The organism is Spirosoma harenae (assembly GCF_054776975.1).
In genome coordinates this window covers 1-95,905 of record NZ_BAAHBD010000001.1, presented here as the reverse complement: position 1 = coordinate 95,905, position 95,905 = coordinate 1, and the positions used below count along the sequence as shown (strand labels likewise).

78 protein-coding genes and 1 pseudogene are annotated in these 95,905 nt (G+C 46.8%); 51 read left to right on the top strand and 28 right to left on the bottom strand.

What is annotated here, in order from left to right; translation table 11 throughout:
* Positions 1-74: 74 nt before the first annotated feature.
* Positions 75-344, bottom strand: a complete 270-nt coding sequence (locus ACYVE4_RS00395) for a hypothetical protein (protein ID WP_460994789.1) — start codon at positions 342-344, stop codon at positions 75-77.
* 626 nt (positions 345-970) lie between these two features.
* On the opposite strand from ACYVE4_RS00395, the gene ACYVE4_RS00390 reads away from it, so the two are divergent.
* The 3 genes from ACYVE4_RS00390 (at position 971) to ACYVE4_RS00380 (ending at position 2,539) form a co-directional block, all read left to right on the top strand.
* On the top strand, positions 971-1,393 hold the full coding sequence (locus ACYVE4_RS00390; protein ID WP_460994788.1) for a hypothetical protein: 423 nt from the start codon (positions 971-973) through the stop codon (positions 1,391-1,393).
* A gap of 69 nt (positions 1,394-1,462) precedes the next feature.
* Entirely contained in the window at positions 1,463-1,966 is a 504-nt protein-coding gene (locus ACYVE4_RS00385; protein ID WP_460994787.1) for a response regulator, read from the top strand.
* 141 nt (positions 1,967-2,107) lie between these two features.
* Positions 2,108-2,539 (top strand): response regulator, encoded by a 432-nt coding sequence (locus ACYVE4_RS00380; protein ID WP_460994786.1) that lies wholly within the window; start codon positions 2,108-2,110, stop codon positions 2,537-2,539.
* Between the two features lie 244 nt (positions 2,540-2,783).
* Here the strand turns inward: ACYVE4_RS00380 and ACYVE4_RS00375 are convergent, their stop codons facing one another.
* Positions 2,784-4,247, bottom strand: coding sequence for a M48 family metalloprotease (locus tag ACYVE4_RS00375; protein ID WP_460994785.1), 1,464 nt, complete (start codon positions 4,245-4,247; stop codon positions 2,784-2,786).
* Between the two features lie 258 nt (positions 4,248-4,505).
* A complete protein-coding gene (locus ACYVE4_RS00370; RefSeq protein WP_460994784.1) occupies positions 4,506-4,673 on the bottom strand; it encodes a lmo0937 family membrane protein in 168 nt (55 codons plus the stop codon).
* A gap of 263 nt (positions 4,674-4,936) precedes the next feature.
* Here ACYVE4_RS00370 and ACYVE4_RS00365 point away from each other — a divergent pair, with 263 nt between their 5' ends.
* Positions 4,937-5,239 carry a hypothetical protein gene (locus tag ACYVE4_RS00365; protein WP_460994783.1) on the top strand — a complete coding sequence of 101 codons (303 nt, stop codon included), beginning with the start codon at positions 4,937-4,939 and terminating at the stop codon, positions 5,237-5,239.
* Positions 5,240-5,499: 260 nt separating this feature from the next.
* On the opposite strand, the gene ACYVE4_RS00360 is transcribed toward ACYVE4_RS00365, so the two are convergent.
* From ACYVE4_RS00360 to ACYVE4_RS00340, 5 genes are all read right to left on the bottom strand, one after another.
* Complete coding sequence (locus tag ACYVE4_RS00360) at positions 5,500-5,976, bottom strand: hypothetical protein (RefSeq protein WP_460994782.1); 477 nt, start codon at positions 5,974-5,976, stop codon at positions 5,500-5,502.
* Between the two features lie 171 nt (positions 5,977-6,147).
* A complete protein-coding gene (locus ACYVE4_RS00355) occupies positions 6,148-6,468 on the bottom strand; it encodes a hypothetical protein (RefSeq protein WP_460994781.1) in 321 nt (106 codons plus the stop codon).
* Between the two features lie 503 nt (positions 6,469-6,971).
* Complete coding sequence (locus tag ACYVE4_RS00350) at positions 6,972-7,292, bottom strand: hypothetical protein (RefSeq protein ID WP_460994780.1); 321 nt, start codon at positions 7,290-7,292, stop codon at positions 6,972-6,974.
* A gap of 31 nt (positions 7,293-7,323) precedes the next feature.
* On the bottom strand, positions 7,324-7,686 hold the full coding sequence (locus ACYVE4_RS00345; protein WP_460994779.1) for a LytTR family transcriptional regulator DNA-binding domain-containing protein: 363 nt from the start codon (positions 7,684-7,686) through the stop codon (positions 7,324-7,326).
* Positions 7,687-7,931: 245 nt separating this feature from the next.
* Positions 7,932-8,366 carry a hypothetical protein gene (locus tag ACYVE4_RS00340; RefSeq protein WP_460994778.1) on the bottom strand — a complete coding sequence of 145 codons (435 nt, stop codon included), beginning with the start codon at positions 8,364-8,366 and terminating at the stop codon, positions 7,932-7,934.
* Positions 8,367-8,982: 616 nt separating this feature from the next.
* Here ACYVE4_RS00340 and ACYVE4_RS00335 point away from each other — a divergent pair.
* The 14 genes from ACYVE4_RS00335 (at position 8,983) to ACYVE4_RS00270 (ending at position 21,125) form a co-directional block, all read left to right on the top strand.
* Complete coding sequence (locus ACYVE4_RS00335) at positions 8,983-9,468, top strand: response regulator (RefSeq protein WP_460994777.1); 486 nt, start codon at positions 8,983-8,985, stop codon at positions 9,466-9,468.
* Between the two features lie 328 nt (positions 9,469-9,796).
* A complete protein-coding gene (locus ACYVE4_RS00330) occupies positions 9,797-10,456 on the top strand; it encodes a DUF6766 family protein (RefSeq protein WP_460994776.1) in 660 nt (219 codons plus the stop codon).
* Between the two features lie 14 nt (positions 10,457-10,470).
* On the top strand, positions 10,471-11,199 hold the full coding sequence (locus tag ACYVE4_RS00325) for a hypothetical protein (protein ID WP_460994775.1): 729 nt from the start codon (positions 10,471-10,473) through the stop codon (positions 11,197-11,199).
* Between the two features lie 150 nt (positions 11,200-11,349).
* Positions 11,350-13,620, top strand: a complete 2,271-nt coding sequence (locus ACYVE4_RS00320; protein WP_460994774.1) for a hypothetical protein — start codon at positions 11,350-11,352, stop codon at positions 13,618-13,620.
* A gap of 36 nt (positions 13,621-13,656) precedes the next feature.
* On the top strand, positions 13,657-14,412 hold the full coding sequence (locus ACYVE4_RS00315) for an SDR family oxidoreductase (protein WP_460994773.1): 756 nt from the start codon (positions 13,657-13,659) through the stop codon (positions 14,410-14,412).
* A 93-nt stretch (positions 14,413-14,505) separates the two neighbouring features.
* Entirely contained in the window at positions 14,506-15,024 is a 519-nt protein-coding gene (locus tag ACYVE4_RS00310; RefSeq protein ID WP_460994772.1) for a DUF2231 domain-containing protein, read from the top strand.
* A 145-nt stretch (positions 15,025-15,169) separates the two neighbouring features.
* Positions 15,170-15,523, top strand: a complete 354-nt coding sequence (locus tag ACYVE4_RS00305; RefSeq protein ID WP_460994771.1) for a hypothetical protein — start codon at positions 15,170-15,172, stop codon at positions 15,521-15,523.
* Positions 15,524-15,559: 36 nt separating this feature from the next.
* Positions 15,560-16,714: a zinc-dependent alcohol dehydrogenase gene (locus tag ACYVE4_RS00300; RefSeq protein ID WP_460994770.1), complete on the top strand. Its 1,155-nt coding sequence runs from the start codon at positions 15,560-15,562 to the stop codon at positions 16,712-16,714.
* 11 nt (positions 16,715-16,725) lie between these two features.
* On the top strand, positions 16,726-17,232 hold the full coding sequence (locus ACYVE4_RS00295; RefSeq protein ID WP_460994769.1) for a hypothetical protein: 507 nt from the start codon (positions 16,726-16,728) through the stop codon (positions 17,230-17,232).
* A 38-nt stretch (positions 17,233-17,270) separates the two neighbouring features.
* The gene (locus ACYVE4_RS00290) at positions 17,271-17,540 is read left to right on the top strand and encodes a hypothetical protein (RefSeq protein ID WP_460994768.1); all 270 of its coding nucleotides are present in this window, start codon (positions 17,271-17,273) and stop codon (positions 17,538-17,540) included.
* A gap of 349 nt (positions 17,541-17,889) precedes the next feature.
* A complete protein-coding gene (locus ACYVE4_RS00285; RefSeq protein WP_460994767.1) occupies positions 17,890-19,206 on the top strand; it encodes a sensor histidine kinase in 1,317 nt (438 codons plus the stop codon).
* 367 nt (positions 19,207-19,573) lie between these two features.
* On the top strand, positions 19,574-20,050 hold the full coding sequence (locus ACYVE4_RS00280) for a response regulator (RefSeq protein ID WP_460994766.1): 477 nt from the start codon (positions 19,574-19,576) through the stop codon (positions 20,048-20,050).
* 96 nt (positions 20,051-20,146) lie between these two features.
* Entirely contained in the window at positions 20,147-20,626 is a 480-nt protein-coding gene (locus tag ACYVE4_RS00275; protein ID WP_460994765.1) for a response regulator, read from the top strand.
* Positions 20,627-20,645: 19 nt separating this feature from the next.
* Positions 20,646-21,125 carry a hypothetical protein gene (locus ACYVE4_RS00270; protein ID WP_460994764.1) on the top strand — a complete coding sequence of 160 codons (480 nt, stop codon included), beginning with the start codon at positions 20,646-20,648 and terminating at the stop codon, positions 21,123-21,125.
* Between the two features lie 37 nt (positions 21,126-21,162).
* Here the strand turns inward: ACYVE4_RS00270 and ACYVE4_RS00265 are convergent, their stop codons facing one another.
* Positions 21,163-23,010 carry a sensor histidine kinase gene (locus ACYVE4_RS00265; RefSeq protein WP_460994791.1) on the bottom strand — a complete coding sequence of 616 codons (1,848 nt, stop codon included), beginning with the start codon at positions 23,008-23,010 and terminating at the stop codon, positions 21,163-21,165.
* Between the two features lie 15 nt (positions 23,011-23,025).
* The gene (locus ACYVE4_RS00260) at positions 23,026-25,674 is read right to left on the bottom strand and encodes a CheR family methyltransferase (RefSeq protein ID WP_460994763.1); all 2,649 of its coding nucleotides are present in this window, start codon (positions 25,672-25,674) and stop codon (positions 23,026-23,028) included.
* 89 nt (positions 25,675-25,763) lie between these two features.
* Here ACYVE4_RS00260 and ACYVE4_RS00255 point away from each other — a divergent pair, with 89 nt between their 5' ends.
* Both ACYVE4_RS00255 and ACYVE4_RS00250 read left to right on the top strand, forming a co-directional pair.
* Complete coding sequence (locus ACYVE4_RS00255; protein WP_460994762.1) at positions 25,764-26,786, top strand: chemotaxis protein CheB; 1,023 nt, start codon at positions 25,764-25,766, stop codon at positions 26,784-26,786.
* Positions 26,787-26,833: 47 nt separating this feature from the next.
* On the top strand, positions 26,834-29,266 hold the full coding sequence (locus ACYVE4_RS00250; protein ID WP_460994761.1) for a PAS domain-containing hybrid sensor histidine kinase/response regulator: 2,433 nt from the start codon (positions 26,834-26,836) through the stop codon (positions 29,264-29,266).
* A gap of 1 nt (position 29,267) precedes the next feature.
* On the opposite strand, the gene ACYVE4_RS00245 is transcribed toward ACYVE4_RS00250, so the two are convergent.
* Positions 29,268-29,747 carry a hypothetical protein gene (locus ACYVE4_RS00245; RefSeq protein WP_460994760.1) on the bottom strand — a complete coding sequence of 160 codons (480 nt, stop codon included), beginning with the start codon at positions 29,745-29,747 and terminating at the stop codon, positions 29,268-29,270.
* 456 nt (positions 29,748-30,203) lie between these two features.
* Between ACYVE4_RS00245 and ACYVE4_RS00240 the strand changes: the two genes are divergently transcribed.
* The 4 genes from ACYVE4_RS00240 to ACYVE4_RS00225 all read left to right on the top strand — a co-directional run bounded on the left by ACYVE4_RS00240 (position 30,204) and on the right by ACYVE4_RS00225 (position 35,487).
* Positions 30,204-30,536 (top strand): hypothetical protein, encoded by a 333-nt coding sequence (locus ACYVE4_RS00240; protein ID WP_460994759.1) that lies wholly within the window; start codon positions 30,204-30,206, stop codon positions 30,534-30,536.
* 92 nt (positions 30,537-30,628) lie between these two features.
* Positions 30,629-31,234 carry a cysteine hydrolase family protein gene (locus ACYVE4_RS00235; RefSeq protein WP_460994758.1) on the top strand — a complete coding sequence of 202 codons (606 nt, stop codon included), beginning with the start codon at positions 30,629-30,631 and terminating at the stop codon, positions 31,232-31,234.
* Between the two features lie 211 nt (positions 31,235-31,445).
* Entirely contained in the window at positions 31,446-33,167 is a 1,722-nt protein-coding gene (locus tag ACYVE4_RS00230) for an alpha-amylase family glycosyl hydrolase (protein ID WP_460994757.1), read from the top strand.
* A gap of 100 nt (positions 33,168-33,267) precedes the next feature.
* Positions 33,268-35,487, top strand: coding sequence for a bifunctional alpha,alpha-trehalose-phosphate synthase (UDP-forming)/trehalose-phosphatase (locus ACYVE4_RS00225; protein ID WP_460994756.1), 2,220 nt, complete (start codon positions 33,268-33,270; stop codon positions 35,485-35,487).
* A gap of 9 nt (positions 35,488-35,496) precedes the next feature.
* On the opposite strand, the gene ACYVE4_RS00220 is transcribed toward ACYVE4_RS00225, so the two are convergent.
* Positions 35,497-35,706: a hypothetical protein gene (locus ACYVE4_RS00220; RefSeq protein WP_460994755.1), complete on the bottom strand. Its 210-nt coding sequence runs from the start codon at positions 35,704-35,706 to the stop codon at positions 35,497-35,499.
* Positions 35,707-35,989: 283 nt separating this feature from the next.
* Between ACYVE4_RS00220 and ACYVE4_RS00215 the strand changes: the two genes are divergently transcribed.
* The 11 genes from ACYVE4_RS00215 (at position 35,990) to ACYVE4_RS00165 (ending at position 51,562) form a co-directional block, all read left to right on the top strand.
* Positions 35,990-36,667 carry a response regulator transcription factor gene (locus ACYVE4_RS00215; RefSeq protein ID WP_460994754.1) on the top strand — a complete coding sequence of 226 codons (678 nt, stop codon included), beginning with the start codon at positions 35,990-35,992 and terminating at the stop codon, positions 36,665-36,667.
* A gap of 21 nt (positions 36,668-36,688) precedes the next feature.
* Positions 36,689-38,053 (top strand): sensor histidine kinase, encoded by a 1,365-nt coding sequence (locus ACYVE4_RS00210; protein WP_460994753.1) that lies wholly within the window; start codon positions 36,689-36,691, stop codon positions 38,051-38,053.
* Positions 38,054-38,901: 848 nt separating this feature from the next.
* Complete coding sequence (locus ACYVE4_RS00205; protein WP_460994752.1) at positions 38,902-39,819, top strand: hypothetical protein; 918 nt, start codon at positions 38,902-38,904, stop codon at positions 39,817-39,819.
* Positions 39,820-39,847: 28 nt separating this feature from the next.
* Positions 39,848-40,066 (top strand): copper chaperone, encoded by a 219-nt coding sequence (locus ACYVE4_RS00200; protein WP_460994751.1) that lies wholly within the window; start codon positions 39,848-39,850, stop codon positions 40,064-40,066.
* Positions 40,067-40,090: 24 nt separating this feature from the next.
* On the top strand, positions 40,091-40,492 hold the full coding sequence (locus tag ACYVE4_RS00195) for a hypothetical protein (RefSeq protein WP_460994750.1): 402 nt from the start codon (positions 40,091-40,093) through the stop codon (positions 40,490-40,492).
* A 232-nt stretch (positions 40,493-40,724) separates the two neighbouring features.
* On the top strand, positions 40,725-42,440 hold the full coding sequence (locus ACYVE4_RS00190; RefSeq protein WP_460994749.1) for a tetratricopeptide repeat protein: 1,716 nt from the start codon (positions 40,725-40,727) through the stop codon (positions 42,438-42,440).
* A 226-nt stretch (positions 42,441-42,666) separates the two neighbouring features.
* Complete coding sequence (locus ACYVE4_RS00185; RefSeq protein WP_460994748.1) at positions 42,667-43,800, top strand: efflux RND transporter periplasmic adaptor subunit; 1,134 nt, start codon at positions 42,667-42,669, stop codon at positions 43,798-43,800.
* 53 nt (positions 43,801-43,853) lie between these two features.
* Positions 43,854-47,084 carry an efflux RND transporter permease subunit gene (locus ACYVE4_RS00180; RefSeq protein WP_460994747.1) on the top strand — a complete coding sequence of 1,077 codons (3,231 nt, stop codon included), beginning with the start codon at positions 43,854-43,856 and terminating at the stop codon, positions 47,082-47,084.
* Positions 47,062-48,576, top strand: a complete 1,515-nt coding sequence (locus tag ACYVE4_RS00175; RefSeq protein WP_460994746.1) for a TolC family protein — start codon at positions 47,062-47,064, stop codon at positions 48,574-48,576. Before ACYVE4_RS00180 ends, ACYVE4_RS00175 begins: the two co-directional genes overlap by 23 nt.
* A 611-nt stretch (positions 48,577-49,187) precedes the next feature.
* A complete protein-coding gene (locus ACYVE4_RS00170) occupies positions 49,188-50,918 on the top strand; it encodes a GMC family oxidoreductase (RefSeq protein ID WP_460994745.1) in 1,731 nt (576 codons plus the stop codon).
* Complete coding sequence (locus ACYVE4_RS00165; RefSeq protein ID WP_460994744.1) at positions 50,915-51,562, top strand: gluconate 2-dehydrogenase subunit 3 family protein; 648 nt, start codon at positions 50,915-50,917, stop codon at positions 51,560-51,562. Before ACYVE4_RS00170 ends, ACYVE4_RS00165 begins: the two co-directional genes overlap by 4 nt.
* 128 nt (positions 51,563-51,690) lie before the next feature.
* On the opposite strand, the gene ACYVE4_RS00160 is transcribed toward ACYVE4_RS00165, so the two are convergent.
* The 3 genes from ACYVE4_RS00160 to ACYVE4_RS00150 all read right to left on the bottom strand — a co-directional run bounded on the left by ACYVE4_RS00160 (position 51,691) and on the right by ACYVE4_RS00150 (position 53,148).
* Positions 51,691-52,152, bottom strand: coding sequence for a hypothetical protein (locus ACYVE4_RS00160; RefSeq protein ID WP_460994743.1), 462 nt, complete (start codon positions 52,150-52,152; stop codon positions 51,691-51,693).
* A 16-nt stretch (positions 52,153-52,168) separates the two neighbouring features.
* Entirely contained in the window at positions 52,169-52,378 is a 210-nt protein-coding gene (locus ACYVE4_RS00155) for a hypothetical protein (RefSeq protein WP_460994742.1), read from the bottom strand.
* 143 nt (positions 52,379-52,521) lie between these two features.
* The gene (locus ACYVE4_RS00150; RefSeq protein WP_460994741.1) at positions 52,522-53,148 is read right to left on the bottom strand and encodes an RNA polymerase sigma factor; all 627 of its coding nucleotides are present in this window, start codon (positions 53,146-53,148) and stop codon (positions 52,522-52,524) included.
* A 277-nt stretch (positions 53,149-53,425) separates the two neighbouring features.
* Here ACYVE4_RS00150 and ACYVE4_RS00145 point away from each other — a divergent pair, with 277 nt between their 5' ends.
* The 5 genes and pseudogenes from ACYVE4_RS00145 to ACYVE4_RS00125 all read left to right on the top strand — a co-directional run bounded on the left by ACYVE4_RS00145 (position 53,426) and on the right by ACYVE4_RS00125 (position 62,216).
* Positions 53,426-54,541, top strand: a complete 1,116-nt coding sequence (locus ACYVE4_RS00145) for a FecR family protein (RefSeq protein WP_460994740.1) — start codon at positions 53,426-53,428, stop codon at positions 54,539-54,541.
* Between the two features lie 223 nt (positions 54,542-54,764).
* Positions 54,765-58,193, top strand: a complete 3,429-nt coding sequence (locus ACYVE4_RS00140) for a TonB-dependent receptor (RefSeq protein ID WP_460994739.1) — start codon at positions 54,765-54,767, stop codon at positions 58,191-58,193.
* A 20-nt stretch (positions 58,194-58,213) separates the two neighbouring features.
* Positions 58,214-58,924 (top strand): annotated as a pseudogene (locus tag ACYVE4_RS00135) (RagB/SusD family nutrient uptake outer membrane protein); the annotation flags it as partial.
* A gap of 108 nt (positions 58,925-59,032) precedes the next feature.
* Complete coding sequence (locus ACYVE4_RS00130; protein WP_460994790.1) at positions 59,033-59,944, top strand: RagB/SusD family nutrient uptake outer membrane protein; 912 nt, start codon at positions 59,033-59,035, stop codon at positions 59,942-59,944.
* A 310-nt stretch (positions 59,945-60,254) separates the two neighbouring features.
* Positions 60,255-62,216 carry a GDSL-type esterase/lipase family protein gene (locus ACYVE4_RS00125; RefSeq protein ID WP_460994738.1) on the top strand — a complete coding sequence of 654 codons (1,962 nt, stop codon included), beginning with the start codon at positions 60,255-60,257 and terminating at the stop codon, positions 62,214-62,216.
* A 66-nt stretch (positions 62,217-62,282) separates the two neighbouring features.
* On the opposite strand, the gene ACYVE4_RS00120 is transcribed toward ACYVE4_RS00125, so the two are convergent.
* Complete coding sequence (locus ACYVE4_RS00120; protein WP_460994737.1) at positions 62,283-63,458, bottom strand: T9SS type A sorting domain-containing protein; 1,176 nt, start codon at positions 63,456-63,458, stop codon at positions 62,283-62,285.
* Positions 63,459-63,841: 383 nt separating this feature from the next.
* Between ACYVE4_RS00120 and ACYVE4_RS00115 the strand changes: the two genes are divergently transcribed.
* From ACYVE4_RS00115 to ACYVE4_RS00105, 3 genes are read left to right on the top strand one after another with little or no spacing between them, the layout of a single operon-like run.
* On the top strand, positions 63,842-64,981 hold the full coding sequence (locus ACYVE4_RS00115) for an FIST signal transduction protein (RefSeq protein ID WP_460994736.1): 1,140 nt from the start codon (positions 63,842-63,844) through the stop codon (positions 64,979-64,981).
* Positions 64,982-64,984: 3 nt separating this feature from the next.
* Positions 64,985-66,514 carry an ATP-binding protein gene (locus ACYVE4_RS00110; protein ID WP_460994735.1) on the top strand — a complete coding sequence of 510 codons (1,530 nt, stop codon included), beginning with the start codon at positions 64,985-64,987 and terminating at the stop codon, positions 66,512-66,514.
* A 38-nt stretch (positions 66,515-66,552) separates the two neighbouring features.
* A complete protein-coding gene (locus tag ACYVE4_RS00105) occupies positions 66,553-66,930 on the top strand; it encodes an Hpt domain-containing protein (protein ID WP_460994734.1) in 378 nt (125 codons plus the stop codon).
* A 94-nt stretch (positions 66,931-67,024) separates the two neighbouring features.
* Here the strand turns inward: ACYVE4_RS00105 and ACYVE4_RS00100 are convergent, their stop codons facing one another.
* On the bottom strand, positions 67,025-68,614 hold the full coding sequence (locus tag ACYVE4_RS00100; RefSeq protein ID WP_460994733.1) for a right-handed parallel beta-helix repeat-containing protein: 1,590 nt from the start codon (positions 68,612-68,614) through the stop codon (positions 67,025-67,027).
* A gap of 331 nt (positions 68,615-68,945) precedes the next feature.
* Between ACYVE4_RS00100 and ACYVE4_RS00095 the strand changes: the two genes are divergently transcribed.
* The 5 genes from ACYVE4_RS00095 to ACYVE4_RS00075 all read left to right on the top strand — a co-directional run bounded on the left by ACYVE4_RS00095 (position 68,946) and on the right by ACYVE4_RS00075 (position 75,567).
* The gene (locus ACYVE4_RS00095; RefSeq protein ID WP_460994732.1) at positions 68,946-70,406 is read left to right on the top strand and encodes an O-antigen ligase family protein; all 1,461 of its coding nucleotides are present in this window, start codon (positions 68,946-68,948) and stop codon (positions 70,404-70,406) included.
* Positions 70,381-71,124 carry a TolC family protein gene (locus ACYVE4_RS00090; RefSeq protein WP_460994731.1) on the top strand — a complete coding sequence of 248 codons (744 nt, stop codon included), beginning with the start codon at positions 70,381-70,383 and terminating at the stop codon, positions 71,122-71,124. Before ACYVE4_RS00095 ends, ACYVE4_RS00090 begins: the two co-directional genes overlap by 26 nt.
* Positions 71,124-73,157 (top strand): GumC family protein, encoded by a 2,034-nt coding sequence (locus ACYVE4_RS00085; protein WP_460994730.1) that lies wholly within the window; start codon positions 71,124-71,126, stop codon positions 73,155-73,157. The genes ACYVE4_RS00090 and ACYVE4_RS00085 overlap by 1 nt, the downstream gene beginning before the upstream one ends.
* 8 nt (positions 73,158-73,165) lie before the next feature.
* On the top strand, positions 73,166-74,362 hold the full coding sequence (locus tag ACYVE4_RS00080; RefSeq protein WP_460994729.1) for a glycosyltransferase: 1,197 nt from the start codon (positions 73,166-73,168) through the stop codon (positions 74,360-74,362).
* A gap of 62 nt (positions 74,363-74,424) precedes the next feature.
* Positions 74,425-75,567, top strand: a complete 1,143-nt coding sequence (locus ACYVE4_RS00075) for an acyltransferase family protein (RefSeq protein ID WP_460994728.1) — start codon at positions 74,425-74,427, stop codon at positions 75,565-75,567.
* Between the two features lie 330 nt (positions 75,568-75,897).
* On the opposite strand, the gene map is transcribed toward ACYVE4_RS00075, so the two are convergent.
* Together map and ACYVE4_RS00065 are read right to left on the bottom strand one after the other, a co-directional pair.
* Positions 75,898-76,659 (bottom strand): type I methionyl aminopeptidase, encoded by a 762-nt coding sequence (map, locus tag ACYVE4_RS00070; RefSeq protein WP_460994727.1) that lies wholly within the window; start codon positions 76,657-76,659, stop codon positions 75,898-75,900.
* A gap of 63 nt (positions 76,660-76,722) precedes the next feature.
* Positions 76,723-78,066, bottom strand: a complete 1,344-nt coding sequence (locus ACYVE4_RS00065) for a lipopolysaccharide biosynthesis protein (protein ID WP_460994726.1) — start codon at positions 78,064-78,066, stop codon at positions 76,723-76,725.
* A gap of 269 nt (positions 78,067-78,335) precedes the next feature.
* Here ACYVE4_RS00065 and ACYVE4_RS00060 point away from each other — a divergent pair, with 269 nt between their 5' ends.
* The gene (locus ACYVE4_RS00060) at positions 78,336-79,511 is read left to right on the top strand and encodes a glycosyltransferase family 2 protein (protein ID WP_460994725.1); all 1,176 of its coding nucleotides are present in this window, start codon (positions 78,336-78,338) and stop codon (positions 79,509-79,511) included.
* A gap of 158 nt (positions 79,512-79,669) precedes the next feature.
* Here ACYVE4_RS00060 and ACYVE4_RS00055 read toward each other — a convergent pair whose 3' ends face one another.
* From ACYVE4_RS00055 to ACYVE4_RS00015, 9 genes are all read right to left on the bottom strand, one after another.
* Entirely contained in the window at positions 79,670-80,863 is a 1,194-nt protein-coding gene (locus ACYVE4_RS00055; RefSeq protein WP_460994724.1) for a glycosyltransferase family 2 protein, read from the bottom strand.
* 10 nt (positions 80,864-80,873) lie between these two features.
* The gene (locus ACYVE4_RS00050; RefSeq protein ID WP_460994723.1) at positions 80,874-81,827 is read right to left on the bottom strand and encodes a glycosyltransferase family 2 protein; all 954 of its coding nucleotides are present in this window, start codon (positions 81,825-81,827) and stop codon (positions 80,874-80,876) included.
* A complete protein-coding gene (locus tag ACYVE4_RS00045) occupies positions 81,806-82,984 on the bottom strand; it encodes a sugar transferase (protein ID WP_460994722.1) in 1,179 nt (392 codons plus the stop codon). The genes ACYVE4_RS00050 and ACYVE4_RS00045 overlap by 22 nt, the downstream gene beginning before the upstream one ends.
* Before the next feature lie 36 nt (positions 82,985-83,020).
* On the bottom strand, positions 83,021-83,416 hold the full coding sequence (locus ACYVE4_RS00040; protein ID WP_460994721.1) for a response regulator: 396 nt from the start codon (positions 83,414-83,416) through the stop codon (positions 83,021-83,023).
* A 236-nt stretch (positions 83,417-83,652) separates the two neighbouring features.
* Positions 83,653-84,771, bottom strand: coding sequence for a sensor histidine kinase (locus tag ACYVE4_RS00035; RefSeq protein WP_460994720.1), 1,119 nt, complete (start codon positions 84,769-84,771; stop codon positions 83,653-83,655).
* Positions 84,772-84,813: 42 nt separating this feature from the next.
* A complete protein-coding gene (locus ACYVE4_RS00030; protein ID WP_460994719.1) occupies positions 84,814-85,641 on the bottom strand; it encodes a CheR family methyltransferase in 828 nt (275 codons plus the stop codon).
* Between the two features lie 3 nt (positions 85,642-85,644).
* Positions 85,645-89,055, bottom strand: coding sequence for a response regulator (locus ACYVE4_RS00025; protein WP_460994718.1), 3,411 nt, complete (start codon positions 89,053-89,055; stop codon positions 85,645-85,647).
* Between the two features lie 340 nt (positions 89,056-89,395).
* A complete protein-coding gene (locus ACYVE4_RS00020) occupies positions 89,396-90,598 on the bottom strand; it encodes an alpha/beta fold hydrolase (RefSeq protein WP_460994717.1) in 1,203 nt (400 codons plus the stop codon).
* A gap of 53 nt (positions 90,599-90,651) precedes the next feature.
* Positions 90,652-90,906 (bottom strand): hypothetical protein, encoded by a 255-nt coding sequence (locus ACYVE4_RS00015; RefSeq protein WP_460994716.1) that lies wholly within the window; start codon positions 90,904-90,906, stop codon positions 90,652-90,654.
* Positions 90,907-91,104: 198 nt separating this feature from the next.
* On the opposite strand from ACYVE4_RS00015, the gene ACYVE4_RS00010 reads away from it, so the two are divergent.
* Together ACYVE4_RS00010 and ACYVE4_RS00005 are read left to right on the top strand one after the other, a co-directional pair.
* Positions 91,105-94,530 carry an ATP-binding response regulator gene (locus ACYVE4_RS00010; protein WP_460994715.1) on the top strand — a complete coding sequence of 1,142 codons (3,426 nt, stop codon included), beginning with the start codon at positions 91,105-91,107 and terminating at the stop codon, positions 94,528-94,530.
* Positions 94,531-94,709: 179 nt separating this feature from the next.
* Positions 94,710-95,591 (top strand): sugar phosphate isomerase/epimerase family protein, encoded by an 882-nt coding sequence (locus ACYVE4_RS00005; RefSeq protein WP_460994714.1) that lies wholly within the window; start codon positions 94,710-94,712, stop codon positions 95,589-95,591.
* Positions 95,592-95,905: the final 314 nt, after the last annotated feature.

The window sequence follows — 95,905 nt, the reverse complement described above, 5'->3', positions numbered from 1 at the left end:
TTGAGAGTCGGTCAGTTTTGAGAACTGTTTGGTCATGGCTTTGCATTTTGGTCGATACAAAGTTGGCACGACTCTCAACCTTTCTCAATTCCCCAACACACTCTTAAGAGTTGTTGCCAGTCTGCCATTAAGTTATTGATGGCTGGTATGCAGGCGTTCCCATCGAAGGCATCTATCGGCAGGTTGATAGGCTTCCCATTATCTAGGAATTTTGCTTGGATAAGCTGGTCGCCCTGCTGAACAATATAATTTAAGACGTCAAAGCCTGTTTCTAACTCTACATTAAACAGGGAGAACAGACGGATATCACCTTGACGATTCATCACCGTAATCTTAAACATCATGAGTCCCCATAGCTCTAATTAATCCCTGTTGAAGAATAAATATATCTAACTTCTATTGAGAACGATTTTCTAAAAGTAGCTAAATAAAGTGATATAAGGGGTTGGTGTGTTTATCTATGGATGTGTGATTGCCATGAATGCCCTACCCGTTCAACATATAATGTTCTCATTATTGTCTACAGCCTATCTAGCTCCCGTTTTTTTTCAACATCCTTGATTTTCAAGGCATACCAATGCAAATCTCTTAGCCGTTCGGCCTCAAAGACTGTTTAGCAAAGCGTACTTTTCAAATGTGTGTATTGCTCAAGCCGTTGACCTCTGCCTTCCTGAACATGGATTGTGTTCACGCTTTGGAACCTAAAGTACGAAACGACATTAGGAGGGTTTATCAGACTATTTTCTGGCTATAGAAGTTGGCTAACACCGACGATAAAATCCACGCCCGCAGCTAATGCATTAAACCCCGGATGCATAATACAATCTATATCAATGATACCCGGTCGTTTTTTCCTGAGAATGTAGCCAGGTATCAATTGTAAGGGACTGTAACCAGTAGCCCTTATCAACTTGTACGACTTAATCTATACCTATGTGCGGTGTGAACTTGCCGTACAGTATCTCATTGAATGAACAAAACCGAGCATAATGCTAATCATCAGCCACCTAACTATCACCTAGAATTGCCCGCGCAATTCACTAGTTGGAATGGTTTTTATGATGAGTTGATCCGGTTGGATCGTATTCAGCCCGCAAATCCTATTGTACACATCAAACTCTTTAGGGCAGCTGATAGTATTAAAGAGGGCGATAGTATCTCTATCAACTTAACGTTTGAGCGCCAGCATATCGAGCGGATGTGTCTGGAAGAGTTTCGTCAACAGCGAGCCATGCAGGCCCGCTACATGTTGACCAGTCATCAGCTGGAGCACCTGATTGGAATCGTCAGCAACCAGGCGTCTCATTTAATGGATTGGGATTTGCTGGTCAAACTCAAAGAACTCTTGGTGTATCAGCAGCAACAGGAAAAACACCAGTCTTCATTCATATAGAACCCAGACAGCGGGGAATCTGTGGAACTTAACTGGAGAATTTGACTATATTTGTTAAACAAAGTCACCATGCCCTCTCTTCCATTACCTAGTGACCCTAGATTTCCGATACTGCTGGTCGAAGATGATCTGGCCACTATTGATGTGCTCCAACGCGCGGCTACTATATGCTTTCCAGAAGCAGATATTATCGCTATCACCACATTCGAAGAAGCGGTTGTTTATCTCTACAATTTGGAGGGGAAAGGACCTCGATTGATCCTACTGGATGTTTTCTTACCGGGTCAACGTACGGGCTTAGATTTTCTGCAACTGCTCAAAGCTCATCCGTTGGGGAAACTGCTCCCTGCTATCGTGCTGTCGAAAAGTGAAAACCTCAAGCACGTCAGAGAAGCCTATCGATTGGGGGCTGCTTCTTATTTTACAAAGCCGTTTTCGTTTCAGGGCTGGAAGCGACTGTTGTCGGATCTTCGCTTGTTTTGGTGTGAAACCGCGACGCTACCACAAACGTATTTCGAGAAACAGCAGGATATTTTTTCATCATCACCGTCTAACCCTGTCGGGAGGGGCTAATTTTTATATAAATTATCGAACGCAATACCGTTAGTAGCTCGGCAATGAGTAAGATGACTATACCAGTTACTTTCTCGATTCAGCTAGAGTCTGAACCTAACTCCCAGCAACCCCGTTAAAGGGTGTCTATGTCAATTCAATATGCCTCAATCCCATTCATTTTGTGTTATCGTGGTTGATGATGATGAGGATGATCGCTTCATGATTGATCAGGCCTTCCGCCAGTATAGCCCCGAGTGCCAGATTCAGTTGTTGGACAATGGGGCTGATCTGGTGAACAGCTTAGCTGGCTGGAGCAGCTTACCCAGCTTAATTCTGCTGGATTTAAATATGCCCCAAATGAACGGGTTCGAAACGCTGGTTTCTATCCGTCAGGAGTGCAGCAGTCAGCAATTACCTGTCGTAATTTTAACGACTTCATCCGAAGTTCAGGATCAGCAGCAAGCTTATGGCTTAAAGGCCAACGATTTTATCACCAAACCGGCCACGTTGAGTGGCTACCAAGAGATTGTTCTACGGCTGCGGCAAGATTGGCTGGTTGGCCGCTGTCAACCGCTAGCCTGTTTGTGTTAATCCATGAGGGATTTATTGGGTTGAACCTGTCGCTATCTGAGCTAGACAGGTTTTTATTTGACTATTTTTCCCAACTGACTAGTTGTCAACAATAGTTTGCCAATCTCAAAAAAACTCCCTCTGAGACGAAAAAAAGATTATGGATCGAATTGTAGGATCGAGCGATTCAGGCATAGTACGTTAGAGCAATGCTCAAACAGAATGTTTGGAAAATCGTAAACCACATAGTCTTAAAAGGAACTGTCTAGCGACTAATCAGCTTGATCAGTGTACCTTTTGTCACGCGATCATCAGCTTTAACTCCATTCAATATACCAACCTCTTCTACCCGGTTAGCTGGCATTCCCAACCCAGTTATTACCTCTCGAAACGAACCGTCGCGGGGGGCTGATTTTAAGACCACTCGTTCTGGTTTGCGATTGAGTTTATCAGGGTCGGTCAGCGAGCGGAAATTTTCGGCTACCTGCTTAAAAGTGCCAAAACTAGCCTTAAAATCAGTCGCGGCCGACAAGCCATGCAGCGCATAAATGGCATTGTTATACTGAATCAGCCAGGTACCAATCTGGAGAGCCGTTTTTGGGTCCTGCGGCTGACCCTGCTGCGGTTGTTGCTGCGAAATAAGTACGTAGGCCGGATTACCATTGATTGTCGCTTTACTGCTCTCCAATACATTCAAACTCAATTCTTTTACCAATTGCTGGGCCGCTTCGTCGAGTGAGTTTCCTTTCGCCAGCATCAATATCATCGCGGATTTACCGTCTTTAGCGGCCATTTGAAACTGGCTGGGTGAATTTTGAGACTGCCAGCCACTTGGTACGGGAAATTGAAACCGTAGTTCAGGATGATAGAAATAGCTGTTTTCCACGAAACCCTGCTTCGGATCTTCTCCATACAATATACCGTCGATCAGGCGTAGATACTGATCGCGATTTACCTGGTAAGAAGCGGGAGACTTAGTTTGGTAGTCTTTGGCCAGTTCATGTACGCGCGTGAAGCGATTCCCCGGATCAGGATGAGTCGACATAAACTGAGGTATGGCCTGTCCTGATTTGTCGGAAATGCGTTTAAGTGTTCCGAAGAAATCAGCCATCTGGCGGGCATCGTAGCCAATCTTACTGGAGTATTCTACACCGAGTTTATCGGATTCAGATTCGTGATCGCGACTATATTTAAGCGATAAAAGACCCAGACCCTGCTGGAGCGCTTCGATATTCTGACCGACAACCTGAGGAGCCAACACTGCCCCGCCAATGAGCGCGAGTGTGCTGAGCAACTGGCTTTTCTGCGAGCGGGCCGCATGCTTGGCCGTGATATGGCCGATTTCGTGGCCCAGTACACCCGCAAATTCTGCCTCATTGTTAAAATGCGCCAAAATGCCACGCGTGAAATAAACGTAGCCTCCTGGTACAGCAAAGGCATTCACAATGGGCGAATCAACAATGTAGAACTGATAGGGAAGATCGGGCCGATGCGACACGCTGGCCATTGCTTTTCCTTTTTCGTTCATAAATGCCTGAAGCTTTTTATCTTCATATAAGCCCATCGTAGCAATTACCGAAGGGTGTGACTCTTTGCCGATGGCAATTTCCTGCTCAGTCGACATCAGGCTAATTTCGCGCTTACCAGTAACCGGATTACGGGCGCAGCCCCAAATAAAGAGTAGAGATGTGGCAGCCAAAAAAAGTCTGCCGTAAACTAGTGTATACATGGTAGGAGAGGTAAAAAGTAAAAGCGCCGTTACCGGTAAGATACCCTAAGTTGATTCTGGTAACTTCCAGCAGATGGGTTAATGGCGCACTAGTCGTTTACCGTAATTTTGATATTGGTAGAACCTACGAATTGAATCCAATAGTCAAATCCCGGAGCAGGGATTACAGATGACTGTACCAAATCGAAACCTCCAAAAGAGCCAATCAGGCTGTAGTCTAGTGTGATTGGCTCTTTGATAGGTTAATTATTCTGTCGTTTAGACGCTTCTTCCTTGTATCAATCGCAAAATGATCGCGATCACCGCGATGACCAACAGAATATGAATGAGGCTACTGCCCGCAATACCTGCTCCTAAAACACCTAAGAAGCCGAGTAACCAAATAATAATCAGTACCACAGCGATGGTATACAACAAATTACCCATGAGTGAAATGTTAGTTAGTGAATACTGTCAATAACTCGCAATCACAGAGAATTGTTAAACAATTTAGTCATGAGTATTTTCCCTCAATCGAACCGGGTGACTGAAATCAACGAATGTTCTTAGGCAATGTGACAAACAAAAAGCCGTAAACAGTAGATATTCGGCACGAACTACCCAAAACAAATCACCTGGCTAAGTCGTTAGATGATCAGTTTAATTAACGCAGTGGGGGATAGTCTCCCATCCCATCAAACATAAACGCTATGAAAACGAACCTACTTTTATTGATTGCCCTTTGCGCAACATTAACCACCAGCACAGTAGCTCAGGATGGCCCGGCGGCTACACGGGCGGCTCGCAAAGAAAAAACCCGGGCAGATGTCAAACGCGTGGGTGATAAAGTCGAAACGGGTGTTGCCGATGGAGCGCACGCGGTGGGCACAGCTGGGAGAGCCACCGGCAAAGCAGTAGCCACTGGAGCGAAAGCCACGGGTCGGGCCGTTACCAAAGCGACCAAAGCCACGGGACGGGCCGTTAGTAAAACAACGAAAAAAGTAACTGACTAGGTGGTTGCTAATGTACACAGGATAGAAGAGATCGCTTAACCAAGCGATCTCTTTTTTGCTTTAATAGGAACAGTCGATTAGCTAAACATAGCTATTCTGTAAAAGTAGATGAACTGTACAATCAGCTGCTTTTAGGTCAGTTCGTAAAAAAATGGCAATCGCATTAGGCAGTTAAATAAGGCTGGACGCTGAATCTGAAATGACTGAAATCTATTGATTATCAGTCCAATAGTGATCGGTCTATCGTGCAAACGCGGTCATTAACTTATATAGAGAGATTTTCGAACGGAAGGCAGAAAAAGAAAACTCAGGATGATCAAGCTTATCAATGCATCAAGCATCTGATAAAGAGTACGAAAGCCAACCAGGGCGATTAGCATCATGGTCCATAGAAATAATAGCGCGGCCAAACCCACCGTCGCAACCCATACCCAGGGATAGCCGCTATCACCAATGAATGACTCAGCTAGCGACCACTTCATACGTGTTAGCATTGCGTAAGCAAGAAAAATGGGTGTCAACCCAAAGAAGACAAAAAGGAAGAAGCCAGGCAGAAAAAAATCGTGGATCAACCAGGCAAACACATCCGGCGAAATAGCCAGCCAGTGACCCGAGCGGTCTGTCATCAGCTGCCACCCCCCCTGCATCCCACCGATAGAAAGAATGCCTAAGCAAATAAGTAAACCGTAAAATGATACCGATCGCGTCTGATTTGTTGACGCGTGTGCACTACTCATAACTGGCAATGTCTGGTTAGATAGTGACGACCTGAGTTCAATGCAATCATAAAGCAATGGAAGGTATACATTCAAATCAAATGATTGACAAAAAACGCAGTCAATTAACTGCGTTTTTTAAGCAATTATACTCTATATAACAACTCCTCAATAAAAAATGAGCTAATTTACTTAATCTACGCCAGCCGCCTTTTTGGTCTTATGTTTGGCTACAGCTTTGAGTTCTTTCGCTTCACTTTTCATTTCCTTCTTATGGGCGTGTTCCATTTTTCGATCCGCTTTCGCCTTGCGTGTGCTGGGGTCCGATACGCCTGCAATTTCCAGGCCTTTGCCCGTAGCTGCGTTCGATCGTAACTCATTGGCCTTGGCGGCTTTCTTTTCGGCTTTCTGCTCTTTTTTCTCCGCCTTGGCTTCCTGAGTGGCTTGTGCGTAAGTGGTTTGGGCAGCGGTCAGCATAGCGATGACGGAGGCTGCTAAGATGATCTTTTTCATAACACATGTCTAGTTTAGTGAATTAAAATACTTACTGATTGGTACACGTAAATATACTTAACATGTTGAATTGTGTTTTTGTTTTCAGGTTTGACTTAAAAGGAGCCTTCTTTTTTGGATACCCAAATAAAAATCAGTCGTGTTCTAAAGGTCTCCGATATCGGTCGCTAAGGATGTGCGGGCCGTTGCCTCCGAGCTCAGGGCAAACGGGCTTTCATCGGGAACAATACCGAATTAATTACTATGCAACCAGAACGGCGTGTTGAGTTTGGTGGCTGTATAAAGCCAACCTCGGTTTGGTAGCACCATTGTCGCTGTGTTTGAGCCATATTAGATAAAAACGTCATGCAAAAAAATAAGCCAAAAAGCGTAGAGGTAATGGGCGTAGTCGAATCAGGAAAAAGGTTGGTGCTGAAAAGGACTTCAGCACCAACGGATCGTGAATGGTGAGTGTAATTATTCTTAAATAGATCAGTAGGGCGACCAGGTAACCAACTGCCCGACTAGCGCCATGTTATTGGCCGTTTGATTGGCCGTGTCGGTTTTGTAAACCAGCCCGGCAATGGTGTAGTAGCCCCAACTTTCGTAGATCCGGGTAACCGGTAATCAGGTGACCGAACAGACTTTAGTTTGACCTGGATGAACCGAAAAGCCAGGTAGCAATAGGCAATAATGACCACTGATTCCAGGACAAGTGCTAAAGGCTGGCGTTCATAGTGACCTAGTTGCATCGCTTGATACCAGTCAATCAGCACCCAGCAATAACTAACAAAGCCAAGTAGACCGGCCAGCATGATACTCATTGTTAACAGGGATTGTCTCATGATCCAATCGGTTTAGAGCTCGAGGCTATGATTAGTGTAAGTGAATTTGATAATGCCTTAATTTCAGCAAAACAGGGTCAATGCGTCGGCGGGATACCTTCACAATTTGTTTATTGGGCAGACTAACCTCCAGCGTCTTTGCATTGAAATAATCCAAGGCTTGGACAAAACAGGGGTTAATCAAATCGGACTTATGAACCCGTACAAAGTCAGGTAACAACTCTTCGAACCACTTCAGACTTTTAGCTACCAGCATGGGCTTATTGGGCGCCTGTAGGTGTAGCCAGGTATAATTGCCAAACCCTTGTAAACGAATAATTCTATTCAGCAGAATTGGTCTTTCGTAACCGGGTATTTTAATAGACACGTCGATTGGATTGGCAATAGGAGCCATACTAGAACAAGTAGAAATAACGGATTAATAGAATGTACAGACACTTACTCCAACAGATCGAATCTGCGGATACAGGGTGAAGTACGCTGGGAAACTCAGGCTCAACCGGTCGACTCGATACGCCAACCCGAAGCAAATGCTCGTTAAAGCGCAGCCCTACGAAACCATTTAGCTAATCGGGAAGTACGAGTACTCAAGTGGTTATCCAGAGTAGAACAGTAAATCAGAAAAGAGGAAGGAACGACTCAGAGCCGCCAGATGTCATGTAATACTTGCAAACGCCTGCGTTTAAGGCATTTATAGGTATAAAAGGGCAGTGGAGCCAAAACCAGAGCTAACAATCCGGCAGCCGGCAAGGCAAGCGGAGTTTTAGGTAATGCAATTGGTGGAGCGACGGCCTGGATTTTCCGGTAATCAACTACGGCTGGTTTGGGTGATTGAAGGGAGGTAGAGAGAACATACGTATCATAGACATCACCAAAAGTATCTCCAGTTTCCCCCAGGTCAATTTCCAGGGCGGCACAGGTATAAAAAATGGCTACGATAAGTGCGGTGAATTGAATCATTACCTGACGAATCGAGCCTGTTGACATTGCTACTGAGTTAAGCCAGGAACGCAAAAAAGCAAGGCTGTTCTGGGTAGTATGCATAGGAGCGCACAAGAGGGCAGAATGAAACATAGACCAGGCGTAAATTAAATTGACAGCAGATATTCGTTCAGTCATGAATTGGGAAGTATACTTAGATGAAGTATTTTCTACAACACAGCTACATCAACACAATTTCATGACTAACAAAACAATTACGTTTGAGTAAACTAAAGGACCATCAATTGGGGAGGCTGGCTAGATGGTCACTCTAGTGACAAAAGGTTTGCCAATATTTTATTTCAGATACTTCTTTAGGTGAGTTTTGCCTCTAAATACGATCATCAAAGGCCTATAGACCCATTTTCAAATGTTATTACATCAATGTATCCTGGAAAATAACATAATGACATACTAATTCTAGAAGACTAGTATATTTTTCCTGATGTAGAATATATTCTACAGGCTTGGGGAGATGACTATTCAGTGGACATAATTAATGAATTTTTAATGAGTCCAAATTAACCACCAAGGCTATACGTTATATAATCTATGGTGCATCCTCGTACGGTCCGTGTGCTTTTCCGTTATGCTGAAGGAAGCCACTGAGAATAGTTACCGTGTCTACAAAGTGTGTTTCTATCCTTCGTCCGCTTAATCAATATTACTTAGAGCGAGTTAATAGAGTACACTAACTTCCCTAACAGTAATGAAAAGCACCTACAAAGGCACAAACGCTAATTTTAAAAGCGCTAAAATACTTGTCGTTGACGATAATGACGATCAATGGGCCATCATGCAAGGAGCCATGCGGCAGTTCCTTAGTGAGGTAATGGTCCAGCGAGTTGCTACAATCAACCAGGCGATGACCTTACTCGAGGAGTGGTATGGGCAGGAGTGGGAAGTTCCCAAACTGATTTTGCTGGACCTTTATTTACCCCGAAGTGCTGATGGCTTTCAGTTGCTTAAGCAAATTAAAGCTATGCCTAAACAGTACAGTCGAATTCCGATTGTGATGCTTACCTCCTCTGACGTGAGTGACGATATCGAGGAGGCCTATCAGTTCGGTATCTCCGCTTATATGATTAAACCTACCGAGTTCGCTGATTGGGAGACGTTGTTCCAGCAGTTACGCGCCTACTGGTGGGAGACCGTCACGCTGCCCCCGGTCCAGTATGATTTTTATATGCGCTAATTGAAAGCCCCGTCTTTTTGTACCCAACAAGGCCCTTGTATTACCATATTGTTGGAAAGCCACTTCGTCCGTTATGACCCAATTTTTGTAGTAGGTATAAGCTATTTGCCACTACAATGGTCAATGAAATTATACATTCAGCCTAATGGTAGCCTAATACTTGGTAGTTGAGCATACAGTCTGCTGAATTGCCAATTCGCCAAGCCTTGCGTCGCTGAACCAAACGGACCGTTTGCCAGCAACTGCCCGATAGCCTAAACAAACTTCTGATAGATGGGTTACAGCTAGTCAACAAAACCAGTCAAGTGATAAGCACACTCGTTGATTCATGAAGAAGTTTCTGCGTGAGAATGGTCTTTCACTCACACTCACTAGCATCACATTAATAACCTTAGGCGGCCAGATTATTGTAGGCTGGCACGAGTTCAACAACGAACTAAGTGATTACGGGCAACCCGCTATTTCATTAGGATCTTATTTAACCAGCGGACATTGTATAGAAGCCGTTTTTGAAAACTGGGAAAGTGAGTTTTTACAAATGGGCCTGTATGTACTGCTGACCGTTTCGCTCTACCAGAAAGGGTCGTCTGAATCCAAAAGCCTTTCGGAAACCGAGCCCGTAGACCGAATTCCTAACCCCAAACGCAAAGGGGCTCCCTGGCCAGTCAGGCGGGGTGGTTTGGTGCTGAAACTTTATCAGAATTCACTCAGTATCGCGTATTTTCTGCTGTTCTTGCTTTCGTTTCTGTTACACGCCATTGGTGGAATGAAAGAATACAACACCGAACAAATCCTGAAAGGAAAGAGCGAACAACTGTCGCTGGGTGAGTTTATGGCGACCAGCGACTTCTGGTTTCAGTCGCTGCAAAACTGGCAAAGCGAGTTTCTGTCCGTACTCTCGATTGTGGTTTTAACGATCTTCTTACGACAGAAAGGGTCGCCGGAATCCAAACCAGTCGATGCCCCTAACAACGAAACCGGCGAGTAAGCTATCTAAAAGTCATGATGCGTTTTTCCTTTCCAAAAATGCTGTCGCTTGGGTGCCTGCTAGGCATGGGACTAAGTAGCTACGCCCAACAAACCATCTTCAACGTTCCCGATTCGGATGTTACGCCGAAAGGAAAACCACTCGCTCAGCAGCAGGTCGATCTTAGCCAGGAAGAAATCCGATCAATGACCACCTTTGATTACGGGCTGGGTCGTAACTGGGAAGTCGGGCTAAACCTGTACAATGTGGATTACCTGCCCGATCAGCATACCTGGCAACGCAACGATACGACCCTGCAGATGCCCTATGCACCTTTGTTGCTGATCAATGCGCAGAAAACGGTTGAACTGACGGATCAACTACACCTGGGAATTGGTGGTCAAACGGGACTAAATTTATTCCCAACGGAACATAGTTCATGGGTAGGCTGGGGGTATTTGAATCTGGGCGGAAGCTTTGCTGATGACCATTACCAAACCGTGGTAGGAGCGTATGCTGGAAACGCGCCGTATCTGGGAGCCGGATCAACGATCGGTTTCCATATGGGTGTTGATGCGGGTATCTGGTATGAACACCTACATCTACTAGGCGACTGGGCTACCGGAACGCACGAATATGGGCAGTTGGTGCTGGGTTTGGAAGTGTATCTGCAAAAGCATCTTCCGTTGGCCGTTGGTTGGCGTCGTTCAAATCAGGATGGTAGCCAGGGGCTGGTTGTGCAACTGACTTACACGCCGAAGTAATTTCTCGAAAAAGGGGATTTTCTGTTTTGAATGCCCTAATGCAGAAGCCAAAAATAAGCAGACCGTTATCTTATTTTTTCACGCGCCCATTCGACGACTCAAGCTATCGTTGGTTAAGAATTGACTTAATCTACCATCACCTGAATCAAAATGGCAACCGTCGAAAAACCTATTTATTGGCAACCGTTCATCAAAGCAGGACAAACGTCGCAGTGGGTTAGTGGTCTGAAAGAGCATTTGAAGCAAGCCAGCCATGTCCACGACGTTTCCTGGCAATTGGATCGGGGGAAGCTACAAACCTGTCTGACACCCAATTCATTCTGGATTGTTTACACATTTGCTACCGGTGGAAAGCTGGCCATACGTACCTGTTTCGATCCGCAAACCGTTCACGGTGTTACCCTTCACAAGCAAACCGACACCTCGGCGGAATACCAGATCAATGGATCGCTGGGACGTTTTCGGGTTACCATAGAACGGTGTGCGGATGAACGGATGGGGTTTCGGTATACGACATTTCTTAAACCGCAGCAGGATTTTACCATACAGGCGTTTCCCCGCGATGTGTACGTACTCGATGAGCAGGGCGATCCGACAAACACCGAGGGGATGCTCTACGTAACCCAGAGCGGTCCTACGGCTGGATTAGCTTACTGGTCGGTTACTAAACCGATTGAAGGAACGATCCTGTATTTTCAGAATCTGACGGCCCTGAACGCGTACTGCGAGATGACGCACACCGACCCATCGGGAAGCGTAACGGCTCAGTGGCCCGAGATTGGGTTTTCGCTACCGTCCGCTGAACAGCCGCTGAAAGCCCGCAAAGAAATTACGCTGTCGGATGCCTTTCTGTATGTCCGCGAAACCATACCCGAATCGGAATTTGAAGCCGCCGACGTTTTTCTGGAGGCAATGGCTTCCATTTATAAGCAGTTGCCCAAGCCAGATACCATTTATTATGACTGGCCCAAAGCCGCGAAACGTACGATAAAAGCCTTAGTTGAATCGCCCGACTGTGGCCGGCGAATCAAGAATAATTTCTATGTCAACGCTTACGTTAGCGCTACGCAAAAACCCCCCGAAAGCATGGTGCAACTGGCCATTCTGGTGCCCTTGTGGGAATATCAGCAATGGGTAGGTCAGGAGATTCCGTTAGTGGCTCAATTGCACAAAAATCTCTCGACTTTTTACGACGAGAACAGGTCGACACTCATGCGTTGGCTTCCGGGCGAACCCTTTGGCAAAGAGGAAACGAGCGAAGAAGAAGATCCTGCCAAAATTGACTCCTGGTATCTGCTGCATACGTTGATGAATTTGTGCCGGTTGGCCGAAATTGGCGATACAGAAGCTAAAGAGCTGCTGTTTCGCTCACTGGAGTTTGTGATTACGGCTGCTCATCAATTCGGATACAATTGGCCAGTCTTTTACGATAGCCGAAATCTGGAAATCATTAAAGCCGAGACCAGTGAAGGGCGGGGAGGAGAGATCGATGTAGCGGGTTTGTATACGCACGTTATGCTTCAGGCCTATGAGCTGAGTCGAGATCCTCGCTATCTGGAAGAAGCGCAACTATCGGCTGAACGGCTTCGGGGGAAAGGCTTTGACTTGCTTTATCAGTCCAATATCACCCTAATGAGTGCCTTGACCCTGGCGAAACTTTGGAAGGTTACGGGCAACCGCCTGTATTTCGATATGAGTCGGCTCAGCATTGCCAATATCATTGCCCGGATGTGGGTCTGGGAGTGCACATTCGGATTTGGGAAAGAGCGCAGCACTTTTATGGGGGTTGCTCCGCTTCGGGATGCTCCTTATCTGGCGGCTTATGAAGAAGCCGAAATTATGGCGACCATGCTCAACTACCTGAAAGAGGTAAGTCTCGATGTGCCGGAGCCGGTTCGGGTATTTTTTTCGGAATTTACCAAGTATTTACTCCATCGGGGCCGGTATTATTTCCCGTCCGAAATGTCAGCCGACATGCTAAGTCAGGAACCCCGCGAAGGTCGGAGCATCCCCGATTTACCCATTCCGGTAGAAGATATATCGACAGGCTGGAAACAGGTCGGTACGGTTGGCCAGGAGGTGTACGGAGGAGCACTGGCTTACATTCTGGCTACATATTCGTATAAACGATTTAACGATGTTCCCGTCATTATCTACTGCGAATATCCTGTTTATCAGGCTGAATATCAGCTTCTAGACGAACAACGTGGCTACGCTGTTCTGCGGTTGAGCGGCACGGCTGATTATACCTGCCGCGTGCGGTTAATAACGGCGGGTCGGCAGTTGCCAGATGTGCTGCTTATGGATGAAGACGATCCAACCCGAAAGCCGTTCGAACCTACGGAACAAACGAACCAATATCAGGAGTATCAGGTCAAAGGCTCCCTTCGGCTACGAGTCGAATGGTCGAAAAAAGAGTAAGTAAATCATCTATAAATCAACTAATCAATCAACGTTATGGAACAGCCAAACCCACACACCGCTGTTGAATCACTGACGGATAAGCGAATTCTGATTACCGGGGGCACTACGGGCATTGGTCGGGCTATTGCCATTCTTCTGGGTTCCTACGGGGCCAGGATTTTCACGTTCGGACGGCATCAGGAACAGTTGGATGACGTACTCGCAGCCGTTCGGGAAACGGGTAGCCAGGCCGAAGGGATAGTAGCCGATAGCGCCAAAGCCGACGATATTCAGCGCGTTTTTCAGCAAGTCGACCAAACGCTGGGTGGATTGGATATTCTAATCAATTGTGCTGCACTCGCTGCGGATTCAATCGATAAGATGGCGGATTCAGATTGGCGTTACGTCATCGAAACTAACTTGATGGGCTATCTGGCAGCCACAAAAGAAGCGCTGAATCGAATGAAACCGCAGCAAAGAGGACATATTGTACTGGTAGGTTCGATGAGTGCCGATGTGCGGGAGGAAGGTAGTTCGGTCTACGTAGCCACGAAGTCGGCGATTCAGGGATTTGCCGAAAGTTTACGGAAAGAAGTAAATAAAGAAGGCATCAAAGTGAGTCTGGTCGAACCGGGGGCTGTGGGGTCGGATATGCAGGAAACAACGACGGACGAAGAACGCGAGCGTCAGCAGAAAGGCGATATGCTGCGGGCGGAAGACATTGCCGTTTGTGTGCATTATATTCTGACGCAGCCCCAGCGATGCGATGTTGTTTCGGTACAAATACGTCCGCATTTGCAGCTTATTTAAATGCCGATCCTGGCTATCATCCCTTTTCCTAACTATCCCGGAGCCCTTCTAACCCTGAAATCCGCTCATCCGTTAACTCATAAAACGAAAGGCATGGAAAGTAAAGTAAAACTGGCGGGTCATCCGGCCCACCCAATTCTGATTGTATTTCCGCTGGGGCTGTTGGCTACCTCAGTCATTTTCGATGGGATATACCTACTGAACAGCAACGAAGATATGGTTCTGGTATCGTATTGGATGATAACGGCTGGTATTCTAGGGGGAGCGGTAGCCGCGGTTCCTGGCTGGGTCGACTGGTTCGCTATTCCGGCCTATACGCGCGCCAAACGAATTGGGCTTATCCATGGTCTGGGCAATGTGCTGGTCTTACTACTGTTTGCTGTAAGTTGGCTTTCACGCAATGAACAGCCTGACTATCAACCACCGATACTAGCGATGATCTGTTCAGGCCTGGCCTTTTTGCTGGCAGGTCTGACTGGCTGGCTGGGCGGTGAACTGGTTGATCGGCTGGGCGTGGGTGTTGACGATGATGTAAACCTGAATGCCCCCAGTTCCCTCTCCGGTCGACCAGCTGCCGGGCCTGCCATTAGCAACAGGCCGCATCAGGCATAAACGGTAGAGGCTACGAGCGTTTTCCCTTGCGGCCTAGCTTTGAAAGAAGGACCATTTCCTTATTCTATCAATGATTTTCAGTCAGTACGAGCTAACCAATGTTAGGTTAGCATACGTCATAGTACCTATACTCAATTGCTCAACGATGAAAAAATCCATAAGTATCCTTAGCGTGCTTTTGCTGGCAGCACCCGTCAGCCTCTGGGCTCAATCGGGCGGAGCGGCAAAAGGGCAAGCAGCCGCTTCGCCAGTGAATGCGGCTCCAAAAGCTAACTCTAGCCAACTGGAAGGAAAGGGCGTTCCTTACCCGAAAAACAAGACGGCCAAACGTCCGGTATCCAACAAACCGGTGCCCCCTTCATCGGTTGGTACTGAGCCAGATCCAGCCGCCAGAGCCGAAGGGAAAATTTCCCAAGGGGCACATGGTGTCCAGCGCGATCAGCGAGCCGACTTCAAGGCCACTAAAAAACCTGGTAGTCAATCAAAGGGCAAGCAATAATCTGGAAATCTAACTCACGCTAGACACGTACTCTCTATGTTAGCTATGAATTACCGAGGCCCCCGGCGGGTCCGCATCGATTCGAAACCTTATCCCGAAATCAAACATCCCGAGGACGCCATTGTGCGGGTAACGCGTTCCTGCATTTGTGGATCGGATTTGCACTTATACAACGGCAACGTGCCCGATACGCGTGTCGGCTCAACCTTCGGCCATGAGTTTATCGGCGTGGTAGAAGAGATTGGACCCGACGTTCAGAAAATAAAAGTGGGGGATGCCGTACTGGTTCCGTTCAACATCGCTTGTGGTAAATGTTCGTTCTGTCAGCAGGGTTTGTATGGCAATTGCCACGAATCCAATCCGCAGGCCACGGCTGTAGGCGGTATCTTCGGGTACTCTCATACGGCGGGCGGCTTCGACGGGGGTCAGGCTGAATACGTGCGGGTACCGTATGCGAATATCGGTCCTACCGTTATTCCGCCAGGGATGGATCATGATGATGCCGTCCTGCTCACCGACGTAGTACCAACCGGTTATCAGGCCGCCGAAATGGCTGGCATTCAGCCCGGCGATACAGTTGTAGTATTTGGGGCTGGTCCTGTAGGGATTATGGCTGCGCGCTGTTCCTGGTTGTTTGGAGCCGGTCGGGTTATTGTGATCGATCAGCTCGATTACCGGCTGGAGTTCGTCAAAAATTATGCGCCCTGCGAAGCCTACAATTTTAAAGAAATGGACGACCCGGTCTTATTTATCAAGAAAATGACCGACTGGATGGGGGCTGATGTCTGTATCGATGCCGTAGGGGCAGAAGCCGCCGGTAGCGCTTTACAAACCATTACCGGACGTAAATTATTGATTCAGGCAGGCTCGGCGACAGCTCTTCACTGGGCTATCAATTCCGTCAAAAAAGGCGGCATTGTTTCAATTGTGGGTGTATACGGGCCAACGGATAACCTGGTCCCCATTGGCAACGTCGTGAACAAAGGCATTACGATTCGAGCCAACCAGGCTTCGGTAAAACGATTGCTGCCCCGACTCATTGAGCACGTTCAGAACGGTGTACTGAACCCTAAAGCCCTGATCACGCACCGGGTACCGCTGGAAGAGATCGCTGACGCGTATAACATCTTCGCCAACAAGCTCGACAACTGTATTAAACCCGTTCTTATTCCGCCCTCGGCCCGAAGCTAAACAGACCTATTATGGAAACGAAAGAAACGTTAGCAAAAAACTATTCGCATATTCTGGGCTGGGGGATCGACGCTGATCCGAAAAACGATCCAACGTATCCTATAAAGGATCGGACTGATGCCGAGCAGAAAGGCTATACCTGGGATCGGCCAATCCAGCAGCCCATTGATGTTGAGGTGCTTCACTCCAACGAACGACCCAATGTAAGTGCGGTTTTCGGCACATCTTCACCACCATCTGGACTTAGTGGGCAAATTCGTCGGTTTGCCTTTCGATTCAGCGAATCGGAATACGGTCACTGGTTGCCGTTGTTACTGGCTGATCGCGTCAATATGGTGGAGGGGCTTATCGATGACTTTAAGCAGGGTCGCATTCCGAACATTTTTGCAGAAAAGGGCATGAAAGCGGAGTGGAAATACAACCGAAAAGGCTTAATCCAGCAAGCCGTTATCGGAGCCGTTGTGGCCACTGTCGTCTTCAAGCTCTTATCCGGAAAGAAACGTCCACAGGACGATTAGACAATATTAATTCAATACTCAATTTAATCAGTTCATTTATGGCAACGTTAGAAAACATCAATCCCGAACACAAAGAAGGCCCTGTCGCCAAAGCCATTGAAAAACAGACCGCTAAACTGCCATCCGATATATTTTTATGGGCAGCTCTCGCTTCAATGGGTGTTTCCGCTTATCTGCAAGCCACCAGCGACCGCCGAGTTAGCTTGTTTGTCGGCCAGTGGGCGGCTCCCTTCCTGTTGCTTGGCATATACAATAAGCTGGTCAAATTGGAAGGCAGCGATTCGACCGAATCGAATAAAGGCAAGTAATAGCCTGCCAGCGTTACAAAACTAAGTTCCATCAAAACCCTCGATCATCGAAAACGGATTGGGGGTTTTGTATATACACTGATTTTTCAATCGCAGGATTTGATACTGGCTACCGATGCCTGTACTTTGAATGAAGTCGTTCTACGGGCTTAGCCATTCGGCAAACGGAGCGCGGAATCAACAGCATTCAGATTTCACAGGCCGCTCCTGTTAATATCGTAAACGGCTTGACAGCTAAAGTATCTGGCTTTTATCGAGATAGAGCCGGTTTTTTTATCAGATAGAATTAATTCTCAATCAATCTCGGTCGGAAGCATGTTTAGTTACTATACGTGTATATCCTTGCTCTATGGCTAGTCGCTCAAAAGATCATCCGCAGGCAATCGACGAATTGGTTGCTTATTTATTTAACCGGCGCGAAACATTATTGAACAATTGGCGAGCCGCTTGCTCATCAGATCCGGCTCTGAAGAAAATTTCGGTTCTCAGTCGGGAAGAATTTAATAACCTGATGCCTATTATTCTGGATGCTCTTGAGCAGCGATTGCTAGGGAAATTACCAGATGTCAATCCGCTTATAGCGGCCCAGTCGCATGGCTTACAGCGTTGGCAGAAATCGCTCGAGTTACCAGCTTTGGCGAAAGAATATAATCACTTATCGGTGGTTTTATTCGATGAGTTGAGCCTGTTTCGTCAGCTATTTCCCAAGGTAGAGCCCGATGTGATTCTACAGGCGCAGAAACAAATTCTGGTGCTGATGAATGAAACCGTTATTGGCAGTATCACCAAACATGACGAGCTACAACGCCTGGAAGCGGCTAACCGGGCCGTTCGACTGGAGCAGGCCTTACAGAAAATGGAAGACCTTTCCCGTGAGCGTGGGGACGTATTACGCAAATCGTCTCACGATCTGCGCAGTGGTCTGGGCATCAGTATTGGAGCCGCTTACTTATTGCAGACGGAGGATTTAAGCCCCGAAGAACGGCAGCAGTACGCCGAGATGCTGAATCGGAACCTAACGAATCTTGAATCGTTGCTGACGGGGTTAATGGATTTAGCCCGTTTGGAAGCCGGTCAGGAACCGCTCAAAATTGAAGACGTAGATGTTGCTCAATTGCTTACGGATTTAGTTGCCAGTATTCAGCCAACGGCAGTTGAACGGAACTTTATTCTACGAGCGGATGGGATCCCTTCTTTAATCGTCAAAACAGACCGGATCAAGCTGTATCGGATTGCTCAGAATTTACTGGTAAACGCCTTAAAATACACTCCCTCAAGTGCCAGCCGTCCGGGTATGATCTCAGTATCCTGGTCGACGGAAAATAATCATCGATGGGGATTCAGTGTTCAGGATTCTGGCCCTGGCTTACCGGCGGGTCTGCTTGAGTTGTTTCATAAACAGCTTAAGCCCGTGGTGGAAGGCGTTAGTGTTCTGTCGCCCGATGAGAGTCAGCCTGTTGCTCCCATACCCAATCTGGATCATCAGATACCAGCCAATCTATTGCCGGAACAGACGTCGGCTTCCGGCCATAAAACCAACCATAATAAAGGGGAGGGGGTAGGTTTACAGATTGTAAAACGGCTTTGTGAAGTACTGGGAGCCAGTATGGAGGTCGAGAGTATTGCCGGTAGAGGAAGCCTGTTTCGTATCCGCATGCCGATTTAACCTAGGGGGCAGGAATGGCAAAGTGTGCTACACCCGTATCATTACTGATTAATGGTGTAGTTTCTAAAATCGGCCAATCTCCAGGGATAATGCCGGATCGGGAACTCCTGATTCTCTGCCATCAATCAGCAATTGTACCTTGATGCCATACGAACGATGCCGCTAACATACACGTATTCGATTAAACTCTGTAATTTGAAATTTTATTGCTTATCTCATTGATAGTCAGATGGATAAAAGAAAAGGCGCTGTTTTGCTTTATAGGGCGGACCATAGCCTAACTAACTCGTTTAATGTCCCACTATTTTAGGATAATTTCTGTATTTTATTGTCTTCATAAGATTATTGTATTTAATTAATAGAAGTCATGAAGGCAATGTCTTTGCGCATAGTGATTGTGGATGATAATGACGACTATCGTCAACTTATTCGATGGGCGTTAAGCAATGGCTTAAAGGAGATAGCCATAGAGGAGATGACCACGGGGCCGCAATTGATTGACTGGCTGGCTCAATACCGAAACCAATTGGCTAGGCCGCCAATGGCAGATGACTACCTGGTAACCATCATTCTGCTTGATTTGCATATGCCCGAATTAAGTGGACTGGACACGCTTAAGTTACTGGGCAATATGCGTGATTTACCTTACATGCCAGTTATTATGCTGACCAATTCAACCAATGAACCGCTCAAACAGCTAGCGTATGAGCAAGGAATTCATTTATACATGGTTAAACCAACGGGAGAAAGGGGATTTTATCGCATAGTCGAGGCCGTTAAACTTTGCTACCGCGATACGCTTCGTATCCGGGAACAACAGGAACTGGCTTCTGCGCTATTTTAAACAGGCCGTTTCGTCGTTTTTACTAAAACGATCTGACGACAAACAATCGATTTGATTTTTAGTTGATTATTTGGGTACCCATAAACGCCTTTTTTGATGAATGATCAGCTAGTGTCGGCCACAACCAATATTAATTTTAAGAACGCTAAAGCGTTGGTGATTGAGGACTGTGAGGATCACTGGAGTTTCATTAAACGAGCAATGGAACGAGTTTTGCCTGAGATCGCACTGGAGCGAGCAGCCACATTGAGTGAAGCGTTAACTGTGTTGAAAGGGTGGGCTAACGAGGAATGGGAAATTCCTAAAATAATTTTACAGGATCTGTATTTGCCAACGCGCCAGGACGGGTTGCAGCTTTTACAGCAGATTAAAGCGCTAGGACTGCAATACAGTCGTATTCCTATTGTCGTGCTGAGTTCCTCTTTTGATCAGGACGACATTGGTCAGGCATATCAATATGGAGCTTCTTCTTATCTAGTTAAACCAACGATCTTTTCCGACTGGTTAACGCACGTTCAGGAACTGCGTGCCTACTGGTGGGAAACGGTAACCTTACCGCCTTTGTATTTCGCGTGACAATTGATTTCGAAAGGCTATGAATTTTTTATTGTCACTGTATACAAAGGATAATTGCTATCGAAATTTTACAATTCAGGGCGTTTCGCTGGAGACGGGACTGGACTTCGTCAATACAATTGTCAACCAGGGCGATCAACTAAAAGCGGTTCGATGTTTAGACCAAAATAGTTATATAGAGTTGCCTGCACATGTTTTTGATGGCGAATCGTTCACCCAATCACTATCAGCACTTCAACAGGAGTGGGAGCAACTCCTGACCCAACCTAGGGCCATGTCGGGGCCAGCAAAAACAGCTTTGGGCGATTGGCCGATGCGAGTGGATCAGACCAAGCAAATGCAAATTGCTCATTTGCAGGAATGCCACTGGCAGATTCAAATGCTTGCTGAACGGGCTGAACTTCGATTGAGAGAAGGAAAATACAAAACGAACTTATTACGGCATTATGAGCGATTGCTCCACCATTTTAGTGGATCATTGGCCAAAGTAGTTGCCTAGTATACGTTGATTTTACCCCCAACTAAGTGTAAATCCATCAATCCTTATACGAACGCTGAAACGTCAGCTTGAACTGCGTTCCTGAAGCTGGCTGACTATTAATTTCCATTTTACAATCGAGCAACTCGCATAACTGCCTAACAATCAGTAGCCCAATTCCTTCTCCAGATGCTGAACTGGCTTTTTCGGGTAAACCTGGCCCCGTATCTGAAATAGTTAATTGCCAATGGTCGTCATCAGGGGTACTATGCCAGGCAATTGTTACGCCCCCGGTTTGGGTATAGTTTATGGCATTGAGCAGAATGTTCTGAGCAATTCGACGAATTTTGACAGCATCACCTTCAACAAGTAGCGTAGCTTCCCCTTCGTTGCGTAACCATAAACCACGCTTATCGGCTAGTGGGCGAACACTTTCGATCATCCCATTGAGCAGTTCAGCGGCATCGAACGAGGTAATGTGACGTTCCTCCTGACCAGCCTCCAAGCGGGCAATATCCAATAGTTCGGTTAGTAATTTTGTGGCCTGCTGCAGGTTGCGCTGAAGCATCGATAGCATTTGAGCGCGTTCTTCCTCGGTGCCAGCGATACCCATCAGGCTAGCGGCTCCCTGAATAATTCCGAAACTTCCACGTAAATCATGAGACGTACTCCGCAAGAACTCGCCCCGGTCATGAAGCTGCTGACGAAGTCGGGCAACCGTCTGAAGCGTTTCGCCTGATTTTTCCAATTCATCGAGCAACTGTTCCTGCTGTTGTTCGGCCTGTTTTAGAGGGGTTATATTCTGGCCAGTCAGCACAACACCATGGTCGAATTTGGTGAGCGAAATTAGCAGCCACTGGTCAGTGGCTGCACTATGTCGTTCTTCCGTAAACGGCTTGCTCGTTTCCAGAACGTGTTGAATACGTTCGATGGTTTGTTCGTGCCAAAGGCTGCTGGCAAACTCAGACGCTAATTCGCCAATCAGTTGCTGAACAGGTAGTTTCGTGATCCGGCTAAGTTCACTGTTCGCAGCGACTACGCGAAAATCGACAATTGTCTGATCGTCGTTATGAATAGGTTTCAGAAAACCGATAGCTGCTGGTGAACTGTTCAGAACAGCCTGTAGGTTTTGCGCCGATTGTTGCAAAGCGAGTTCAGTTTGCTGCAGATCCGTGATATCGCGGGCAATCGCCAGTACACTCTCAATCGTGCCATCCAGCCCAGGCTCTGGTACCATACGCGAGTACAACTGAATCAGACCGGTAGAGGTAGGCAACTGATGATAGTGTTCCTGTGGCTGGCCTGTGTCGAATACTTGCTGCAATTTGACCATATACGGGTCAGCCACATCGCTGGGAAAACCGATCTCGACTTTAGTTTTGTCGAGTAGATTGTCAAGGCGTTGCCCGGCTTTACTGACAAAGGCTGTGTTGGCAAATAAAAGCCGTAGGTTTTTATCCCAGCGGGTAATGATATCCGGTGTGTTTTCGACCAACGTACTTAGCTGCTGAGTTCGCTGAACCAAATCTTCCGTTCGTTCCTGCACACGGTGCTCCAGTTCCCGATTCAGTTCGTGTTGCAGATGCACATCCGCCGATGAGCCAATGTAGCCACTGAATGTACCATCTGTAGCGAATATAGGTTGGGCGTTCTCCAGCATCCAGCGGTATTCGCCGTCACGCCGATGCAGCCGATATTCTGTACTGAATGGCTGTCGGGCCTTGACATGTCGATTGTAAACTACCTGATAAACGGCCTGGTCATCGGGATACAGGCTCTCGATCCACCCATGCTCAGTAACATCGTTCATGCTGCGACCTGTATAGTCGAGCCATACTTTATTTAAAAACGTGACTTTCCCTTCTGCATCAGTGACCCAGATCAGCGTTGGCGCATTGTCGGCAATTTGATGGAACCAGGCTTAGCGTTCGGCTAGCAGTTGCTGCGATCGCCGTCGTTCGGTTATGTCTTCAATAGCCAGGAGAATAGAATCCTGCTGACGAATAACACGCCGAGCATTGAGCGATAATCGTTTCTGACCCACTTCTGGTGATTCGTACGTCAATTCGTAGCCCTGAAACTGCGCTCCCGATGTGACAATATCAGTGAGCATCAACCGTAATTCAGGAATGTCCCACTGACGATCTCCTAATTCATAAATCAGTCGCCGATCTGTAGTGCCTTCCGTAAGCTGAAAGAGTCGATAAAAAGCAGGATTGGTACTTTTTACGCGTAGTTCGGTATCCAGCACCAGCGTGGCCTCGCGGATCGTTCGGAAAATATCCTCCGAGAATTGGTAAGCCTCCGACAATTGATCATTACGTACTTGCAGTTCCTGATTGATCGTCAGCAGCTCTTCGTTCGTCGATTCGATTTCTTCCTTGCTGGTTTCCTGCTCTTCGTTGATGCTCTGTAGCTCTTCGTTACTGCTGATGATTTCCTCGTTGGCCGACTGTAATTCGTCGTTACTGGCTTCCTGTTCCTCAATAATCGAGCGCATATCCTCCCGTAAGTTGGCCAGTTCCGATTCCAGTTCCTTAATTCGTTTATTACGGGCACTGGTCGATTCAGTGATGGGTGCTACGGGAGGGTCAACTTCTTCGAACACAATAAGATACAGCCGCTCTTCAGTAGCTGTATCGAGCGGAATAGCTTCGATAGATGCATAATGCGTTTTCGTACGAATCTTAAATTCTAAGCCAGTCTTTCGAACGGATTCGCCGGATTTTTGGGCTTTATGAATCGCATTTCGAAGTTCGAAGACCAGGGCAGGTCGAGCCATTTTGATCAGATTCAGGCTGGCTTTTCCGGGAGCCGGTTCAAGAAATAAACCCGTTGATCCCCGAAACTGAAGGATTTCCATGTCCTGACTGACGACCACACTGGCGGGTACGTATTGAGTCAGTAGCAGATTATCGACCAGCTTATCCAGGTCCGACCCCGAAACAGGCCCTGTTGGGGAATTACGTATACCAATTTCGCCACCAATCGGGCTCAGGGTTTTCGGGATGCTGACAGGTCGATTTGTATTACCGTCTGCATCGAACTGACGAGGTGCCAGGGTAAATGTAGCCCGGCTATCAATATCGTTTCGACGCGCAAACACCTTGTAGTTTTTTTCCAGTTGCGAAAACATCTGAGCCGATGTACCGACTGTTTCCGATTTACCCAGCAATAAATACCCATTGGGATTTAAGGCGTAATGGAACGTAACGATGGCTTTGCGCTGGAGCGTTATATCGAGATAGATCAACAGGTTTCGACAACTAATCATGTCGAGCCGCGAAAATGGCGGATCTTTCAGCAGGTTATGCGGAGCAAATACACACAAGTCCCGCACCGATTTATTGACCCGGTAATGATCATCTACCTTGGTGAAAAAGCGTTGCAATCGCCGGGGCGACACGTCCATCACTTCCCCGCGTGTATAACTGCCGAGTCGTGCTTTGGCCACCGCCGATTCGCTCAGATCCGTTGCAAACAGTTGTATGGTTCGGGTCAAGGATCGTTCGCTCAGTACTTCCAGAAGCAACATGGCAATGGAATAGGCTTCCTGACCTGTCGAGCAGGCAGGTACCCAAATCCGAATCGGCTCAGACGGGGCTTTATCGCGAACCAGGTGCGGCAACAACACTTTCTGGAGATAGTCCATCGTGTCGGCATCCCGAAAAAAGGTCGTTACGTTGATCAGCAGATCATCGTAGAGCAACATGGCTTCATCGGGATGCTGACGTAAATATTCTGCGTAAGCCCGGAGCGAATCCAGTTTATAGAGCAGCGTTCGGCGGATAATCCGTCGGCGAATGGTTGTTACTTTGTAATGGCTGAAATCGACTCCAGTGGCCCGGCGCAGTAGTTGAATAATACTCCGCAAATCTTCCTTTGACGCGGCAGAAGGCTCATCCGTAAAGGTATCCAGATTCTCGATTTCCTGCGATTCCGTTAGGGTAGTTTGCTGAAACAAGTCCGTCTGAACGCTCAATCGTTCCAGTTCCTTCGCAATATCGGCGGGGGGCAATACCCGATCGACAACGCCTTCCATGATAGCCGACCTGGGCATGCTCTGAAACTGAGCTGTTTCATCCTGCGCATACGTAATACCTCCTGCGGCTTTAATCGCCCGTAATCCCAGCGTTCCATCGGAAGCCGTTCCTGATAATAGTACAGCAATTGATCCTTCTCGCTGTCGCTCGGCCAGCGAGAGGAAAAACTGGTCGATGGGCATGTAAATAGCGGACTTGGATTCGCGGGGCTGCAGGAGAAGACGCCCATCCATCACTTCCAGATTGCGATTGTTCGGAATGACGTAGAGATGATCGGCTTCTACCCGCATCATGTGCTCAGCCTCCAGAACTTTCATTTCAGTGGATCGGCTTAGCACATCCGTTAATCGACTTTCTGTTTCAGGGGCGAGATGCTGAATATACACATAGGCTAAGCCCGTAGTTGGTGATAGGTTTTCCAGCAGTTCTATGATGGCTTCCTGACCACCGGCAGAGGCCCCGATCGCAACAATTGGAACATTATGTACGGGGTCAGGTTGGGCAGGAGTAGACATCTTTTTGGCCATGCGCTGTTGGGCTGATAAACTAACCAAGCTACGGTTAGTTTACTTACTGAATTCGATAAACGTTTATAAAGGTAAACCTTCCCTCTAATATGGCAAAGCGAGATATTGTTGTTATCGGTGCATCGGCAGGTGGAGTCTATGCACTGAAAGAGTTGGTATCTGCTTTACCGGCTGACTTTTCGGCGTCACTATTCGTGGTCATGCATGTATCGCCCCATTCCCCTAGTTATTTACCCGACATTCTGACTATGTCGGGTAAATTGCCAGCATCTCACCCCAGGGATGGCGAACTGATTCAGCCCGGACACATTTATGTCGCTCCCCCCGATCATCACCTGCTGGTAGAATATGACCAGATTATTGTCAAGAATGGCCCCAAAGAAAATCGATTTCGTCCATCCATCGACGCGCTGTTCCGCTCAGCCGCTTATACGTTTGGCCCGCGCGTTATTGGTATTGTGCTGACGGGTATGCTCGACGATGGCACGTCGGGTATGTGGTCTATTAAGCGGCTCGGCGGAACCTGTATTATCCAAAAGCCGGAGGATGCCATGTTTCCCAGTATGCCGGATAGCGTGCTGAACTATGTGGAGGTGGATTATAGCCTGCCTGTTGCCGACATGGTCCCTTTGCTGAGTCGATTAACCAGCGAAACGGTTGTGGGCAAACCCGAACTTTTACCAGATGAAGACAAGCGGATGGAAACCGAAATCAATATTGCCGCTCAGGACGATGCCTTCGAGATGGGGATTCTGGAGATGGGCGAGTTGACGCCCCTGACCTGTCCGGAGTGTAATGGCGCCTTAATTAGCATTAAAGAGGGTAAATTAATCCGTTATCGTTGTCATACCGGCCATGCGTTCACGGCCAGTTCGCTGCTTGCCGAAACCACCAAAGAAGTGGAAGACGCCTTTTGGAGGGCTGTTCGGAGTCTGGAGGAAACAGTCATTCTACTGGAAACATCGGCAAAGCATTTTGCTGAAGGCGGTAATCAGATAGCCGCTGATCAGTTCTATGATAAGGCGCAGGCTGTCCGTAGAAAAGCGCGCAAGACCCGGGAGTTTGCTATGAAGCAGGAAAAGATTAGTGAGGATTCGGTTCGGGCGTCATAGAGGTCAACACGCCAACTGATGGTTTATGATTTTGTTATGGGCTCATTATGGATACCGACAAGCGGGACGCTAACACGCCAACAGACAGCTCTGGTGAGGTAGACTACGGCACACTACTCAAATCCTTGTTGGATAGTACAACGGCGATGATTCAGGTGTTTACCGCTGTTCGGAATCAACAAGGGCAAATTATTGACTTTGTCTGGGTCTTAAACAACCGCACGGCCGAAGAAATCTACGGAGACGTAATTGGAAAGAGTTTATTGAGTCTCAATCCCGGTGTGATTAAAGAAGGCATTTTCGAAACGTTCATACAAGTAGTAGAAACCGGTGTCCAGAATCAGTCGGAACGACATTATGTGCATGAACAATTCAATGGCTGGTTTCATCAATCGACCGTAAAGTTGAATGATGGCGTGGCTACAACGACCATCGATATTACCGAACGAAAACAGGCCGAACAGGAAATACGTCGGCTAAAAGATGAAGCCACCAAAAACGTAGCGGATAAATATTATTCGCTTTTTAACTCCATCGACCAGGGCTTTCACATTAGTGAGCTACTCTATAATCAAGCTGGGCAAGTCGTCGACTGGCGTTTTTTGAAAGTCAACCCCATATTCGAACACCTGACAGGTCTGAAAAATGCATCGGGTCAATTGGGCAGTGTAATGGCCCCAAATACGGAGCATTACTGGCTGGAAAAGTACGAACAGGTCGTACAAACCGGTGAACCGCTGCGTTTTGAGAACTACAATGCATTTACCGGGCGCTGGTACACGGTCTTTGTTTCCCGCCTGGGGCAGGCGAGTAACCATCAATTTGCCGTCGTCTTCGACGACATCACGAACCGAAAACAGTATGAACAACAACAAGCCTATTTATTAGCCCTCAGTGATGCCCTCCGCTCCATAGCCGACCCTGTGGTAGTTGAAGAAACTGTCACCCGGATGGCCATGACTTATTTTGAGATCGATCGGTGCTATTACTGCACGATCGAAGGCGATAAATTCACCATCAAGCGGGATGCGTTACGGGGTGATTTGACATCGGTTGCCGGGATGTATCCTATTAGCAGTTTTCCCTTATTAAAAAAGGTGGTAGATGAGGGGCAACCATTTGTGGTACACGATGTTGGGACTACGTCGATTCTGGACGAAGACCTGAAGGCTTTATGTTTTCAATTGCAGGTAATTTCCTTTTTGAATGTGCCCGTCATCAAAAACGGAAAGCCAGTTGGGGTTTTGTGCCTGGTGAAATCCATACCTCGTAACTGGCTGGAGATTGATATTCAACTGGCCACCGAAACGGCTGAGCGTACCTGGTCGGCTGTCGAACGCGCCAATGCCGAAGAAGCCCTTAAACAAGCCGACCAGCGCAAGGATGAATTTCTGGCTATGCTCGGGCACGAATTACGTAATCCGCTGGGCACACTATCGAACACGTTGCTACTTCTCGGACTCACCAGGGGGACGGATGAAAATTTTTCCGTTGAGGAAGCGCTCTACCAGATGAATCGCGAAGTGAAGCATCTAAATCGTATTGTCGACGATTTACTGGATGTGAGTCGTATCAGCAAGGGAAAAATGAAGCTTCATCGTGAGTCAATTGAGTTGGTTGCAATTGTGCGACAGACTGTTCAGGCGGCTTCCTCTCTTTACAAAGCCAATCATCGAAGGCTAGCTGTTTCGTTACCATCCAAACCGCTCTATCTGGAAGCCGATGAGACCCGCATTGCTCAGATTCTGATGAATCTGCTCTCCAATAGCCTTAAGTATACGCATGAAGGGGGGCAGGTTTGGGTGAACCTGGAGCAACAGAACGAGGAAGCTATTCTGAGTGTATACGATAACGGTATCGGCATTGCGGAGTCGGACCTGCGGGCCATTTTCGACGTGTTTGTACAAGGTCAGACAACCATAGACCGCCCCCAGGGTGGACTGGGTTTAGGGCTCACAATGGTCAAATACCTGGTAGAAGGCTATGGTGGACAAATTCAGGCATTTAGTCGTGGTCTTAATCAAGGCAGCGAGTTTGTCATTCATTTGCCATTACTTATTAAACCAGTCAAGCCACAACAGCCCGTTAAACTAACGGGAAGGAGCAAACCGAAAAAAGGGCAAGTGCTGGTCGTAGATGACAATAAGGACTTAGCCGATATGACGGCCAAATTGGTTTCCCTGCAAGGTTACCAGGGTTACGCACGCTATTCGGGGCAAGATGCACTTGTAGCCGCTGAAGAACTGCACCCCGACGTAATGCTGCTGGATTTAGGTATGCCTTATCTGGATGGTTACCAGGTCTGTCAGCAAATTCGTCAGCAGCCCTGGGGGCAACGTATAGTCATCATTGCCCTCACGGGGTATGACCAACCGACCAACCGACGGCAAGCTCAAACGATTGGATTTAACGGGTTTCTGCTAAAACCGCTGGATTTACAGGCGCTAATTGATTTGCTGGATAAGGTTATTCAGCAATAGGCTACTTACGGGAACTTGTTTCTAAACGATCCAGTAAACCACTGTACTGATCCATAATGCCCTGATAATGATTTAGTAAATTAACTTTTCTGGGTCCTTCGCTTAATACATGCTGAGCTCTTTCCTGTAATTCCTGCGTTTTTCGTAAAGTCCGACGGATCGACCCGATTCGATCCTGTTGGAGCTTATGGAATTGCTCGCTGATTGCACTTCTGGACCAATGGCTGCCCACTGTTGGAGCTAACAGCTCTTCCCACTGCTGTCGGAGTGACTCAATCGGATTAGAAAAAGTGGTTTCTTCCAGACAGTCCAATGGCAGAGGGAAACGCCCTTTCTTATCGATCAGGGTAACGCTAACGACTGAATCCCCACCTTGAACAATTCTACGTAGAAAGGTATAGGTTGCCTCCAAATCGTCATGTCGTAGGCAGAAGTGGCGCCACTGTACCTGATTGGAAATGGTTATAATCTGAAACGTCATAACCGATTGATCTTAAGTTAGCTAATAAACCTGGTTTGGAGGCTAGCAAGCGCTCTCCTCATCCTATCGTTTTTGAAGAAACCTTCTGGAGAGGATTGTGTAACTTTTTTGTTCAAAATATGAGGCAATGGTCAAGGTTGTTCCGTTCCTCACATGTGAATTGTATTCTGCCAAACAGGCATCAATGACCCTCTATCCTGGTTAAAACTTCCGGGCATTAAGAGTTAAGTCCTTGCTTATTTCACTTGATGAAGTGAAATAACATAATTGCCCTTCAGGCAGCACATAGTCAGACATGTTGAGGAAACGGCCCATTGGTATTGATACGACATTGGATTTGTACGTGTTTCTCTGTCTTCTCTGTCAACAAAAACAAACGAATAACGAAAGGCGTTATGATGCCAGTGCGGGCAACGCACTAGGAACAAGTCTCACTTACTACCAGACAACAACGTTATGAAAACGAAAATGCTTTTATCGATTGCGCTTTGCGTAACCTTAACAACCAGCGCATGGGCGCAAGATGACCAGGCTGTCAAGACAGCTCGAAAAGAAAAAACCAGAGAAGACGTTAAGCGCGTCGGGGATAAAGTTGAAACGGGTGTTGCCGATGGAGCGCACGCGGTGGGTACAGCAGGCAGAGCTACCGGAAAAGCGGTTGGCAAAGCTGGAAAAGCGACAGGAAAAGCTGTGGCCAACGGTGCGAAAGCCACCGGCCGCACCGTTACGAAAGCGACTAAAGCCACGGGTCGGGCCATCAGTGGCGAAGCGAAAAAAATAGATAACTAGTGTATTTATTGCCGTTAGGCAACAGGGTGGAGCGATAGGCTTATAAAGCTATCGCTCTTTTTTTTCCACTCAAGTGCGACGCACCAATTACTATGAATCAGACAAATAACGATTTGCACGGAAATGCACCGGACACCTGTCCAATTGCCCTGCTGATCATCGATATGATTAATGACCTGGAGTTTCCGGAGGGCGATCGTATACTAGAAGAAGCAACCTCAATTGCCGAAAAAATTGCCCACTTAAAACAACAGGCTAAACGATTGTCTATACCAGTCATTTACGTCAACGATAATTTTGGCCGTTGGCGATCAGATCTCAGCGACGTGGTTGAGCATTGTCTGAACGATGGGGTACGCGGTCAGCGGTTAGCCGAGTTATTATTACCGGAAGCGGATGATTACTTTGTGCTAAAGCCTAAGCATTCTGCTTTTTATGCCACTACGTTATCCACCTTACTAGATTATTTACAGGTGAAACGGTTGATTCTAACGGGTATTAGCGCCGACGCCTGCATCTTATTTTCAGCAATTGACGCTTATATGCGTGATCTGAGTGTTTTAGTTCCGGCCGACTGTGTAGCCTCACCATCAAAGGAACATACCCAAAGCGCGCTGGCGTACATGAAACGGTTGCTGAAAGCTGATACCACATCAAGCGTGCAAATGAATCTGGATGACCTGGTTCGCGACGAATAAACTATCTCTAAACTCGTCCGGGAAATCCCCTGTTGGTATTCGTTTCCTACAGATAGTACAGTATAAAGCGGAGAAATTGATACTAACCTGAAGTCCCCAAAACCGTAGTTAGTCTATTCCGGTCGTCAGCATTCTAATGACTTTCTAAGTTTTATTTAAGCACATTCTAAGCGAATGGGACGTAGTTTGGTTGATATCATTCTGTCTGAATATGATAAGTCAACCAGTTACAGATACACGAAAACTCGGCGTTACGTTTACGGCCGATCAGCAAGCGAACGTAATGGTGTGGGTTCCGCAAGCAAAAGAAGTTGCTCTTTCGGTGAATGATCATTCCTTATTTCTGCCTCTCACAAAAGACAATAGTGGCTACTGGCAGCTTACCACCGGTCAGTTGAAGCCCGGCGATACGTATACATTCATACTGGATAAGGAAAAAGAATGGACTGATCCGACGTCACTGCTGCAACCTCAGGGTGTGTATGGCCCATCGCAGGCTTTTGATTTAACCCATTTCTATTGGGAAGATACCTGTTGGGTAAATCCGCCTATCGACGAATATATTGTGTATGAAATTGATATTCAAGCGTTTACGGCAGAGGGTACTCTCAATGCAATTATTCACAAACTGAGCCATATTCGCAAACTGGGCGTCAATGCCATTCTGATTCGACCTGTTACCGATTTCCCTGACGCCCACGATCGCCAACAGGAGGCCGCTTTTTTGTTTGCCGTACAGGCGTCTTACGGTGGCCCTGGCCAGTTGCAGCAGTTGGTCAATGCCTGCCATTTCGAAGGCATGGCTGTTATACTGGATTTATCGTACAAACAAAGCGATCGCTTCGGTCAGGCGATCAATCCATCGGGTGACTATTTGGCTCGAAAACAGCCAATCCCTACGTCGAAAACGGGCTTTAGTTCTGAGACTTCCCGAGCCGCTTATCAGCACTATCTGGTTGCAAATGCCCTGATGTGGTTTCGTGATTTTCACATCGATGCGCTGCGTCTGGACAATATCTATTCATTAGCTGATCCTGACCAACTGCTCCTCGACATTCGGAAGCATACCAATGCCTTGACGGCACAAACGGGCCGTCAGCATTATCTGCTTGTCGAGCAGGATTTGACCCTTATTTCAGATCGGGTAAAAAAAGCGAATCATACACGTACTGACGGTAACTCGCATTACATGGATTTTAATCAGAATCGATACAATACGAAGCTGTACCGAAAAGATTGTTTATGCGACAGTACATTCTCGGATATTCTTCAGGAATTGTTTGATCGAGAGGCCGATATCGTTTCCGATAAAGCCTTTTTAACAGTTCTGCAAACGTACCATCAGGCTGATGAACAGAGCGATCAACGGATCGACAGTGAGTTTATAAAACTGATAGCAGGGTCTATAATGGTCAGTCCTTGTATTCCTACGCTGTTTATGGGCGAAGAATGGGGCGTTACGAATCCGTTTCGACAACTGGTTCCTATAGAATCCGTTTCGGTAGAAACGAACTATGCATCGTTACTTGTCGATACGGATAGTCAGCCGGGTGAGTTTCTGTTGTGGGAATTGCTGGACGAGCTTCCGAATCAAACGTTATATAGCTATTATCAGTCGCTTACAGAGTTACGTCGTCATCAGCCAGCGCTCTATCATCTGAGTCCGAATCAGGCACAGGTTATTTCCCAAAACGGAGATTCTACGATACTCCTGCATCGGTCGTATAAGACGAATGAAGTGTTGTGCCTGATGAATTTCTCGGCCGAAAAACAGCGCGTTACTTTACCGTCGTTCGGTAAAAACTGGGAGAAGCTACTGGACTCGGCCGACCCGATCTGGGGTGGGCCAGGTTCGTCGCCGGAGACATTGCCAGATGCGGGGGCGTTTAGCCTACACCCACAATCCATTGTCGTTTATAAAGCCAGTACGTAATCGGGCTTCTAAGGAGTTTCTAAGATTTGCTTAAGCCGCTTCTAAGTCCAGAAAGCTACTTTGCCGGAGTACACTGAGCGTTCAGAAACGCGCACACTTCATGCAAACGTTTAAATCTTCTTTCAAGCGATTACTGATTGTTTCCTACCGTTTACCATTCTCGATCCAGCAAACCGATGAAGGTACTGAACTGCGACAGAATTCAGGGGGTCTGGTTTCGGCGGTTTTATCGATGGCGGAGCAGATGGGTCAGAAACCCGGTCATCTGGCGACTAAAATTCACTGGGTAGGGCATGGCGATACGTCGCTGCAACAGGCCGATCCGGAAATGCTTGAAAATGATACGTTTGTGGCTCATCCAGTTTTTATTGACGATGAGGTCCACACGGGTTTCTACTACGGATTTAGCAATGACTTACTTTGGCCTTTGTTTCATTATTTCCCCTCGTATGCGTCCTTTCGGGAAACTGATTTTCAGGCCTATCAGCAGGCCAATACGCGATTCCTGGAAGAACTAACGGCCCTGATCGAGCCCGGCGATCTGGTCTGGATACACGATTTTCAGTTGATGCTGTTACCCGATATGGTTCGACAGGCTATTCCAGAAGCCACCATTGGGTATTTTTTCCATATTCCTTTTCCGACCTATGAAATTGTAAAATTGCTTCCTCGCACCTGGCGTTACCAACTTAGTAAAGGTATCGTTGGGGCCGATGTGGTTGGATTTCATACGACTGATTATGTCCAGCATTTTCTCCAGTCCGTATCTGAAGTGCTGGAATTACCAATGATTGGCTCACGAATCGTTTTATCCGACCGCTCAGTGGTCGTAAAAGACTTTCCGATCAGCATTGATTTTCACAAGTTTAACGAGAGTAGTCAGGAAACAGACGTCGTTTCTACGCGTGATCACTATAAAGAACTCCTCCGACACAACAAGATCATTTTTTCGGTAGATCGGCTCGATTACACGAAGGGAATTATTTACCGGTTGCAGGGTTTTGAGTGGTTTTTATCCCACAATCCAGACTGGCATAATAAAGTGACGTTCGTTATGACAGTTGTGCCATCGCGCGATAAAATTGGTCAATATCAGGAGCTTAAGCGTGAAATCGAGGAAACCGTGGGCCGGATTAATGGGCGATTCGGTACGATTGGCTGGCGACCAATTGTGTATGCGTACAATTCGTTGACGTTTACTGAACTGCTGGCTCTGTATACCGCTTGTGATATTGCGCTGATCACACCAATTCGCGATGGTATGAACCTGGTTTGCAAGGAATTTGTCGCCAGCCGACATGATCATAAAGGCGTGTTGATATTAAGTGAGCTAGCCGGAGCTGCGCAGGAACTAAAGGATGCGCTGATTATCAATCCGACCGATACACAGGAAGTGGCCGACGCCATTCGGCAGGGCTTGGAAATGTCTGAGTTTGACCAGGCGCAGCGAATGCTGCACATGCGAAAACACCTGCAAAATCACAATGTATTCCGATGGAGTCATGATTTTCTGGCTGCTTTCAATAACGCAGCTAGTCATCAGTCTGATTTGGAAACCGACCTGCCTGTTCAGTCGTTTGTCAGTGCGTTTGACGATGCGCACCAGCGATTGTTATTACTTGATTTTGACGGTACGCTGGCCCCCATTGTGGATAATCCGGCTGATGCCTCCCCATCAGAATCGTTGAAAACCACGTTACAGAATCTGGCAGAAAACAGTGATGTAGTGGTAATTAGCGGGCGGAGTCGGTCGTTTCTGGAAAAAACGTTTACAGGTATTCCCGTTCATTTAGTGGCTGAACACGGCGCTTTTCTGAAAAAACCGGATCAGCCCTGGGAACGGCTTGATCTATCGACGGACGATTGGAGTTCAGCGGTTCGATCGACGATGGCACCGTTTGTGGATCGCTTTGCGGGTTCATTTATTGAAGAGAAGGAAACAGCGCTCGTCTGGCATTACCGAATGGCCCAATTCGAAGATATTGAAGGACAGGCCACTGAGTTAGCGAATCAACTTCGCGAAACGGCGTTTTCCATTCCGTTGTCGATCATCCAGGGGAACAAAGTGGTAGAAGTGAAAGCGGCAAAACACAGTAAAGGCACCGTTGCGCTCACCATTCTCGACCAGAAACCCTATGATTTCATCGTCAGCATTGGCGACGATACCACCGATGAAGACATGTTTAGGCAATTACCTAACTGGGCCTATACGGTTAAAGTAGGTTCCGGCCAATCGTTTGCGAGGTATAGATTGGCTCGTCAGCAGGATGTAGAAACATTACTGGATCGAATGAATAGCGTAGAATTAGCCGCTAAATAAGATACCGTATTAAGGATTACGAAACCATTCGGTCTCTTCGGTAAAGTATTCGCCCATAGCTTTTGGCTGCCGTTTTTCCTGCTTCAGTCGTCGACACAAATGGTCGTAATGCGGAGGAAGTGAATCGGTATTTGAGGAACGATACCCAAACCAGGCACTGCTGAAATAACTTAGAATGCCCAGAAAACCAATAACAGCAATGATAATAAAAGGCGTCATAGTCAGGTAGTTGGTTTAAAATTCTCCCGTGATTGCCTGTACTCCGTCAGTAAAAAACCGGAGCAAGGCCAATCACGGGAGAAGTGTCGTTAAACGCGGTTGCCGAAAACTAGACGCGATTTTTAAGGGACTCCTTAAAAAGAACTTAGAATTTACTTAGAACACCATTGCCTGAAACCCGTTTATCAGAATAATTTCCCAGTAATGTTTCGGGGCATCAGTCGATAAAGCCAAACGTTCAACTGGAGTAAAAGCCTAAATACCAAACCTTTTCGTAAAAAACATGAAGCTTTTAGTGGTTGAAGACGAGGCCAAAACGCTACAGGCCATTCAGCAGGGGTTGGAAGAAAGCCAGTTTGAGGTAGACATTGCCTACGATGGCCTGATTGCCCGTCGACTGGCCTTAAAAAATAATTATGCCGCCATAATCACCGACTTGATTTTGCCAGGATTGAACGGCTATGAACTCTGTCGGCAACTCCGCGCAGAAGGGCTAACTACGCCCATTCTGATGCTGACAGCGCTGGGCGAAACGGAAGACAAAATCTCCGGTTTCGACGCTGGTGCCGATCAATACCTTACCAAACCTTTTCAGTTTGCCGAACTGCTCGCTCGGGTACGCTCGCTGACCAAGCGAGGTACGCAGGTAGCCATGACGGCCCAGACATTACGGTACGGTGGGATTGACATGAATCTGGATGCCAAAACGGTTATGCGCGATGGCAAGTCAATTGAGCTAACGGCTCGCGAATTTGCCTTATTGGAATTTCTAATGCGCAATCAGGGGCGGGTTCTGTCGAAACCAGAAATTGCCGAGCACGTCTGGGATTTAAACTTCGATACGGGTACGAACGTCGTAGAGGTTTACATTAATTACCTCCGCAAAAAAATGGATCGGGATTTCCCCAAGAAACTGATTCACACACATTTTGGGATGGGATATATGTTTAAGGAAGAATAGCAACTCCCTGCCGCGTTTATTATGACCATTCGCAAACGGCTTACGTTACGATTTACCGGATTGGTATCCAGTATTTTACTGCTGGCGTTTGTGAGTATTTATGCGTTCTGCTGGTATTTTATCTCTTCCGATTTTTACCGGCGGCTCGACCGGAAGGCTAACACCATCGGAGATATGTTGGTCCGGCATCGTCTGGATGCACGGCTGGTTCATCAACTGACCCAGATGCGAAAAGACCAGTTGCCGAACCAGAAAATTATCGTTTACGATAACAAAAATGAAATCATCCTGCACACGAATGAACAAATAATCCTGACCATTCCTGAATCGATTATTGCGAGTATACGGCAGAACAAAAAGAAAGATTTTCAGCAGGATGGTTATTATATATCGGGTATTCGATTTATGACTGCTTCTGGCCAGCTCGTCGTAATTGCCAGTGCCGAAAATACGTATGGCGGTGAATTTTTAAGGCGGTTGCTTTGGTCATTGACGGGCCTTTTTTTTCTGATTGTTGGCATTACAGCCTTTTCTGGCTGGTTTTTTTCGGGCGATGCCCTACGCCCGATGCAACAGATCGATCAGATTGTAAACGCCATTTTTCCGCATAATCAGGATGAACGTTTACGAGTAACCCAGGATGCCGATGAAATTAGCCGGTTGTCCATAACGATCAATCGACTGCTGGATCGGGTTGCCGAGTCATTTCAGTTACAGCGAATGTTCGTCGCTAACGTGTCACACGAGTTGAAGAATCCACTCACTCAGATAAGTTCTCAACTGGAAGTAAGTCTGTTAAATCAGCGTGATCCGGAAGCGTATAGGCAGACGATCCGCTCGGTGCTGGATGATGTGGTCGGTTTGACAACGCTAACGCATGAACTGCTGCAACTCTCGAAAGTGAATCAGGATGGGGCCACTAGTTTGCTTACTGATGCCGTGCGTATGGATGAAATCGTTTGGGACATTCGTCAGCAGGTTACAGCCCTAAATCCGCTCTATGAGGTAAAAGTTGAATTAGGTGAATTGCCCGAAGAGCCCGACCAGCTCACTGTTCAGGGAAATAAAACGTTATTGGAAACAGCCCTGAAAAACCTGACGGAAAATGCCTGTAAATTTTCGGATAATGGACAGGCCTTAATCCATATCGATTTTGATCAGCGGGCAGTGCATATCCAGATTCGGAATACGGGAAAATCGATTTCGCAGGAAGACCTGCCTTTTATTTTTGAGCCCTTTTACCGAAGCCGTCGGACGGCTAATCTTCAGGGATATGGAGTGGGGTTGTCGTTAGTCGAGCGGATTATTCGCCTGCATGGAGGGAAAATTGGCGTTACTTCGGTAGCCGGTCAGCCGACGGTTTTTGCCATCGAACTTCCTCAGTAGTAGCTGTCTCTAAGCAGATTCTAAGGAGTTTATCAGCGAATCTTAAGTAGCGCATGGCAACTTTGATCATCTATCGATTCGTCGATTAACGGACAAATGCCATGTTTGATCATACTACCCCCTTACGCTATACGCCCTTCTTTCCGCCCAGCCCTGTTTCAAAAACGACCCGAAATAAAAATAAGGAATTATTCAACGAAGAACCGCCTCAAAAGCCAGATTGGCTCATGATTTTCGTGGCAGCTTTATTTTTGCTGACGTTACTACTTCTCTGGATCGTCGATATTCCAAACCTGTTGAATTAGCCACAGATTTGGGTTTCTGTTTTATCCAGTAATTGTGTTTGTTCATTGGCTCGTTTTACCCCTAAATCCCCTGAAGGGGACTTTTCTAGTAATCAAGTAAAGTCCCCTTCAAAGGATTTAGGGGTAAAACCGATCAACGCTCATTCGACTAACAGCTTTATTTTTTTTGATTTTTGTTCGGGTTTGTAGCCAGCGTTCAATTCGTCGTTTTCAGCAAGCGTATGCTTTCGGAAAAATCTCGCGTAAACCGGCCCAACCGTATCCGGTTAAATGCTCCTAAAAAAGTAAAGGGTTGAAGTCAGGAGCCGATGAAAACGGCGATGCTCAAATTTTTCAATGCCCGTACCAGGCCAGTACGCGCGCATACCGAGTCAATTTGGGGAATTGCATTCGATGGATTTCTTTTCGTAAATAATGCGGATTGCCTACAGTTGATTTCGGCGACTGAGCGATCTAAGCAAATTCTAAGGAGTCTTTAAGACTTCTATAACGTCTCACTATCAGCTTTGTCGCATTCCTTCACGCAGTAAAATCAGAGAGCTTATGGACACAACTGGACCCAACCATACAAATCTGGCCTGGATTTTGGCCCTGCTGATTGGACTGGGCGTAGCGGGTGGTATGTACTGGAAAAACAATCAAACGTTAACGCGTCGATACGATCAGGCCGAACAACGAGCAGACTCCTTACTATCGGTAAAATTTCTGCTCGAAGGCGACAATCGCGAACTAAAAAGGCAACTGGAAACGGTAGCCGACGATAACACTTATCTGGATCGGCGCATCAAAACATTGCACGGACAATTAGCGAAAAGCGACGGGGTCGTGGCGGGTTTGTATCGGAAAAAGACAGCGCAATCGTATACCATTCGAAACTTAGCTGATAGTCTTGCCGAACTACAGGTAATTCGCGACAGTCTTGAGCATCAACTAATGGCTATGCGTGATAAAATAAACTGGCAGAGCCAATCGAACACCTTGCTGGCGAAGGAGAAAAAGGAGCTGGAGCAAAAGCAAAAAGACCTGAACACGCGCATCCTGACAATGGTACCCCGGTCTGCTATGACGGGTGATGCGTTTCGGGTGGATGTCAGTAAGTCGAATAAGAAGGTAACGGCCAAAGCGAAAAAGGCAACTACGCTAACGATTTCATTGAATGTACCCACTTCCCTGAATCTGGAAGGCAAACAGGAGCTTTATATGAGCCTGACGGACCAACAACGACAGCCCATGACGCCTGCCCTTCGCAATACTACCATCATATTACCTGATATGAACGAGGTAATTCCGGTGCATGCCGAACAGACGGTGAATTTTTCCCGCAGTCCGCAGCGAATATCCTTTCGCTTTACATCAGATGCCGTTGTTAAGCCGGGAACGTACCGGGCATCGGTTTTTACTAAAGATGCCTATTTAGGTTCCGTTGAGTTTCAATTGCGGGATAGTTTCTGGTTCTTTTAGTTAATCATGTAAACATACGGGTTGCCCAATGGAAACGCTAAATTTCAAGACTAACATTAAGACCAGTGAAGACGTAGCGGCTGTGACGCTACCGCTGAACGATATCGAACAGGTAGACGGTTGGAACGTAGATACGGAATCGGTCGATAAATTGCTAACCGTACAAACGACCGATAACCGCATTGCCAATCTGGTGGAGCAGGTCGTTCGACAGGCTGGTTTTCAGGCGGAGCAGGTTGCTCAGTAAGTACACCTTTAAAACTCAATGGATATGAAAACGATATACAGTACGGCTATGACCATAATTACCGTCATTGGACTCAACGCCTGTACGCCTAAAATGACCTTTGTTACGTCTTCTATTGTTCCGGCGGCTAGCGGAACTGTCAGCGTAAAGAAAGATAAGAATAAGAACTACATCACGAATGTCAACGTGATGAATCTGGCAGAGCCCAAAAACCTTAGTTCGCCTAAAAATACGTATCTGGTATGGATGGAATCCACGGGGAATTCCTTCAAAAAAATTGGCCAGCTTATGCCCGCCGGGAGGGCACTGAAAGGAAACTTAAGTGCTACATCGATTGATAAACCTAACCAAGTTTTTATTACGGCTGAAAATAATCCGGATGTGCAGTATCCAGACGGAGAAATCGTTTTGACAACCCGAAAGTAAGTAAGGAATTTCCTTACCAAGTCTGACTAACCCCTAAATCCCCTGAAGGGGACTTTGCTCATTTATAGACAAAGTCCCCTTCAGGGGATTTAGGGATAGAATAGGGGTAAAGGTATCTTCTAAGCCAATTCTAAGCAGTATTTAAGACCTTTCTTAAGAGTGTAGGGTAGTTTGCTGATGCTTTCTCAACTGACCGATTTGGTCAGTTGGGGGCAACTAAACGAAGCTCAGCATGAAAACTAAACTAACCTATTTATTGCTGTCGGGACTGGCGAGCGCTGCATTGGCGCAAACGCCATCTCCCGACGCAACCACGCTCATGAATCTAGGACATTTCGATGAAGCTAACCGAATGCTCAGTCGGAACGCCCGGCAAAATCCATCTATACAAACCTATTTCGACGCCGGTTATGGCTACTTACGGGCGGGCAAGCCTGACTCCGCCCGTGCCTGGTTTTATAAAGGCATTCCCATGGATGAAAAGCGTGTTCCGCTGAATCAGATGGGGTCAGCCATTACCTATCTCGTCAAAAGCGATGTAGCCAATGCGAATCCCAAACTCGATGAAGTAGTCGACAAAAGCAAAGGCAAAAATGCGGAGATCTTGTATCGGATTGGTGAAGCATACACGGGGTATCTAACGCCAGGTAACGGGTCGATCAAGCCAATTTATCCCAAAGTTGTAGATGCGGCCAAAGCCATTGATTATCTAAACCGGGCCGCCGAACGGGACAAGAAAAACCCGGCCATTCAACTGGCCCTGGGCGATGCCTATTACCTGAATAGCAACGCCGGTACGGCCGTAACTCGATACGAAAATGCCCTTGAATTGGGCATGGAGCCGTCGCGGGTGTACCAGCGGATTGGCGATATTTACTGGCAGGGCCGCAACCTGAATCTGGCCGTTGAAAATTATAAAAAAGCCATCGAGGCTAATACAAATTATGCACCCGCTTATAATCAACTGGCGGAGCTATATTTTCTGGTCAATCGCTATAAAGAAGCCGCCAGTTATATTGATCAGTACGTCAGTGTATCGAAAGATAAAAGACAGGAGACGTTGCTGCGTCAGGCTCAGTTTCATTTCCTGGCCAAAGAGTACCAACGCGCTGTGAATCTGATCGATAGCAACCGGACTGCGCTGGCTCAGAATCCAATTGTGTACCGGATCGAAGGCTGGTCGTATTCATCCCTGAAACAGCCGCAGAAAGCCATTCAGAATATTATGACGTTCCTGGAAAAATCGCCCGACAAGGCTATGCCCGACGATTATAAATACCTGGGTAATGCCTATTTAGGTATCGAAAATCCGGGTAGCGATTCGCTCAAAGCCATCAATGATTCGATCGGCGTAACTTATCTGACCAAAGCCGCTCCATTCGATACGACCGAGAATCTGTATAGTGATATAGCCAAATATTATTACCGGGCCAAGAAACATCCTGAAGCGGTAGCTGCTTTGGATTCGGCGGCCAAACACGGGTTCAAAGCTGATGTACAGGACTTATTCCGGTATGGCATGAGCAATTACACGCTTGGTTTCCAGCGCGATAGTCTTGGTAAATTGGTTCGGGATACCACTCGATTTGCTCTGGCCGACTCGGCCCTGGCCCTGGCTCAGAAAGCGTCGCCGGACTATGCGCCAACCGTACTGTATCGGGCCAAAGCAAACTATTATGCGTATGCCCCTGAAGAGGCTGTACGGAACGGAAAAGCGAAGCCTTATTTTGAGCAGTTTATCAGCATGGTGGCTGACAAACCCGAAGAGCAGAAACGCTATAATAAAGATCTTTTACTGGCCTTCAAGTATATGATCTCGTATAATGAGCTGGTTACCAACGACGAAGCAGTTCGGAATGAATGGCTTAAAAAGGCCACTGCTCTCTTTCCTGATAATAAAGAGTTGGCCAAAATTGCCGCTTCTGACACGGAAGCCAGTACCCAATAAATACCTGTTTCATTGTTGCACATGCTTAATAGACCGCTACCTGAGCTTGATCTTGGGTAGCGGTTTTCTTTTTCTTCTAATAGTCATTAGGGCGTTCTAAGCAAATTCTAAGCACTTTTTAAGCCTCCTTTTAATTGCCCGAAACTTCTTGCAGTCAGATCAGAAAGGGTAACTACCAATTTGGTCCTTATGTGATAACCATCTCAGTTACAGTAGATCAATATTTATGCGATACCATCTGGGCATAGTAGCTCTTTTATTTTGTACAGTATTAACGGCTTGTTCCGACCGACAGGATAAAAAACAGGAGCAGGCTCTGGCACTTCCCGTTATTCAATTGACTCGTCAGGATGCAACCCTGGATCACGACTATGCCAGTAGTCTGGAAGCAATACAAAATGTAGAAATCCGCGCTCGGGTTGCTGGCTATTTGGATAAAATTTTGGTGGATGAAGGGCAGCCGGTTCACAAAGGGCAACCGCTGTTTCAACTCAATCCTACCGAATATCAGGTTGAAGTTGATCGGGCTCAATCGGCGCTGGAAAGTGCCATGGCCGAAGAGCAATCGGCCGCAGTAGAGATGGATCGGGTAAAACTGCTGGTGGATAAAAACGTCATCTCACCCTCGGAACTGAAGCTGGCCAAATCGAAAATGGCCACGGCTCGTTCGGCCATCAATGGCGCTAAAGCCGCTCTGCACAAAGCCCAGTTCCACGTATCGCTGACCAGCATCCGCGCTCCGTTCGACGGAGTCATTAATCGATTACCCTTTAAACGGGGAAGCTTAATCGAAGAAGGCGCCTTGCTGACCACCATCTCCGACATTCGGGAGATGTATGCGTATTTCAACGTATCGGAGAAAGAATATCTGGCTTTCATCAAAAAACGGCGCGATCCCGAAAAAACGACCGTCCGCGAGGTCGATCTGCTGTTGGCCGACGATTCGGCGTATCCCTACAAAGGAAAAATAGAAACAACGGAGACGGAATTTGAAGATAACTCAGGTACAATTGCTTTCCGAGCCACATTCCCGAATCCGAAACGCCTGCTACGGCACGGCGCTACCGGTAAGGTTCGCCTGGAAACCGACGTAGACGACGCCGTGCTAGTGCCTCAGAAGGCAGTTTTTGAGGTGCAGGACAAAAATTTCGTGTACGTCGTAGATGCTCAGAACAAAGTGAAGGCCCGCAGTTTCGTACCACGTAGCCGCGTGGATCAGCTCTACATTGTTCAGTCGGGACTTCAGCCGGGCGATCGCATTGTGTATGAGGGGATTCAGAGTCTCCGGGATGGCATGACCATCGTTCCTAAATCACTTCCTACTAAGAATTTACAAGCGCTCTACGCGTCGGCTCAGTGATGTTTTTTGTCCTGCTGACGCAGGACAAAAATCGCCAATATACCTAACTGCTTATGTTCAATACCTTCATTAAAAGGCCCTTGCTTTCAACGGCCATATCCGTTCTGATTGTCTTGCTGGGTATATTGGCACTAACGGGTCTGCCCGTTACGCAATTCCCCGAAATTGTGCCGCCTTCCGTAACCGTTACAACCCGTTACACGGGGGCCAGTGCCGATGTATGCGTTAAGGCGGTCGCGACTCCGCTCGAGCGGGCCATCAACGGCGTGCCCGATATGACCTATATGACCTCCATATCGGGAAATGACGGCTCGACGCTGATTACGGTTTTCTTTAAAGTGGGCACCGATCCCGATCTGGCTGCTGTCAACGTACAAAATCGCGTAACGACTGTACTGGACGAATTGCCGGAGGAAGTCATCAAAGCGGGTGTAGTGACGGAGAAAGAAGTAAACAGTATGTTGCTCTATCTCAATATTGTCAGCGACGATCCGGCTGTTGATGAGAAGTTCATTTACAATTTTGCTGACATCAACGTACTGGCCGAACTCAAACGGATCGACGGTGTCGGGTTTGCTGCGATTATGGGCAGTCGCGACTATTCCATGCGGATATGGCTCAAACCCGACCGCATGACGGCTTATGACATTTCGCCCGATGAAGTGGTTGCCGGAATTCGGAAACAGAACGTAGAAGCGGCTCCCGGAAAGGCGGGCGAAAGCGCCGATACCGCTCCTCAAACGCTGCAATATGTACTTCGTTATACCGGTAAATTTTTTGAACCCGCACAGTACGAAAATCTCATTTTACGGAATAATCCCGACGGTTCGCTGCTACGTCTGAAAGATATTGCCGATGTTGAATTTGGTTCTCAGAACTACGGAATCCTTTCCAAAAACGACGGTAAACCATCGGCCGCTATCATGCTCAAACAGCGACCCGGCTCAAACGCCAGCGACGTAATTGCAGCCGTAAAAAAGCGGATGACAGAGCTGAAAGCTACCTCGTTTCCGTCGGGCATGACCTACAATTATGCCTACGACGTATCGCGCTTTCTGGACGCGTCGATCCATGAAGTATTGCGTACACTGATGGAAGCGTTTGTGCTGGTGTTCATCATCGTATTCCTCTTTTTACAGGACTGGCGCTCAACGCTGATATGCGCGCTGGCAGTTCCCGTTGCGCTAGTCGGTACGTTTGCGTTTATGAGTTCTATCGGATTCTCGATCAACCTGTTAACGCTGTTTGCACTAGTGCTGGCTATCGGGATTGTGGTCGATAACGCTATCGTGGTTGTGGAGGCCGTTCATGCCAAGATGGAGGAACCCAGAGCATCGGGGCATTTGTCGCCACGGGGGGCCACGTTTGCAGCTATGAGCGAAATAGCTGGGGCAATCGTCGCCATTACGTTGGTGATGTCTGCTGTGTTTGTACCTGTGGCATTCCTCTCGGGGCCAGTAGGTATTTTTTACCGACAGTTCTCGCTAACGCTGGCCATTGCCATCGTGATTTCCGGTATCAACGCATTGACGCTGACGCCTGCTTTATGCGCAATTCTGCTTCGACCGGTTCACGGTGAGAAATCCGGATTGCTAGGACGGTTCTTCGCCCGATTTAATCAGGGCTATGAAGCACTGGCCAGAAAGTATCAGGGACTACTACGTCGGATTGTCAACCGGGGTGTTGTTACGTGGGGACTGTTGCTGCTCTTTATTCTGGGCACGTGGGGGATTAGTACCATTCTCCCCGGCGGCTTTATTCCGACGGAAGATCAGGGAATGATTTATGTGAACGTAACAACCCCCGTCGGCGCTACCGTCGACCGGACCGAGAAAGTGCTGGACGCTATCGAAAAAGTAGCTTCTCAGCAAGAGTCGGTAGAGAACGTATCGACGCTGGCCGGTTATAGCTTGCTGACCGATGGAGCCGGAGCGTCGTATGGAATGGGAATGATCAACCTGAAACACTGGGACGAACGGAAGGTATCAGTGGCGGAACTGATTGCTACATTGGAAGAAAAAACCAAAGACATTACCGATGCCACGATTCAATTTTTTCCACCACCTACCGTACCAGGTTTTGGTAATTCGAGCGGATTTGAGCTGCGTCTTTTAGATCGGGGACGTAGTGGTGACCTGAATCAAACGGCTAAAGCTGCCCAAACTTTTATTGCTGCACTTAAGAAACGACCCGAAATCAGTGACGCGTTCACCAGTTTCGACGCCAGTTTTCCGCAGTATATGCTACACGTCGATCAGGAAAAGGCGTCTCAGAAAGGGGTTTCCATCGACAACGCGATGAGCACACTGCAAACGATGATGGGCAGTTATTATGCGTCCAATTTTATACGTTTTGGGCAAATGTATAAAGTGATGGTTCAGGCCGCACCCGTTTACCGAACCAAACCCGAAGACGTACTGAATATGCGTGTGAAAAACGATCAGGGCGAGATGGTTCCTTATTCGAACTTCGTCCGGCTGGAGCGGGTCTATGGCCCCGAGCAGCTTACCCGCTACAATATGTATACCTCGGCAATGATCAATGGGGATGCTGCACCTGGTTATAGTAGTGGCGATGCCATACGAGCCATTGAGGAAGTAGCGGCTAAGGAGCTACCCAAAGGATACGGTTTCGAATGGTCGGGTATGTCGCGGGAGGAAGTCATGTCGGGCGATCAGGCACTGTACATTTTCGCGATCTGTTTAGTATTCGTGTATATCCTGCTGATGGCGCAGTACGAGAGTGTATTTCTGCCTCTGTCTGTTCTGTTATCGCTTCCAACGGGCATATTTGGCTCGTTTGCCTTCCTGCAACTGATGGGTTTGCAAAACAACATTTATGCGCAGGTAGCCCTGGTTATGCTGATCGGATTGCTCGGTAAAAATGCCATCCTGATTGTCGAATTTGCCAATCAACGGCAGAAAGAAGGTTTATCGATTGTTGATGCTGCGGTAGAAGGAGCCGTCTCCCGATTGCGCCCGATTCTGATGACTTCGTTTGCTTTCATTGCGGGGCTGATTCCACTCTGTATGGCATCAGGCGCTGGTGAACTGGGCAACCGGTCTATCGGTACGGCTGCCGCTGGGGGCATGTTTACCGGTACCTTATTCGGGCTGATAATCATCCCAGGTTTATACGTCTTCTTCGCAAAAATCGCCCAACGGTTCGGCTCTGCCCATTCTGATGACGACGATTTCATTGATCATCATCCGTCGAAGAAGGCTGTTCACTCAGTTCCTGTATCCACTCAATCACACGTCAATGGAACCGTTATTCATTCATAAATCTGCACTTACCCCCAATCCCTTAAATGGGGCTAAAGTATCTTTGCGAGAAGCACTATTCAGGAGGTTGTGGGTGTTTTTCTTTTTTATATCTGTCTGGATACTAGGCGGTTGTCAGTTGCCGAAACCACTGCTTCAGCCATCGGCCAGCCCCATACCCGTTACATTTGCCGACCAGAGCGATTCAATAGGCATTGCCAGCCAGAACTGGCGAGATTTTTTTGCCGATCAGAATCTTATACAGCTCATCGACACGGCATTAGCTGGTAACCTGGATTTACGGATCGCTACGCAACGTATTGAATCGGCTCGGGCTGCTTTTGCGTATACGCGGGGTTATTTAGCTCCTCAAGTCAATGCCGTGGCCTCGGCAGGAGTTGATCGATATGGAAACTACACGATGAATGGCGTGGGTAATTTTGATACGAACCTGTCCGAAAATATCCGGGGAAACAATCGAATCCCCAATCCTACACCCGATTATTTTGTGGGTGCGCGTAGTACGTGGGAGGTAGATATCTGGGGTAAACTTCGTAACCGAAAACAGGCAGCTTATGTGCGCTTACTGGCTTCAGAGAAAGGACGTCATGTCGTTATTACCGCTTTGGTGGCCGAAGTGGCTCGCTATTATTATACCCTGCTCGCTCTGGATGGCGAAATGGAAATCATTCAGAAAAATATTGATCTCCAGCAGAATGCGCTTGGATTGGTGCGTATCCAAAAAGAAGCTGGTCGGGTAACGGAGCTGGCCGTTCAGCAATTTACTGCACAGCTTTTGAATACCCGAAGTCGGCAGGGGCGGGTGCGTCAGCAAATTATTGAAGCCGAGAACCAGTTGAACCGTCTGCTCGGTCGTTATCCTCAACCAATTGGACGTGGGAAATCCCTACAGGAACGTGACCTGCCTGGTCAGGTATTGACCGGGCTTCCGGCGCAGATGCTAACTCGCCGACCCGACATCCGACAGGCTGAACTTGAACTACAGGCTGCCCATATAGACGTAGACGTAGCGAGAGCAGAGTTTTTACCCAGCCTCAACCTGAATGCGTACGTTGGTCTGAATGCCTTCCGAACGGCAGTGTTGTTTAATCCTGCTTCTATTGCGGCTGGCTTACTAGGTGGATTATCCGCTCCGATTATCAACCGACGCTTTCTGAAAGGGAATTATCAGCAATCGGTAGCGCAGACCAGAGAATCGCTATACCGTTATCGACAGACGATCCTGACAAGTTTCAGTGAAGTGACAACAAATCTGCGGGGTGTCGAAAATTACCGTACCGTAGCAAATTTGCAATCCCAGGAAGTCAACGTACTACAAAAGGCGGTCACTACGTCGAATGACCTTTTTTCCAGCGGTTATGCATCCTATCTCGAAGTTATCACCGCCCAACGTAGCGTGCTGGAAGCCGAATTAGCGATGATTAATACCAGGCAACAGCAATTTTTAGCTTTTACCGATTTGTACCGGGCTCTTGGCGGTGGCTGGCAATAGGTAACGAATTCCCTGATCCATTGACGGTAATTGATAATACACCATCTTCTAAAATCAAGAACCTCGGCTAGTAGCGAGGTCCTGGTGATAAATGCAGCGATACGGCCAGCCTTAACGTACCTCTGCCGCGAGTGTAGCCGCTAAGTTTAGGATTAGCAGGAGGAGCACTTTCGTACTCATTTCAACGTCTCCGTCGGTGCCTCAATCGCGACTTGCAACTGCCTATTATCAGAAGATCGGACATTGGATAAAAAGAGAGCTGATCCACAAGGGGAAAAGCGCTACTTCACTTAACCTGGTCGTTAATCGAATATTTTCGGCAGCATCATCGAACTAAAATTAACAATGTCTATAACCGTAACTTGTTCTTTCAATGGTCGACTATTGGCCCAGGATCGACCATCGGCGATGGTTTCACCATTGAAAGAACAATAGATTGCGTATAAATTATTCATTTTTAAGCCTCAATGGTTCTGCATTGCTAAAGCGAAATTATTTTTACGTTCATTGGATTTCTGCTGGCCTTTAAAATCGGAAGCGATTCAACAATTCGGGCTCTGCTGAGTAGGCTCAATTGATTCCAGGAAACCGTAAACCAAAACTAACTTTTTATGCATTCTTGTCTGTATGGGAAAGAGCTATCTGCCTACGATGTAATTATCATCGGCTCTGGAGCCGGTGGGGGTATGGCGGCACATCAGCTCACCAAAGCTGGGGCAAACGTCTGCCTACTCGAGGCCGGAGGGTACTTTGATCCTGCTGATCCCAAGTACATTACGCAGCTTAAGTGGCCCTACGAGTCGCCCCGACGGGGAGCGAGTACCGTGCGCCCATTCGGCGATTTCGATGCGGCCTGGGGTGGCTGGCAAATTGATGGAGAGCCTTATTCTGCCAAAGCCGGTACTGAATTCCACTGGTTTCGATCCCAAATGCTGGGTGGGCGAACCAATCACTGGGGACGTATCTCGCTACGGTTTGGCCCCGACGATTTCCGACGCTACAGCCTCTCGGGGATTGGCGTCGACTGGCCCATTGGCTACGACGAAATGAAGCCCTACTATGACCGGGTCGATAAGCTCCTGGGCGTGTTTGGTACGAACGTAGGGCTGCCCAACGAACCAGATGGTTTTTTCCTGCCTCCGCCAAGACCCCGTCTGCACGAAATGATGATTACGAAAGCCGCCCGGGGCATTGGGATTCCCGTATTCCCCTCCCGATTGGCCGTACTGACCAAACCAATTAACCAGGAGCGGGGTACCTGCTTTTATTGCGCGCAATGCGGCCGGGCCTGTTCGGCGTATGCCGATTTCTCGTCTTCGTCTGCGTTGGTTATTCCAGCCATGAAAACAGGAAAACTTACCCTTATCAACAACGCCATGGCCCGTGAAATCCTGACTGATTCGCAGACTGGACTTTGTACAGGCGTTTCGTATGTGGATAAACTAACTCTGAAAGAACAGACGGTTAAAGGGAAAATTGTCATGGTGGCTGCCAGCACCTGCCAGTCAGCCCGATTGTTACTGAACTCTAAATCGTCTCAGTTTCAACAGGGGTTAGCTAACGGCTCAGGGGTAGTCGGTAAGTATTTGAATGACTCAACAGGGGCTTCCTTGTCGGGCTTTGTACCGGCATTGATGAACCGTAAACGGTATAACGAAGATGGTGCACAGAGCGGTCATATTTACACGCCCTGGTGGCTCGATAACAAGAAGTTAGACTTTCCACGTGGGTACCATATTGAATACGGAGGAGGCATGCGTATGCCCGATGCTAATTTCATGAGCGGTATCGAAGCCTACAATGGATCGGCAGGTAAGAAGGAGGCCGGTGGGTATGGGGCAAGTTTAAAAGAGGATTACCTGCGTTACTATGGTGCGTTTGTCTCGATGGCTGGTCGTGGAGAGCCTGTGCCGCTGGAAAGTAACTATTGCGAAATCGATCCGAACAACGTCGATCAATATGGCATTCCTACGCTCCGGTTCCATTATAAATGGTCGGATTACGAGATTAACCAGGCTCGTCATATGCAGAAAACCTTCGACGAAATTATTCATGCGATGGGTGGACATCGAGTTGGCCCAACACCGGGTGCTGACCGGAATTATGGGTTGGAAGCACCCGGACGAATCATTCACGAGGCCGGTACTATCCGGATGGGAAATGACCCGAAAACGTCGGCCCTCAATCCCTTTCAGCAAGCTCATGAAGTCAAAAATCTATTCGTAGTCGATGCGGCTGCTTTTCCGTCACAGGGGGATAAAAACCTGACCTGGACCATTTTGGCTACGTCCATGCGCACATCTGACTATATCATTGACCAGATCAAAAAGCAATCCTTATGAAACGTCGGGACCTTCTAAAAACGATTCCAATTTCAACGCTGAGTTTTTCGGCCGTCGCTGCAGAAGCGGCTTCTCCGGCAGCTCCTTTGCCGAAAACAACTGCACCAACCTTTGCCGGAGGCAAATCGCCTGAAGAGCAACGTCGGGATGCTGCGTTACAGGCCGCAAAATTCCTGACAGCGCATGAATTGGCGACCGTTACGATATTGTGCGACATTATTTTACCGGCCGATGCCAAGTCGCCCAGCGCTTCGCAGGTTGGCGTACCCGCGTTTATTGAGTTTATGCTGAAAGACCAACCCATCAACCAGACGCCAATTCGAGGGGGGCTAAGCTGGCTGGATCACGAATCCCGCAGCCGATTCGGCCAACCGTTTACTGGTTGTACAGCCTCCCAGCGGATCGCCATTGTTGACGATATTGCCTATCCTGCCAAAGCCAAACCTGAATTTTCCCCAGGTGTTGCGTTCTTTTCGCGAATGCGTAACCTGACAGCAGCCGGATATTTTACGAGCAAAGCAGGTATTGCCCACCTGGGCTACATGGGCAATACACCCCATCAATGGGCTGGTCCGCCGAAGGAAGTACTTGATCAACATGGATTAAGCTATGATCCGGATGTGCATTATGCGGACATGAGTTAGTGAACAGCGTTATTCTGCGCTGAATAACTGGTTGGAAGCCAACACGCATTGTCATTGCCGATAACGATGCGTGTTGGTTCTATCCTGCATGATCGATTGCCAGGTGGATGGGAATCGGTCGTCTATATTTATGACTTCACTCGTTTTTCTGATTTGCTAAACTCTTCGGAGTACCGGGCTGTCCATACCCCAACCAGTAGACCTGCCGCGTAGCTACAGGAAATGACAGGCGATAGTTCATTTCGATTCGATTTTCCTGTACCCATAATAACCACATCTACTATAGTAAATAGAGTAAAGTTGATCAGGATTGCCAGCACGGATATAGCCAGTCTGGCCCCATTATCCATTCTGAATCGAGCGAGAAACTTACGGTTGGCTAGGCAAAAGAAAAATAAGGCCGGGAGCGAAAAAAGCATTCCAAGCAGGGAAAAAAGCAGATAGACACCAATTAACGTTAGCAGATCATCTGGTGAACGATGAAAAACTATGGTGGCTAGTAGATAAATAAGGGGACCAACTCCCACGGCGATGAGCCATACCCGGAACGAAAACCATACGGCAGGACTAAAATCAACTCTATTTTTCATACAAATCGCGTGAATCTTACGGGCTTGCCTGATGTACACTATCCGGACTGGCTAGAAAGACAGAATCAGCCTTTCTGGTCAGCTCCAGGGCTGCCCCTTTCCGTCGTTCATTCAGCTCATTGCTCAACTGGTGAACGTGCCGCATAGCAAACAAGAGCACGACCGCCAGGATTATACCGACTGTAATCTGCTGCCAACTATAACTAGGATCGGGGTTTTCTCTCATTCTGTGTGGTTTTCTTCTAGACCCTGCCTGCCTGTCAATCCATTCGTCCCAAGCTACGCCCTATTTAACGTATTGTCAAGTTTGATGACTGAATCCATTAAGCTCGTTATCAATGACTTCCTGACATAGGTACAGCCGAAACATCAAACGCCTTGTTCCAGGCTATTGCCATACACCAGGAAAGCAAAAAGAAGGAGTAAGTCAGGCGATAATTGATTTCGGATTTCTTTGAAGGTTCGATGGAGGAGGTTGGCTACGCTCTGACGCTCCATGCCCATGATCTGAGCGATTTCGTGATTATCCAAATTCTGATAAAATCGCAGATAGAGAACTTCCTGCTGCCGTTTGGTAAGATTTACCATGAGTTGATGCAGTAGCCTCGATCGTTCGGTATAGATTTCGGTATCAATAATCTCCTCTTCTGTAGATACCGTAAACGGCATATTCACGGGCTGCGACTCGTCCAGATGAATGGGTGATTGCTGCCCCCGTGTTTTCAATAATTTATAACGCAGGGCTTTTAATAGGTAATTCTTCACAAAAACCGCGTCGCCAACCGATTCCCGACGCTCCCATAATTCCAGAAATAAATCCTGAATCGTATCCCACACCAATTCAGAATCAGTAGTCAGGTGCAGACCGTAGTTGTATAAACGAGGATAGTGTTCACGAGCCAGCTCGCCCAAAGCCCGTTCGTCACCAGCTTTAAAGCGTCGCCATAATTCCTCAGGAGGCAAATCCCGGTATCCAGTTGTCGTAAAACTTTCCAATGAATAATCGTTTTTGCAAACAGATAAAGCCAGTTGATTCAGTTTTATATCGCTTCAGAGAAATACGCGGCTCTCTGGCTAATCGTTTCGTTCTGAAGCGAAGTGTGTAAACAAACCCTGAAAATGTATCCCTCGCGGTCAACTAATTGATACTGGTAATCTAAATTACAGTATGAATTGCATTATAAGCGAAAAATTTTTTACATTTTTTTGAGTATTGTTTAATAAAAACTAGCACTGTAACTATAGAAGCAGCAGGATAGTTATTCGTTCCGGTATGAACTATAGGCATTACAGCGCTGAAGATTTTCTGTTCGATACGTCATTTCGCCAATGGACAAACGGAATGTCGCCGGAAGCCGCGACTTTCTGGGAACAGTGGCTAACCGAAAACCCTGATCGTGCTGAGGTCGTTCGGCAGGCTCAGGAATTGATTCACGCCCTTGATGATCATTACCGGGATGATGCTACCGACGTCCGAATTGATCATGAAATTAACCGGCTGATGCAACGGGCCGCAGAGAACCGTACGGTCGAATCTCCAATTATTGAGCAACCAACCCGGTCACCAATCTGGTGGCGTTGGGCTGCAGCCGCTTCTATTCTCGTTATTATTGGCTTAGGTAGCTGGTGGTATGTTAACGATTCTGCCCATACGTCGTCGGCTCCCTACGCACACCTCACCCAAAAAGCAGGAATACCGCTTATCGAAAAAGTCAATACGGGCAATCGCGTTCTGAATATTCTACTGGACGATGGCAGCCTGGTCACCCTTCGGCCAAACAGCCGATTAAGTTATCCAAAACACTTCAATAAAGACCACCGAACGGTCTATCTAAATGGAGAGGCATTTTTCGAAGTCATCAGAAATCCAGCTAAACCGTTTTTGATCTACGCGAACCAAACCGTCACCCGAGTGTTGGGGACCAGCTTTCTGGTACGGGCTTTCGAGAATGAAAAGAACGTGGTGGTAACGGTTCGGACAGGTCGGGTGTCGGTTTATAAACAACAGGATTTTGAAAAAGCACGCTTAACCGGCCTACGGCAGATTCCAGGGGTTATTCTGACTCCAAATCAGCAGATGACGCTCAATCCGGTAAACAGCCAGCCGGCAAATGCACTGGTTGAAAAACCGAAAGTTGCTATTCCCGAAACGTTAGTTCGCGAGCAGATTTTTGAAGATGCGCCTGTATCGAATGTATTGGCGTCGATTGAGAAAGCGTATTGCATAAACATCCAGTACAGCAAGGCTGACCTCTCAAAGTGCCTGGTCAACGTAACGTTTTCCAATGAAACGTTACTGGAGCAACTGGATGTCATTTGTCAGATTATCGGCGCTTCCTATGACGTGGAAGAAGGAGAAGTGATTATCCACAGCAAAGGTTGTCAGTAGAAAAACATAAAACAGCCAGGTGTCGTACAACGCAGTATTTACTTACCTAAACCCAGAACTTGTAACTGCCTATGAAGAGATAACCCTCTGATTTACAAAAAAGCCAGTGATGGTACCAGCATCACTGACTTCAAGATCACCCTTGTGCGAAACACTCATCGACGATGAGACGGGGGTTCTTTGTCCATTCCTAAATCAAAACAGTCAAAAAACAAGCAAAAGTATGAAAGAACTTCGACAACCGCTTAGCCTGTTGCGTAGCCTTATGAAATTTACTGTATATCAGTTACTATTAGCGGCTATGATAGCTGGTCTGGCAACAGCCCGTCCGGTTGAAGCACAGCAAGTCATGGAACAGCGAGTCTCGCTAAAGGCGGATAACCTGTCTATGAAAACGGTGCTAAACCAGTTGGGGCGCCAGGCCGACGTTCGCTTTGCCTACCGGTCAACGCTTATTCAGCTGAATACCCGCGTTTCATTCAACATTACCAATCAGCGACTGGGCGATGTGCTCACGAATTTATTAAAGCCGTATTTGGTAACGTATAACGTAAAAGGTCGGCAGATTATCCTGAATCAGGAACCGCCCAGATCGGCCGATCTGGCTGATCCTAATTATGATGCAAACGCTGACCGTTCGTTATCGGGCATTGTTTCTGACGAAGCGGGGGGGCGGCTGCCGGGCGTAAGTATTGTTGTGAAAGGAACGACCCGTGGCACCACGACCGATGCGAATGGGCAGTTCCGAATGAACCTACTCACGGGCGATGATGTGCTGGTCTTCAGCTTTGTCGGCTATCTCTCTCAGGAAATTACAGTCGGCGATCAAACGGCGTTGAACGTTACACTGGCTGTCGACACCAAAAACCTGAATGAAGTGGTTGTGGTTGGTTACGGCACGCAGAAACGCTCTGATCTGACCGGTTCCATTTCGTCCGTAAAAGCGGAAGAAGTAAAAAACCTGCCCGTTCGAAGTGTCAATGAAGCCTTACAGGGCCGGGCCGCCGGAGTTCAGGTAACTCGTAGCGATGGCGCACCAGGTGGAGGTTCCGATATTGTTATCCGGGGTGTTGGCTCCATTGGTGGAATGGCACCATTATATATCGTCGATGGAATACGGATGAGTTCGGGTAATAATTTCAATCTTCAGGATATTGAGTCGATTGAAATACTAAAAGATGCCAGCGCTGCGGCTATTTACGGAGCACAGGCCGCCGGAGGTGTGGTGCTGGTAACGACGAAGCGGGGAACTACAATGGACAAAATGAGTGTCAATTTTAACGCATATTATGGTGTCCGAAAGCCTCTTCACCTGTACAAACTCCTGAACACAGCCGACTATTATACGGCTAAAACGGCCTTTGGCGTAGCTACCAACAGCTGGGGCGATCCGAAGACATTGCCCGATAACGATTGGGTAAATGACCTCTTTACGAGTGGTATTGAACAAAGTTATTCGCTGTCATTATCAGGGGCTTCTGCCAAGAGTAACTATTATTTGTCAGCCAATTATCAGCGGGAAGGTGGTACACTGATCGACAACTCTTTTGAGCGATATGGCCTTCGGTCAAACGCCGATTTTAAACTGAATAAAAAAATTAAAGTAGGCGAAACGCTCTTTGCCTGGATGACCAACACCAATCCAACGCAAACGACTACGTTCCCATTCCGGTCAGCACCCGTAATCCCAATCTACGATCCGACGAATATTTACGGCGGTTGGGCCAAAACGGGTAATTATTTCGGTGGTCCCAACTTAGTGGCGCAGGAATACCAGAACCATATCTTGAACCAGACCTATGCACTGGAAGGAAATGTATACGCCGATTGGGAAATCATACCCGGCCTGAATTTTCGATCAACGTTTGGGGCTTCTGTATTTAATGTTAAAAACTACAAATTCACGGAAGCCTATGATTATGGCATTGTTGCCAATCGCGTAGCCGCGTTAACCCGACAAAATGATAACCAGCGCAATCTGACGGCCAATTTCGTGTTAACCTATGGCAAAACATTCGGTCTACACGAGTTCAAAGCATTGGCCGGGTATGAAGCCTATAAATCGGACTGGAGTACGTTAAGCGCGTCGGCTCAGGGGTTTCCTTACGTAACCTACAACCTGGCTCTATCGACCAACCCCAGCAGTTACGTAGCCAGTGGTGGCGAATTACCACAAACGCGGCTTCTTTCTCAATTTGGGCGGATCAACTATACCTACGCGAATAAGTATCTGTTGACCGCTACCATTCGTCGGGATGGCTCTGACCGATTCGGGCCAACCAACAAATTCGGTACGTTCCCATCGGCTTCGGTTGGCTGGAAAATGAATGAGGAAGCCTTTATTCGCGATAATCTCCAGTTCGTTTCCAATCTGAAATTAAGAGCCAGTTATGGTAAATTAGGAAGTACCAGCAATATCCCTCAATACACGTATCTGCCTTCGTACGGCGGTACAGGCGGCACGAACAGCATGGGACTAGTGGACGGCAGTCGGGCGAAAGGCTATGCGCTGACAGCTCAATTGGCGAACCAGAATATTAAGTGGGAATCAGTTCTTCAAACCGATATTGGTCTGGAAGTTGGCTTGCTGAAAAATGCACTGAACGTTACGATCGACTGGTATAGCCGCCAGACACAGGGAATGATTTATCAGGTACCAGTAGCGCTGTCGGCGGGTTTTGGTAGTACGGCTGTCTATACCAACATCGGCCAGATGAGTAATAAAGGGGTAGAGTTATCCGTGGATTACCGGGGGAAAAAAGGGGCCTTTACCTATGGAATTACAGCCAATGCATCGTTCAACCGAAATCTGGTACAACAATTAGATGGTGTTAACAACAATCCGATTTCGGATGGATCGGCTGCGCTGGATCTCGATGGAAATGCAGCACGTACCCAGATTGGCCAACCATTGAGCCAGTTCTATGGCTACATCGTAGATGGTATTTTCCAGACAGCGGCTGAAGTCAACACGTTAAATGAACAGGCCCAGAAAGCGGCCGGGTCAACAGCTGTTTACTACCAAAATGCAGGTACATCGGCCGGCGATTTGAAGTTCCGGGACACGAACGGTGATGGCCGGATTACAATTGCCGACAAAACGTTTATCGGCAATCCCTGGCCTAAAATGACCTATGGCCTTACACTGAATCTGGGCTGGAAAGGAATTGACTTTACGGCTTTATTTCAAGGGGTTCAGGGCGTAGATATCTATAACGGGACCAAATATTACAGGGAATATTTTTATGGCGATTACAATTCCACGAAGGATATTCTCAATTCCTCATTTTTTAATGGTAATGGCCTGACAAACCAGCCGAGAGTTGGGGTAACTAGTTCGGCCGGTGTTTTCTCGCGAGATCCGAATGCCAATTACGGTCGTGTTTCCAGCTATTTTGTTGAGGACGGTTCGTTTCTGAAACTGCGGAATCTGCAAATTGGCTATACGCTACCCAACACACTTATGAAGTCCCTGAAAATCTCGAGTTTGAGAGTATTTGCCCAGGGACAAAATATACTAACGATAACGAAGTACAGCGGGCTTGACCCAGAAGTACTGGGTGTAAACGGTACGACGGCCCGGGGCATTGATACCATCAATTCCTACCCACGGACCATGCTTCTGTCGATGGGTATCAACATGGGTTTCTAACTTCCAAAGCCATTCCAATCATGAACATAGTTATCAAATTATCCCTGTTTACTTTACTCGTGACGCTGTTCTCCTGTAAAGATAGTTTTGTCAACGTCGATAACCCAACGGCCATTTCAACGGCCAATTATCCCAATACCGTAGCCGATCTGGAGCAGTTGCTGACCGGTGTTTATGGAACCCAGCACGCAACGGGCATCTTCGGTCGGGCTATTGGTCCATACAGTACGTATCTATGGGATCATACCACCGATCTGAGCTGGCAGGGTTCTCCCAACTGGATTCAGATGGGGCAAAATAATGCCTTGCCCAGCGATGCGTTTTTGCTTCAGATCTGGCCCGATTTATGGCGGGGTGTTCAACGATGCAATACATTACTCGCTGGTGTTGATCGGGTTATGGCCAAAGCATCAACCACCGATCAGGCTGCTGTAAATCTGATTAAAGGACAGGCACTTTATCTGCGAGCCTGGTATTATTATTATCTGGTTACGTTCTGGGGCGAATCGTTCATTGTCGACGGGGCGGGTGGTGATAAATTAGGTGTACCGATTGTCAAAACCGTTGCCGACAATCTGGCGGCCACGCAGGTAGCTCGCTCAACGGTCAAAGAAGGCTGGGACTTTATCATTAGCGATCTGAAGGCAGCTGAAACCTTGCTGGGAACGCAAAACTGGACAGCCGCTACGGATAAGCACAAAATTTCGGGCTGGGGTGTCAAAGCATTCCTGGGTAAAGTGTACGTGTATACGCAGGATTGGACGAATGCGAAAACCTACCTAGGCAATGTGATTACGGGTAGTGGTAAATCGCTGGTATCGTTCGACGTGTATAAAAACATGTTCAACGGGCAAAATGAGTTCAATTCCGAATCATTGGTCGAACTCAATTTGAACGTTGACTTGGTTTATGGTGGTCAGGATTTATCGATGGGTTCGATGATCGGGACACTGATTGCTCCTACGTATGTCGGCGATACAGGCGCACCCATCGCATCGGCCTGGTCGAATGTGTTCCCACACGCGAAAAACCTGACTCGTTTTGGGTTCAACCTGGGCCACTATTTCCCCGCCGGAACAACAACCGCCAATATCGCCAACGTCGATCAATCGTATGTTACGAGATCCAAAGCAGCGCGCGCCAACAAAACCGTAGACCCGCGCTTGTGGGTAGCGTGCCTGCAACCTTATGTCGATTCAATGGTGGTTAATGGTGTGAAAAAGCCCATTTCGCATTATCTGGATATTACGGAAATCGATATGGAAGCCTGGAGTTTCCGGAAATACATCAACACGGCTGGAACCGAACTGGAAGTCAACCGATCAAACGGCGCTAATATTCTTTGGCTACGGCTGGCGGATATATACCTGCTTTATGCGGAAACTTTGATGCGAACCGGCGATAATGCGACGGCACTTGAATACATCAATAAAGTGCATCGACGAGCCTATGGTCTTCCCGTGGATTCTCCATCGGCAATTGATTACAAAAGTCTGACTGATGCGACTAAAGCCTCGGATGATGTCTTGAAAAATAACCCTTTACGCTATGAACGATGGGCCGAATTTTTCGGAGAATTCAACTGGTGGTACGATGTATGTCGGTGGAAGATCGGTCCTCAGGAAGCTACGTATTACCAAAAAATCCGAGGTGGAACCATTCAGTTTGATCCGGCCACAGATTATGCCCAACCGATCCCGATCAACGAGATCACGGCCAACGTCAATATGAAGCAAAATCCTGGCTATTAAGTACTGTGTCTACCCCCAACCCCATGAAGGGGCTTAGGTTGAGTATAGCCAAGCAAAGCCCCCTTCAGGGGGTTGGGGGTAGACACAATAGTGATAGTGAAATGGTGTAACCGTTCGCTTTTTAGAAAGCGAACGGTTCTTATTTTTGGCTTGCTCATCAGCCGCTTCCCGCTTCCCAGGTCTGTGTCCGCACAGACCTTTTCCGATAGGCTAGCGTTGGCTGACGCACAGAGGTCTGTGCGGACACAGACCTGGGGAATAGGGAATATAGCTACAACTTGCATCACGGTAAAAAACATTATACGTGTCTATGAAGAAATCCGCGCCAGCTCCAAAGCCCCAGCCATTTCCCGAAAACAAACGAATGACTCAAAAGCAGGTATGGCTATTTAAAAGTATATCCATACTGCTTCCGTTTATACTACTGGCTCTTCTGGAGGGGATTTTGCGGCTTGTTGGTTATGGACACGATTTGCGGTTATTTGTCGATGCTCCACAGCAACCGGGTTTTCTGGTTATGAATCAATATGCGTCTGAAAAGTACTTCTCTGATCAGGCAAACGCTACCGTTGGCAACTTTGAGGCTTTTCATAAACAGAAAGTAGCGGGCACACTCCGAATCTTCGTACTAGGCGAATCGACAACGATTGGGTACCCCTACATGCACAATGGGTCATTTCATCGATGGCTACAGTACCGACTCACGCATACCTTCCCGGATCGCGAGTTTGAAATCATCAATCTGGCGTTAACGGCGGTAAACTCGCACACGGTGTATGGTTTTGCGAAGGAATTAGGTAAGTACGAACCGGATGCCGTACTGATTTACACAGGGCATAATGAGTATTACGGAGCGCTTGGTGTTGGATCAACCAGTTCCATTGCCCGGAATCCGCACGTGGTTCGACTGGTGTTAAAAGCCCGTGAATTTCGAGTCATGCAATTGGTAACGCACGCACTTTCGGGTATACGAAATGCCTTCTCCAGTAATCAGCCCGATTTGCGCGAAAATTTAATGAAGCGGATGGCTGCGGATCAGCAAATTCCGTGCGGTTCTGAGGCTTACCAACAAGGAATCGATCAGTTTAAGATTAATATGGATGATCTTTGCCAACAGTTGACGAGCCAGAAAATTCCTGTTTTCATCAGTACACTGGTCAGCAATGAAAAAGATTTGAAGCCCTTTATCAGCACATCCGGCCGTTCACCGCAATCGGCAAATGCACAATTTTTAGTAGGAAAACAGGCTTTGGCTAAGGGAAATTTTCCAGAAGCGAAGAAAGCATTTGTACAAGCCAAAGAACTGGATCTGCTGCGTTTTCGGGCTCCCGAAGCCATCAACCAGGCGATTCATGAACTAGGTGCCCATTATCCCGGCGTAACAATCGTTGATACCAGGGCGCATTTTGAACGGCAGTCCCCACATGGCATTTTGGGAAATGAAACGCTGCTGGAACACGTCCATCCGAATTTATCAGGCTACGCATTGCTCTCCGATGCATTTTATGAGTCGCTGAAACATCGTCGGATCATCAATCCTGATCCTAAGAAAGAGATTCCTTTCGCACAGTTGCAACGACAGATGCCCATTACGGCAGTCGATTCACTACATGGGATCTACGAGATGATGGTGCTCAAAGAGGGTTGGCCCTTCAACGAAAAAATGCCGCCGGAAGAGAAGCGGCCGAAAACCGTTGAAGAGGAGTTAGCTGGTGCTTTAGTGGTTAAGCAGTTGTCGTGGACAGATGCCATGAATCGCCTGTTGAACCAGTACAACCAAGCGCAGAATCAAACGAAGGTATTGCAGGTAACCGAAGCGCTATCGCTGGAATATCCAAACGACCCGAATCTGGCCGCGCAGGCTGGAAAGCTTTGTCTGGCACTGAATCAACCCGAACAAGGTGTATGGTATTTGAAAAGATCGTTTCAACTCGATCAAACCTTTGAGCGGGCACAGCCTCTATTTATCACCCTACTCAAGCTGGATCGGCCGGAAGAAGCGTTGAGTTATCTCAAATTCGCTTCTTCCCATAATCCATCTTCATTCAATCTGACGGAATTGCAATCGTTTGTTGAGCAGTTGATTACGGTAAAAAAGCAGTATGCACAGGATAGTACGAATGTCAATCTGAGTAATCAGCTGGCGGCAGGCTACCTTCGTTTTGCCAACGGCACAGCGGCCGCTAAATACGTAAATCGGACACTTCAACAGGATCGTACGAATAAGCAGGCACTCAGTATGCGAACACAAATTCAAGCCTTACAGAAATGAGGCTATACATCAAAACGGCTCCAGAGATTGCAGGAGCCGTTTTGCTTGTCAATAGTAGATGCTGATTTATTGCTTGATGATCTTCACGTTTTGGGTTTGGGTGTTGGTCGTAGCCTGTAACAACAACAGACCCGGACCGGATTGATCCAATCGGAAAATCTGTTCCTCAGCCACACCCGCTGATCCTATCGTGCGGTTCTCCAGTAATCGGCCATTCGAGTCCGTCAATCGAAATTGCACTGACTGGCCCTGCGCACCTTTCAATAGAACCTTCAGTTGCTCGTGAACAGGATTACCCAATACGGTTAATGAAAGTTGCCCACCTGGACTATCGACTCCGATACGAGCTCGGCCACAGGCCGCTTTCAGATCCCAACTTAATGTAACCACCTGGCCGCTCTGGCGAGCCATGAGCGTGAATGGCTTCACATCATTCACTGTACGGCTTTCTAGATCGACAAACTGGGCCGGATTGGTTGTCCAGCCAGTGATGCCTATGGCCATAAATTCGATGGGTGTCCCATCTCCTCCCGACGTATTAAAGGTGAATGCCCCCGATATGCAATCGTAGGTTGGGGTAGTCAACGCGAGGGGAGGAGTACCGGTAATGAAGTATCTGAACGTAGTTGAAGCACTTCTGCCATTGGCGCTAGCAAAAGCAGTGACCGTATAAGTGCCTGGTGTAGTGGGTGTACCGACCAAAACCCAGGTAGGAATTGGGCTGCCTGGACCTTCCTGCCTGAAAAATTGGCCTACACCCGGCGGCAATCCTGATGCGCCAACGGACCAGAATGAGTTCACCGCTGAGGAAAACGCTCCACCGATTACGAAATAAACACTCTGGCCAACGGCGACAGTCATGTCATTTATAGGACTCACCCGAACGCCGGAAACGTTGGCACAATAGTCTTGTCGCGACCAGGTATAGGTAACAACCTGCCCACTCTGTCGTGCTGAAATCTGGAAAGGTGGCATATCGGCGCAGCTACGGGCACATTCATCAAGAATCTGATTAGGATTGCTCGTCCAGGACGTAATGCCCGGAGCCATATATTCGATAGGCGTACCATCGCCCCCGCTGGTATTAAAGGTGATTGCCCCTGTTGAGCAATTATAGGCAGGTTGCGTAAGAGCTAATGGTGTTTGCGCCAGCACTCCACCAGTCAGGGCTAAACTAATCGCCCAAATCATCATAACCAGCCAACTTTGGCGGTATCGCACATTGTAGTAGTTGTTTTCCATACACTTAATCGGGAAAAGTAAAATAGTTGGTTAGTTAATAGACCATTGTTCAGAAAGGTGAGCAAATTTTTGACAGACGTTAACGGCTCATGTCAAATGAGGCCCTCCATTCTGGAGCAAGTATAATCAACTTACCTATCTCTTGTTGGAATTGTCCTAAAACTGACAGGAAATGTCCCAAATACAAAAGAAGCAGTAACCTGGAGATATGGAGATGCGGGGGTGTTTGCCGAAGCTGTTGAAATAAATCCGAATTAGTAAGTTACCGGAAAGTATAATTACTAAATATATGATTGACCATGTATGGCTTCGATAAATTTAATCTATTTATTTTACTAAAATATTGATAATTTGGGCGATACATTCCTACCGACTTGTAAAGTATGAAACTAAAACAATCAAAGTTTGCTAATGGGGCCTGGGAGGCTATTTCGGAAACACCTGGCTTTGAGCCAGAAAAGGCAAATCTGGTCTTTGCTTTCGGAGAACGAAGGCTATTAGAAGCTACGAATTTGTATGATCAATTACGCCCTGTGTACCCCAATGCTCAGATTGTCATCAATTCTACATCCGGAGAGATTTTAGGCGATAAAGTTTACGATGATACCGTAGTTGTTACAGCTACTCAGTTTGAAAAATCATCGGTGCAAACAGTCCAGCTTGATATCAGCAACCATAAAGAAAGCTATCAGGTAGGCGAACAACTTGCTCGTAGCCTGGATAAGGAGGATTTATTAGCGATCATTCTTATATCTGACGGCGGAGTTGTTAATGGCAGTGAATTAATTGAGGCCAGTAATCGATGGTTAAATCGCCCAATACCTGTTATTGGTGGCCTGGCTGGTGATGGCGATCGCTTCGAACGAACCGTGGTGGGCCTGAATCAGAACCCAACTTTCGGTAAAGTAGTTGGCATCGGTTTGTACGGGACTGAGCTAAAGATTGGTCATGGTACGATGGGCGGCTGGGATGTGTTTGGACCAGAACGCGAAGTGACCAAATCTGTCTACAATGAATTATATCAGATTGACGATCGGGATGCGCTGGATTTATATAAGGATTATCTGGGCCGACATGCTGATGGCCTTCCCGGAACGGCGCTTCTCTTTCCATTATCCATTCGTATTACACCTGATTCACGGCCTCTGGTACGAACCATTCTGTCTGTCGATGAAACGACAAAAAGCATGACGTTTGCGGGTGATATTCCGCAGGGCGCCAGCGTCCGTTTCATGCGCGCGAATCTGGATCGGCTGGTAGAAGCCTCCGCACAGGCTGCTCAGAATTCGCTTGTTCAGTTAGGCACCACTCCTGAGCTTGCGTTATTGATCAGTTGTGTTGGACGTAAGCTGGTGTTAGGTCAGCGAACAGAGGAGGAAGTGGAAGTAGCGCGCGATATTTTTGGTACACAACCCTTTATGACTGGGTTTTATTCTTATGGCGAGATTGCCCCAGCCAATCCGGCGGCACCGGGCGAACTCCATAATCAGACAATGACAATAACTATTTTTTCGGAGCAATAGATTATGGATGAAAGTAAGCTGCATAAAATACTGGTTCGCCAAATTCATCGGCATCTGACAAAAGAATGTTTGCAGGAAAAAACGATCCAGCAATTTATTCAGGCAGTCAATGAGTCGTACCAGAATTTCGACCGGGATAAAGAGTTATTGGAACATTCGGCATTAGTGAATGATCGGGAATACACCAACATAAATCAGAAATTAAAGGAAGAGGTTAGTCAACGGCGCCAGTCGATTGAGAAATTGGTTGAAGCAATTGAGCTGATTGAAGTGCCTGAGGGTGAGACTATTGCTGATTTTGATCTAAACAATTTAATTGGGTTGGTCAGCTTTCTCCAACGGCAGATTGAATATCGCAAAACGATTGAAGCCGAACTACGTCAGGCAAAGGAAGTAGCCGAAAATGCGACGCAGGCGAAATCAGATTTTCTGTCGATGATGAGTCACGAAATCAGAACGCCGTTGAACGGTATCGTGGGTATGACTTATCTGATGTTGCAGGAAGAAGTGCCTGCCTCAATGGCTGAGAATCTGAAAACGCTTCAGTTTTCAATCGAACATTTGCAGGCGCTCATCAACGATATTTTGGATTTTAGCAAGATCGAAGCCGGTAAAGTTGAGCTGGAGAAAATCAATTTCGACTTTAAGCAACTCGTTTCAAACATCAAACGGGCGCAGCAGGCAAAGGCGCAGGAAAACGGCAATCGTATTCGACTGATGATCGACGACGACATTCCGAGTACCCTGATCGGCGACTCGCTTCGGATTGGGCAAGTGCTTACCAATTTGGTATCCAACGCGATCAAGTTTACTCACCAGGGAACCATTACAATCGAGTTGGCCCTTGAGAACCGAACGGAAGAGTACGCATCGATCTACGTTTCCGTGCAGGATACAGGTATTGGTATTGCACCGGAAAAGCAGGAAGCCATTTTTACGATGTTTACCCAGGCCAATTCCGCCACAACCCGCAAATTTGGCGGTACCGGATTAGGGCTGGTCATTACGAAAAAATTACTGGAATTATACGATAGTACCATTCAAATCGACAGTCAGGAAGGCAAAGGCGCCACGTTTTCGTTCATACTAAATTTACCAATTAGTCATGAAGATGCACCCGTAATTGCGGCTCCGGCTGCGCTTGATGAACAAACATTGAAAGGCCTACGCATTTTATTGGTGGAAGACTACCCCGTTAATGTGAAAGTAGCGTTGAAATTCCTGAACAAATGGGGCATTGACGTAGAAACTGCAGAGAATGGCCTGATTGGCGTCAATAAGTGCGCGGCTGGTCAGTTCGATTTAGTGTTGATGGACTTGCAAATGCCTGTTATGGATGGCTATACGGCTTCGTCGGAAATCCGAAAAATGAACGCCAGCATACCCATTATTGCCCTTACAGCTTCTGCAACATTCAGCAATAAAGATCGGGCTGTTTTGGTTGGTATGGATGATTACGTTACTAAGCCATTTAATCCCAAGGATTTATTCAATAAAATTGCTAAATACACGCAACGTCAAATCAGTATTTAGACGATGATTAACCCAAATTAACCAAGGATATAAGCCTTATGGCAACTTTTGACCCCATCGATTTACACGCTATTGATTACGACCGACTTAATGATTTATATGACGGTGATAATGAACAGATTGCCAGCCTTTTTGAACTGTTTCTTGAGGCCGAGCTTCCTGATTTCCAGGAAATAGAGGCCCAAATCGCGCAACAACACTGGCTGGAGGTAGCAAAAGGAGCCCATAAAATGATTCCTTTAGTAGGTATGGTCGGCTTAACGGCGCTTGAGAACAAACTAAGAAGCATAGAAACACAAGCCAAAAAAGGGATCAGTACTGAGGAAATCGGAGCCAGTTGGTATCAGTTTAGAGCAGGGCTTGATCTGGCTATTCCCCTGATTCGGGAAGAAATGACAAAACTGGTTAGCCAGTAAGCCAGTGATAAGTCGTAAACTAAATTTCTGACTATAAGGAAGTTGTCATGGTGTCGGTCGGCCGTAGCTGGTCTTAACCCGACACCATGATTTTTTACATCTTCGTGAACCGAGTTGTATAAACATGCTGATCGGCCAATTCAACCCGGAGCATATACGTGCCAACGGATAGGTTGGTCATATCGTGCGACAGAACCGATGCCAGCAACAATGGATAGGTGTAACGAACCATTAAACGGCCACTGGCATCATATACCAAAAGCTCTTTAACGAGTGCTTCTGTCGGCAGTTGAACGGTTAGATCGCTCCGGACAGGAGAAGGGTACACTAACAGTTTTGATGGTATGTTTTCAGCCGAAAAGGCTTTCCGGGCACCGGATTCAGTATACTCATAAGCCCCAATGTCATACGCATTTCCAGCCGGACGGCCAGCGCCAAGTAGATCATCGATAACCCCGAACGACGAAAGATTCATGCCTGCGTTGACAGCCGGAGACGATGCTGTCAGTTGGAAATTCAGATTAGCCGCATCCACAAACTGCGCCGTTGCGATCGATAAATTGGTAAAGTTATTACTCTGAGTTGCCGTGGCACCCTGCCCGAAAGCGGTGTACCGATTCTGCCAGATGTTGACCAGAATATTATTGGCGATAGTGTTGATATTGTTTTCGTTGTACAGCTTAATACCTTCTTTGCCCGTCGTAACAATGGTATTTTGTAGAAAAGTTGCAAACGTATTGACTGAAGAACCCGGTCGATTGTCACAGAAGATGCCATTCGATCCCGAGTTGGCGATTACGTTATTATAGACGCTTAAATTGCCGTTATGGCCTACAATAATTAGCCCGGCACTGGCAGCATTCGTAATAATATTTCCATAGAACAGCCCTCCAGACCCCTCGCCAATCTGAATCCCATTATCCTGAAACGTGGAAAAAGGGGAAATTCCTGGATTCCGGACGACGTTATGATGTACTACCGCCCCCGGCGAACATCCGTACTGAATGCCTTCTGCGCCAGACCGCTCAATGAGATTATTATAAATTTGAAGTCCAATCACATCGTGCGGATAAATTACCTGCGTTACCCCATCGCAGGTCTTGTTCATGCCCGCACTCCAGAAGGAATTGCCAACGTAAATTCCTTCGCCGTACGTATCGTGGATATAATTATCGTGAATACTGACATTATACATCGTGAAGCCGCCCCGTTGGGTAGAGGGATCGCAGGTAGGGTCGGTCTTGGCCATAATGCCCGCAAACGACATATTCATGATTTCTACCTGCTCCACTTCGCTATCTGAACTTTTATTAGTTATAGCCAATCCGGAGCCACCACCTGACTGATTGATCAGGAAACCGTACGGAACCTGCGCATCACCCGAACCTGTCAATTTAAAATACCGGCAATTGTAAAATTGAATACCACCATAATTAGCTGGATCACCGACAGTTACCTGCCCTCCGCAGTTAATAATCTTAATGGGCGAAGTTGGCGAACCCTGCATATCCATAAATCGCAGGTAGGTATAATTTCCAGCCTGGATGCATATCGTTTGGCCAGGTTGAATTGGGTATTGCTGTGCTTTATAAATACCACTTTTCGTAATAGTGAGATCACAGTCGCAGGCAATTAGCCGCAGAGTAGTAACAAGCTGAATCAGTACTAGTAGAGCTATTTTCATGGTAAAAATCGTGCGTTTCTGTTTAAGAAATTAGTTAGTCACCACTCTGTGTTCTCACCAATACACCAGTCAAATATCTATTATACGGCAAAAACCTCTGTTGTTAAAGATGTTACAAAGATACTCTAAACTACCGTTTAATATATATATGCTTTATCACTAATATATGCTGTTTATTTTAAATATAGTACAGTAACATAAAGTTAAATGTGTAAATTAATGGTATTATATTTGTATATATATAACTGGAGAAATCTGCATATACCCCATAAGAGTTTATTGATATCCCATAAGACATAACTTCTTTTTTATTTTAGATTGACAGCCACACATGATGCTAATAACTAGACAACTGTTTGTTAGTTTATTACTGGCTTTTCTCCTGGTTGTTTTAGCGATAATCATATACCTATGGCAACTGGTCGCTTTGGGAGCTATCATTGCTATACCAATTGCGATTGCTTGTCTGGCTATCCTGATTCGGTTTCGATCAGTGGGTATTTATTCGGCCTTCATTATTTCGTTTATCTCCATTGGTCTACCTCGCTACATTCCTGGTCCACTCAGTTTGTCTGTCGATATTCTGCTGGTAATTAATTTATTATGCGAATTTTTTCGGCGATTTGAGAGCCGACAGTGGCCAAACCTCCGTCAGAATCCGGTGCTGCTGGTCATTTACGCCTGGTTTGGCTTCTGTCTATTGGAAATAGCGAACCCCGAAGCTCGTAGTTTGGCCGCCTGGTTTTACGACGTCCGGGCTGTGGCACTTTATATGGTGTTAGTGGTCATTTTGGGGCTGGAAGTGATCAACACTGAAAAGGATATGAATCGGTTTTTTAAGATCTGGTTCTCGTTTTCGGTGGTCGGTGTCCTGCACGGTATGCGCCAACTCTATCTTGGGTTGGATTCGGCAGAAAAAGCCTGGCTCAATGCAGGCAATGCAAAAACGCACATCCTGCATGGTCAGTTACGTGTGTTTTCGTTTTATTCAGATGCCGGACAGTTTGGTGCCGCCATGGGCCACGCTGGGTTGACCGCCATGATTTTAGCACTTGGACCATTTGAGCGAAAAACCCGTCTTTGTTCTGGAATTGTTTCGCTTCTGTGCTTTTATGGTATGATTATTTCGGGGACACGGGGGGCGCTTTTTGTTCCAATAGCGGGGGGCGCTTTTTACCTTCTTCTAACCCGCAATGTAAAAGTGCTGCTATTGGGCGGACTCATGGCTGTCCTGGTGCTGGGTACCTTAAAATTCACCTATATAGGACAAGGAAATTACCAGGTTCAGCGGATGCGCAGTGCTCTGGACCCCAATGATCCATCGCTGCTGGTACGGCTCGAAAATCAGAAAAAACTTCGATTATACCTGGCGTCTCGTCCAATTGGGGGAGGAATTGGTTCGGCGGGTTATTGGGGCCTGCGGTTCAGTCCGAATACCGTACTGGCTCAGACACCTACAGACAGTTGGTACGTAAAAATATGGGCGCAAACGGGCATTATTGGCCTGTCGCTTCACCTGTTTATGATCGGTTTCTGGTTGGTTTATTTCTTTATCAACATCTGGAAAATGCCTCAGGGCACCATGCGGCAAAAAATGATCGCCCTCTATACTGGAATAGTGGGAATTGTTGTGGCCAGCTATGGCAATCAAGTGTTTGGTCAATTGCCAACAGGTATTATTATTTATTTAAGCGTCAGCTACTTGTATTTATTCTCCCGCCGTCATAATGAAATTACCAAGCGTTCTTTTACTCAGCCAGAAGCCTATGCATTATCATCGTCTGGCATCTAAATTAATGAGTGTAGGGTTGTTGCTGATCCTACTCATCATTCGTGTAAATGCCCAAACTATACCGCAGTCTACCGCATCGACAAAGATTGCGCAGTGGTCCTTACCTCCGCTCGATACGATCCTGGCGCTGGCGCGCAACCATTCGTCATCGATTAAATTACAGGAGGCTATGACGGATCGAGGAGCCAGTTATGTAAAAAACCAAAAACAGTTTTGGTTAGACGGCGTGGCTATCGACCTGCAATTGGGTTTGGGAAATCAGGCCTTACTGATTCAACAGGCCACGGGTTCGCTGGAATCGTTTTCCAATTACAACAATGGTTATCGGGCGAACTTAAACGTGCGTCTTTCCCTGTACAACATTCTGGGTCGGAAAAACCTGGTTAAAATGGCTGAGGCTGAGTATGAAGCCGCTAAGCATCGGGTTGGCTACGCTACTCAGGATGTTGAATCGATCGTTATCACGAAATATTATGCCGCTCAGGCTGCCTGGGCAATGCTTCATATCAAAGAAGAATTAAAGCAGGTCAATCGGCTGAGTCGACAGATGGCTGAAACTGATTTTTCGAAGGGGAATATTTCTATTACAGAGTTGGCTCGAATTGTTCAAATCTCAACGTTTGCTGACTCTGAATATGAAACGGCCAAACAGGCTTTTTACGAGAATCTGAGAATCCTGGAAGTGTTGACTGGTTATGATTTACTCCCCAGAACCTGATGAGCTTTACTAAATTCACACGCCTTTTGTGGGCTTATAAATGGGTATTAATCCTGTTTCCAACGGCGCTAGCCAGTGCCGTTTTCTACTTAACGAAGCTAGAACAACGCTACTATACCACCAGTACCGTGATTTATACGGGGCTGGCGTCTGGCTATTCCATTGAAACAGAAAGTCGTCGGGACTTTGTCTCGATCAGTAATGCTTTCGACAATCTGATTAACACCATCAAAGCCCGAACCACTATTGAGGAAGTGGGTATCAGGTTGTTGGCGCACCATTTGATGATTTCCCAGCCTACGCCGGGCGTAGCTACTGCCGGAACGTTCAAGCGGCTTCGCGAAATTGTACCAGAGTCGGTAATTAAGCAGGTTGTTGATCCTAACTCGCTGGAAAACACGGTGCAGCGTATTTATCAATACGCTCAGATACCTAAAAACGTCATTGGCGAAAAACTGCTGAACAATAAAAACTCGATTTATGGTGTCCAGGGAATTCTGTCGAAACTGACCGTAACACGGGAAGGGACCAGCGATATGATCCGGCTTACCTATATGGCCGATGACCCGTCTGTGGTGAAAGAAACGATTGAGGTGGTTTCGTCCGTATTTATGAAGCGTTACCGCGAAATGAAGGTAGACGAAACGGGTAATGTTGTTGAGTATTTTACCGAACAGCTCAAAAAAGCTTCCGCTAAGTTATCGGGTGCCGAAAATAATCTAACTGATTTTTCCCGAGACAATCGGATCATTAACTACTACGAGCAAACGAAGAGCTTTACGATCCGGGATAAAGACTTTAGCTATGATATTGACAAAGAGAAGTCGAACCTGGCAGCTAATAAAGCTGCCTTGAAGGATCTGGAAAAAAAACTAAGTATTCGTCAGGACATCGCACTTAAATCGGAAGAATTGACGAAAATCCGCGATTCGCTGGCCGTTTTGAACACCCGTCTGTCTGTGGTGGAGATGAAGGCTGATGCTTCCTCCTCGCAAAAGCAGCAACTCAAAGATCGAATTCGGCAGCTTGAACAACAAGCCAAAAACAGTATTGCAGGGCTGTATGATATTAACAATTCAGTGCAAGGCCTGCCCTCCAAAATGCTTTTTGATGAATGGACGCAAACGTTTATGAATGTCGATCAGAGTGAGGCTCGTCTACTCAGCTACTACGATATTCAGCAAAATTACGATGATTTCTACCGGCGGTTCGCGCCATTAGGATCGAAAATAGGGAAGTTGGAACGAGCGATCAGCGTGGCCGAACGCGAATACCTGGAGATTCTTCATGGCTTGAGTGTCAGCAAACTTCGGGAGCAAAACATGCTGATGTCGAGTAATTTAAAAATTGTCGATCCGCCTACGTATCCTGGCACACCCGAACCGTCCAAACGAATTATTCTGGTTATCGGCTCATTCGTAGCGGGCTTCCTACTGATCGTTGCCTTCATTATCGGGAAGGAGTATTTTGATCAGACGTTGAAAACTCCGGCGCGTGCGATCAAGCAAATCAACGTGCCTTTTGCCGGGGTTTTGCCGATGCGACGCAAACGGAGTGTGCCGAAAGAATTTAACCACGTTGAAGCCATTGCACTCAATCAGTGTCTGGTCAAAATGGCGCTCCTTACGGCTAACGTAACCAACCGACCTATCCTGATTCTAGTGGTAAGTGTTCGCAGAGGGGTTGGGAAAAGTTATGTAATTGATAAGCTAGAGCAGGCATTTGACCGCTTTTCAATCGCCGAACGACCTCAGTATGTTATTAAAGAACTTTCTCCTTTGCTCTACACCTGGGCGCCGTCAGCCCTTGTCAGACAGGCCGATTTAACATTGGTAGTGGCTGACGCAACGAGTCAATGGCAGCCCGTGGATAAATATGTACTTAGCCTTTATCTGAGTGGTATTACACATCCAGCCGGACTGATTCTCAATAAAGTAGAGTACGATGAGCTGGAGGATATGGTCGGGAAGCTATCCGACAAAAACGGCGACTATTATCAGCAACCAAAATCCAGGCTCGAACCTGAATACTAATAGGATATATGGGCTTAGATCTGGTTTGCGTTGCCTTTCCTGCCTGGGAAGGAAACTATGTAAAAAGTACGGTAGAGATTATGAAACGCATGGCCCAGCGTCACAGAATTCTCTATGTAGATTACCAATATACGTATAAAGATCTGCTATTCAGCTTACTAAATAAAGCAAAAGCGCCTGTTAAACGAATGCTTGGCCTACAACCCCGGTTGCGAAACATACAACTTCAGGCCGATAAGTCAATCTATGTTCTGACTCCTCCACCCGTTGTACCCGTAAATTTCGTGTCTAATCCTACCTGGTATGACCGGATTCAGCGGCTAAACGCCTGGATTATCCAGCGGAGCATCCGCCGGGCCATGAAGCAACTGGGCTTTTCAAAACCCGTTGTAATCAACGCGTTCAATCCATTTTACGGCAATTATTTAGTTGGAGAGCTGGATGAACAACGCACTGTGTATTACTGCTACGACGAAATTAGTGAATGTGCCTGGGCAAAAAATCATGGCGCACGTGTCGAGCAGCAGTTTTTGGGTCGCGTAGATGCCACGATAACTTCATCGGTGGGGCTGGCCCAGCACAAAGCCCCGTGGACAAAACAGAGTTTTCTGGTTCAGAATGGCGTCGATTATTCAGCCTTTGCGGCTGGTTATCTGGATAACACGGCTAAATCAACGCTGCCGCCAACCATTGGCTACATTGGCACTATTGACAGCCGGTTAGATTATAGCCTTCTACAAGCCATTGCCCGGCATTTTCCCAACGCCAAATTAGTGCTAGTAGGCCGTTCAGTGGCCGACAAACCCTCTGTAGATCAAAATCTTGCTGAATTACGTAGCCTTCCGAATGTGGAATTGATTGGTGCACAACCGCCTTCGGCTTTACCAGACTTATTAAAGAGTTTCCACATCGGCCTCATTCCGTTTGTTAGGAATGCCCAAACGGCGGCTATTTACCCGATGAAAATCAATGAATATCTAGCGGCCGGGTTACCCGTAGTCAGTACAGATTTTGCGCCACTTGAAGAATTTAAATCGGTCGTCTCTACGGCTAAATCGATTCCGGATTTTATTCAGGCAGTTCAAGCTGCTTTTGAAACCGATTCGGTCGATGCTCAACGGAAACGCCAACAAAGGGCCTACCAAAATTCATGGGATAATCGGGCGGTAGAATTCGAAACGATTCTTGCCGAAATTCTTGATTAATAGTAGCAGTATTTTGATAATTGGTTCCGGGAATTTATTTATAAAACATAAGCGATTGCTTTATGGAAACCATAATTACTCCAACAGTACAAAAAGAGCCAAAGGCAAAAAAAATATTCTTTCCAAATCTGGATGGGGTACGTGCCATCGCGGCTTCTTTAGTCGTTATTTCGCACATTGAACTACACAAGTCAATGTTCAATATTGAGCGGCTCGAAAGTGCCAATTTTCTTAACCTAGGAAAAATAGGCGTGTGCATATTTTTTGTATTGAGTGGTTTTTTAATTACGTATTTACTACTTGAAGAACGACAAAGCTTTCAGAAAATCAATTATAAAGATTTCTACATTCGCCGGGTTCTACGAATTTGGCCACTTTATTTTCTCGTACTCTTAATTGGTTATTTTATTTACCCAGGCTTCGAACATTCAGCGGGTTTATGGCTATCCATCTTTTTCCTGCCTAACCTGGCTTTTATTCTCAAATTATTACCAGCCGTTATCGATCCAGTCTGGTCAATTGGCGTTGAAGAGCAATTCTATGTTTTTCAGCCTCATTTGCTACGCATTAAACGGATGAAAACGCTGTTTGCTGTTATTATAGTAGCTATTGTGGTGTTGATTGCAGTCCGTACGGTATTTAGTTATCTCAAAAATACGGGCAAATTGGGCCCTGAATGGTGGGAATTTCTGTTCAAATCCCGCTTCGATAGCATGCTGATGGGGGCCATGTTTGCGTTGTTATTTTTCGATCGATCCACTTATAGTCTAGGATTGAAAAACGTTCAACAGCTTTTATTTAGAAAGGAGGTTCAAATAGTCGCTTTGGTTGGAATGGTATCGTATATTCTCCTGATTATCTTTAAAAATAGTTCCGTCAACTATGAGCTTATTTCTATCCTGGCGGGCATTATTATCGTGAACATCTGCGAAACAAAATCCAGCCTGATTTCGCTACAGACTAAACCGTTGGCGCAACTGGGTAAAATTTCATACGGAATTTATTTGCTGCACAAGTTTCCGGTAATGTTCACACTTTATCTTGTGTCCTTATATGGCCAGGGGCAGAATAAAATTCTCACCAATCTTTTTATTTATACTGTCACCTTTGCTCTCACATTTGTATTAGCTTCTTTATCGTATTCCTATCTGGAAAGCTATTTTCTTAAGCTGAAAAAACGATTCGGGCACTTTACAAAAGATTAATTTGGAATAGCTTACTATTTAATGAAGCCAATTATACTTTTTACAAATGCATATACGAAAAGGAGCTAAACCAATTCATTGTTAATCTTGTAATCTTGCTTTTACCTAAAATGGTTTATTTGCTTGTTAATCGTCTTTGCCGACGATAAGATAGACCTGCGGCCAAAAAGAAAAAATCAGCAGGATAAGCAAATAAGTAATTACCTGTTGCAGCAATAATAAGTACACAGAAGAGGCCAAGTGTAAGAAGGCCTAAATAGCTATTTTTCATGATTAATAAAGAGTTAGAAGCTATAAGTGATTACATGCACTGATTCGCTCACCAGGATCTTAGTTCCATAGTTGATTCGCAGCGGTCAGAATGATAGGTTGACCATCAGTAACAACAATCGTTTGTTCGTGCTGTACGGCAAAACTATCTCTGGCAATTAAGGTCCACCCGTCACCTTTCTCTTGCGCATACGTGGCTTTGGTGGATAAAAACGTCTCGATGGCTACAACCGAATGTTTGCGAAAACGCGCTTTATTGGATCGATCATAATAACAGAGTATCTCATGCGGTTCTTCATGCAGGCTCCGGCCTATTCCATGCCCAGCCAGATTCTTAATGACTCGATACCCACTTCGTTTGGCTTCTGTTTCGATCAAGCGCCCAATTTCCGCGATTTGGACACCCCCTCGGATATGACGAATGGCTTTGGCCAGAATTCGCTTTGAGGCTTCTACTAGCTCACTATGCTGATGAATATCCTGCCCCAGGATAAACGATCCTCCATTATCTGACCAATAGCCATTCAGTTCAGCTGATACATCGATGTTGACTAAATCCCCTTCCTGGAGAATCCGTTTCGGCGAAGGAATGCCGTGACAGACTTCCTCGTTTATACTGATACAAGTCCAGCCCGGAAAACCATAGGCGAGTTTGGGGGCCGAACGTGCACCATGTTGTTCCAGCAGTTGTCGGCCATATTGGTCCAACTCAAACGTCGACATCCCCGGCCGGGCATACTCTTGCATGCGTTTCAGGGTTAAGCCGACAACTTGGCTAATCTGCTGCATACCAATCAAATCCTCTTCAGATTTCAATGACATAACGTTGTGTTTTTGGTCTGTACTCTGCTGCTTTGAATCGGCAAGATATCGCATTAATTGGACTTACGAGCGGGCCAGCTTACTATAGAGTACGAACAACCCCTTATGCCCTTCCCGAATAACTTGCCAGCCGGTAATAGGCAAGCGTTTGCCGATCATATAAAAACCGAGAATCACTCCACTACCAAATGTAAAGATCGACACAAAAGCAACAGCCGTTACAGATTGGAAGAATTGTAGAGCAATAAGATCACCTATGATATTGATAACCAGCATAATGGCAATTTTTGTCATGTTTGCTTTCGGTACGCCAATCGAATCCAGTAAGACACCTACATAGCGATCAAGCGGGATCAACGCGCTGTAAATCATAAACATCCGAAAGATGATAGCCGCATCCTGATATTGGCTTCCACCCAAGGCCGTTACGAGCGGTTCGGCGAAAATCATGCACAAAAGCGAAACGGGTAAAAGGGCGATCCAAAGACCACCAGCGTTTTTTCGGAAGAAATCGGCCAATAATTCTGGCTGATTGTTGCGATGTAACTTTACCATTTGGGGTATAGATGTTACGACTATACTCCTGATTGGCATTTCGAGTAACTGAATTAATCGTTGGGGGACAGAGTACAAGGCAACCGCGTCCATTCCCAGAAAAATCCGGATGAGGTATATGTCGGAGCTGCGTAGTAAATTAGAGCATAGCAGAGCGCCAATGCTATATTTGCCATAATTCAGCAGCGGTTGCCGCTCGTGGGTCGTTCCCGTAAGGAAACTCGATAAAAATGCCCAGCCCAGCATAATAGCGACCACGCTACTAATCCCCATCGACGCCAGGTAAGCTAGTCCTATCGTCTTGATAGTTAAGAGATTATTTAGGTAAATCAGGATTAGAAGGACCAGGAAAACCAAAGGTTGAATTAGTTTTGACCATTGAAGAACCCCAAAGCGGGATTGGGTTTGTAACAACCAACTAGCCACTGAAATCGGCAAGGAAACAATTCCTACTAAAACAAGCCAGAGTAGTGAATCAACCTTCATAATAGGGCCAAACAACCACTGACTTATCAGGACGATACTAACCAGTAAAAACCCGCAGAGTCCCGTAAAGGCGCCACTAACCTGCCAGGCCGCACCAGCCCACTTACCTAATTCATTCTCGCTTTCGCAGTGCGACGCTTGTTGGATTAAAGCGTTTAGTATCAGCCCTGTACGTACGGTGTCGAATAAAATAAATGAGGTTAACAACAGGCTCCATTCGCCAAAATCAGCCTTTGTTAACCATCGGGCAAGTAATGTAAATGTTAGAAGCCCCAACAGCATTGAACTGCCATTGCCAAGTAAAGACACAACAGCATTCTTACGAAGCAGAGCTTTTACAGAGGATACTACTGAACTGAGTTGCATGGTGGATACGGATAACTTAGCAGGCCTGTGTTGGGTAAATTTACATTTAATTGGCTAAAAACGGTATCAAATTATTTTACTATTATTAAAAACGGTAACTTTATAGTGAATGAAATTCTATAATTGCGTAATACCTTTTACTTAATATAATTGGTTTTCTCGGTTTATGATATAAAGTTTATGAAATCGTTATCGCTTATAGGATTTTAAAAACTTGCCTTGCTCTCACCCAATAAAAGCCGTACGTAATCCACTTAATTGTCTACCCTATGATTTTTGTAAACGCCCTCGCTATGCTGATCGCTGCGTATACGGGCATCAATGTTTTGTACATAAGTCTGGCCGCATTTGCTGGCTTGTTGAGCAGGAATAAGGAAGCTAATCAGAAGTCAGCGCAAGACCCGAAGATGGTCGTCTTGCTGCCATCCTACCGCGAAGATGCAGTGATCATAGAAGCTGCCGAGGCTAGCCTGGCCCAGAATTATCCATCATCGCGCTATGATGTGGTCGTCATTGCGGATTCGCTTCGGCCAGATACTGTTGAGAAACTACGCAGTTTGCCAATTCTGGTGATTGAAGTATCGTTTGAGGTATCGACAAAGGCCAAAGCGCTTCAGAAGGCTATAGATACTTTGCCAGATACGTATGACGTCGCGGTGGTTCTGGATGCGGATAATGTGATGGACCCCAATTGCTTAACGGAACTAAGCCATCCTTTCCGACATGGCTGGAAAGCCGTTCAGGGCCATCGGACGGCAAAAAATACGAACACCAGCGTAGCCATTCTCGACGCAGTTAGTGAAGAGATGAACAACTACCTGTTGCGAAAAGGACAACGGGCATTGGGTATGTCGGCTACGTTAATCGGTTCCGGTATGGCGTTTGAGTATCAGCTATTTAAAGAACTGATACCGAAAGTTCAAGTGGTGAGTGGTTTCGATAAAGAGTCTGAAATGGTATTATTGAAACAACGAATTCCGGTAGAGTACGCTGAATCAGCGATCATCTACGATGAAAAAGTACAGAATGAAGCCGTGTTTGAGCGGCAGCGTACCCGATGGATGGCCGCTCAACTGCGGGTATTACGAACGAATTTTTTGCCAGGTTTAAGCGAATTGTTCCGAGGTAATATCGACTATGCCAACAAAGTATTTCAGGCCATGTTGTTGCCTCGGATTCTGCTATTGGGTGTTTTATTGATTGGCTTTGCGCTCAGCTTTTTATCGGGAGAAGAGTACTGGCCAATCGTTATGGGCGCTCAGGTGGGATTGGCTATCATTACTTTCTACATCGCGACGCCGGGATGGTTACTCAAAAAAATAGGCGTTACCGAATTGATGGGTATCGTCGTGTTATTCGTTCGGTTTGTCCGCTCTATTTTCAAAGTAAAACAAGCTCGCCATACCTTTATACATACTCCTCACGGGATTGAAAGTAGTAATTAACTATCAACTATTTATGTCTTATTTTTTGTCATCCTGACCGTAGGGAAGGATCTCAAAAAAAGTGAATCGCCAATCTATTTTCACGTTGATTGCATAGTCTATAAAACGAAAACCCGCATCAAATCGACGCGGGTTTTTCATTTATCTGATAACATTAATTACGTCATGGCATCAACGGCGTTAGCGCGACGGACTTTTTCCCAGGTACCGGATTGATTTCCACGTAAATAGCGATTGAGACCGGCAAGCGCGCATACATTCATAAACGTGAAATAGAACGGTACAAACAGTAACTTCCAACGGAGCTGACGTTTCTCGAGCATATAACCAATCCAGGAAGCTCCATAGAATAGAATCTGCCCGACCATAAGCAATCCCCAGGCTGAATTCCAACCGTGTTTGGCTACTAAACCGGCATTCAGCAGTAAAATTACCGGCAGACAAAGCGGAGTCACAGCCCAACGCATCACCCGGTGCGAAACATATTCGAAGGTAAGCACCCCATGACGAAAGGGATTTAACAACTCTTTAAGCCATACAATCGACTGAAAGCCGCCCGCAGCAATACGTATCTTTCGTTTTTGCTCGTCGAGAATGGAGAACGACGGGCGTTCCAGTGCGTAGGCATCCGGTTCATAGGCAACCCGATAGCCTCGTCCGGCAATCAGAAGCGATATCATGAAATCGTCAAGAATAGTATCGGGCGATAACACTTCGAACAGTTCTGTCCGAACGGCGAACAATTCTCCGGCGGCTCCGACAATCGTGTGTAATTCAGCGTCCCACTTCTTTAGTTGCGATTCATATTTCCAGTATAGGCCTTCTCCTGAACCGGCAGCCGATTCGCTTTCGTCCGTTAAAATCCGTTTTTCACCGGCTACAGCGCCAACTTCAGGGTCCCGAAAATGGCGAACAATATTCCGTACGGCATCCAGATTTAGTTGGGTATTGGCATCGGTAAAAATGACGATGGGGGTTTTAATTTGCTGCATGGCGCGGTTCATTGCCGCCACTTTTCCCCGTCGTTCGGTTCCGCCAAGAACATCAACTGAATCGCCATAATTCGTACGTAGCCAGTTGTCTGAGCCATCTGTGGAGCCTTCCGTAACGAACAGAAAATGGAGGTGTTCGCTTGGGTAAACCTGCGCTAACGAGTTTGATACTTTATTCGCTAAGCAATCCAGCTCGTTGTAGGCCGGTACAATCAGGGTAACATCGGGTGTGAAATCCGGCGATATATCCGGCACCGGCTTTCGGTTTGGCCGCAATTTTATCAGTAACCAGACAACCAGGCCGTAACCCAGGTAGGTATAGAGTACCAGTACGATACAGATGAGTAGTGCTATTTCCATTCAGTTCGTGTTAATGACCAGCCATCGCTACGGGCATAGGTGCGGTTGCCAGCGGCTTTGTAGTATGGGTCAAATTCCAGATTAGGGCGTCTTTTAATGCTTTAAGGTACGCAGGTTGCCAGGGCAGCATGTACTTAAATAACGCTTTGGGCAAAGCTAGACAAAAGAAATGCAGACAGAAAATCAGTAAAGGAAATCCTGAGACGTTCCGACGCATGAACCATAGTCGATTGCGCGTATGGTAATACACCTTCATCGGGTTCATCTTTCCGACACTCATAGATTCGCGGTGAAAAATCAAGGCAGCGGGCTGATAATATATCTGAAAACCCGCCTGCCTGATTCGCATCGACCAATCCAGTTCTTCGTAATACAAAAAAAAGCTATCGTCCAGCGAGCCAGCTCGTTTCAGTACGGCCCGGTCTAGCATCAGAGCCGCTCCGTGAGCAAACCAGGTTGGGCCAGGTTGGTCATATTGTCCCTCATCTTTCTCTTTAAGCCCATACGCCCAGGTTTGGCCTGTGTACGGATTCAGAGGTCGGTAGCCCGCGTACTGTATAACGGTAGGATTATCGTAATACCGAATTTTGGGGCAGACAACACCAACCTCTGAATGTTCCGAAAACGGAAGCAGTAATTGCTCGAGCAGATTCGGGGTAACAATAGTGTCGTTGTTCAGCAGAAACAGATAATCGCCTTTAGCATGCTGAATCCCTAAATTATTTCCGCCGGAAAACCCCAGGTTTTGGGGACTCTTTACGACCGATACGTTTGGGTACTTACCATCCTGAATCCGCTCGGCAACATCATCTTCCGAACCATTATCGACAACAATAATCTCGAAACGAGGATACGTCAGCGTTTTAGTCGATTCCAGAAAATCGCAGGTGACTGCCGCTTGTTTGTAGTTGATCGTAATCAACGAAATCAGCGGCTCCGTTACTAGACGTTTTCCTTCTGCCATACTGCCTTAAGGGTTCTTATAAGAATCACCAGATCCGTTTTCAATGAAAAACGTTTGGCGTAAAGCACGTCCAGATGAATACGTTCCTGGTCGGAAACTTTCGCCTTCCCGCGCTTGGTCACTTGCCACAGTCCGGTCAAACCAGCCGGAGCCGCAAACCGTCGGGCGTAGCCGATATTTGTCAGTTTTTCGGCTTCATATAAGGGTAGGGGACGGTTGCCCACAAACGACATATCACCCCGTAAGATATTGTACAGCTGGGGTAATTCATCAATACTGGTATTGCGCAGAATTTTCCCCAAACGAGTTACGCGAGGATCTTCCTTGAACTTGCTGAACATGGCTTTCTCCTTTTGCTCACGCTGGTAGGTGATCTCACAAATTTCCTTTTGGTCCAGATACAGAGGCCGTTGACAAGCGGTTCCGGCCATCCGGCACGTTTCGCAGAGCTCATTTTCGTCTTTTTTCTCGGCCACTTTATTATACATATTCTGCGATGCCATACCTGCCAATAGTTTATCGGCTCCGGTGCTCATCGTGCGAAATTTGTACATATTAAAGATCCGGAATCCCATGCCAACGCGCTTGGAGCCATAAAAAACCGGCCCTTTCGAATCGAGTTTCACCAGGATTGCTACGACCAGCAGTATCGGAGATATCATCAACAGAATCAGTGCCGAAAGGGTGATATCGAAGAGTCGTTTCCCAATGGGCATACGAACCTTCATCGGCTTATGAACAGCGTGTCCGTCCTGTTGGTAATTGCGTTTCTGAATCAGGTAATTCAGTCGAATCTGAAAAGCTGTCTCTGAATAATCAAAAGGAAAGGCGTCAATGACACTGCCCTGATACAGCGGAAACGATAGATCTATATTCTCGCGATCGGTTAATAAAATGATCGGTACTTTGGTTCGGCTTATGTTTGCTTTAAAGGCATTCATAAAACCGCGCGTATTCAGGTTGTCATTATATAGTATCAGATCAACTGGATCATTTGCATCCAGATAGGAAATTGCCGACCAGCCATCTGGTACATCAATCACGTCGACTTGCGATTGAAATGTTCGCTGAAACGATTTGATACGCCGATCATCGTTATCAACAAAAAGTATTCGAAACGGCTTACTGATTTGGCTCGGTTTACGTACTGCCTCCATGATCAGGAAAATCAGGTTTTTATGAACTGGCGTTGGCTATTCAACTTTGCTGGTTTCTGTCCGGCGCAGTACGGTCGAAATTTTTGTCTTTACCTCCACCGGATTGAATGGTTTGATGATGTAGTCATCAGCCCCTAACCTCAGGCAGGTTATGCGCGTGTCGCTGTCGGCAAACGAAGACAGAATGATAATCGGTAATTTTCCGAAAACCGGGCTCGCTCTTAGCATACTGATCAGGCCTTTTCCATCCATATGGGGCATCTGAATATCCGTCAGAATAATATCGACGGGATTTCCTTCTTCCAGCCAGGATATGCCTTCAATACCATTTTCTTTTGTGGTTACCTCGAAATCATCTTTCAATGTCTGGCGCAGTACTTTACGGATAAAGGCGTCATCTTCAATAACTAACACATTACTTAGTTTTTTCATATAGATATAGAGAAGCAACAGGGAGTACAATTACAGGTTTCACACTCAACAAAGCAATAGTATATTTACATATATATAATAAAGTAAACTAAATGTGAATTGGAAATAATTATTAACCAGAAACAAAAATGGCTTATTAATTATTCGGTACCTTAAGTAACCAAAATCTGATCGCAAGGCTCTCCGATTTGCGTTTTGTGATAGTAAAAAAGTACTATTTTTTACAAATAGGCTCGCTATTTCATCCACTCGAAATAAAACGCACTGCCCTGATAAGGAGTCGACGTAAACCAGATCTTTCCTCCCTGTTCCTCAACCAATAATTTAAGCGTAGATAACCCAACACCAGTGCTGCTTTCGCCAGTTGCCTGATTCGTTGATTTTCGAAATAAGTTGAAAATCTGATCCTGCTCTTCAACCGCTATGCCCAGACCATTATCGGTAATCGAGAACTCGACATGGGTAGGGAAATCACGGAAACCTATGTCAATTCGACCTTCCGACTTGTCATTGTATTTAATGGCGTTGCTGATCAGATTTTGGAATACCTGCTGAAGCTTTAATTTTTTTGTGTGCATCACCGGCAACGGCCCATGAATCTGAATGGAAATGTGCGTGGGCGGAAATAACAGGCGAGCAATTTGGCTGACTAGCTCCTGAACGTCGACGTCTTCAATCGTTTGCTGATCCATACTCGTGCGGGAATATTCCAGCAACGAATTGATCATATTAGCCATGTAATAAGCCGCATCCCTGGAATGAATAATATATTCCTGAAGGTCATCTTCTTCATCTAGTCCCGCTGGTTTCTGATAAGACATTTCCAGCAGCGACATAGCGCCAATGATACCGGTCAATGGTGATTTCAAATCATGCGCAACTGTGTATACATACTTCTCTAATTGCTTATTGATTCGTTCGATTTGTAGAAGACTTTGTTTCAATTCCTGCTGATAGCGATACAGGCGTTCAAAGACAGCCACTTTCGCCTTTGTCACGTTGATATCCAGTGGTTTTTGCAGGTAATCGACGGCTCCTTCGCCAAAGCCTTTCAGAACGTATTGCTCGTCTTTATTGATGGCTGTAACGAAAATGATGGAGATGTCTTTCGTTTTGGGATTTGATTTGAGTAGTTGCGCTACTTCAAAACCATCCATTTCCGGCATCTGAACGTCCAGCATAATCAGCCCAATGGAATCATTCTTAAGCACTTTCCGCAAGGCGTCGCTACCGGAAAGTGACTTGATGAAGGTCCGATTTTCGGCTTCCAGCATATCTTCCAGAACCAGCAGATTTTCTTCGCGGTCATCGACCAGCAAAATGGTAAAGTTGTTCGATGTGTTTTTCGATAACATTGTTTCTATCAGGTTGATTTCTAGATTATTTAGGGGAGGGTCTTATTGTTTGCGTCTGTAAATCCGGTTGGCTGAACTGATGGCGTCAAACTTCGGGCCTACATCGGCCCATTGTATGGATTCTTTGAGGCCGATGGCCAGATACCCGAGTGGAGAGAGGCTGTCGTAAAACAGTTGGAACACCCGATTTTGTAATTCCCGGTTAAAATAGATCAGTACGTTCCGGCAGCAGATTAATTGAAATTCATTGAAAACCTGATCGATAGCCAGATTATGCTGGGCAAGTACGATGTTTTTCCGGTAGTCTTTTCCAATAATGGCATGTTCGTATTGAGCAGTATAGTAGGTTGAAAAAGCGGTTTTACCGCCCGACTGTCTATAATTCTCGGTATACGTTTTCATTTGCTGAATGGGAATAATTCCCTGGCGAGCCTGATGCAGATTAGCCGGATTTATGTCCGTAGCATACAATCGGGACCGTTCCAGTAGTCCAGCTTCAGCCAGCAAAATAGCCATCGAAAATACTTCTTCGCCGGTCGCGCAGCCCGCATGCCAGATTTTAATGACCGGATACGTAGCCAGGTTGGGAAGTACTTTTTCGCGAAGGTTCTGGTAGAATGTTGGATCGCGGAACATCTCTGTTACATTGACCGTCAGCGTTTGCAGAAACCAATCGAAAAACGACTTGTCATTGGTCAGATAATACCGTAATTCATAGACGGTATTCAGGCCAGCCTGCTCCATACAGCTCCGAACGCGACGACCCAACGAAGCTCGGGCGTAATCACTAAAATCATACCCATATTGCTGATGAATAAGCTGTATGATGGCTGTTAACTCATTGTCTGTCAATGTAATGCGCGGAGTCATCTGTTAGTTGGACAGCCAGACACGCATTAGTGAAAATAACTGACTTTTATCGACAGGTTTGGCTATGTAGTCAGACGCACCTGCCTGGATAACTTTCTCCCGATCGCCGGGCATGGCCTTGGCTGTGAGGGCAATGATCGGTAACTTGCTCAGATGTAATTCGTTACGAATCTGTTGAGTCGCTTCGTAGCCGTCCATTTCGGGCATCATAATATCCATTAGCACAATGTCTGTATCGGTGTGCTCCTGGAGCATTTCCAGCGCTTCCAGGCCATTATAAGCAGTTATGACATTCATTTGGTGTTGTTCGAGCAGGGTGCTTAACGCAAATATGTTACGCATATCGTCGTCCACTAAAAGCACTTTACGGCCCTCGAGTTGCTGACTCGCCAATTCCACTTTGGGTTGTGGAAGGGGCTTCTTCTTATCTTCCTGAACTTTGTAGAGGAAAATTTCCAGCTCATCCATAAGCCGTTCCAGTGAGTGCGACGATTCGCGAATCACAACATCGGATAGCTTTTTGAGTTTCAGCTCGTTGGCCGGACTCAGGTCGTCATCAATGTAAATGATAACCGGCATCGAATTGGAGTCGAGCTTCGCCCGCAACTGGCGGAGTTTGTTGATACCCTTGGTTAAGTCATGTCCCATATCGACAATCAGACAATCATAGGCCTGTTCGGCTGCTTTTTGTAGAACCTCTTCGTTCGTCAATACATAATCGCAGGCCAGGTCGAGATGCCGCTGGTTGATTACTTTCTTCAGGTCGTCATCTTTTAAATGTTCTCCTGACTGAACAAGTACTTTTTTGACTTGCCCGCCTACCTGATTGCCGATCAGCATAAAAACCTGATCGAGGTCTTTCGTACTAACCGGTTTTTGAAGATAGGTCATGACGCCGTCGGCAGGTAGACGAAGGTCTTCCATACCCGATATAATATGCACTGGGATATGCTTCAGGGTTTCATCACTCTTCAGCTCATTCAGAATCGACCAACCGTTCACAACCGGAAGCTGCATGTCGAGGATGATTGCTGAGGGATTGTATTTCCGAACGAATTCCAGCCCTTCGTCTCCCCGGCTCGCCAGGATGGTTTTATACTGACGACTACGGGCAAAATCGCGGACGATCCGGGCAAAAATTGGGTCGTCTTCAATAATTAGCATGACCTGATCATCTTTCTGAATCGAGTCGCGATCATCATGTGTCTGGTTGTTAGCTTGTTCGGTTGGCTTAGCCGATTCGGTAGCTGGTACAACTGAAGCAGGTTCGTCAACGTCTGTCAGGGGGAGAACCAGTGTAAACGTGCTTCCTTTTCCGGGTTCGCTTCGTAGTTGAACCTCTCCTCTGAGACGTTGAATCAGTTCCCGCGTAATGGAAAGCCCCAGACCTGTACCGCCGTACTTTCGGCTTGTGGACCCATCCGCCTGTTGAAACGCGTCAAAAATTAGTTGCTGGCGATCTTCAGGAATACCAATGCCCGTGTCGGTGACGGAAATGGCAAGAACCTGGTCAGCCTGTTTCAGTAGCGGATTTGTCAGATTGCCGGATGGCTTTTCTGTGCGGAACGCAAGCGTTACGGAGCCTTTCGCCGGGGTGAATTTGAAGGCGTTCGACAGTAAGTTTCGAATGGTTTGCTCGAGCCGTTGCTTATCCGTCTGGATAGTTGGTGGAACGGTTTCTGCAACGTCTGTATTGAACGTAACTCCTTTCTGATCAGCAACAACGGTAAAGGTTTGACGCATATCCTCCACAATATTGACTACTTTCACCGGCTCAACCAGCATCTCAACCTTACCGGCTTCAATTTTGGAAAGGTCCAGAATGTCATTGATCAGTTCGAGCAGATCAGCCCCCGACTTATGAATGACATTCGCGTATTCAATTTGTTTATCCGTCAGGTTTTTAGGCTTATTTTCAGCTAGCAGACTCGCCAGAATCAATACGCTATTGAGTGGTGTTCGCAGCTCATGCGACATATTGGCCAGAAACTCGGATTTATATTTACTGGCTTCTTCCAACTCGCGCGATTGCGTCATCAACGTTTGTCGGGCTATTTCAACGGCTTTGTTGCGCTCATTCAATTCCGCGTTCGTCTGGCGCAATTCTTCCTCGTGGACCCGCAGTTCTTCTTCCGAAGCTTGCAGCGATTCGGCTTGTAGGGTCAATTCTTCGTTTGTCTGGCGCAATTCTTCCTGTTGGCTCTCCAGAATTGATTTCTGCTCTTGTACCTGCTTCAACAAGGCTATCCGGCGAACTCGGGCAAAAACGGTGCTCCAGGCCGTTGCAATATCTCTGGCTGCAATTTTCAGTAGCGAAAGGTGTAATTCAGGCACGGCATGAAAATAGGCCAATTCAATAACGCCTTTTAGTTCACCATCGAACCACAACGGTACGCAAACGAGTTGGCCGGGAAGGGCTTGCCCCGTACCTGATTGAATACTCCAGTACGTGTTCGGTACATCTTTGGTTATCAAAATTTCATTCTGAGTAGCCGCCTGCCCTACTAATCCTTCACCGATTGCATACGCACGAGGAGCGGCATTCGATAAGGCCTTAGAAGCAATCAATTGGAGTTGTTGCGTTTCCTCCTGACATGAATAGTACCCAATTGCGGGTACTTCCAGGTGTCGACTTAATAGGTGAATAGATTCTTTGGCTATCGACTCAAGATCCTGTAGATTTTGCAGACTTTCGTTTAGCGCCTTACTTCCTCTTAGAACCCAGTTGTACTCATCACTGGCTTTATTGAGATGTTCAAGTTGCTCAACATTGGATCGAAGTTCCTGAGCAAGATGTCGATGGCGTTTAAATTCTTGTGAATAGAAATAAGTAAGAATTAAAGCTATTGTAAACAGGAGTGCCGTTGACCCCACAGCGCCTTCTGTAAGAAACTCAATATTCGACGACATTTCCTCTTCACGTTTAGCTAACGCCATCTGCGTGTCGCGGAGCACCTGTTCCAGCAGTTGACGACTCCTGCGTACCTGATTTGCTTCCAATCCTGATACCTGAACAGCCTGTGCTTTACCACTATCGTGCTGGCTATCCCAGATTTGCAGTACGCTCCAGATGGTTTGTCGGATCAGCCCCAGTTGCTGAACCTGCGGAGCCGAGCCATCTGGCAACGACTTAAGCTGGGCAAACGTATTCAGAATTTTTTCCTGTGTATTCAGATACGCCAGTACCGCCGATTGATTATGGGTACTCAGAATGGATCGATGCGATAACTCGGTGTCAGCGAGCAATTTTTGTAGGCCTAGAATCTGCTGAACCTGCTCATTTTTAGCTTTAACCCAATCGGCTTCCTCTGACTGTTTCTGAATAGTATTAAAAAACAAGACCCCAATCAGGGAGCCCGTCAGGATCAGAAAGATGCTTCCCAGGTGAAGTTTATTAATAAAGGAGATTTTCATAAACAATGTAAGTTAATCCTGCTACGAGGATCGTAAAGGAGAATAGATCACCTAAAAGGCAAGTAGTAACAAAAGAGATGTGGGTTAGAGTGATTTTCTACAATAAATTATAGTACACTCTTGCAGTAACTAATAAGCAAAAATCCTACAAAAATTTGTTTCTATGTGATTATTATTAATAAAATATTTTCATTTAATCTATTAAGGTAACTTGATGTCTATCGGTAGAGTATATTGTTGGTAGAGAACAGTTATCATAACCAGCCTGTAGTAGGCTGGTTATGATGGAAATAAGCGTCACCTTTTATCTGGAAGAGGAAACTTGTCAGTAAACGTCGACTTACTTCTTGAAATGAATGTTGGCGAACTTTATAAAATTGCTCCAATCGTAAGCCGTTAAGTTGTGTTCGCCCTCTCGAATATGATAGCCTAACGGCGAGTTAATAACGGGTTGGTTGACGGCAGGCGGAGTGACGGGCAGTTTGGAGGTAATACCGTATAAAGCATAAACAGGTTCGGCCTGTTTTAGTGATAAGAATGTACCAACCGGGTCGGCCCATAGGTCTTTCGTGGCATTGGTCGCATAGAGCGGTCTGGGGGCGATAGCTGCCAGCAGCATATGCTGATCGACAGGCAATGCATCTTCGTTGTTATTGAATTTTTTGTAGTTTTTTGCAAACCAGTGTGGGAAAACGGTATTGATCCGACTGACTGTTTCGCCGAATCGCCTGCGAGATAAAGCGGCCCCCGTGTTGCCCGAGCAATTAGTAAAACACATGGCAAATCGTTGATCTTCGGCGGCTGCCCATAAGCTTGCTTTGCCGCCCCTGGAATGCCCAACAACCGCCACTTTTTTGGCGTCGATGGCAGATTCTTTTTCAAAGTAATCCAGCACCCGGCTAGCGCCCCATGCCCATGCACCAATGGCTCGCATGCCGTTAGGTGCGGTCAATTGCTCTGGATAAAGCTGAAGTACACCATTTATGTATTTAAGCGTATCGTCAGGAGCTAGATCACTCACATGAAAAGCGGCAACGGCATACCCACTATCGATCACCATTTCGGCTGGCCAGAAATCGCTCGTATGCGCTCTGGTAGGGTCCGTATTATCTTTGCCCCGGTTGTTAATCAGCAGGAAAACAGGCACTGGTCCCGTTCGCTTAGTAGGCACAAAAAGGACAAGATTTATGGTGAGCCGTTTCTGGTTATGAGCCACCTCGATCAAAACTTCTTTCAAGGTTGCTTTGCCAGACATGGCGCTGGTATTTTCACTTTTTATAGAATAAGTAAGCCGGTCAACGGATTTGGGCATTTGACCATATATATGGTCTTCGAACAGGTTGATGATTTCAGGCCGTCTTACCTTTTCCCAGGTTGTCTTGTTGCTAACTTTCTGACCAGTAGTCGTTTTTAAAACGTCGGGTAAAGTATAGGCCGGAACTTTTGATTCGTCGTAATTGGCTGCCGCCGTATTTTGGGCTTGTAACTTGATGAGTGCCAGCGCAAAAAGTAAGAGTAGGGTAAGGTTTCGTGCGTACTGCATGACAATGACTCAATGGTAAAAATTGCTCTAGTACTTAGTGCATTGGCAATGACTTAGGGTTCATGAGCGACAATGATACCATTGCGTCGCACAATAAATCCATGGCTTGTTAGACCTACAATCACATTGACCTCGTAAACGATTGTCTCTTCTTGCTCCTGTACTTGAAACGAATGCGGAGTTAAGTACATAAAGCTTCGTTTTTGCGAAACAATCTTTCCGTCATAGGAAACGCTTTCATTACCATTCCAGCTGCTGGTATCAATTTCAATAACGTGCTCATTCACGGTTACGCTAAAATCGGCCATTTGTATAGGGATTAATGCAATGTTCAAGCCGAAGATAGCTTAAATGAGGAACCAATTGACTGAAACAGGTAAGATTACTCAGGATATCTATACCGAAGGTATTCGCTATCAGTCAGTAGTACCATTATTTAGGTTGTGATGACCGTAAATCTAGTTAAAGGCGTATTTTTAAGACCGATTTTATGTAAGAAAGTAATTATGAACGAGTTTGAGTCTTCGGAGCAGTTTTTGGCGGGGGGCGGAGAAATGGGGGCGCTTATTCGATCAATGGATTGGTCAAAGACCGCTTTGGGGCCAATTGCTACCTGGCCTCAAAGTTTACGGACTTCCGTTAGTTTGTGTCTGTCCTCCACATTCCCGATTTTAATTGCCTGGGGACCTGAAACCATTCAGATTTATAATGATAGTTACCGACCTATCTGCGGGGCGAAACATCCCGAGTCAATGGGTCAGAATTTCCGAATATGCTGGGAAACTGCCTTATCTGTTGTAGGCGATGCATTCACACGAGGTCAGCAGGGCGAAGGCACCTACATTAAGGATCAGCGCATGTTTCTGGATCGAAATGGCTACCTGGAAGAAGCCTTCATGACGTTCTCGTTTGCGCCTATTCGAGACGAGTCGGGTCAGGTAGGTGGCATCTTTCACCCCATTACCGAAACAACGGATAAGATGCTGAGTGCCCGGCGAACGCAGGTTCTGCGCGATGTAGCGGCTCTAACTAGTCAGGCCAAAACTAACGCCGATATCTACACAAGTCTGGTTCAGGCCCAGGCTGACTTTGCGCTCGATTTACCGTTTTTACTGTTCTATGAACTTAATGAGCAATCACGGGCTCAGTTGGTAGGGAGCGCGGGGCTACATGCCAATGAGATCATACCGGCAGAACTAACCGAATTGGACGTAGTTACTACTGACTGGCTGGCCAACCTTTCTGATTTTCAGATTATCGACAATTTGGCCCAGCGTCTTGGCACGCTGAAGAGTGGTCCTTATCCAGAATCGCCCCATACGGCAGTACGATTACCCATTTTACTCTCTACTAAAGAGCAGCCCATCGGCTTTTTGCTGGCAGGAGTGAGTCCACACCGTGAACTCGATCAGGACTATTTAAACTTCTACGCCTTACTCGCCAATTCGATTAATACTGCTTTCTCGAATGTGTATGCCTACCAACAGGAGCAACAGCGGGCCGAGGCATTGGCAGCAATAGATCGCACAAAAACGGCTTTTTTTAGCAATATCAGCCATGAGTTTCGGACACCGTTAACGCTAATGCTTGGCCCCCTCGAAGAACTCCTACAGGATGCCGATCTACAGACTTCCGTTCATAAAGAGCCGCTGGAAGCTACCCATCGCAATGCCTTACGCTTGTTAAAACTGGTCAATAATCTGCTTGATTTCAGCCGACTTGAAGCGGGTCGTGTACAAGCTCGCTACCAACCGACGGATTTGGTCAGCTTAACGACCGATCTGGCCAGTAGTTTTCGTTCGCTGATTGAACGGGCTGGTTTAGCGTTTACCGTAACCTGTCAGGCCCTATCGACAGCCGTGTTTGTTGACACGGAAATGTGGGAAAAGATCGTATTAAATCTGTTATCCAATGCCTTTAAATACACTCTGAACGGGTCGATTCAGGTCGATTTGCAAGCCGATGAAAAGGACGCTGTACTCCGGGTTTCGGATACGGGCATTGGTATTCCCGAGCGGGAACTGCCTCATATGTTCGAACGATTTCACCGGGTGGAAAATGCAGGAGGGCGAACGTACGAAGGCAGTGGTATTGGGCTTTCATTAGTGGCCGAATTGGTACGGTTACATGGAGGAACGATCACGGTTAGCAGTGTTGAAGGGAAAGGAAGCACATTCGAAGTCCGTATTCCCCTGGGAAAAGCTCACCTGCCAGCCAATCAACTAGGGGAGGGTACTAACGAGCGGGAAGTGAGCCGGTTAACGGATTCATTCCTAAAGGAAGCCCGCACGATGCTTGCTGGAGAAAAACAATCAGATCTGATTGATCAGAGCGCAATAGAAGAGACTCCATTACCGACTGTACGTATTTTAGTGGTTGATGACAATGCCGACATGCGGGACTATTTAAGCCGTTTGTTAACACCTTATTTTAGTGTAGCAACCGCCCTAAATGGAGCCGATGCGATCCGGCAGATAGTCAGCAATCCTCCCCAACTGATTCTGAGCGATATCATGATGCCGGTCATGGATGGCAAGGAATTGCTCCAGCGACTCAAGCAAAGTACGGCTACCGCATCGATTCCATTTATTTTTTTGTCGGCCCGGGCAGGTCAGGAGGCCCGTATTGATGGACTGGAAGCGGGTGCCGATGATTACCTGGTTAAGCCTTTTTCCGGGCCAGAATTACTCTCGAAAGTCCGGACTCAAATTAGCCTCAATCAATCGCGTCGGCATGAAGAGATGCGTTTGCGGACTCTGGTCCAGCAGGCACCCGTGGCTATGCTGCTGGTTAAAGGCGAGGATCTGGTTATCGAATTAATTAACCAGACGATGCTGGATTTGATCCACCGGGAAGCGGATGTACTGGGTAAGCCTTTGCTGGAAGCCATGCCCGAATTAAAGGGCCAGGCCTTTATTAACCGGTGTCTTCAGGTCTATCAAACAGGGCTTGCCGATCAGGGTTGGTCGGTTCCTATTCCCGTGCAACGGGACGGACAGTTGAAAACGGGCTATTTTAATATTACGCTAACACCTTATTACGAAGGCAACACGTTGACCGGCGTTTTGGAAGTATGTACTGAAGTGACCGAACTGGTTGAGGCAAGCCAGGCACTGACTGCCAGCGAAGCGCGGTACCGACAGCTTTCTGCGAAGCTTGATGAACAGGTTCAGCAACGTACACTGCAATTACAGCTTTCGATCCATGATTTACAGCGCTCCAACGAGAACCTACAGCAGTTCGCTTATATAGCCTCGCACGATTTACAGGAACCTCTCCGTAAAATTCAGTCGTTTGGGGATTTGCTAAAAAGCCGCTATGCCGATCAGATGGGCGATGGAGTCACTCATCTCCAGCGCATGCAGACAGCGGCCAGTCGAATGTCTGCACTGATTCGTGATCTGCTTACCTACTCGCGCATTTCGACCCGTCAGGAAGCCGCAGCGCCGGTTTCTCTGAACACCCTTGTTCAGTCTACGCTGTCCGATTGGGCGGATTCGATCCGTGACGCGGATGCCTCGGTACAGGTTTCTTCTTTGCCAACCGTATTGGGTGATGCGCGTCAATTAAGTCAACTGTTTGACAATCTATTGAGCAACGCCCTGAAGTTTCGTCGGGTGGGCAATTCGCCCAGGATAGGATTGCAGGCGGTTCTGATTGATGCCGTCGATATGCCTATTTCTCTAAAACCTGCCCGTCTGGCCAACCAGTATCACCGGATCGACGTATCGGATAATGGCATTGGGTTTGACGAAAAATACCTGGATCGTATTTTTCAAGTATTTCAGCGCCTACATGGGAAAAGCGAATATGCTGGCACAGGGGTTGGTTTGGCTATCTGCGAAAAGGTTGTCGCTAATCACGGAGGGGCAATTACGGCTCGTAGTTACCCCGGCTTGGGGTCTACATTCAGTGTCTACTTGCCCTGCTGAACCAATGCGGAATCTTTCCAGTCAATTCTGTGAGTAATAGTATGTCGTCGTGACAGGACTTGTGAATTCGCGCGAATTGATTGTTGGCAGTTGCTCGTTTACCTATCAGTAACAATGCAATACGATCAACTTTGATTGAGTAGCCGCTCCCTGCCTTACCGCTGGCTAAACAGAATAACATGGCTAATATCGATAGAAAAACATTTCTGAAAGAGCTTGCTCTACTGACTAGTGCTTACCTGGTTTCGGGAGCGACGTTTGCTACTGAATCGACTCGGGCAAAAGCCGCCGTCAAACTAGGATTTGTTACGTATCTGTGGGGAAAAGACTGGGATTTGGATACACTGATTAAGAATTGCGCGGATACGCGCATACTCGGCGTCGAATTGCGAGTGGAGCACGCTCACAACGTTATGCCCAATCTGAGTGCGGCCCAACGGATAGAAGTCAAAAAGAAATTTGCCGATAGTCCGGTGAAATTGATTGGGTTAGGAACAAATCAACAGTATGACTACGTAGATCAAAGTCAATTAAAAGCGTCTATCGAGCGATCAAAAGAATTCATTCGATTAAGCGCCGATGTAGGTGGAACGGGCGTAAAAGTGAAACCCAATGCGCTACACAAGGAGGTGCCTGTCGAAAAAACGCTGACTCAAATTGGCGAATCACTCAATGAATTGGCTCGCTATGGTGCTGAATTAGGGCAACAGATTCGGCTGGAAGTACACGGCGAAGAAACGCAGGAGTTGCCCAATATCAAAAAAATCATGGATGTGGCCAACCATCCCAACGCGACTATCTGCTGGAACTGCAATCCACAAGATCTAAATGGCAAGGGATTTGAATCCAATTTCAACTTAGTAAAAGATCGGTTCGGCGCTACCTGCCACGTTCGTGAGCTAGACAGAACCGACTATCCCTATCAGTCATTGCTGAACAATCTCGTCAAAATGAATTACAACGGCTGGGTACTTCTCGAGTGCCATACTAACCCAACTGATAAAGTACAATCGATGAGGGAGCAACGGGCTGTATTTGATAAGATGATTGCGAAAGCCTAATTATAAACATCGTCGAAGGAGACGGCTTTTACATGTTATTGCACCAATGTCTTTGTGTTTATAACCCTAACAAACGGTCGTTCTTGAGGCAGCTTAATCAAAACGGAATTTTACAAACGTACTACGTTGGTAGTACGTTTGTAAAATTCCGTTTTGATCACCCAACCGGCCAACTTTGAACAGGCTTAAATCTTATCTTTACGCTACTAGCTTTACATGAACTGTGTTAAAAGTCAAGCCATTGAGCGTAAAATAGGTTGATAATTCGGATTGAAATCTTCTTTAAACTTGACCACCGCAAATGCTTGGCGAAG

What these genes read in the sequence shown, in the direction of transcription:
- ACYVE4_RS00195 (WP_460994750.1), top strand. Translation starts at nt 40,091, where the DNA reads ATGAAAACGATATACAGTACGGCTATGACCATAATTACCGTCATTGGA.
- ACYVE4_RS00095 (WP_460994732.1), top strand. Translation starts at nt 68,946, where the DNA reads ATGATGCTAATAACTAGACAACTGTTTGTTAGTTTATTACTGGCTTTT.
- ACYVE4_RS00385 (WP_460994787.1), top strand. Translation starts at nt 1,463, where the DNA reads ATGCCCTCTCTTCCATTACCTAGTGACCCTAGATTTCCGATACTGCTG.
- ACYVE4_RS00075 (WP_460994728.1), top strand. Translation starts at nt 74,425, where the DNA reads ATGGAAACCATAATTACTCCAACAGTACAAAAAGAGCCAAAGGCAAAA.
- ACYVE4_RS00305 (WP_460994771.1), top strand. Translation starts at nt 15,170, where the DNA reads ATGAAAAAATCCATAAGTATCCTTAGCGTGCTTTTGCTGGCAGCACCC.
- ACYVE4_RS00285 (WP_460994767.1), top strand. Translation starts at nt 17,890, where the DNA reads ATGGCTAGTCGCTCAAAAGATCATCCGCAGGCAATCGACGAATTGGTT.
- ACYVE4_RS00010 (WP_460994715.1), top strand. Translation starts at nt 91,105, where the DNA reads ATGAACGAGTTTGAGTCTTCGGAGCAGTTTTTGGCGGGGGGCGGAGAA.
- ACYVE4_RS00290 (WP_460994768.1), top strand. Translation starts at nt 17,271, where the DNA reads ATGGCAACGTTAGAAAACATCAATCCCGAACACAAAGAAGGCCCTGTC.
- ACYVE4_RS00230 (WP_460994757.1), top strand. Translation starts at nt 31,446, where the DNA reads ATGATAAGTCAACCAGTTACAGATACACGAAAACTCGGCGTTACGTTT.
- ACYVE4_RS00200 (WP_460994751.1), top strand. Translation starts at nt 39,848, where the DNA reads ATGGAAACGCTAAATTTCAAGACTAACATTAAGACCAGTGAAGACGTA.
- ACYVE4_RS00160 (WP_460994743.1), bottom strand. Translation starts at nt 52,152, where the DNA reads ATGAAAAATAGAGTTGATTTTAGTCCTGCCGTATGGTTTTCGTTCCGG.
- ACYVE4_RS00350 (WP_460994780.1), bottom strand. Translation starts at nt 7,292, where the DNA reads ATGAGACAATCCCTGTTAACAATGAGTATCATGCTGGCCGGTCTACTT.
- ACYVE4_RS00130 (WP_460994790.1), top strand. Translation starts at nt 59,033, where the DNA reads ATGTTCAACGGGCAAAATGAGTTCAATTCCGAATCATTGGTCGAACTC.
- ACYVE4_RS00315 (WP_460994773.1), top strand. Translation starts at nt 13,657, where the DNA reads ATGGAACAGCCAAACCCACACACCGCTGTTGAATCACTGACGGATAAG.
- ACYVE4_RS00140 (WP_460994739.1), top strand. Translation starts at nt 54,765, where the DNA reads ATGAAAGAACTTCGACAACCGCTTAGCCTGTTGCGTAGCCTTATGAAA.
- ACYVE4_RS00300 (WP_460994770.1), top strand. Translation starts at nt 15,560, where the DNA reads ATGTTAGCTATGAATTACCGAGGCCCCCGGCGGGTCCGCATCGATTCG.
- ACYVE4_RS00365 (WP_460994783.1), top strand. Translation starts at nt 4,937, where the DNA reads ATGAAAACGAACCTACTTTTATTGATTGCCCTTTGCGCAACATTAACC.
- ACYVE4_RS00085 (WP_460994730.1), top strand. Translation starts at nt 71,124, where the DNA reads ATGAGCTTTACTAAATTCACACGCCTTTTGTGGGCTTATAAATGGGTA.
- ACYVE4_RS00225 (WP_460994756.1), top strand. Translation starts at nt 33,268, where the DNA reads ATGCAAACGTTTAAATCTTCTTTCAAGCGATTACTGATTGTTTCCTAC.
- ACYVE4_RS00145 (WP_460994740.1), top strand. Translation starts at nt 53,426, where the DNA reads ATGAACTATAGGCATTACAGCGCTGAAGATTTTCTGTTCGATACGTCA.
- ACYVE4_RS00060 (WP_460994725.1), top strand. Translation starts at nt 78,336, where the DNA reads ATGATTTTTGTAAACGCCCTCGCTATGCTGATCGCTGCGTATACGGGC.
- ACYVE4_RS00250 (WP_460994761.1), top strand. Translation starts at nt 26,834, where the DNA reads ATGGATACCGACAAGCGGGACGCTAACACGCCAACAGACAGCTCTGGT.
- ACYVE4_RS00360 (WP_460994782.1), bottom strand. Translation starts at nt 5,976, where the DNA reads ATGAGTAGTGCACACGCGTCAACAAATCAGACGCGATCGGTATCATTT.
- map (WP_460994727.1), bottom strand. Translation starts at nt 76,659, where the DNA reads ATGTCATTGAAATCTGAAGAGGATTTGATTGGTATGCAGCAGATTAGC.
- ACYVE4_RS00125 (WP_460994738.1), top strand. Translation starts at nt 60,255, where the DNA reads ATGAAGAAATCCGCGCCAGCTCCAAAGCCCCAGCCATTTCCCGAAAAC.
- ACYVE4_RS00275 (WP_460994765.1), top strand. Translation starts at nt 20,147, where the DNA reads ATGAATGATCAGCTAGTGTCGGCCACAACCAATATTAATTTTAAGAAC.
- ACYVE4_RS00320 (WP_460994774.1), top strand. Translation starts at nt 11,350, where the DNA reads ATGGCAACCGTCGAAAAACCTATTTATTGGCAACCGTTCATCAAAGCA.
- ACYVE4_RS00165 (WP_460994744.1), top strand. Translation starts at nt 50,915, where the DNA reads ATGAAACGTCGGGACCTTCTAAAAACGATTCCAATTTCAACGCTGAGT.
- ACYVE4_RS00180 (WP_460994747.1), top strand. Translation starts at nt 43,854, where the DNA reads ATGTTCAATACCTTCATTAAAAGGCCCTTGCTTTCAACGGCCATATCC.
- ACYVE4_RS00040 (WP_460994721.1), bottom strand. Translation starts at nt 83,416, where the DNA reads ATGAAAAAACTAAGTAATGTGTTAGTTATTGAAGATGACGCCTTTATC.
- ACYVE4_RS00020 (WP_460994717.1), bottom strand. Translation starts at nt 90,598, where the DNA reads ATGCAGTACGCACGAAACCTTACCCTACTCTTACTTTTTGCGCTGGCA.
- ACYVE4_RS00205 (WP_460994752.1), top strand. Translation starts at nt 38,902, where the DNA reads ATGGACACAACTGGACCCAACCATACAAATCTGGCCTGGATTTTGGCC.
- ACYVE4_RS00245 (WP_460994760.1), bottom strand. Translation starts at nt 29,747, where the DNA reads ATGACGTTTCAGATTATAACCATTTCCAATCAGGTACAGTGGCGCCAC.
- ACYVE4_RS00080 (WP_460994729.1), top strand. Translation starts at nt 73,166, where the DNA reads ATGGGCTTAGATCTGGTTTGCGTTGCCTTTCCTGCCTGGGAAGGAAAC.
- ACYVE4_RS00115 (WP_460994736.1), top strand. Translation starts at nt 63,842, where the DNA reads ATGAAACTAAAACAATCAAAGTTTGCTAATGGGGCCTGGGAGGCTATT.
- ACYVE4_RS00355 (WP_460994781.1), bottom strand. Translation starts at nt 6,468, where the DNA reads ATGAAAAAGATCATCTTAGCAGCCTCCGTCATCGCTATGCTGACCGCT.
- ACYVE4_RS00100 (WP_460994733.1), bottom strand. Translation starts at nt 68,614, where the DNA reads ATGAAAATAGCTCTACTAGTACTGATTCAGCTTGTTACTACTCTGCGG.
- ACYVE4_RS00340 (WP_460994778.1), bottom strand. Translation starts at nt 8,366, where the DNA reads ATGTTTCATTCTGCCCTCTTGTGCGCTCCTATGCATACTACCCAGAAC.
- ACYVE4_RS00260 (WP_460994763.1), bottom strand. Translation starts at nt 25,674, where the DNA reads ATGGCCAAAAAGATGTCTACTCCTGCCCAACCTGACCCCGTACATAAT.
- ACYVE4_RS00185 (WP_460994748.1), top strand. Translation starts at nt 42,667, where the DNA reads ATGCGATACCATCTGGGCATAGTAGCTCTTTTATTTTGTACAGTATTA.
- ACYVE4_RS00380 (WP_460994786.1), top strand. Translation starts at nt 2,108, where the DNA reads ATGCCTCAATCCCATTCATTTTGTGTTATCGTGGTTGATGATGATGAG.
- ACYVE4_RS00050 (WP_460994723.1), bottom strand. Translation starts at nt 81,827, where the DNA reads ATGGCAGAAGGAAAACGTCTAGTAACGGAGCCGCTGATTTCGTTGATT.
- ACYVE4_RS00035 (WP_460994720.1), bottom strand. Translation starts at nt 84,771, where the DNA reads ATGTTATCGAAAAACACATCGAACAACTTTACCATTTTGCTGGTCGAT.
- ACYVE4_RS00045 (WP_460994722.1), bottom strand. Translation starts at nt 82,984, where the DNA reads ATGGAGGCAGTACGTAAACCGAGCCAAATCAGTAAGCCGTTTCGAATA.
- ACYVE4_RS00005 (WP_460994714.1), top strand. Translation starts at nt 94,710, where the DNA reads ATGGCTAATATCGATAGAAAAACATTTCTGAAAGAGCTTGCTCTACTG.
- ACYVE4_RS00120 (WP_460994737.1), bottom strand. Translation starts at nt 63,458, where the DNA reads ATGGAAAACAACTACTACAATGTGCGATACCGCCAAAGTTGGCTGGTT.
- ACYVE4_RS00390 (WP_460994788.1), top strand. Translation starts at nt 971, where the DNA reads ATGAACAAAACCGAGCATAATGCTAATCATCAGCCACCTAACTATCAC.
- ACYVE4_RS00370 (WP_460994784.1), bottom strand. Translation starts at nt 4,673, where the DNA reads ATGGGTAATTTGTTGTATACCATCGCTGTGGTACTGATTATTATTTGG.
- ACYVE4_RS00240 (WP_460994759.1), top strand. Translation starts at nt 30,204, where the DNA reads ATGAAAACGAAAATGCTTTTATCGATTGCGCTTTGCGTAACCTTAACA.
- ACYVE4_RS00295 (WP_460994769.1), top strand. Translation starts at nt 16,726, where the DNA reads ATGGAAACGAAAGAAACGTTAGCAAAAAACTATTCGCATATTCTGGGC.
- ACYVE4_RS00155 (WP_460994742.1), bottom strand. Translation starts at nt 52,378, where the DNA reads ATGAGAGAAAACCCCGATCCTAGTTATAGTTGGCAGCAGATTACAGTC.
- ACYVE4_RS00310 (WP_460994772.1), top strand. Translation starts at nt 14,506, where the DNA reads ATGGAAAGTAAAGTAAAACTGGCGGGTCATCCGGCCCACCCAATTCTG.
- ACYVE4_RS00105 (WP_460994734.1), top strand. Translation starts at nt 66,553, where the DNA reads ATGGCAACTTTTGACCCCATCGATTTACACGCTATTGATTACGACCGA.
- ACYVE4_RS00255 (WP_460994762.1), top strand. Translation starts at nt 25,764, where the DNA reads ATGGCAAAGCGAGATATTGTTGTTATCGGTGCATCGGCAGGTGGAGTC.
- ACYVE4_RS00090 (WP_460994731.1), top strand. Translation starts at nt 70,381, where the DNA reads ATGCATTATCATCGTCTGGCATCTAAATTAATGAGTGTAGGGTTGTTG.
- ACYVE4_RS00025 (WP_460994718.1), bottom strand. Translation starts at nt 89,055, where the DNA reads ATGAAAATCTCCTTTATTAATAAACTTCACCTGGGAAGCATCTTTCTG.
- ACYVE4_RS00030 (WP_460994719.1), bottom strand. Translation starts at nt 85,641, where the DNA reads ATGACTCCGCGCATTACATTGACAGACAATGAGTTAACAGCCATCATA.
- ACYVE4_RS00210 (WP_460994753.1), top strand. Translation starts at nt 36,689, where the DNA reads ATGACCATTCGCAAACGGCTTACGTTACGATTTACCGGATTGGTATCC.
- ACYVE4_RS00235 (WP_460994758.1), top strand. Translation starts at nt 30,629, where the DNA reads ATGAATCAGACAAATAACGATTTGCACGGAAATGCACCGGACACCTGT.
- ACYVE4_RS00335 (WP_460994777.1), top strand. Translation starts at nt 8,983, where the DNA reads ATGAAAAGCACCTACAAAGGCACAAACGCTAATTTTAAAAGCGCTAAA.
- ACYVE4_RS00330 (WP_460994776.1), top strand. Translation starts at nt 9,797, where the DNA reads ATGAAGAAGTTTCTGCGTGAGAATGGTCTTTCACTCACACTCACTAGC.
- ACYVE4_RS00110 (WP_460994735.1), top strand. Translation starts at nt 64,985, where the DNA reads ATGGATGAAAGTAAGCTGCATAAAATACTGGTTCGCCAAATTCATCGG.
- ACYVE4_RS00395 (WP_460994789.1), bottom strand. Translation starts at nt 344, where the DNA reads ATGATGTTTAAGATTACGGTGATGAATCGTCAAGGTGATATCCGTCTG.
- ACYVE4_RS00215 (WP_460994754.1), top strand. Translation starts at nt 35,990, where the DNA reads ATGAAGCTTTTAGTGGTTGAAGACGAGGCCAAAACGCTACAGGCCATT.
- ACYVE4_RS00220 (WP_460994755.1), bottom strand. Translation starts at nt 35,706, where the DNA reads ATGACGCCTTTTATTATCATTGCTGTTATTGGTTTTCTGGGCATTCTA.
- ACYVE4_RS00345 (WP_460994779.1), bottom strand. Translation starts at nt 7,686, where the DNA reads ATGGCTCCTATTGCCAATCCAATCGACGTGTCTATTAAAATACCCGGT.
- ACYVE4_RS00375 (WP_460994785.1), bottom strand. Translation starts at nt 4,247, where the DNA reads ATGTATACACTAGTTTACGGCAGACTTTTTTTGGCTGCCACATCTCTA.
- ACYVE4_RS00270 (WP_460994764.1), top strand. Translation starts at nt 20,646, where the DNA reads ATGAATTTTTTATTGTCACTGTATACAAAGGATAATTGCTATCGAAAT.
- ACYVE4_RS00065 (WP_460994726.1), bottom strand. Translation starts at nt 78,066, where the DNA reads ATGCAACTCAGTTCAGTAGTATCCTCTGTAAAAGCTCTGCTTCGTAAG.
- ACYVE4_RS00175 (WP_460994746.1), top strand. Translation starts at nt 47,062, where the DNA reads ATGGAACCGTTATTCATTCATAAATCTGCACTTACCCCCAATCCCTTA.
- ACYVE4_RS00190 (WP_460994749.1), top strand. Translation starts at nt 40,725, where the DNA reads ATGAAAACTAAACTAACCTATTTATTGCTGTCGGGACTGGCGAGCGCT.
- ACYVE4_RS00325 (WP_460994775.1), top strand. Translation starts at nt 10,471, where the DNA reads ATGATGCGTTTTTCCTTTCCAAAAATGCTGTCGCTTGGGTGCCTGCTA.
- ACYVE4_RS00170 (WP_460994745.1), top strand. Translation starts at nt 49,188, where the DNA reads ATGCATTCTTGTCTGTATGGGAAAGAGCTATCTGCCTACGATGTAATT.
- ACYVE4_RS00055 (WP_460994724.1), bottom strand. Translation starts at nt 80,863, where the DNA reads ATGGAAATAGCACTACTCATCTGTATCGTACTGGTACTCTATACCTAC.
- ACYVE4_RS00280 (WP_460994766.1), top strand. Translation starts at nt 19,574, where the DNA reads ATGAAGGCAATGTCTTTGCGCATAGTGATTGTGGATGATAATGACGAC.
- ACYVE4_RS00015 (WP_460994716.1), bottom strand. Translation starts at nt 90,906, where the DNA reads ATGGCCGATTTTAGCGTAACCGTGAATGAGCACGTTATTGAAATTGAT.